At 32.0% G+C, this 115,343-nt stretch carries 108 protein-coding genes, 1 tRNA gene, 1 other RNA gene and 4 pseudogenes (1 of these 114 running past the window's edge); 71 read left to right on the top strand and 43 right to left on the bottom strand.

What is annotated here, in order from left to right:
* The 16 genes from AC0L5U_RS00005 to AC0L5U_RS00080 all read left to right on the top strand — a co-directional run.
* On the top strand, positions 1 to 1,757 hold a 1,757-nt coding region (locus AC0L5U_RS00005; RefSeq protein ID WP_473413919.1), incomplete at its 5' end, for a SusC/RagA family TonB-linked outer membrane protein.
* A gap of 12 nt (positions 1,758 to 1,769) precedes the next feature.
* Positions 1,770 to 3,500, top strand: a complete 1,731-nt coding sequence (locus tag AC0L5U_RS00010; RefSeq protein ID WP_473413921.1) for a RagB/SusD family nutrient uptake outer membrane protein — start codon at positions 1,770 to 1,772, stop codon at positions 3,498 to 3,500.
* Between the two features lie 11 nt (positions 3,501 to 3,511).
* A complete protein-coding gene (locus tag AC0L5U_RS00015; RefSeq protein WP_473413922.1) occupies positions 3,512 to 3,976 on the top strand; it encodes a hypothetical protein in 465 nt (154 codons plus the stop codon).
* A gap of 531 nt (positions 3,977 to 4,507) precedes the next feature.
* A complete protein-coding gene (locus AC0L5U_RS00020) occupies positions 4,508 to 7,663 on the top strand; it encodes a glycoside hydrolase family 2 TIM barrel-domain containing protein (RefSeq protein WP_473413923.1) in 3,156 nt (1,051 codons plus the stop codon).
* 85 nt (positions 7,664 to 7,748) lie between these two features.
* Positions 7,749 to 9,776 (top strand): glycoside hydrolase family 127 protein, encoded by a 2,028-nt coding sequence (locus AC0L5U_RS00025; RefSeq protein ID WP_473413926.1) that lies wholly within the window; start codon positions 7,749 to 7,751, stop codon positions 9,774 to 9,776.
* Positions 9,777 to 9,822: 46 nt separating this feature from the next.
* On the top strand, positions 9,823 to 10,128 hold the full coding sequence (locus AC0L5U_RS00030; RefSeq protein ID WP_473413928.1) for a hypothetical protein: 306 nt from the start codon (positions 9,823 to 9,825) through the stop codon (positions 10,126 to 10,128).
* A 146-nt stretch (positions 10,129 to 10,274) separates the two neighbouring features.
* Positions 10,275 to 12,212, top strand: a complete 1,938-nt coding sequence (locus AC0L5U_RS00035) for a beta-galactosidase (RefSeq protein WP_473413930.1) — start codon at positions 10,275 to 10,277, stop codon at positions 12,210 to 12,212.
* A 2-nt stretch (positions 12,213 to 12,214) separates the two neighbouring features.
* Positions 12,215 to 13,861 (top strand): sulfatase, encoded by a 1,647-nt coding sequence (locus AC0L5U_RS00040; RefSeq protein ID WP_473413931.1) that lies wholly within the window; start codon positions 12,215 to 12,217, stop codon positions 13,859 to 13,861.
* A gap of 14 nt (positions 13,862 to 13,875) precedes the next feature.
* On the top strand, positions 13,876 to 14,010 hold the full coding sequence (locus AC0L5U_RS00045; protein ID WP_473413932.1) for a hypothetical protein: 135 nt from the start codon (positions 13,876 to 13,878) through the stop codon (positions 14,008 to 14,010).
* Between the two features lie 80 nt (positions 14,011 to 14,090).
* Positions 14,091 to 15,797, top strand: a complete 1,707-nt coding sequence (locus AC0L5U_RS00050; protein WP_473416117.1) for an FAD-dependent oxidoreductase — start codon at positions 14,091 to 14,093, stop codon at positions 15,795 to 15,797.
* 623 nt (positions 15,798 to 16,420) lie between these two features.
* Complete coding sequence (locus AC0L5U_RS00055; RefSeq protein ID WP_473413933.1) at positions 16,421 to 16,942, top strand: Arm DNA-binding domain-containing protein; 522 nt, start codon at positions 16,421 to 16,423, stop codon at positions 16,940 to 16,942.
* Positions 16,834 to 17,625: a tyrosine-type recombinase/integrase gene (locus tag AC0L5U_RS00060; protein WP_473413934.1), complete on the top strand. Its 792-nt coding sequence runs from the start codon at positions 16,834 to 16,836 to the stop codon at positions 17,623 to 17,625. Before AC0L5U_RS00055 ends, AC0L5U_RS00060 begins: the two co-directional genes overlap by 109 nt.
* 10 nt (positions 17,626 to 17,635) lie before the next feature.
* Complete coding sequence (locus AC0L5U_RS00065) at positions 17,636 to 17,905, top strand: hypothetical protein (protein WP_473413936.1); 270 nt, start codon at positions 17,636 to 17,638, stop codon at positions 17,903 to 17,905.
* A gap of 37 nt (positions 17,906 to 17,942) precedes the next feature.
* Positions 17,943 to 18,215: a helix-turn-helix domain-containing protein gene (locus AC0L5U_RS00070; RefSeq protein WP_473413937.1), complete on the top strand. Its 273-nt coding sequence runs from the start codon at positions 17,943 to 17,945 to the stop codon at positions 18,213 to 18,215.
* Between the two features lie 3 nt (positions 18,216 to 18,218).
* On the top strand, positions 18,219 to 18,506 hold the full coding sequence (locus AC0L5U_RS00075) for a hypothetical protein (RefSeq protein ID WP_473413939.1): 288 nt from the start codon (positions 18,219 to 18,221) through the stop codon (positions 18,504 to 18,506).
* A 53-nt stretch (positions 18,507 to 18,559) separates the two neighbouring features.
* Positions 18,560 to 19,021 carry a JAB domain-containing protein gene (locus AC0L5U_RS00080; RefSeq protein WP_473413940.1) on the top strand — a complete coding sequence of 154 codons (462 nt, stop codon included), beginning with the start codon at positions 18,560 to 18,562 and terminating at the stop codon, positions 19,019 to 19,021.
* A gap of 9 nt (positions 19,022 to 19,030) precedes the next feature.
* Here AC0L5U_RS00080 and AC0L5U_RS00085 read toward each other — a convergent pair whose 3' ends face one another.
* The 3 genes from AC0L5U_RS00085 to AC0L5U_RS00095 form a co-directional block, all read right to left on the bottom strand.
* Entirely contained in the window at positions 19,031 to 19,681 is a 651-nt protein-coding gene (locus AC0L5U_RS00085; RefSeq protein ID WP_473413941.1) for a LytR/AlgR family response regulator transcription factor, read from the bottom strand.
* Between the two features lie 91 nt (positions 19,682 to 19,772).
* Positions 19,773 to 20,837: a sensor histidine kinase gene (locus AC0L5U_RS00090; RefSeq protein WP_473413942.1), complete on the bottom strand. Its 1,065-nt coding sequence runs from the start codon at positions 20,835 to 20,837 to the stop codon at positions 19,773 to 19,775.
* 154 nt (positions 20,838 to 20,991) lie between these two features.
* The gene (locus tag AC0L5U_RS00095) at positions 20,992 to 21,813 is read right to left on the bottom strand and encodes a tetratricopeptide repeat protein (protein ID WP_473413943.1); all 822 of its coding nucleotides are present in this window, start codon (positions 21,811 to 21,813) and stop codon (positions 20,992 to 20,994) included.
* A gap of 741 nt (positions 21,814 to 22,554) precedes the next feature.
* On the opposite strand from AC0L5U_RS00095, the gene AC0L5U_RS00100 reads away from it, so the two are divergent.
* From AC0L5U_RS00100 to AC0L5U_RS00115, 4 genes are read left to right on the top strand one after another with little or no spacing between them, the layout of a single operon-like run.
* On the top strand, positions 22,555 to 23,367 hold the full coding sequence (locus AC0L5U_RS00100) for a hypothetical protein (RefSeq protein ID WP_473413945.1): 813 nt from the start codon (positions 22,555 to 22,557) through the stop codon (positions 23,365 to 23,367).
* A 24-nt stretch (positions 23,368 to 23,391) separates the two neighbouring features.
* Complete coding sequence (locus AC0L5U_RS00105) at positions 23,392 to 23,634, top strand: hypothetical protein (RefSeq protein ID WP_473413948.1); 243 nt, start codon at positions 23,392 to 23,394, stop codon at positions 23,632 to 23,634.
* 19 nt (positions 23,635 to 23,653) lie between these two features.
* On the top strand, positions 23,654 to 24,031 hold the full coding sequence (locus AC0L5U_RS00110) for a hypothetical protein (protein ID WP_473413949.1): 378 nt from the start codon (positions 23,654 to 23,656) through the stop codon (positions 24,029 to 24,031).
* A gap of 8 nt (positions 24,032 to 24,039) precedes the next feature.
* Positions 24,040 to 24,588: a hypothetical protein gene (locus AC0L5U_RS00115; RefSeq protein ID WP_473413950.1), complete on the top strand. Its 549-nt coding sequence runs from the start codon at positions 24,040 to 24,042 to the stop codon at positions 24,586 to 24,588.
* A gap of 41 nt (positions 24,589 to 24,629) precedes the next feature.
* On the opposite strand, the gene AC0L5U_RS00120 is transcribed toward AC0L5U_RS00115, so the two are convergent.
* Both AC0L5U_RS00120 and AC0L5U_RS00125 read right to left on the bottom strand, forming a co-directional pair.
* On the bottom strand, positions 24,630 to 24,788 hold the full coding sequence (locus tag AC0L5U_RS00120) for a hypothetical protein (protein ID WP_473413952.1): 159 nt from the start codon (positions 24,786 to 24,788) through the stop codon (positions 24,630 to 24,632).
* Positions 24,789 to 24,964: 176 nt separating this feature from the next.
* Positions 24,965 to 25,162, bottom strand: coding sequence for a hypothetical protein (locus AC0L5U_RS00125; RefSeq protein ID WP_473413953.1), 198 nt, complete (start codon positions 25,160 to 25,162; stop codon positions 24,965 to 24,967).
* A 46-nt stretch (positions 25,163 to 25,208) separates the two neighbouring features.
* Between AC0L5U_RS00125 and AC0L5U_RS00130 the strand changes: the two genes are divergently transcribed.
* Complete coding sequence (locus AC0L5U_RS00130) at positions 25,209 to 25,490, top strand: hypothetical protein (RefSeq protein ID WP_473413955.1); 282 nt, start codon at positions 25,209 to 25,211, stop codon at positions 25,488 to 25,490.
* Between the two features lie 13 nt (positions 25,491 to 25,503).
* Here the strand turns inward: AC0L5U_RS00130 and AC0L5U_RS00135 are convergent, their stop codons facing one another.
* From AC0L5U_RS00135 to AC0L5U_RS00165, 7 genes are all read right to left on the bottom strand, one after another.
* Positions 25,504 to 26,874 carry a hypothetical protein gene (locus AC0L5U_RS00135; RefSeq protein ID WP_473413956.1) on the bottom strand — a complete coding sequence of 457 codons (1,371 nt, stop codon included), beginning with the start codon at positions 26,872 to 26,874 and terminating at the stop codon, positions 25,504 to 25,506.
* Between the two features lie 7 nt (positions 26,875 to 26,881).
* A complete protein-coding gene (locus AC0L5U_RS00140; RefSeq protein WP_473413959.1) occupies positions 26,882 to 27,628 on the bottom strand; it encodes a TraM recognition domain-containing protein in 747 nt (248 codons plus the stop codon).
* Positions 27,612 to 28,304 (bottom strand): hypothetical protein, encoded by a 693-nt coding sequence (locus tag AC0L5U_RS00145; protein ID WP_473413961.1) that lies wholly within the window; start codon positions 28,302 to 28,304, stop codon positions 27,612 to 27,614. Before AC0L5U_RS00145 ends, AC0L5U_RS00140 begins: the two co-directional genes overlap by 17 nt.
* Before the next feature lie 61 nt (positions 28,305 to 28,365).
* The gene (locus tag AC0L5U_RS00150) at positions 28,366 to 28,857 is read right to left on the bottom strand and encodes a hypothetical protein (RefSeq protein ID WP_473413964.1); all 492 of its coding nucleotides are present in this window, start codon (positions 28,855 to 28,857) and stop codon (positions 28,366 to 28,368) included.
* On the bottom strand, positions 28,833 to 29,072 hold the full coding sequence (locus AC0L5U_RS00155; protein WP_473413967.1) for a hypothetical protein: 240 nt from the start codon (positions 29,070 to 29,072) through the stop codon (positions 28,833 to 28,835). Before AC0L5U_RS00155 ends, AC0L5U_RS00150 begins: the two co-directional genes overlap by 25 nt.
* A gap of 551 nt (positions 29,073 to 29,623) precedes the next feature.
* Positions 29,624 to 29,983, bottom strand: coding sequence for a DUF3768 domain-containing protein (locus AC0L5U_RS00160; RefSeq protein WP_473413968.1), 360 nt, complete (start codon positions 29,981 to 29,983; stop codon positions 29,624 to 29,626).
* 48 nt (positions 29,984 to 30,031) lie between these two features.
* Positions 30,032 to 30,418 (bottom strand): hypothetical protein, encoded by a 387-nt coding sequence (locus AC0L5U_RS00165; RefSeq protein WP_473413971.1) that lies wholly within the window; start codon positions 30,416 to 30,418, stop codon positions 30,032 to 30,034.
* 322 nt (positions 30,419 to 30,740) lie between these two features.
* On the opposite strand from AC0L5U_RS00165, the gene mobF reads away from it, so the two are divergent.
* From mobF to AC0L5U_RS00190, 5 genes are all read left to right on the top strand, one after another.
* On the top strand, positions 30,741 to 31,892 hold the full coding sequence (mobF, locus tag AC0L5U_RS00170) for a MobF family relaxase (protein ID WP_473413972.1): 1,152 nt from the start codon (positions 30,741 to 30,743) through the stop codon (positions 31,890 to 31,892).
* The gene (locus tag AC0L5U_RS00175) at positions 31,889 to 32,608 is read left to right on the top strand and encodes an AAA family ATPase (protein ID WP_473413973.1); all 720 of its coding nucleotides are present in this window, start codon (positions 31,889 to 31,891) and stop codon (positions 32,606 to 32,608) included. Before mobF ends, AC0L5U_RS00175 begins: the two co-directional genes overlap by 4 nt.
* Positions 32,605 to 32,958 (top strand): hypothetical protein, encoded by a 354-nt coding sequence (locus AC0L5U_RS00180; RefSeq protein ID WP_473413974.1) that lies wholly within the window; start codon positions 32,605 to 32,607, stop codon positions 32,956 to 32,958. The genes AC0L5U_RS00175 and AC0L5U_RS00180 overlap by 4 nt, the downstream gene beginning before the upstream one ends.
* Positions 32,959 to 33,168: 210 nt before the next feature.
* Positions 33,169 to 33,444: a hypothetical protein gene (locus AC0L5U_RS00185; RefSeq protein WP_473413975.1), complete on the top strand. Its 276-nt coding sequence runs from the start codon at positions 33,169 to 33,171 to the stop codon at positions 33,442 to 33,444.
* Entirely contained in the window at positions 33,428 to 33,844 is a 417-nt protein-coding gene (locus AC0L5U_RS00190; protein ID WP_473413976.1) for a hypothetical protein, read from the top strand. The genes AC0L5U_RS00185 and AC0L5U_RS00190 overlap by 17 nt, the downstream gene beginning before the upstream one ends.
* A 110-nt stretch (positions 33,845 to 33,954) precedes the next feature.
* Here AC0L5U_RS00190 and AC0L5U_RS00195 read toward each other — a convergent pair whose 3' ends face one another.
* From AC0L5U_RS00195 to AC0L5U_RS00205, 3 genes are all read right to left on the bottom strand, one after another.
* The gene (locus tag AC0L5U_RS00195) at positions 33,955 to 35,604 is read right to left on the bottom strand and encodes a recombinase family protein (protein ID WP_473413977.1); all 1,650 of its coding nucleotides are present in this window, start codon (positions 35,602 to 35,604) and stop codon (positions 33,955 to 33,957) included.
* A 10-nt stretch (positions 35,605 to 35,614) separates the two neighbouring features.
* Positions 35,615 to 35,815 (bottom strand): hypothetical protein, encoded by a 201-nt coding sequence (locus AC0L5U_RS00200; protein ID WP_473413978.1) that lies wholly within the window; start codon positions 35,813 to 35,815, stop codon positions 35,615 to 35,617.
* A 97-nt stretch (positions 35,816 to 35,912) separates the two neighbouring features.
* Positions 35,913 to 36,185 (bottom strand): helix-turn-helix transcriptional regulator, encoded by a 273-nt coding sequence (locus AC0L5U_RS00205; protein ID WP_473413979.1) that lies wholly within the window; start codon positions 36,183 to 36,185, stop codon positions 35,913 to 35,915.
* Positions 36,186 to 36,396: 211 nt separating this feature from the next.
* Between AC0L5U_RS00205 and AC0L5U_RS00210 the strand changes: the two genes are divergently transcribed.
* From AC0L5U_RS00210 to AC0L5U_RS00250, 9 genes are all read left to right on the top strand, one after another.
* Positions 36,397 to 36,753 (top strand): helix-turn-helix domain-containing protein, encoded by a 357-nt coding sequence (locus tag AC0L5U_RS00210; protein ID WP_473413980.1) that lies wholly within the window; start codon positions 36,397 to 36,399, stop codon positions 36,751 to 36,753.
* A 254-nt stretch (positions 36,754 to 37,007) separates the two neighbouring features.
* Positions 37,008 to 37,250, top strand: coding sequence for a helix-turn-helix domain-containing protein (locus tag AC0L5U_RS00215; RefSeq protein ID WP_473413982.1), 243 nt, complete (start codon positions 37,008 to 37,010; stop codon positions 37,248 to 37,250).
* Between the two features lie 38 nt (positions 37,251 to 37,288).
* Positions 37,289 to 38,791 (top strand): restriction endonuclease subunit S, encoded by a 1,503-nt coding sequence (locus AC0L5U_RS00220; protein ID WP_473416119.1) that lies wholly within the window; start codon positions 37,289 to 37,291, stop codon positions 38,789 to 38,791.
* Positions 38,781 to 39,050, top strand: a complete 270-nt coding sequence (locus AC0L5U_RS00225; protein ID WP_473413983.1) for a hypothetical protein — start codon at positions 38,781 to 38,783, stop codon at positions 39,048 to 39,050. The genes AC0L5U_RS00220 and AC0L5U_RS00225 overlap by 11 nt, the downstream gene beginning before the upstream one ends.
* Positions 39,047 to 40,351, top strand: coding sequence for a restriction system-associated AAA family ATPase (locus AC0L5U_RS00230; protein ID WP_473413986.1), 1,305 nt, complete (start codon positions 39,047 to 39,049; stop codon positions 40,349 to 40,351). Before AC0L5U_RS00225 ends, AC0L5U_RS00230 begins: the two co-directional genes overlap by 4 nt.
* Before the next feature lie 91 nt (positions 40,352 to 40,442).
* Positions 40,443 to 41,444, top strand: coding sequence for a hypothetical protein (locus AC0L5U_RS00235; RefSeq protein ID WP_473413987.1), 1,002 nt, complete (start codon positions 40,443 to 40,445; stop codon positions 41,442 to 41,444).
* 2 nt (positions 41,445 to 41,446) lie between these two features.
* The gene (locus AC0L5U_RS00240) at positions 41,447 to 42,004 is read left to right on the top strand and encodes a type I restriction-modification system subunit M (protein WP_473413988.1); all 558 of its coding nucleotides are present in this window, start codon (positions 41,447 to 41,449) and stop codon (positions 42,002 to 42,004) included.
* Complete coding sequence (locus AC0L5U_RS00245) at positions 41,997 to 42,731, top strand: HsdM family class I SAM-dependent methyltransferase (RefSeq protein WP_473413990.1); 735 nt, start codon at positions 41,997 to 41,999, stop codon at positions 42,729 to 42,731. The genes AC0L5U_RS00240 and AC0L5U_RS00245 overlap by 8 nt, the downstream gene beginning before the upstream one ends.
* A 38-nt stretch (positions 42,732 to 42,769) precedes the next feature.
* The gene (locus AC0L5U_RS00250; protein ID WP_473413991.1) at positions 42,770 to 42,904 is read left to right on the top strand and encodes a hypothetical protein; all 135 of its coding nucleotides are present in this window, start codon (positions 42,770 to 42,772) and stop codon (positions 42,902 to 42,904) included.
* 130 nt (positions 42,905 to 43,034) lie between these two features.
* Here the strand turns inward: AC0L5U_RS00250 and AC0L5U_RS00255 are convergent, their stop codons facing one another.
* Positions 43,035 to 43,253, bottom strand: coding sequence for a hypothetical protein (locus AC0L5U_RS00255; RefSeq protein ID WP_473413993.1), 219 nt, complete (start codon positions 43,251 to 43,253; stop codon positions 43,035 to 43,037).
* A gap of 199 nt (positions 43,254 to 43,452) precedes the next feature.
* Positions 43,453 to 43,525 (bottom strand) — tRNA-Met (locus AC0L5U_RS00260).
* A 130-nt stretch (positions 43,526 to 43,655) separates the two neighbouring features.
* Here AC0L5U_RS00260 and AC0L5U_RS00265 point away from each other — a divergent pair.
* Positions 43,656 to 44,048 carry an START-like domain-containing protein gene (locus tag AC0L5U_RS00265; RefSeq protein ID WP_473413995.1) on the top strand — a complete coding sequence of 131 codons (393 nt, stop codon included), beginning with the start codon at positions 43,656 to 43,658 and terminating at the stop codon, positions 44,046 to 44,048.
* Between the two features lie 53 nt (positions 44,049 to 44,101).
* Entirely contained in the window at positions 44,102 to 44,944 is an 843-nt protein-coding gene (locus AC0L5U_RS00270) for an aminotransferase class IV (protein WP_473413996.1), read from the top strand.
* Here the strand turns inward: AC0L5U_RS00270 and AC0L5U_RS00275 are convergent.
* The 5 genes and pseudogenes from AC0L5U_RS00275 to AC0L5U_RS00295 form a co-directional block, all read right to left on the bottom strand.
* Positions 44,941 to 45,500, bottom strand: a pseudogene (locus AC0L5U_RS00275) (YqgE/AlgH family protein). The gene AC0L5U_RS00270 and the pseudogene AC0L5U_RS00275 sit on opposite strands and share 4 nt — an antisense overlap.
* 124 nt (positions 45,501 to 45,624) lie before the next feature.
* Positions 45,625 to 45,897, bottom strand: a complete 273-nt coding sequence (locus AC0L5U_RS00280; RefSeq protein WP_473413998.1) for an HU family DNA-binding protein — start codon at positions 45,895 to 45,897, stop codon at positions 45,625 to 45,627.
* A gap of 187 nt (positions 45,898 to 46,084) precedes the next feature.
* On the bottom strand, positions 46,085 to 47,032 hold the full coding sequence (gene fmt / locus AC0L5U_RS00285) for a methionyl-tRNA formyltransferase (RefSeq protein WP_473413999.1): 948 nt from the start codon (positions 47,030 to 47,032) through the stop codon (positions 46,085 to 46,087).
* Positions 47,029 to 48,936 carry a RecQ family ATP-dependent DNA helicase gene (locus tag AC0L5U_RS00290; protein WP_473414000.1) on the bottom strand — a complete coding sequence of 636 codons (1,908 nt, stop codon included), beginning with the start codon at positions 48,934 to 48,936 and terminating at the stop codon, positions 47,029 to 47,031. The genes fmt and AC0L5U_RS00290 overlap by 4 nt, the downstream gene beginning before the upstream one ends.
* Positions 48,933 to 49,487: an AAA family ATPase gene (locus AC0L5U_RS00295; protein ID WP_473416120.1), complete on the bottom strand. Its 555-nt coding sequence runs from the start codon at positions 49,485 to 49,487 to the stop codon at positions 48,933 to 48,935. The genes AC0L5U_RS00290 and AC0L5U_RS00295 overlap by 4 nt, the downstream gene beginning before the upstream one ends.
* A gap of 78 nt (positions 49,488 to 49,565) precedes the next feature.
* On the opposite strand from AC0L5U_RS00295, the gene AC0L5U_RS00300 reads away from it, so the two are divergent.
* From AC0L5U_RS00300 to AC0L5U_RS00315, 4 genes are read left to right on the top strand one after another with little or no spacing between them, the layout of a single operon-like run.
* Positions 49,566 to 49,859 carry a DUF493 family protein gene (locus AC0L5U_RS00300; RefSeq protein WP_473414001.1) on the top strand — a complete coding sequence of 98 codons (294 nt, stop codon included), beginning with the start codon at positions 49,566 to 49,568 and terminating at the stop codon, positions 49,857 to 49,859.
* 59 nt (positions 49,860 to 49,918) lie between these two features.
* Complete coding sequence (locus AC0L5U_RS00305) at positions 49,919 to 50,560, top strand: DUF4290 domain-containing protein (protein ID WP_473414003.1); 642 nt, start codon at positions 49,919 to 49,921, stop codon at positions 50,558 to 50,560.
* An 8-nt stretch (positions 50,561 to 50,568) separates the two neighbouring features.
* Positions 50,569 to 51,876, top strand: a complete 1,308-nt coding sequence (murA, locus tag AC0L5U_RS00310) for a UDP-N-acetylglucosamine 1-carboxyvinyltransferase (protein ID WP_473414004.1) — start codon at positions 50,569 to 50,571, stop codon at positions 51,874 to 51,876.
* Positions 51,877 to 51,896: 20 nt separating this feature from the next.
* Positions 51,897 to 53,045: a DUF418 domain-containing protein gene (locus AC0L5U_RS00315; RefSeq protein WP_473414005.1), complete on the top strand. Its 1,149-nt coding sequence runs from the start codon at positions 51,897 to 51,899 to the stop codon at positions 53,043 to 53,045.
* Positions 53,046 to 53,054: 9 nt separating this feature from the next.
* On the opposite strand, the gene AC0L5U_RS00320 is transcribed toward AC0L5U_RS00315, so the two are convergent.
* Positions 53,055 to 53,921: an AraC family transcriptional regulator gene (locus AC0L5U_RS00320; RefSeq protein ID WP_473414007.1), complete on the bottom strand. Its 867-nt coding sequence runs from the start codon at positions 53,919 to 53,921 to the stop codon at positions 53,055 to 53,057.
* A gap of 143 nt (positions 53,922 to 54,064) precedes the next feature.
* Between AC0L5U_RS00320 and AC0L5U_RS00325 the strand changes: the two genes are divergently transcribed.
* Positions 54,065 to 55,828: a serine hydrolase gene (locus AC0L5U_RS00325; RefSeq protein WP_473414009.1), complete on the top strand. Its 1,764-nt coding sequence runs from the start codon at positions 54,065 to 54,067 to the stop codon at positions 55,826 to 55,828.
* An 11-nt stretch (positions 55,829 to 55,839) separates the two neighbouring features.
* Here AC0L5U_RS00325 and AC0L5U_RS00330 read toward each other — a convergent pair whose 3' ends face one another.
* Complete coding sequence (locus tag AC0L5U_RS00330) at positions 55,840 to 56,505, bottom strand: GNAT family N-acetyltransferase (protein WP_473414010.1); 666 nt, start codon at positions 56,503 to 56,505, stop codon at positions 55,840 to 55,842.
* A gap of 98 nt (positions 56,506 to 56,603) precedes the next feature.
* Between AC0L5U_RS00330 and AC0L5U_RS00335 the strand changes: the two genes are divergently transcribed.
* The 5 genes and pseudogenes from AC0L5U_RS00335 (at position 56,604) to AC0L5U_RS00355 (ending at position 61,342) form a co-directional block, all read left to right on the top strand.
* The gene (locus tag AC0L5U_RS00335; RefSeq protein WP_473414011.1) at positions 56,604 to 57,029 is read left to right on the top strand and encodes a PaaI family thioesterase; all 426 of its coding nucleotides are present in this window, start codon (positions 56,604 to 56,606) and stop codon (positions 57,027 to 57,029) included.
* A 54-nt stretch (positions 57,030 to 57,083) separates the two neighbouring features.
* On the top strand, positions 57,084 to 58,166 hold the full coding sequence (locus AC0L5U_RS00340) for a chorismate-binding protein (protein WP_473414012.1): 1,083 nt from the start codon (positions 57,084 to 57,086) through the stop codon (positions 58,164 to 58,166).
* A 53-nt stretch (positions 58,167 to 58,219) separates the two neighbouring features.
* Positions 58,220 to 59,978: pseudogene (gene menD / locus AC0L5U_RS00345) on the top strand (2-succinyl-5-enolpyruvyl-6-hydroxy-3-cyclohexene-1-carboxylic-acid synthase).
* Positions 59,979 to 60,066: 88 nt separating this feature from the next.
* The gene (locus tag AC0L5U_RS00350; protein WP_473414013.1) at positions 60,067 to 60,405 is read left to right on the top strand and encodes a DUF2853 family protein; all 339 of its coding nucleotides are present in this window, start codon (positions 60,067 to 60,069) and stop codon (positions 60,403 to 60,405) included.
* Between the two features lie 100 nt (positions 60,406 to 60,505).
* Complete coding sequence (locus tag AC0L5U_RS00355) at positions 60,506 to 61,342, top strand: CvfB family protein (protein WP_473414015.1); 837 nt, start codon at positions 60,506 to 60,508, stop codon at positions 61,340 to 61,342.
* Between the two features lie 85 nt (positions 61,343 to 61,427).
* Here the strand turns inward: AC0L5U_RS00355 and AC0L5U_RS00360 are convergent, their stop codons facing one another.
* From AC0L5U_RS00360 to AC0L5U_RS00370, 3 genes and pseudogenes are all read right to left on the bottom strand, one after another.
* Positions 61,428 to 62,285 carry a LamG domain-containing protein gene (locus AC0L5U_RS00360; RefSeq protein WP_473414017.1) on the bottom strand — a complete coding sequence of 286 codons (858 nt, stop codon included), beginning with the start codon at positions 62,283 to 62,285 and terminating at the stop codon, positions 61,428 to 61,430.
* 51 nt (positions 62,286 to 62,336) lie between these two features.
* A pseudogene (locus AC0L5U_RS00365) lies at positions 62,337 to 62,552 on the bottom strand (HYR domain-containing protein); the annotation flags it as partial.
* Positions 62,553 to 62,810: 258 nt separating this feature from the next.
* Entirely contained in the window at positions 62,811 to 63,239 is a 429-nt protein-coding gene (locus AC0L5U_RS00370) for a hypothetical protein (protein ID WP_473414018.1), read from the bottom strand.
* A 295-nt stretch (positions 63,240 to 63,534) separates the two neighbouring features.
* Here AC0L5U_RS00370 and AC0L5U_RS00375 point away from each other — a divergent pair, with 295 nt between their 5' ends.
* The 6 genes and pseudogenes from AC0L5U_RS00375 to AC0L5U_RS00400 all read left to right on the top strand — a co-directional run bounded on the left by AC0L5U_RS00375 (position 63,535) and on the right by AC0L5U_RS00400 (position 70,491).
* Positions 63,535 to 64,017 carry a hypothetical protein gene (locus AC0L5U_RS00375; protein ID WP_473414019.1) on the top strand — a complete coding sequence of 161 codons (483 nt, stop codon included), beginning with the start codon at positions 63,535 to 63,537 and terminating at the stop codon, positions 64,015 to 64,017.
* 5 nt (positions 64,018 to 64,022) lie between these two features.
* On the top strand, positions 64,023 to 64,547 hold the full coding sequence (locus AC0L5U_RS00380) for a GTPase (protein WP_473414020.1): 525 nt from the start codon (positions 64,023 to 64,025) through the stop codon (positions 64,545 to 64,547).
* Positions 64,445 to 64,936 (top strand): hypothetical protein, encoded by a 492-nt coding sequence (locus tag AC0L5U_RS00385; RefSeq protein WP_473416121.1) that lies wholly within the window; start codon positions 64,445 to 64,447, stop codon positions 64,934 to 64,936. The genes AC0L5U_RS00380 and AC0L5U_RS00385 overlap by 103 nt, the downstream gene beginning before the upstream one ends.
* 229 nt (positions 64,937 to 65,165) lie before the next feature.
* The gene (gene nrfH, locus AC0L5U_RS00390) at positions 65,166 to 65,762 is read left to right on the top strand and encodes a cytochrome c nitrite reductase small subunit (RefSeq protein ID WP_473414021.1); all 597 of its coding nucleotides are present in this window, start codon (positions 65,166 to 65,168) and stop codon (positions 65,760 to 65,762) included.
* A gap of 11 nt (positions 65,763 to 65,773) precedes the next feature.
* Positions 65,774 to 67,272 (top strand): annotated as a pseudogene (nrfA, locus tag AC0L5U_RS00395) (ammonia-forming cytochrome c nitrite reductase).
* Between the two features lie 84 nt (positions 67,273 to 67,356).
* On the top strand, positions 67,357 to 70,491 hold the full coding sequence (locus AC0L5U_RS00400; RefSeq protein WP_473414023.1) for a cytochrome c biogenesis protein: 3,135 nt from the start codon (positions 67,357 to 67,359) through the stop codon (positions 70,489 to 70,491).
* Between the two features lie 16 nt (positions 70,492 to 70,507).
* Here the strand turns inward: AC0L5U_RS00400 and AC0L5U_RS00405 are convergent, their stop codons facing one another.
* Genes AC0L5U_RS00405 through AC0L5U_RS00425 form a run of 5 tightly spaced genes read right to left on the bottom strand, consistent with a single transcriptional unit; the run spans position 70,508 to position 80,875 of the window.
* Positions 70,508 to 71,242, bottom strand: coding sequence for a 4'-phosphopantetheinyl transferase family protein (locus AC0L5U_RS00405; protein ID WP_473414024.1), 735 nt, complete (start codon positions 71,240 to 71,242; stop codon positions 70,508 to 70,510).
* A 21-nt stretch (positions 71,243 to 71,263) separates the two neighbouring features.
* Positions 71,264 to 71,662 carry a glycosyltransferase gene (locus tag AC0L5U_RS00410; RefSeq protein WP_473414025.1) on the bottom strand — a complete coding sequence of 133 codons (399 nt, stop codon included), beginning with the start codon at positions 71,660 to 71,662 and terminating at the stop codon, positions 71,264 to 71,266.
* A 2-nt stretch (positions 71,663 to 71,664) separates the two neighbouring features.
* Positions 71,665 to 72,600 (bottom strand): glycosyltransferase family protein, encoded by a 936-nt coding sequence (locus AC0L5U_RS00415; RefSeq protein ID WP_473414026.1) that lies wholly within the window; start codon positions 72,598 to 72,600, stop codon positions 71,665 to 71,667.
* Between the two features lie 6 nt (positions 72,601 to 72,606).
* Positions 72,607 to 79,608: a non-ribosomal peptide synthetase gene (locus tag AC0L5U_RS00420; RefSeq protein WP_473414027.1), complete on the bottom strand. Its 7,002-nt coding sequence runs from the start codon at positions 79,606 to 79,608 to the stop codon at positions 72,607 to 72,609.
* Positions 79,609 to 79,648: 40 nt separating this feature from the next.
* The gene (locus AC0L5U_RS00425) at positions 79,649 to 80,875 is read right to left on the bottom strand and encodes a HupE/UreJ family protein (RefSeq protein WP_473414029.1); all 1,227 of its coding nucleotides are present in this window, start codon (positions 80,873 to 80,875) and stop codon (positions 79,649 to 79,651) included.
* A 244-nt stretch (positions 80,876 to 81,119) separates the two neighbouring features.
* Between AC0L5U_RS00425 and AC0L5U_RS00430 the strand changes: the two genes are divergently transcribed.
* The 11 genes from AC0L5U_RS00430 to AC0L5U_RS00480 all read left to right on the top strand — a co-directional run bounded on the left by AC0L5U_RS00430 (position 81,120) and on the right by AC0L5U_RS00480 (position 92,992).
* Positions 81,120 to 82,187, top strand: a complete 1,068-nt coding sequence (locus AC0L5U_RS00430; protein ID WP_473414030.1) for an ornithine cyclodeaminase family protein — start codon at positions 81,120 to 81,122, stop codon at positions 82,185 to 82,187.
* A 62-nt stretch (positions 82,188 to 82,249) separates the two neighbouring features.
* The gene (locus AC0L5U_RS00435) at positions 82,250 to 83,401 is read left to right on the top strand and encodes an acyl-CoA dehydrogenase family protein (RefSeq protein WP_473414031.1); all 1,152 of its coding nucleotides are present in this window, start codon (positions 82,250 to 82,252) and stop codon (positions 83,399 to 83,401) included.
* Between the two features lie 7 nt (positions 83,402 to 83,408).
* On the top strand, positions 83,409 to 84,962 hold the full coding sequence (locus AC0L5U_RS00440; RefSeq protein WP_473414034.1) for an amino acid adenylation domain-containing protein: 1,554 nt from the start codon (positions 83,409 to 83,411) through the stop codon (positions 84,960 to 84,962).
* Positions 84,963 to 84,974: 12 nt separating this feature from the next.
* A complete protein-coding gene (locus tag AC0L5U_RS00445; protein ID WP_473414036.1) occupies positions 84,975 to 85,211 on the top strand; it encodes an acyl carrier protein in 237 nt (78 codons plus the stop codon).
* Positions 85,212 to 85,232: 21 nt separating this feature from the next.
* The gene (locus AC0L5U_RS00450; RefSeq protein ID WP_473414038.1) at positions 85,233 to 86,666 is read left to right on the top strand and encodes a condensation domain-containing protein; all 1,434 of its coding nucleotides are present in this window, start codon (positions 85,233 to 85,235) and stop codon (positions 86,664 to 86,666) included.
* On the top strand, positions 86,617 to 88,359 hold the full coding sequence (locus tag AC0L5U_RS00455; protein ID WP_473414039.1) for a non-ribosomal peptide synthetase: 1,743 nt from the start codon (positions 86,617 to 86,619) through the stop codon (positions 88,357 to 88,359). Before AC0L5U_RS00450 ends, AC0L5U_RS00455 begins: the two co-directional genes overlap by 50 nt.
* Entirely contained in the window at positions 88,352 to 88,819 is a 468-nt protein-coding gene (locus AC0L5U_RS00460) for a hypothetical protein (RefSeq protein ID WP_473414041.1), read from the top strand. Before AC0L5U_RS00455 ends, AC0L5U_RS00460 begins: the two co-directional genes overlap by 8 nt.
* A 115-nt stretch (positions 88,820 to 88,934) precedes the next feature.
* A complete protein-coding gene (locus AC0L5U_RS00465) occupies positions 88,935 to 91,172 on the top strand; it encodes a TonB-dependent receptor (RefSeq protein WP_473414043.1) in 2,238 nt (745 codons plus the stop codon).
* Positions 91,173 to 91,372: 200 nt separating this feature from the next.
* Positions 91,373 to 91,888 (top strand): ATP-grasp domain-containing protein, encoded by a 516-nt coding sequence (locus AC0L5U_RS00470; RefSeq protein ID WP_473414045.1) that lies wholly within the window; start codon positions 91,373 to 91,375, stop codon positions 91,886 to 91,888.
* 26 nt (positions 91,889 to 91,914) lie between these two features.
* Positions 91,915 to 92,340 (top strand): ATP-grasp domain-containing protein, encoded by a 426-nt coding sequence (locus AC0L5U_RS00475; RefSeq protein ID WP_473416122.1) that lies wholly within the window; start codon positions 91,915 to 91,917, stop codon positions 92,338 to 92,340.
* Positions 92,324 to 92,992 carry an HAD family hydrolase gene (locus AC0L5U_RS00480; protein WP_473414046.1) on the top strand — a complete coding sequence of 223 codons (669 nt, stop codon included), beginning with the start codon at positions 92,324 to 92,326 and terminating at the stop codon, positions 92,990 to 92,992. The genes AC0L5U_RS00475 and AC0L5U_RS00480 overlap by 17 nt, the downstream gene beginning before the upstream one ends.
* A gap of 10 nt (positions 92,993 to 93,002) precedes the next feature.
* Here AC0L5U_RS00480 and AC0L5U_RS00485 read toward each other — a convergent pair whose 3' ends face one another.
* The 3 genes from AC0L5U_RS00485 to AC0L5U_RS00495 all read right to left on the bottom strand — a co-directional run bounded on the left by AC0L5U_RS00485 (position 93,003) and on the right by AC0L5U_RS00495 (position 96,940).
* The gene (locus AC0L5U_RS00485) at positions 93,003 to 93,875 is read right to left on the bottom strand and encodes a cytochrome d ubiquinol oxidase subunit II (RefSeq protein WP_473414047.1); all 873 of its coding nucleotides are present in this window, start codon (positions 93,873 to 93,875) and stop codon (positions 93,003 to 93,005) included.
* A gap of 144 nt (positions 93,876 to 94,019) precedes the next feature.
* Complete coding sequence (locus tag AC0L5U_RS00490; protein WP_473414049.1) at positions 94,020 to 95,324, bottom strand: cytochrome ubiquinol oxidase subunit I; 1,305 nt, start codon at positions 95,322 to 95,324, stop codon at positions 94,020 to 94,022.
* A gap of 98 nt (positions 95,325 to 95,422) precedes the next feature.
* Complete coding sequence (locus AC0L5U_RS00495) at positions 95,423 to 96,940, bottom strand: sulfatase-like hydrolase/transferase (protein WP_473414050.1); 1,518 nt, start codon at positions 96,938 to 96,940, stop codon at positions 95,423 to 95,425.
* Positions 96,941 to 97,401: 461 nt separating this feature from the next.
* On the opposite strand from AC0L5U_RS00495, the gene AC0L5U_RS00500 reads away from it, so the two are divergent.
* Together AC0L5U_RS00500 and AC0L5U_RS00505 are read left to right on the top strand one after the other, a co-directional pair.
* On the top strand, positions 97,402 to 100,500 hold the full coding sequence (locus AC0L5U_RS00500) for a SusC/RagA family TonB-linked outer membrane protein (protein ID WP_473414051.1): 3,099 nt from the start codon (positions 97,402 to 97,404) through the stop codon (positions 100,498 to 100,500).
* 10 nt (positions 100,501 to 100,510) lie between these two features.
* A complete protein-coding gene (locus tag AC0L5U_RS00505) occupies positions 100,511 to 102,028 on the top strand; it encodes a RagB/SusD family nutrient uptake outer membrane protein (RefSeq protein WP_473414053.1) in 1,518 nt (505 codons plus the stop codon).
* A 64-nt stretch (positions 102,029 to 102,092) separates the two neighbouring features.
* Here AC0L5U_RS00505 and AC0L5U_RS00510 read toward each other — a convergent pair whose 3' ends face one another.
* From AC0L5U_RS00510 to AC0L5U_RS00520, 3 genes are read right to left on the bottom strand one after another with little or no spacing between them, the layout of a single operon-like run.
* The gene (locus AC0L5U_RS00510; RefSeq protein WP_473414054.1) at positions 102,093 to 104,657 is read right to left on the bottom strand and encodes a hybrid sensor histidine kinase/response regulator transcription factor; all 2,565 of its coding nucleotides are present in this window, start codon (positions 104,655 to 104,657) and stop codon (positions 102,093 to 102,095) included.
* Positions 104,614 to 106,395 (bottom strand): ligand-binding sensor domain-containing protein, encoded by a 1,782-nt coding sequence (locus AC0L5U_RS00515; protein WP_473414055.1) that lies wholly within the window; start codon positions 106,393 to 106,395, stop codon positions 104,614 to 104,616. Before AC0L5U_RS00515 ends, AC0L5U_RS00510 begins: the two co-directional genes overlap by 44 nt.
* A 23-nt stretch (positions 106,396 to 106,418) precedes the next feature.
* The gene (locus AC0L5U_RS00520; protein WP_473414057.1) at positions 106,419 to 107,456 is read right to left on the bottom strand and encodes a glutaminyl-peptide cyclotransferase; all 1,038 of its coding nucleotides are present in this window, start codon (positions 107,454 to 107,456) and stop codon (positions 106,419 to 106,421) included.
* A gap of 87 nt (positions 107,457 to 107,543) precedes the next feature.
* Between AC0L5U_RS00520 and ffs the strand changes: the two genes are divergently transcribed.
* The 4 genes from ffs to fsa all read left to right on the top strand — a co-directional run bounded on the left by ffs (position 107,544) and on the right by fsa (position 109,868).
* Positions 107,544 to 107,642: signal recognition particle sRNA small type (gene ffs / locus AC0L5U_RS00525), an RNA gene on the top strand.
* A gap of 75 nt (positions 107,643 to 107,717) precedes the next feature.
* Positions 107,718 to 108,521, top strand: a complete 804-nt coding sequence (locus tag AC0L5U_RS00530) for an SDR family oxidoreductase (RefSeq protein WP_473414059.1) — start codon at positions 107,718 to 107,720, stop codon at positions 108,519 to 108,521.
* Between the two features lie 44 nt (positions 108,522 to 108,565).
* A complete protein-coding gene (locus AC0L5U_RS00535) occupies positions 108,566 to 108,994 on the top strand; it encodes a hypothetical protein (RefSeq protein ID WP_473414060.1) in 429 nt (142 codons plus the stop codon).
* 220 nt (positions 108,995 to 109,214) lie between these two features.
* Positions 109,215 to 109,868, top strand: coding sequence for a fructose-6-phosphate aldolase (gene fsa, locus AC0L5U_RS00540; RefSeq protein WP_473414061.1), 654 nt, complete (start codon positions 109,215 to 109,217; stop codon positions 109,866 to 109,868).
* A gap of 74 nt (positions 109,869 to 109,942) precedes the next feature.
* Here the strand turns inward: fsa and AC0L5U_RS00545 are convergent, their stop codons facing one another.
* The 5 genes from AC0L5U_RS00545 to AC0L5U_RS00565 all read right to left on the bottom strand — a co-directional run bounded on the left by AC0L5U_RS00545 (position 109,943) and on the right by AC0L5U_RS00565 (position 114,952).
* Positions 109,943 to 110,563 carry a tRNA (guanine-N1)-methyltransferase gene (locus AC0L5U_RS00545; RefSeq protein WP_473414063.1) on the bottom strand — a complete coding sequence of 207 codons (621 nt, stop codon included), beginning with the start codon at positions 110,561 to 110,563 and terminating at the stop codon, positions 109,943 to 109,945.
* A gap of 140 nt (positions 110,564 to 110,703) precedes the next feature.
* Positions 110,704 to 112,152, bottom strand: coding sequence for a glyceraldehyde-3-phosphate dehydrogenase (locus tag AC0L5U_RS00550; RefSeq protein ID WP_473414067.1), 1,449 nt, complete (start codon positions 112,150 to 112,152; stop codon positions 110,704 to 110,706).
* A gap of 133 nt (positions 112,153 to 112,285) precedes the next feature.
* Positions 112,286 to 113,017, bottom strand: a complete 732-nt coding sequence (locus tag AC0L5U_RS00555; protein ID WP_473414068.1) for an LVIVD repeat-containing protein — start codon at positions 113,015 to 113,017, stop codon at positions 112,286 to 112,288.
* 7 nt (positions 113,018 to 113,024) lie between these two features.
* Complete coding sequence (locus AC0L5U_RS00560) at positions 113,025 to 113,351, bottom strand: hypothetical protein (RefSeq protein ID WP_473414069.1); 327 nt, start codon at positions 113,349 to 113,351, stop codon at positions 113,025 to 113,027.
* Positions 113,352 to 113,641: 290 nt separating this feature from the next.
* Positions 113,642 to 114,952 carry a trypsin-like peptidase domain-containing protein gene (locus AC0L5U_RS00565; protein ID WP_473414070.1) on the bottom strand — a complete coding sequence of 437 codons (1,311 nt, stop codon included), beginning with the start codon at positions 114,950 to 114,952 and terminating at the stop codon, positions 113,642 to 113,644.
* A gap of 216 nt (positions 114,953 to 115,168) precedes the next feature.
* On the opposite strand from AC0L5U_RS00565, the gene dapF reads away from it, so the two are divergent.
* Positions 115,169 to 115,343 carry the beginning of a diaminopimelate epimerase gene (gene dapF, locus AC0L5U_RS00570; protein ID WP_473414071.1) on the top strand. 599 nt of this gene lie beyond the right edge of the window, so 175 of the gene's 774 nt are visible here — the first part of the coding sequence; its start codon is at positions 115,169 to 115,171; its stop codon lies off the right edge, out of view.

Below are 115,343 nucleotides of genomic sequence, written 5' to 3' on the forward strand. Positions count from 1 at the left end.
TAATAAGAAATATTTTTAGACCGCGATTTGAGTTACTAGATATAGAAACCGGAGCGATAGATGTGAACCCTGTATTTAGTGGTGCTTCTACTTTTGCCTCAAGATTGAATGTTTTTAGTTGGGATGGATTCTTTACATATAAAAAGAAAATTGGTGATCATAGTATTAATGCTGTAGCTAGTGCGTCTTTTGATGAACGTACATTTCAATCTGTCAGAGCTTCTCGTAACGGTATTACTAATAATGAAATATCTGTTATTGATGGTGCAACCCAAGATCCTTTCGCATCTTCTAACTTAAACGCAACTGGCAATGGTTTTAGCCCTAATTATGTGAGGAAGAATGTAGGTTTTCTGGGTAGATTACAATATAATTATAAAGGGAAGTATTTAATTTCTGGATTTGTAAGAAGGGATGGGTCAAGTAAATTTGGTCAAGATTTTCGTTGGGGTACTTTTCCATCAATTTCTGCTGCATGGAATGTGTCATCTGAGAAGTTTTGGAGACCATTAAAGAAAACTGTAAACAATTTCAAAATAAGAGGAAGTAGAGGTACGGCAGGTAATGATAGTTTTGACGACTATGTTTTCGCATCAAACATTGCTCAGGAACTTGATTACATTTTCGACCCAAATGATGGAATTCTTTCTTTGGGTTCTGGGATCATTCAATATGCTAATCCAAATGTGAAATGGGAAACTTCTGTGTCTAGTAATATTGGTGTAGATATAGGATTCTTTAAGAACAAGTTCACGCTATCTTTAGACTATTATCAAACAGATAAAGAGGATATGCTATTTCCTGTAAGATTACCTGGGTCATCTGGAGTTGTTAGGGGAGGGCCACAAAATGTTACTTTAAATGTTGGTGATATGACCAACAAAGGTCTAGAAATTGCAGCCAGATATCGTGCTAGAATTGGTGCAAGTAAGCTAAGATTAGGGTTAACATATACTCAAAATGAAAACGAAATAACCAGAATGGCTGACGGAAATGAGTTAATATTCAATCCTAATTCTCAAATTTTAGGAACTCCTGTTACCGTTTTTACAGTTGGAAGGGAGGCTGCGTCTTATTGGTTAAAGCAAACAGATGGTGTCATTCAAACCCAAGAGGAACTTGATGAGTATCTATTAATTGATAGTAATGCACAATTAGGAGATTTAAAATACATAGATCAGCTTACTGAGGATACGGATGGAGATGGTATTCCAGATGCTGGGGATAATATAATCAATGATGATGATCGCGTATATTCGGGTAGCGGATTACCAGAATTTGAAGTAGGTTTTAATATGAATTGGTCATATAAAAACTTTGATTTAACAATGAACTGGTACGCATCAGTAGGTGCAGAAATTATTAATGGAACTAAGGCTGACGCCATGGCCAGGGGTAGACATTTAGATTTATACAATATGTGGACTCCTAATAACCCAACTTCCAATATCCCCTTCTATGTAGATAGAGATAGAAGACATCCTAATTATAATGGCGATTCAGATTTGTGGGTTGAAAATGGCGATTATTTAAGATTAAAACTAATAAGTTTAGGATACACCTTACCAAAAGACATTTCAACTAAGGTAGGTTTATCTAAAGCACGTTTATTCCTGTCGGCACAAAACCCGATAACCATTACTGGATATGATGGCTATGATCCTGAAGTTGGTGGAAATGTAACCAGAAGAGGTTTAGATACAGCTAGATTTCCATTATCTTCTTTATACTCAGTAGGTGTTAATATTGAATTTTAAAAAAATAGAATTATGAAAAAATATATATGTAGTTTAATTGTTTTGTTCCTACTTGGAATAACACAATCTTGTAACGAATATTTAGAGGAAACGAATCCTAATTTTTTATCCTCAGACACATTTTGGAAAGATTTAAACGAATCTGAAGCCAATTTAACCTCGGTATATTCAGCTATGCTTCATCAATATGTACTTGGTATTGAGGAAGAGTTCTTAAGAACAGATATAGCATTCCCTGGGCAAAGAACAAGACCAACAGGATTATTATTGGCGTGGCATCAACAGCGTATCACTTCTGACCTAAGAGCATTAAGTGATCGTTGGGATTCTAAATATCAAGTAATATTTAGAGCAAATCAAGTTATAGAAGGATTAAATGGAATGGACGACTCTTTTAAGAATGAAGATGCATGGGCACGTCAAATGGCTGAAGCACGATTTTTTAGAGGGTTAATGCATTTTTATTTACACTCAACATTTAATAATGGTAGTATTATACTAAGGGATGCTGTTCCACAAACGGTACAAGATTTTTCTAAACCGCTGTCAACCTCGCAAGAAGTTTTAGACTTTTTTAGAGATGATTTAAAATATGCATATGATAATTTACCTGCTCAAGGACAGTCTGTTACACGTGCGGATAAAGCATTTGCAGCTACTATTCTTGGTACTAGTCATTTATATGAAGGTGAATATGATATGGCCTTACCATATTTTGAAGATCTAATAAACAATGGAGAATATGGGTTGGCTTTAGAGCAAGATGTATCAAAGATGTTTACAAATGCTGGTGAGTTTAGTCAAGAAAATATATTTGAAATAAATTATGCGGACGACATTCAACCTGAAGATGGATTTTTCGATGAAGATTCTTTTCAAAATAGATTAGCAAGAAGAACAGCACCTAATGGTAGAAATTTAGAAGCTAGAGCTACTTTTGGAGGTCAAGGGTGGATAACGCCATCTGCATGGTTAACCTATGCTTATTCTACTGAACCTATAGATACCCAAGACCCTAGAAATACAGTTGATGGAGAGTTGAGACCTATTTCTATGAGAGCGGCACAGAGTATCGCTGTAGTAAATGACGAGATTTCTCCTTATTATGGTTATAAAGCTCCACAGGTTTATGCTTTTGGCGGAACTCGTTTTTCATTATTTAAGAAATATACTAATCATACCGTTGTCGAAAGAGAGTTTGATACAAATACAACACCTTGGGAATCTGGAAGAAATGTAATTGTAAATAGGCTTGGAGGCGTATATTTAATGTATGCTGAATGTTTAACTCAAACGGGAGATATAGATGGAGCTATTGATGCTATTAATGAACTAAGAAAGCGATGGGGACTACAATTAATTGGACCTTCCGATGGTTCTTCTCATGATTTCGATGATGTAGCATACAATCAAACAACTCTAATGGATCATTTGATGTACAAAGAATATCCATTAGAATTATCTATGGAAGGGTTTTCTACAAGATTTATAAATTTAAGAAGATGGGGTGTTACACAACAAAGATTTCAAGATTTAAGTACGCAAGTTTGGAGTCTTGGTAATTATACTTATACAAGAACTAATGGGAGTACAGCAAGGCGAAATAGGAGTTTGCTCCAAGAGGGATCAGGGCCTAGTGAGTTTACAGAGTACTCTGAAGCAGCTAATGCATGGGCAGCAAATAATCTTGGGTATTTTCCATTACCACAAAGTGAAGTATTAAACAATCAAAGTATAGACTAAAAATTATCAAAATGAAATATATAAATAAAATATTTATAGTACTTCTTGCTATTGGAATGATGGCAAGCTGTGAAAGTGAAGATGACTATGTTCCTCCTTACAACGACTTTTCTAGTTTAACGTTTTGGTCTTCACCAGGAATAGAAGCTCTTGAAACTGAGAAAGAAGTTAATGTTAATGAATATATAGCTTTTAAGGATATATCAAGAGGAGTATTGTCTCATCAATGGAAAATTCAGAGCAACGCTAAATTTTTGCAAAAAAATATACCTGAAACGGATACAATTTATGCCAATTATGTGCTGCCCAATGCAGGTCTAACAACATCAGACGACTTAATTAACGTATTTTTTCCTGAAGTAGGAACTTCTGAGATAAGATTAATTAATACTTTCAAAGATTCAGTTACTGATGCTGTTTTTGAAGATGGTGTTTGGAAAGTTGATAAGGTATTTACTATTACGATAAGTGAATAGTTAAAGAAATAGTTTTATTTAGTTAATATGTTTCCATTCCGTGATTTCATGTAATGGGAACATTTTTTTTGGAGTCTAAAATTGGGATGTCTCTAAATTATTATATAGTCATAAATAGTATTACAAAGCATTTTTTATCGAGGCAATGCTATTTGCTGTCAATAAATCAATATGCAATTACTAATAATTCTTCCTTAAAAAATAGAGAAGAAGTAGATATTTAATTTTGAGGCTTTCTGGAAATTCAAAGGTATAATTGGATAAAGTTTATGTAAGCTAAAAGATAAAGTAACACCTAACCATGATGAACTAGTTAATGTTTTCGAATCGTTAAGAGTCAAAGATTATAAAAAAGGAATCAATGAAGTTATTTTTAGGTAATATTTGACAATTGCATGTTATAAATATTGCGTTAATTAGAGTATTAATTTTTTTCATGCAAACCATCAAAATAAGTAATTTCTTTTTTTAATTACGGTACTTACTGCTAATTTATTAGTTGCGCAAGAAAACGATTGGGAAAATGAACTCATGTTTGAACAAAACAAGTTGCGTTCTCGTGTACCAACTTATTCATATACAAATCATCAAGATGCTTTAATAGGAAATAGAGAAACTTCCAGAATGCAATCTTTAAACGGTATTTGGCAGTTTAATTTTGTAGAGAAATCATCTGAAAGACCACAAGATTTTATAGCTAAAGGTTTTAAAGGAAGCTCAAAAGACTGGAAAGATATTCCTGTGCCTTCAAACTGGGAATTACAAGGTTATGGAACGCCAATTTATAGTAACATCATTTACCCTTTTACTCCGGATATCAAAACGGGTGGAAAAAGAAACTTTAGTTATTTAGGACCACATCCACCTCAGTTCCCTCATATAGAAAAATATAGAGATAATCCTGTTGGAAGTTATTATAGAGATTTCTCAATTCCTGAAGATTGGAAAAATCAATCAGTAGTTTTGCATTTTGGAGGTGTGTCTTCAGCTTTTTATGTTTGGGTAAATGGCCATAAAGTTGGCTACAGTCAAGGTAGCAGGTTAGCTGCAGAATTTGATATTACAGATTTTTTAACTGAGGGACAAAATAGAGTTGCTATACAAGCATTCCGTTGGAGTGATGGAAGTTATTTTGAAGACCAAGACATGTGGCGATTAAGTGGTATTCATAGAGAAGTGTTACTCTTAGCGCAACCAAAAGTGGCCATTAATGATATGTTTGTGCGTACTAAATTTGATAAAAACTTAGATGATGCCAAACTAGAAATTCGTCCACATATTTGGATGAAAGCTGATGAAGACCAACTAAAAGATTGGACAATCTCAGGAGAACTTTACGATGCTAAAGGAAACAAGGTTACAAAACAACCAATGTCATGCGCTATTGAAGACATCTATTTTGAAAGATGGCAACAACGTGATATTACAAAGTTTGCATTTTTAGAAGCTCAAATAGAACAACCAAATAAATGGTCGGTTGAGAATCCTTATTTATATACGGTAGTACTAGATGTAAAAAACTCGAAAGGTGAAACAGTAGAATCTAGGAGTCAAAAAATTGGATTTAGAACCGTAGCTTTTAGTAAAGACAATGAGCTTCTGATTAATGGTAAGGTTACTAAAATCAAAGGTGTTAATCGTCATGACCACAACCCTATTCGAGGTAAAGCATTAACGCGAGAAGATATGGAAGCTGATGTGAAATTAATAAAACAATTCAATTTCAATGCTGTAAGAACTTCTCACTACCCCAACGATCCATATTTCTACGATTTATGTGATAAATATGGTGTATATGTTATGGATGAAGCCAATATAGAAAACCACCATTTAGGAAGTTATGTACCGCAACAACCTAGTTTAGCAATTCCTATTTTAAGTCGTGTAATGCGTATGGTTGATAGAGATAAAAATCACCCAAGTATCATTTCTTGGTCTTTGGGTAACGAAGCTGGAACTGGACCTGCTTTTGCAGCTGCGGCAGCTTGGGTAAAAGATTATGACCCTTCTCGATTTATGCACTATGAAGGTGCTCAAGGCGATCCAACTCATCCTGAATACAAGGAAGGAGATGAAGGTCAAAAAGTATTCAGAGGAAAAGCTCATGCAAACCCAAATGACCCGAAATATGTAGATGTTTTAAGTAGAATGTATCCAGAAATCTACCAACTTAAAGCCATGTCTGAAAGTGAATATATTGACAGACCGATAATCATGTGTGAATATGCGCATGCTATGGGTAATTCTATTGGAGGTTTAGGTGAATACTGGGATTTGATCAACTCTAAAAAGAATTTAATAGGTGGGTTTATTTGGGATATGATAGACCAAGGTTTGGAAACCACAAACGATAATGGTGAAAAATTCTATGCTTATGGCGGTGATTTTGGCGACTATCCGAACGATAAAAACTTTTGTATTAATGGAGTATTTACACCAGATGGAAAGCCAAATCCGCATGCTTGGGAAGTAAAACACATTCATCAACCTTTTAATTTTGAAGACATAGATATTAAAAATGGAAAACTAAAAGCAATCAACCATTTAAACGAAACCAACCTTAATGCTTATGAAGTACGATGGTTGATTTCAAAGGACGGGAATGAAATACAATCGGGTATTTTAAATGATATTGATATTAAACCTAATGCCTCTTCAGAAATAAATGTTCCTTTCAAAAAGATAAAATTTAAAGACAATTCAGACTATAGAATTAATATTTCAGTTCATGAAAAACAAAACCGATTATGGGCAAACAAAGGGTTCAAAATTGCAGAAAATCAAATACTTTTAAAAGCAAACCAAGTTTCTGAGAATTATAAATCAAAGTCAAAAACTACGGTAACTGCAAAAGATTTAGAAAATTCGATTGAAGTTTCTGGTGAAAATTTTTCAGCAAGTATTTCAAAAGCATCTGGAGAATTGAGCTCATTTATAGTTAACAAAAAAGAACAAATAGCATCACCCCTGAAACCCGATTTTTTCAGACCACCAATTGATAATGATTTACGTGGTGCTAGTAGTAGATCATTCAGAAAATCAAGAGCATATTGGGAGTTTTTAGCAGATAAATTAAAAACTGATGTTGTAGAAATTCAAAATAATCTCAAAAATGAAATCACAGTAAGCGTTTCAAAACACCTAAAAGATGAAGTTGGCCTTGTAATTACGTATCGTTTTTTAAGTGATGGAAAATTGATTGTTAAAATGGATATGAGTGCCAATAAATCGTTACCTAGTTTGGTGAAATTCGGAATGACAATGGGTGTGCCTAAAGATTATTCTAAAACAGCATTTTATGGAAAAGGGCCTTGGGAAAATTACATCGATAGAAAACGAGGTGCTATTGTAGATACATATACTTTTAAAACGGATGATTTATTTACAAATTACATTTTCCCACAAGAAAATGGAAACCGTTCTGATGTAAAATGGTTAGCATTATCAAACAAAAAATCGCAACTAAAAATTGCTGGTTCGCCTGAATTTGGGTTTTCTATCTGGCCATATTCAGCAAAAAATATTCAAGAGGCTAAACATGCTCATGACCTAAAAAAACAAGGATTTTATACTTTAAACTTAAATCTTGTTCAAATGAGTGTTGGCGGTACTTTATCTGAAACTTTACCACAATTTTTAATTCCTTCAGGAAACTATACTTTCAAATTTATAATTGAAGCTAAATAAAACTAAAAAACAACTAAACTAAATCAAAAATGAAACTAATTAAACATGCATTAATTGTCTTTTTAAGTATAACTCTAATTGTTTCATGCAAAAAAATAAAGAGAGTGCAGACAATAAAAGTATTGCAATAAACTCTAGAACAAGTAAAGACCTAAATCTTGATAATAGTAAAGGTGCAATTAACACATCTAAAAGCCCACACGTTAAACTTAAAAGTTTGAATATTGGTGATTGCCAATGGACAGATGGGTTTTGGGCTGATAAATTTAAAGTAGCTGAAGAGGTTATGGTACCCTACATGGGAGAAGTTCTTAAAGGTGATACTGGACACGCTTTAAATAACTTCAAATTCGCGGCTGGTTTAAAAGAAGGCAAGCATAAAGGTATGAATTGGCATGATGGTGATTTTTACAAATGGATGGAAGCCGCTATGTACATATATGCAAATAATAAAGATGAAAAAATCATTGAAGATTTAGATAATCATATTGAAATCATTGGAAAAGCGCAACAAGATAATGGCTACTTACAAACACAAATTCAATTAACAAAGGGAGAGCCTTTTTCTGAAAGAAGATATCATGAAATGTACAATAGTGGCCATTTATATATTGCTGCTTGTATTTATTATCGCGTTACAGGAAAGACTAATTTTCTAGATATTGCTATCAAGCATGCAGATAATTTATATAATACATTTCAACCTCAACCAAAAGAATTAGCACGTTTTGGATTCAATCAAGTACAAATTATGGGCTTAGTTGAATTATACCGAACAACTAAAGACAAACGTTTTTTAGAATTAGCAGAGATTTTCATTAATATGAGAGGGAAATCTAAACCAAAGCCACATCCTACAGTAAGATTTCAACATGTAGGCGATATGACTCAAGAGCGCACACCTTTAAGAGAATCTAATGAAGCCGTAGGTCATGCCGTTTTAGCCTTGTATTATTATGCAGGTGCTGCCGATGTATATGCTGAAACTGGTGAAAAAGCATTAATCGATGCGCTAGATAAAATATGGGGAAATATTGTAGATAAAAAAATGTTTGTTACAGGTGCTTGTGGTCAAAAGCATGATGGAGGGTCTTCAAATCGTGATTTTGTACATGAAGCTTTTACAATAGATTATGAAATGCATAACGCCCATGCTTATAATGAAACGTGTGCTAACTTATGTAACGCTATGTTCAATTATAGGATGTTAGGTGTAAACGGAGAATCTAAATATGCAGATGTTATGGAATTGGTACTATACAATAGTGCATTATCTGGCATCAGTTTAGAAGGGAACACATATTTCTATACAAATCCTTTAAGGAGAACAAAAGGTCATAAAATGGGAATTACAGATTACCCAGATAGAACACCATATATCCCTTGTTTTTGTTGTCCACCAAATCTAGTACGAACTATTGCTAAATCTTCTGTTTGGGCTTATAGTTTAGCTGAAAGTGGTATAGCTGTTAATCTATATGGAGGCAATAAACTAAACACTAAATTAGTAGATGGATCTTCAATTAAACTGAAGCAAGAAACCAATTACCCATGGGATGGCAATATAAAAATAACCATCGAAGAATGTAAAAATGAGGCGTTCGATGTCCTTTTAAGAATTCCTGATTGGGCAGATAGTGCTAAAATTACAGTTAACGGAAAAACTAGTAACACAAAATCTGAACCAGGGAAATTTGCAGTTATTAATCGTACATGGAAAAAAGGTGATGTGATTTCATTAAGTCTTCCAATGAACATTAAATTATTAGAAGGAAATCCTTTAATCGAGGAAGTAAGAAATCAAGCAGCTATCAAGAGAGGTCCAGTAGTATACTGTGTGGAATCTCCAGATTTACCTAAAGATTCAGATATCCTAGACGTATATTTACCTGTAAATTCAAATTTAACTGCTATATACAAACCTAACTTACTAGGTGGGGTTACTACCATTTCAGGTAATCTAAAACTTCGTAAGGACGATAAAAAGGGTATGTATAGAGAACTTTCTGATTTAAAATGGAAAAATCACAAAATTCAGTTTGTACCATATTTTGCTTGGTCAAACCGAGGTGAATCTGAAATGAGCGTGTGGCTACCACTAATTTTCGAATAACAACTAACAAAAATAAACTAAATACTAAAACTAAAAATCAGTTAAAATGATAAAACACAAACATCTCTACTTATATCAAATGTTTTTCAGTCTACTCTTTTTAGCGCTGGTTGCATCTTGTGGCGAAGCAGAAAAGAAAACGCCAAAAGAAGAAGCATTAAGTAAAATTGATAAACTTGAAACGTTAATGAATGAAGCCAAAGAAAAATCATTGGACGTTACAAGAGAAGAAACCACGCTATGGTTCTCAAAAGAATTTATGAAGTTTGCAGATTGGGATGAAACCAATAAAGAGGCTATTGCAAAATTATTTGGCTATGAGCGTTATTATACTGAAAAAAAGATTCATTAGCTGAAGCATTACCTGATTTTGAACGTGAAAAAGTTATTCAAATTCTTGATAAAAGTATAGATGATTTAAACAAAGAACTTGCTGGTGAAATAAAACGTCGTCCGGTACATAAAGTAGATTGGCATGACGCTAAAGCGGAAGACAATATGTTTGTAAGTAATGGAAAGCCAACTTTTCCTTATGATTATTTTTCAAAAACTGTGGGGCAGCCATTAACTAATGAATCTGTTTATAACGACCATTTAGGAGCTATTTTTCATGGTGGAGAAAATTTGTACCCTGTAGATCATGATCGTGCCATCAACTCATTCTTATTAAAAGAAGACGGAACATTTGATGAAGAATTAATGAAAGAACTTACGGGTATTCCAGACACCAATATTGGCTTCTTAATTTATTGGTCAATGGGTATTCCAGAATGGGTAGAAGCAAAAGAACCAGAAATTAGAAAAGGACGTTCTTTATTTACAGGTTTTGATATAGATAATCCACTAGCTAGAGATGTATGGGGAAAAATTATCCGTCGTACAGGAGAATTAACCAAAGGGAAAAAAGTTACTGAGCTAGGTTACATTTTTGCAAATGAGCCACATTGGTACTCTGAAAAAGGACATTGGACGTATAGATATAAAGAGATGAATGGCATTTCTTCATATACATTAAACAAATTCAGGTCTTGGTTAAAAGATAAATATAATGGTAACATTAGAAAACTTAATTCAAACTGGGGGACATCATATAGAAGCTTTAATGCAGTTGAAATAGAAATTCCAATTGATACAAAATTACTAGGAAAGCCAATTTGGTATGATTGGAATCGTTATAACATGCACAGAACTACTGAATGGTTTAAGTTTAATCAAAATGAATTACATGCTGTTAATCCTGAAGCAGATACTCATATAAAATTATTTCCTCGTACATTTTATGAAGATTCGCGTTCTCACGGAATGGATTTCGAAGCACTTACTGAATTAACTACTATGATTGGTCACGATGCAAAAGCTTTAGGTAGCCCAAGTATCAGGTCTCATATCAATTCAGATTGGTATAAACAATACGCTTACAAATGGGATGGTATGGCCATTTTACATGATTTCTTAGAGTCTGTTGGACCAGACAAAATTAATGTAAATTCTGAATCTCATTTTCTATCTTCAGGTATGTGGAGAGATATGGATCCTCGTACTAGCTATATTCGTAACGTGTATTGGCTATCTACCTTAATGGGAATGGACGCCAACATGGGATGGTTTTGGGCTCGTGATCCAGATGGTTCTCCTGAAGATCGTTTAGAAGGCGAATTAAATTTCTTTGATCCTGGTTTAGGTGGTGCTTATGCAGGTTCTAACAATATGCAACCTCATATAGCGAATGAAGTTACTCAGGTTATGTATGATTTAAATACGTTTTCTGAAGAAATTATTGCACTTCGTAAACAACCGCGTCCGTTACGTTTATTTTATTCAGAAACATCTGCAATCAATACGAAAAAGTATATGACTCAAACTGGAAAACTTTACAAATCATTATTTTTTGAAGGTTTACCATTAGGATTTGCTACCAAAAACATCATTGAAAATCAAGATAATAGTTCTTGGAATACTATAGTTGTTTATAATACTAAATATGTAACCGATGCAGAATTTGCTTCATTACAAACATATTTAAATAATGGAGGAACAGTAATTATTGATTCATCTGAAAGTTTGTCAATGAATGAATATGGTAAAAAACGCAACAATAAGCTAACCGCTGGTAAAGGAAAGCTTGTTACTTTAAAAGGTGCTGACAAAGCTGAAATCAAAAAAGTAGCCTTAGCTGAAGTAGCTGACCAAATGCCAGATGTTATTATTAAATCTGATAATGGTAAAGATTTTAAAACAACTATATCACGTGTTGTAAAACAAGCAGATGGTTCTTATTTAGTTAATTTACTTAATGTTGGGCATGATGCTGCAAAGATTAAATTATCATTAAAATCTGGAGCACCAATGACAATCAAAAATTTAATAACATCAAATGCTGTTGATGCTGAATTCGATTTAGCCTCTGAAGAAGTATTATTGTTAGAAATCAAATAAGTATGAGTCAATTTATTTATTTGCTTATAATTCTATCACTTTTCTCTTGTAAAGAAAAACAAGTCGAAGAAAAGAAAAAACCAAACATCCTATTTATTGGTATTGACGATTTACGTCCAGAATTAGGATGTTATGGTTCTGATATTGCAGTTAGTCCTAATTTAGACAAATTAGCAAGTCAAGGCTTGTTATTTGAAAACGCCTATTGTCAACAAGCAATTTGCGGACCATCTAGAGCAAGTTTGCTAACAGGAATTAGACCTGAAACAAGTGGTGTTTTTCATAACTACATAAAATTTAGAGAGGTTAACCCAGATGTGGTAACACTACCTCAACATTTTATGAATAACGGTTATGAAACTGTTTACACAGGCAAAATATTTCACCATGGTGATTTAGATGATGAAAAATCATGGAGTAGATTACCCGCTCTTGATAGCATGACTGCTAAAGGCATTAAAAAACCTGTTGGTTTTGCTTTAAAAGAAAACAATGATGCACGTGCCGCAACTCGAAAAGAAATGGTTGCTAAATATGGTGATGTAGCTCGTTTCGGATTGGCTTCTGGTGTTGCTTATGAATCTGTTGATGTATCTGATAACACCTATAAGGATGGTTATCACACGGAATTAGCAATTGCTACAATGAAGGAAATGCTTGCTAAAAATGACAAACCGTTTTTCTTAGGTTTAGGCTTTAATAAACCACATTTAAATTGGGTAGCTCCGAAAAAATATTGGGATTTATACAAAAGAAAAGATATCAAATTATCTACTCAAACGGAAAGTCCAGAAAATGCAGCAACTATGGGATTACACCCTTCCTTTGAATTAAGAGTTCGAAGTGGGATTCCTAAAAAAGGGCAAATTGATAATGAGTTAGCAGTTACTCTTAAACATGCCTATTTAGCCTGTGTAAGCTATGTAGATGCACAAATAGGAAAAATGATTGAAGCTCTTGAAGAAGCTGGTGTTAGAGATAATACCATTATCATTGTTTGGAGTGATCATGGATGGCATTTAGGCGATATGGGCATTTGGGGAAAAGCCACCAACTATGAAATAGCGACTCGTGTTCCTATGATGATATGGACACCAGATATGCAAAAAGGGAGTCAAGGTAAAACAACGGATGCATTAGTAGAATTAGTCGATATGTACCCAACGCTTGCAGATTTAGCAGGGTTAGAAACACCAACTCATGTTGAAGGCACAAGCTTTAAACCTTTACTAGAAAATCCTCAAACTGAATGGAAAACAGCGGCGTTTAGTCAATTTCCTTCCCCTGCCCTACGCGAATGGGGTGCTTTTCCTATCAGACCTGCAATGCGAGAAACCTATTTTGGACCTCTTCTTAATGAAGTTGAAGAAAAAATCAAACAGCAACAAGGCGATAAATGGGATAGAGATTTATTTGAAAATAACTTAATGGGATATGCTATGAGAACTCAGCAATATCGATTCATAGTATGGAAAGATAGAACTAATCCTGAAAAAGAACCTGTTTTTATTGAATTATATAATCATAAAACAGACCCTCTAGAAACAAAAAATATTGTAGATGAAAACCCTGAATTAGTAGCAGAACTTATGCTACAGTTTGAAAAGGGTTGGAAAGGGAATACACTAAAACTAATTAAAAACAACTAAACGAATTTTGAACCATGAAAAGAAGAGAATTTTTTAAAAAAGGTACAACTGCTGCTATTGCTGCTGGTTCGGTTCCAATGATTTTTACATCTTGCGCAAGTACAAATGATATTGTTTACGATAAACCCAAAGATAATGGTACCATTTAGGAACAGGAAAATCAGGAACTCCAAACAGGAAACCTATAAAAAATTACGATGTTGCTGTTATTGGTGGTGGTGCTGCAGGTATTTGCGCTGCTGTAGCTGCCGCTAGAAATGGATCAAAAACTGTTTTAATTCAAGACCGACCAGTTTTAGGTGGGAATGCTTCCAGCGAAATACGAGTACATTTAAATGGAGTTAATAACATTAAAGGAAAAGCTGAAAGAGAAACTGGTATAATAGAAGAAATTTTATTACACAACCGTTTTGAAAATGAACAAGAAGCATTTCCTGTTTTTGACCATGTGATGTATGATTTTGTAGTACGTGAACCAAATTTAACTTTAATGTTAAATACCCAAGCTGTTGAAGCCGTTATGAATGGCAATAAAATTAAATCAGCTATGTGTTGGCAAGCTACTACTGAAAAAATGTTCACTATAAATGCACCAATTTTTATTGATGCTTCAGGGGACGGATTATTAGCAGCAACAGCTGGTGCAGAATATAGAACTGGTCGTGAAGGTAAAGCAGAATTTAATGAAACTTATGCTCCTGATGAACCAGATGGATGGCAAATGGGAGCAACTCTTTTAATGTCTTCAAAAGACATGGGTAAACCTATGAAATATTCACCTCCTTCTTACGCAATAAAGTATACCCATGAAGGTGGACACAAAAGAAGAAAATTTGCTGGTTTTCAAGACGGAATTTGGTGGATTGAAATTGGTAGTGATGATGATATTATAGCAGATGCAGAAGAAAACAGACATGTATTGATGGCCTATTTACATGGTGTTTGGGACTATATTAAAAACTCTGGCAAATTCCCTGAAGCTGAAAATTTAGCTTTAGATTGGGTAGGATCTTTACCAGGAAGGAGAGAATCTAGACGCTTTATTGGAGATTATATTGTTTCAGAAAGGGATATGACAGAGCATAAACATTTTAATGATGCAGTAGCTTTTGGAGGTTGGTCTTTGGATGAACATAATCCAGGAGGAATTTTAGATATAGCAGAACGTCCAAGTTTTTTTCATTATCACTTTAAGGAAGTTTATCAATTTCCTTTTAGAAGTTTATATTCGAAAAACGTATCAAACTTAATGTTCGCTGGCCGTAATGTTAGTCAAACACATATTGCTTTATCATCTTCAAGAATTATGGCTACCTGTGCTTTACAAGGTCAGGCTGTTGGTACAGCAGCTACTATTTGTAACAAAAGAAATATATTACCTCGAGAAGTTGGTCAAAAACACATCAAAGAATTACAAGAGCAATTATTAAGAGATGATGTTTTTATTCCAAAAAGACCAGCGAATGACCCATTAGATTTAGCAAAAAAATCAAGTTTAATTTTTGGGTCAACAACGACTTCAGGAGATGCTAAAAACCTTTTAAATGGTATGTCTCGTGATATTGATGGCAAAATTAATCATTGGCAATCGGATGGCTTATCTGCTGATCTTCAACTAGAATGGGAGTCTCCAATTTCTTTATCTAAAGTAGAATTAAAATGTGATACGAATGTGAAACGTAACATAATGATGCGTAAAGATAGTAGAAATAATGATTTATACGGTAATCATGTACCAAAAGAAATGTTGAAATCTTTAAGTTTACAAGGACGAATTAATGGAGCATGGGTTGATTTGGGTAAAATAGAACAAAATAGAACACGTTTGATTAAATTTAATTTTAAACCAACCGAAGTTACAGCAGTAAAAATTAAGATGACCGAAACTTATGGCGCAGAAAATGTAAAGTTATTTGAAGTACGTTGTTATGCTTAAACCTACTTGAATTTGGTGATTTGTTTGGCAGGTGTTTTTAAAATTATTCCGGTGAAGCTCAAAATTTTAAAATATAAAAAGAGATATTATTTTTTGAATTGACATTCCGAGAGAACAAACTTTGTGTAAAATTAATTAGACATCAATAACTTGAGTTAATACTTTCCAAATTTAGCCTAAAGTTTAAAACAATTATTAGTTACTTTCTTTTCTATTGAAACGGTACTGTAATGAATAAACTTGTTTTTTAATGACTCTAAGCGGTATATATTAATTGGACAGGAAAAATTCTGTGACTTGACAAATCATAGGTGCTATCGTATCCAAAAGTAAGAAATTTAGTAATTGTAGGCATAAAAAAAACGGTTTAGTGAAAACCAAACCGCTTGTTTATTGACTTTATACTTTGTAGCGAGAGGGGGGCACGATCCCCCGACCTCCGGGTTATGAATTCTGAACCTTTTGCACCCATCTGGTTCTAAATGGTTTTAAAATCAGTTGATTACGAGTGTTTTGTGATTTTTTTGAGATTTAAAAAATCAATAAAATTGAACTAAAAACATTAAATGTTGTACCTATGTTGTACCTAAATTTTGTATCTTTATATCAACAAAATAAGGGGCATGGCAACAATACAAGCAGTTCTAAGAAGAAAACCAAATAGCGCAGGGTTATTTCCACTGGCAATTCGATTAACCAAAGATAGGAAATCTTCTTATCTCTACACAGGGCAGTACTTAGAAGAAAAATATTGGGATGTCAAATATAGTAAGGTTAAGAAGTCACACCCTAACTCAAAACGCCTGAACAACCTTATTCTTAAAAAATTATCAGAAGCAAACGATACATTATTGGATAGCGATAGTAATGGTGTTGACCAATCTGTAAACAAAATAAAAAAGAAGATTATTGGCGAGGATAAAAAAGAGTTTTTTGAAGTAAGTAAAATCTTTTTGGGCAACCTTCTAAAGCGTAAAAAATTCACTCAGCATTACAACCAAGAGAAACGTTTAGAAATATTTCAAGCTTTTTTGAGGTGTCAAGAGCTAAGCTTTACGGATTTGGATGTTGCCCTTCTCAAAGATTTGAAGCTCACCTTTTATATGAAAGAAAAGTTGCGCCACGTACAGCCGTTAACTACTTGATGCTTATTCGCACGATTTACAATTTTGGTCGTAAAGAATTTGATGTGGATAATAAAAACTATCCGTTTGGTAAGGGTAAAATTCAAATTAAATTCCCTGAAACTGAAAAAATTGGATTGAATAAAGAAGAAATTCAACTCCTAGAAATGGCAACAGGAGTAACAAAAGCACAACAACATGCTGTTAATGTTTGGTTGACCAGTTTTTATTTTGCAGGAGTTAGAGTAGGGGATGTTCTGAAATTAAAATGGTCTGATTTTAAAGATGGTCGCCTTTACTATCGTATGGGAAAAAATCAAAAACTTGTTTCTTTGGCTGTTCCTGAGAAAGCGAAAGTTATATTAGACTCTTATGCAGAGAGAAAGAAAAAAGAAGAATTGGTTTTTCCTTTTCTGAAAGACACAGATTTAAAAAATGAAAAACAACTCTCTACGAGGATTAAAACGGTTACGAGAAATCTTAATCGCCGATTAGAAATCGTGGCGGAAAAGTTGGGTATTGAAAAGAAATTAAGCACCCATATTGCTCGTCATAGTTTTGGCAATATCTCAGGCGATAAAATCCCCATCCAGATGCTGCAAAAACTTTATCGCCATTCTTCCATCACAACAACGGTCAACTATCAGCAAAACTTCATGCACAAGGAAACGGATGATGCTTTGGATTCAGCGATTAATTTTTAAAACAAAAAGGATGAGAAAATTTTCTAAAGAGGAAATAATAAAAATATTTAATGATGCTCCTAATATAGCGCCTGAATTAATTGATGAGATTTATGAGGTTTTAGAAAAAGACGGTGTTAAAGCCGTTAATATTTTATTTGATACAAAAGGCACTTTTAATCCAAACTTTGAGAATAAACAAGCCGTTATAGACTTTATTTCTATAATGAAGAAGTTTTCACAAATTAAACTGACTGCAAAAGAGGAAGCTGTCTTAAATATGAAAGGAAGTAAGAATTAAAAGAAGTCAGTTTCTAAAATTTTCCGATATTAGCTACATGCAAGTTGTTTGTTTACAGGAAGAAGCGTTTTATAAACTTTTTGACAAGGTGGTTGAACACCTGAAACAAAATCAAAAAGAAGAAACACCGTTTAAATGGATTGATGGTGAAGAAGTCATGCGATTGCTCAATATTTCATCAAAGACAACTTTGCAAAAATTACGGGACGAGGGGAAAATTCGTTTTTCACAACCACAAAAACGTATAATCCTATATGACCGTAATTCGATTGATGAGTATTTAGAATTATATGCCCGTGAAACCTTTTAAACTATGGAAGAAGAAACAAGCGTTGATAAAGATTATTTAGAAGACTTTAACCAAGCTTATAGAGTGGCTAAGGAATTAGGATTAACCCAAGAATCTCTTAGCGGTATAGATATTAGCAATAATCGTATGCAAGCTATAAAGGATGGAATAGAGCAATATCATAAGGATGCTAAGATGGAGAAAAACAAAACTACCGTTAAGCCTTTCAATATGGACAGTATAGATAATGGCTATATAGATTTATCCCTAGATAGTAAGGAAAAAGATAAAGGCAAAGATATAGATATATAGTCCTGCAATATCTGCCAGTACTTCATTTTCATCATCTCTGTCATGTTCACCGCATGACAAAGAAAAACATCCTAAATCAAATTAGTGAAATCAAATTAACCTATACAAGAAAGGTTAAGGCTTGTGAGCGTCCAAAAATAACCTGTTCTCAAGATGCGTATAAGCTCTTCCGTGAAAATTGGGATGATTTAACGATTAACTTACAAGAAGAATTTAAAATTCTTCTTCTTGATAGAAATAATCGTTGCATGGGGATTGTGCCGATTTCTAAAGGCGGCGTATCGGGAACACTAGTTGACTCTAAACTTGTGTTTTCTTCCTCCTTAAAGGCACGTGCCTGTTCGATTATTTTGGGTCATAATCATCCGTCAGGAAATACAAAACCAAGTGAAGCTGATAAAAGCATCACCAAAAAATTAATTGAAGGTGGTAGATATTTAGATTTACCTGTTTTAGACCATCTAATAGTTACAGATGACACATATTCGTCTTTTGCAGATATGAGTTTAATATAATTATGGGGCTTAAAAATAAGTTTTAACAAAATCTTTTCGTTTTCTCACAGCAACAGGAATATTAGTACCATCATTCATAGTTAATAAACCGGTTCTTCTATTATAAAATTTCATTTGTTTAGTATTAACCAAATAAGATTTATGAGCTTTATAAAAATGAGTGCCCTTTAATATTTCTGTATAGTGTTTTAATGTTTTTGAAATAATGATTTTCTTGTTACCAACTAGAAAGAAATGGGAATAATTACTATCCGATTTAATAAATAAAATATGTATTGATTCAATCTTATAATACCCTTCTGATGTAGATAGGTGGATAAGCTTATAGCCATTAGGGTTTTTAAAATTATGCTCAAGGCTTTTTAACCGTTCCAAATTTTCCTGCATGTTAGCTTTTTTATTCATTCTTAAAAGAGCATCTTGAAACTTTTCTGATGTTATCGGTTTTAAAAGGTAATGAAGCGCACAATAATCAAATGCTTTAACAGCATAATCATTATATGCAGTAGTGAAAATGATATCAAAGTTTATGTTTGGGTAAAATACATTTAAATAATCAAAACCTGTTTTAGAGCCTAAAACAATATCCAAAAAAACAAGACTGGGTTGTGTTTTTTTAGTTAAATCAATAGCTTCTTCAATTGTTTTAGCGAGTGCCACAAATGATATAATTATTACAAGGTTTTAAATGATTTGATATGGTATTAATAGCATGTTGCTCATCATCAATTATCAGGATTTTTATCATGGGTTAAAATTCTAAAGATAATGGTATTTGTATTATAACTCGAACACCTTCGTCTTTTTCAAAAATCTCAACTTGTGCTTCTGACTGTTTTATTTCTCTTAATAATTCTATTCTGTTTTTGGCACTACTTATTCCGAATGATTTTTTATTAACATTTTCTTCTTTCTTCATGCCCAAACCATTATCATCAATAGTACATACAAGTGAATTTTCCTCTTTACTAAATATAACTGTTAGTTGTCCGTTCTCCTTTTTATCCGATAACCCATGCCAAATACTATTTTCTATAAATGGTTGATATAGGACAGGAGGAACTAAAGTATTTTCTTCATCGATATCACTGTCAACTTCAATTTTATAATCAAATCTATTTTCTAGTCTTTCTTGTTCTAGTTTTATGTACCCCTTCAGGAATTCTATTTCATTTTCTAAATACACTTCATCTACACTCGAATTATCTAAAATTCCGCGCATCATTGAAGAAAATCTTGTAATATAATTACTTGATACATTTTTTTCATTTTTGAGCACAAAATCACTCATGGAATTAAGGCTGTTATGTATAAAGTGCGGGTTTAACTGCGCTCGTATTTTTCTGAGTTCAGATTTTGCCAACTTTTCATTTAAACTAGCTTCTTTTTTACGCCTATAAAGCGTTAGTATTATGGACAAAATAGAAATACCAATAACACCAGCTCCAATACTGATATTTTTTATTAGAGCTTGTTGTTTGATTTTAGCTTGACCTAATACTCTATCTTTTTCAAAATTCGCTTGTAAAATAGCCTTCTCTTTTTCGTACTCATAATTGGCTTTAAGTTGAGCTAGTTCATCTCGTTTTTCTTCAGATAGCATAGTGTTTTTTAGTTCTTCTGCTTCTTTATTTAGAGAATACGCCTTTTGATATTTACGATTCTTAAAGGCAACTTCTCCTAAGGCATCTTTCGCAAGATAAAGAGCTCTTTTATCTTTTGCATTCACAGCAAACACAACTGCGGAATCAAAGTGTTTTTCGGCAATTTTTAGTTTATTAATTTCAAGATAAACTTCACCGATAGCTTTATGCACAGACGAAAGATTAGTTTCATGGTTTAATTCATCATAAATTTTCTTGGATTGGTTCAATGTTTTTAGCGCATTTTCTGATTTGTTGAGCGAGGCATAGGAAAGGCCTATATTGGTAAGTACGTTAGCTATTCTATATTGATTACCTATCTTTTTTTCAATTCATATGATTTTTTAAAATAACTGAGAGCATTTTTTTATCGCCTACAATGCTTAATAGTTTTCCTATATTATTCTGAATAATTGAAATACCAGAAATATTTTCATTTTCTTCATGAATGATCAATGCTTTTTTCTGGAGTTCCAAAGCTGTTTGATAGTGAGACAGTTTTTCCTGTAATAGACCTTCATTACTTAATATTTCTGCATAAAACACAGTTTCACCTTTGTCAATGTGTTCCAAAAGGTGCAACCCTTCGTGAAACTTATTTTGTGCTAAAGTGTAATTTCCAAGATAAAGTTGACTTACTCCAATTTGGTTCAACGTTCTCGCAATTTTAAGCGTATCTTTATTGCTTGTGAATACTTCTAAAGCAATCATACTTTTTTCAATGGATTTATCATAATTAGCTCTTTTCATGTGAAAAAAACCAATATTGTAATTCAAAGAGGCTAACCTTTTGAGATGCTTTATTTTAGTATAGATATTACTTGCAAAATCATACAACCCCAATGCAATAGAATCTTTCCCTTTTTTCTGAAAGTTCAATCCTTTACGTTCATACCCCAAACCCAATTGCAGGGAATCATTGTTTTTCTCCGCTTCTGAAATAGCCATATTCGCTTTTTGAATACCAATTTCAGTATCAGATTGCGCATAGTAATACCAACTCAATTCGTTTAATATTTCGATTTTACTAAGTCCGTTGGTAGGGTTTTGATATTGTTGTTCTAAAGAGTCTATAATTTTTTGTTGCGCCTTGCTATTACATACTGCAATTAGAAATAGACTTAGAGCAAAAATGCTTTTTCTTTTCATTAAGAGGGAGATGATTAATTAATTTAATGCCCTAATGTATATGTTTTTTTATAACAATTATTAAAGTTGATGATAAAAAAGTGTATAGCAGATACGAAAACTAAATAAATGCTGACGTAAACTAATTTGAGTTAAATACAAACAGGAAAAACAAATATATTTATATAAACAAACGTCAATAATCAAAATACTGATAAACTTTCGCTTTCTGTAGAAAACTGGTTTTATTACAATCCAAGCGAAAGAAAAGGCACTAAGCTCATGGTTTCCATGGGCTTATTTGCTGTTATAAGATATGAGTTATTAATATATATAATGGTTAATCTGATTTTTTGACCGTTTGTATAAAAATTCAGAAAAATATTTGGCAAGGTTATCGTAATCTCTATCTTAGATTCTTTAAATGAAAATTTTATAAAACATAGACGTATAGAATAATAACAAATTAATTATAACATAAGCATTAGCTAACGAATTTCGCTCACCGTAGAAAACTGGTAATTTTAGACCCGAGCGAAAGGCAAATAAGCTATTGCCCGCGGTAAGGCGTGGGCTTAGTTTCTGTCTTTGGGTCAAGGTATACCAGTACCTCTACGGATAAGATGGACTAAGTCTCACGCTATTTTTTTGCCGTATGAATGCCTATTCTCTCCATATTCGCGACCCTTAACGGTCATTCTTCTCGTTTCAAATCCCCCATTTGTCAAACCTGCAATTATCTAACATTTTAAAAATTTAAGCATGAAAAAATCATTTTTCACCCCACTTATTCTTACCCTCTTATTCGTTGTATCCTGTAAAGATGCTCAACCACAAACAAGAGAAGAAATTAAAAAATTTAAACTCGACCTTCAGAAAGAAAACCTGAGAACAATGTTCTTGGGGGCAATGAATTTTTGTTCAGAAACAGATTATAGCTCATACTTTGATAACCCTAGAAGACAAACGGTTGGTTCTAGAGAGGGAGGAAATTGCTGTACCAGTTTAGTAGGTTTTCCCTATATAAACTTGGCTGAATATTATATCTATTCAATGGAAGGAGATAGAAGTATTTTTGACAATCAAAAAAACCCATTTAAATTAAAAGAGGTTAGAGAAGAATGGGAGAGTAAAGTAAAAAAGGTTAGGAAAGAAGCTAATAAAATCGACCCTGAAAATTTAGTCTTTAAAGGGTTTAGAAATACATCTGTTAATACCTATGACATAAATACTGAAAAGTTAAAACTTAGTTTTGGTAGCACTTTAGTAAATTTTTCTGGTACTCAAGGTGATTGGCATGGAAGCATAGATTTTCGATTTAAAGATGGTAAAGCCCCCGCAGTTTCAGAATTGAGTTTATCCTCAAAAGAAGCTAAAGAGTTATTTGAATATTATGAAGAAAATAATAAACGTCCCAATCTTCCTTCAAGCAAATACTTAAATACCAAAATCACCTATGCTTTAGAGAATCCTAAAAGAAATGACTATTTAAGTCAAATATTAGTAAGGGTAAAAAAAGTAGAATATTACTATCCTGACAATTGGGACAAAAAAATTGGCGAAATCACTTTTTAATTTATAAATCTAGAAACAATTAAAATGGGAACAGCATTATTAACAACTATCATCGGAGCCGTTATTCTCTATGTTGGATATAAAATTTTCGATAATAGAAGAAAATATGAATTTGAGAACCGAACAAATGGCGGTGTCGTCAAATTCAAAGACTGGAAAACAACAAAGAAGCACGGGCTTACTAAAGGGGTTGGTAACCTCTTTATTACAATAGGCTTGATTTTAGTAATAGTAGGCGGACTTATGCTAATGGTATTATTTATTTAACATTTAAAAATCACAAACAATGAAAACACTTTTATTTAGTTACAAATTTCTATTTGCAACCCTTATGTCTTTGCCTTTGGCTTTATGTTCAAGCGACGATGATAGCGATATTGAAAATAATGAAACATCGGAAAAACTCATTGAATTGACTACAATTCGACAAACACCAATTTATAATACCTCTAAAGGGTATCAATGGAATGATGTAGGCTACCCTAATGCAAATCTATCAATAATGTCATATGGCACATCAAATTTAATTGGAGAGTTCGGAGCAGTTGATGCTAATGAAGAATTAGAGATTATAATGGAGATTGCTCGTAGAAAAACAATTGATGAAAACAAAAAAAGGGGGCTTCAGTTTCTTATAAAAGGGCATGGCAATATGACCTTTTAGATGCCGTAATGAATAAGTCTGATTACTACATCACAAAAAAAGGCGGGGGTACATTATTTGTTACAAAAGACAAGAGGTTTAGAATAGAAAAATATTTGTTAGGGAGTAGGTATGTTGAGGGTTTTTCTTTATCGTCGGCTGGTTTATTTAAGACAGGAGATAATGGGCTTGATATATTTTCAACTCTAAATGGTAATATTTACTATACTGAAGATGATGTTTTTTCTTTTGACGAATCTACGAGCATACCTATGTATCAGTATGTTGATTATAGAATGCTTCTTCATTTGCGTTTTTTGGTTAGGAATGGAGCAAAAGAGACAAGTTTAAAAGGGGTTAAAGAGGATGGAACAGAAGTGTTCTTTACATTAAATGAAAATACAGATTTGATTGCGCTTTCTGATGAGTTCGAAACTAATGAGATTGAAACAGTTTGGTTTCTTTCAAAAGGCGATTATCGCATTGACTATTTTAACGGAATAATTTTTTCTAATGAATCTGATAGTAATGCTAATCACAAGATAGAATATAAATTTGGACAGCCTATTTTTGATTAAAACAATATAAATAAAAAAAGCCCATCATTTGATGGGCTTTGTTATTCAAAATCATCTGCAACGTCTGGGGATTTGTCTTTACCTTTATCCTTTTCATCCAAATCTAAATAAGAAGAATTTAAATAGTCGTTAAAATTAAACTTTGACTCTCTTTTTACTTCTGGTTGTTTTTCATCTTCTTTTACCCTATATGCGTTCATTCCAGTTTCTACCAAAGCTAAAAAGCTTAAATCATTTATTTGGGAAATAACTTCAATTAAATGTTCTTGCTCCGTTTCCTTAGTCTTTTCTTTTAAAGAGGCCTTGATTTGCGCTGGTATAGAATATTTCAGCTTTCCTTATTTCCTCTTTGGTCTGTTCTGGAGTACACATTGTTTTAGTGTGTTGTCTTGTTATACGTACATCTCCACTTGGTTTTAGGCGCAGGGTCAAGTTTTTTAAATTTTATTTTTTCTGTTCGTTGAAGCTCAATAACTCTTTTGTTTTTCTCGGTTATTAAATCCTGTGTTTTTTTACAGATTTTAGATAATTCTCTAATTTCCTTGAGATCTAATTCATCAAATTTTCTTGACATAAAATAGAGTTTTATGATACAGTTATATAAATTTTAGAGGTTAAACATGCCCTTTTTTCATGGTGTTGAAGTCAATTTAGATAAGCTCGATGCATATGCAACTGAGGACTTGGAATATAAAACCCAAGCTCGTGAAATCATTTGCGAACAATTGGGGTATGAACCTCTTTTTCCATTATCGGTGTTAGCCGAGTTACGCATCAGAAATGCTCTAAAGCGTTTTAAACTTGGTGAAATTTCAAAATCATCTTTGGATTTTCAAATTCAATTCCAAAGCAATGTCGTCAACTCAATCATGATAGAGGCAGCGCAACTGGGTTCTGCCTAATCACTTTTTATTCTCATAGAGATTCATAGTTATTTTTATTGGACAACGCGCCTTTTTTCTTCTCAATGCTTAAAATAGTTCTGTGCATTTTTTCATATGCCTTAATGTCCGTCTCAGCTTGTCTAATCCATAAAATATACGTCTGCTTAATATGATTTACATCTTGTCTATTATATTCTGTTAGTCTGTCCCCTTTTTTGTTACCACGCCTATAATATTCTTCATTGCTTAACGGTTCAAAGTTCCTCCATAAATCAAGGAAATGCTGATAGTGCTTTTTTTCTTCATGAAGCCATTCTATTATTTCAACAGACAATACCTTTGCTCTATCCAGATTATTTTCTAGGTCTTCGCCTTCCATCAAGTTCAATTCAGTAAAGGCATCTGGTCTGTCAAGGAGTGCATTTTTAGGTAACCAGGGATCTTTTGGGTTTAGATAACCACCTTTATATCTTTTTCCACGGAAACCGATATACATCAAGTAAATCATGAAAGAATAGAATAGTACTGTTGGAAATAGGTTGAACGGCTTCATGTTTGAATCCTGTAACTCATAGATTCTTTTTGCATGCTCAATGTTTTTCTCAACGAATGAGCTTGGAGCACCATATTTCCACAAGAAATTAAAATGTAAAAAGGCAATATAAATTAAGCTTATAATTATTCCTCCCTTGATAATTCGTTGGATGAGATAAAAAACCTCTGTAACAGATCTTTCCCAAAGGCGTTTCTTTTTTAATTTTCGATAAATCAAAAAAGCAATTCCAAGAACAGCAAGGATAGTGATGATGTTTCTTATCACATAAAAGTTGAACTCAAAACCATTATCATCATTTGCATTTATGATGATTTTATACACGTAATAAAGTGTCCAAGAGGCTAAAATCGCTTTTACCTGTAGTTTGTATTTTGAAAGAAGTTCAAATACTCTGTAACCAACTGAATTGAACCTGCCAGAAGCTATGAATACAATGCCTAGAATAATAACGAGAATGGGCATGGCGATATATTGGATTTTGGACATCATTGGCCACATTTTCCTCGTGTACATTACTTTGTAGGCATCGATAAAATCACCAAGGGTAGTAATCTCCTGTTTGCTGTAATAAGCGGCTAGAACAACGCCAACAACAATCCCAATACCAATTCCCCAGTATATTACTTTGAGTATTGTTTTAAATCTTAGAGTAAAAATTAGAGCAATAAGAAACAGATTAAAAATAAACAGACCATTTAATGCCAATATTGAGGGGTAGAGTTCAGTATATTTAGGATGCTCGTTTAATTGAAAAAACCAATCATATATTTTGATGGTCAATATATAGAAAATAGCAAGGTGTAATAAAATCGATAAGGGATGTGTAAGTGCCTTTGGTGTTTTCAATTGTTGATTAAGTTTTTAGCTGGTTAATGGTCAATAGTGCGTGATTTCGTTGAGTCTGTTTAAAAGGGATTCCTTGCCGGTGGACAATGACATTGATTTCAAAATCATTGATTGGGCCTCCCGTTTTTTGTTTGGCTAAGTCTGATGGCTCAATGATATTTTGTAAACTTTGTGTGCTTCCTTCACTTGTCCCCATATTCTGCCCCATGGATGTTCCTGTATTATGTAGCCATGTTAATTTTTTGCCGATTAAACTAGAGGCATATTGATTAGTTTCGACATCCGAATTAGCATGAAAAAATTTTGTTCCCAAGTTTCCTGCTAAAGCTTTGAAACGATACATGCCTTTTTCTCCACCGCCAGCGTGAAGGGTGTAATTGGGTAAGTTTTGTGTTAAGTAAACCGTACATGCTCTATAACTTCGCGCGGTTGATTGGTGGTCAATATCATGGTCGTGCAAGAAGTAATGAGCTTCATCAACCCATAAAAAAGTAGGTTTGCTATCGTCATTTATTTGCCTTCTTTGCATGGCACGTTGCCAGACATACTTAAATAATATTTGCCCGTCTTTACCTGTTTTTTCAAAGATGAGATAAGGAAGATTAACAACAATAATTTTCCCATTAATTGTATCTTCAGGTGTTATATTGGTCTTAGTATTAAAGAGTGTATAAAGAGGGTCGCGCATAAACCTATCGCCAAAACCAAAAAACATTTGCTCTACAATACTTCTGGTTTTATCTGAAAGATTCAACCAGTTGCCCAAAAAAATCTTCAATGATGTGAAGTCGTCTAGCCAGTTTGTCCGTTTCTTCATTTTTTTCCATTGAATTAATCTCCTTGGCTATATGCATCATCAAAGAGAGGCAAGGGGATTTTTTACACCATTCTTGGTTTTTTAGTTGGTTAGTATTTCTAGGTGCAGATTGTACAATCTTATAGATATGTTCAAAACGAATAGTATCATCATTGAGCAAGCATAAGTCCACCGCATTAACAAGTAATTGCTGTAAAGTTGAATCCCAAAAAGCCTCATTCTGTTCATTACCTTCCGTTGCTCCTGCTTTAATAACTATTTTTAATGTATCTGCGATATTGTGGGTGATACCCGTACCGCTGTCAGGGCGACTACATTCGTAATCAAGAAAATTAAAATATCTGTTAGAGCCATGACCAAAAACGATTAGGTCATTTTCCCTACCACATTCTTTACAATATTTTTTCCAAAGGTTGAGTTCTTCTTCTTTAGCTGTTAAGACGAGTCCGCCAAAGCCTTGCTTTAAATATTTTTTAGCTAATAGAGCGCCAGAGCCAGACGTTTTTCCACTTCCAAGTCCACCCATGATAAGAACACCCTCACAGGCATCACGCACCGTAAAAGGGTGACCCAATTTCCAATTAATAAGAGGGAAGTCTAAAATGGCAGACATTTAAGAGGTTAGTTTATTGATTACCAATATATAAAAAATTATTGAGGGTTCAAACTGTCCATTAGCAGTAGAATTTAGGGTTAGGGTTATTGAGTAATTTCTTTCTTTCGTTTTCCCAGAATTTTGTACTGGCTTTCATTTCATTACGTAATTCTTCGATTTCCTTTAGGAGTTCTTCTTCTGTTTTCGGTTCAACTTCGAAAAATTCGAAATCCTGTCCAAACTTCATTTTTGCATCGGTTAAATCATTTGGGTTGTTGTCCATTGTCTCAGCAAATTCAAGCCTCTCTATGATGTCTTCATATTTCATAAGCTTAAACTTGTCCATATCATGCTCAACAAGACCTCTATAACTTAGTTCAGAAAAAGCTTCCAACCGAAATAAAATTTTAGCGGTTGATTCTGTCTCTTCATTCTGTAGATTTACTTTCCCATCCTTATCCTTCTTAAATGGGAAATCGAAGATTTTTTGCTCAGCAAATAGAGCCAGTATTTTCTTTTCGGCTTCATGCTCTTGCGACCTTTTCTTTAGCCATTCTTCATGCTCGCGCATCCGCTTTTTTCGCGTCGTCTATGCTCTTCCCAAGTTGTGCCATCATCTAGTTTTTCTTCATCAAATGGAAGGTCAAAAAGAATCTGGGAGAAACGTGTATTATACACGTCAAAATAATCTTTTCGGTATTTTACTTCCTCTTTAAGGATTTTATCCCACATATTTGGGTTGGGATTATAACCGACTGATTTTAATATATAGTCTAATACTTTCATGGGTAATATTATTCCATAATACTACCTTAAAGTCAAGCATTCAAAATAGTAACGAAATGGAAGTGAAACCGCTTAGGTTCTTTTTGTGAAAAAGCCTAAAGCACTGCTTAGGGGAGATGTCTGATATAAATTAGCATTGTTGGATTAGATATAAAAGCAATGCAGGGGTGCAGAATTTTTCCTTAATCTAGGGTATCATTGGGAGACATGAGATGTAAAATTAAGGTTTAGAATTGTGTTGAGTGTTTAATAAATTGAAATATTAAAAGCTGTGTTCAATTAAGATACAAAGCATTGATTAATTAAATTAAAAGGGCGAGGTTTAGCCCATTAAGCTTTATAGGTAATTTTCTTAGGGGTGAATTGTATTTTGCTTAGGATTGGATTTCTTTTTATTTTCCTTATGGGCTAAAAAATACCATCGGGTAAAAGCACACAGACCAAAGCACAAAACACGAACCAAAAAGCCCCTAATATCTACCGAACAAATCTATGCAATGTCTATTGGTCAAAGAATGGGGTCATCCAATATTGAATGACCCCCGAAAGATTTAATATTCACAGGGTAACATAATCGTCATGACTCGCCTTGTTTTATCAAGGTCGCTCGGGTCTTCGCTTCCATATTCAAAATTGGTATCGTAGTAATCAATCTTCCATATAACATCTTGTTTGTTACTCTCTAATTGAAAACGTCCATAGTCATGCTCTCCATGTGGGTCATTATCTTCATTGAAATTGTTAAACCCTTTGATTTTCAAAACAGTTTCTAACCTTTCAGTATTAGATAAAGATAAAACCCCTTGAGTCATGGAGTATTTACCTTGAACTTTTGAAGTATTATATACATTTCCAATATTTCTGCGAAATTCATCATTTTGTTGAGCTATGATTTTTGATTTATCAGTCATTATTATTCTCCTTTAATAGAATAAGGGGGCGTTAGCCCCCTTATTAGGTTATGGTCGAGGTTGTCCGTTGGTTGCAACTTTCTTGGGCTGTTCCACTTGACGGGGTTTGTTCTCGAAAATGACCAAATCGCCAAGATTGACCTCGAAGCAATTCTTGTCTTCCTCTTGGGTAATTTCACCAAATGGGATTGTGGCATCTTTACCGTAGATTTTTGTTTTCAAGAGAAGCGTTGCTGGTGGTTCGCCGTCTTTGGCATTTGGGTTCATACGAATTTGAAGCTTTTCTGGGCTTAAGCTCATATGTCCCGTTTTAGGATGATTCCATATTCCAGATAATCGGAAAGGGATTTCGCTGCCAAATTGGTCACTCTTGACGAAAAGCCCATGTGTTGGACGGTCGCCTTTTTTCTGAGTTGGTTTTTTGTTATCAGTCATCTTTAAGTCTCCTTTGTTTGTTAATCAGATGATGAGGCGTATTAACAACAAGGCAGAGGATATTTGCCCAGAACCACACGATTATGCGGGCCGAGTGGCGGGCAAATATCCACGTTAGTGTTATCGCTTTTAGTCATCTGATGTATCAATACGGCAAAGGGGATTTGAGGTGTACTGGCAGATATAAAATCTCGAAATCGGAGAAAACCTATCAGTATATTTTCGTATTTTGAAAACCAATAAAGGCAATCAAAATCCGTCAGTAGAATGAATTTGGAAAAACATATATGGACATATGCTTACCGCTTAAAAGGGAAAGCCTATGATACGTATGTTTCAAAGTTCGACATCGGCGCAAGCAAAGGATTATTTTAAAGACGCGCTGGCTAAAGCCGATTATTATTTGGAAGACCAAGAGGTCAACGGACAATTCAATGGCAAGATTGCAAAGCGGTTGGGATTGGAAGGGCAAACCGTTGACAGGGCTACATTTGAAAAACTCTGCGATAATATCAACCCAAAAGATGGTGGGTCACTAACCCCTAGAACAGTTGAAAACCGTCGTGTGGGTTATGATATTAGTTTTCATTGTCCTAAATCTGTGTCCATTCTTCATGCGCTTGGGGATGATAAACGTGTATTGCCAGCCTTTGAGCAAAGTGTCCATGAAACGATGCTCGAAATACAAGAGGATATGCAAGTTAGGGTACGAGCACAGGGACAAAACGATGACCGTTCTGCTCCAGAGTTAATTTGGACAAATTTTGTCCATCAGACAGCACGACCCGTTGGCAGTCATCCGCCAGACCCGCATCTTCATTGCCATGCGTTTACATTTAATACGGTTTTTGAAAAAGAAACTGGACAGTTTAAAGCAGGGCAATTTCACAATATCAAACGGGATATGCCCTATTACCAAGCTCGGTTTCATAAACGATTGGCAGATAAGTTTTCCGATATGGGATATGGCATTCGTAAAACCAAGAACGGATTTGAATTGTCTGTTATCCCACAAAAAGCAATTGACCACTTTTCCAAACGAACAAATTTGATTGGACAGGTCGCCAAGGAAAAAGGTATCACCAATCTCAAAGAACTTGACCAATTGGGGGCAAAGACACGGGCAAAAAAGCAGAAGAATTTGACTATGTCCGAATTACAAAACAAATGGCGTGACCAATTGCATGAAGCTGGTATTAATGAAAAAACGCCAGAAGAAACTAAGACTACGGATAAAAGCCATTCTGCAACACAATCAATCGACCATGCTATTGAGCATGTATTTACACGAAATTCGGTCAAACGGGACAGGCAGATTCTAGCTGAAGGTTATAGACATGCCATCGATAACAAGGAGATTAGCCTTGATGAGATTGATGGGTCTTTAGAAAACAACGATACGGTTTTAAAATCCAAGTGGGAAGTCAACGGCTTTGCACAACGAAATTGGTTCATGCAGAAGAAAGGCGGATGATAGAGCTTGCTCGTGATGGAATTGGTAAACGCCGTCCGTTAAAGACGGGGTTTGATGTTTGCCAATTTGAGTATTTGAATGACGAACAACGCCTTGTTATGAACCATGTGATGACCTCGCAAGATATGATGGTGATGATACGCGGTGCGGCAGGTACTGGCAAAACAACTCTACTAAAAGAGGTTGTGCCACAAATAGAAAAAACAGGCAAAAAAGTGTTCCTGTTTGCACCAACGGCCGAAGCCTCCCGTGATGTTCTTAAGAAGGAAGGATTTGATAAAGCTGATACAGTTGCCCGTCTTTTAATGGATAAGGAATTACAAAAACAAACCAGAGGACAGGTTATTTGGATTGATGAAGCTGGTATGTTGGGGTCACAAGATATGGCAAGCATTCTCTCACTTGTCAAACAGTCCCAAACTCGGGTTATCCTTTCAGGAGACCCGAGACAGCATACCGCTGTTATGCGCGGTGATGCTATGCGGTTATTGCAAGAAGTGGGCAAAATTTCACGGGTTTCAATGGAGACTATCTACCGACAAAAAGAAGCAACTTATAAAGCGGCGGTAAAAGAAATCAGTAATGGTAATATCAAAACCGGATTTACCATACTCAAAGAGCGCGGTTCAATTCAAACATGTGAACCAACGCGGCTCAAAGAGCAATTGGTAAGTGATTATTTGACCTCTCGAAAATCAAGAAATCCGCACTTGTGATTACACCAACGAATGAACAAGCCAAAGAAATCAATAAAAACGTGCGAGAGGGATTAAGGGAAGCGAAACGACTTGGTAAACGCGAAAAGCAGTTTACAGTTTTTGACAATCACTATTTTAGTGTGGCGCAAAAACAAGATATTCGCTCCTATCGTAAAGGTCAAATTATTCAAACCCATCAAAACCTACCAAGCATCAAAAAAGGTTCGATTTTGACCATTGAGAATGTTGAAAAGAGCATGGTTAAAATTAAGGATAGTCAAGGCAAACATCATATCCTGCCTATCCATAGGGCAAAGGATTATGATGTTTTTCAGTTCAAGAGAACTTGCTTTAAGCAAAGGCGATGAAATCCGCATCAACAAAAATGGGTATGATACTCAAGGTAAACGATTAAACAATAGCTCGATTTTGACAGTCAAGGGATTCACTAAGAATGGTGATATTAGAACCGTCAAGAAATCAACAACACGCAATACCGAATTTATTTTGGGAAAAGACCATAGTAATTTTGATTATGCTTATGCGATTACCTCATACAGTTCACAGGGAAAGAGCGAGTGGATAAGGTTATTATCTCACAACCCGCATCAACTTTTTTAGCCTCCAATCAAAAACAGTTTTATGTTTCGACCTCCCGAGGTCGTGAAGATGTAACGATTTATACCGATGATGCAGATGAACTTTTAGAGCATATAAATAAAAGCGGTGACAGACAAGGAGCAACGGAGTTAAAGAAAGTCAATTTTAACAAGGCGATTGAAATTGAAAAAACAGCAAATAAGGAAATCCAACCACCAAAAACCATTGATATAGATTATGAGCCAGAATTATAAATTTAAGAGTTTAGAAATTGCCAAAAACGGACAGAATAAAGAAGAGGCAACAGAAAAAGCCCCAAATGGGATAATAGCTTTTGAAACGGGAGACACCAGAACTATTGATTTTATCCTTAAAGACGGTACACGGCAAAACTTTACCTATGCTCATTATTTAACGTCTTGGCTTGGTAAAGACGGCAATGATAGGGTAATTAAAATATTCTTTGCTACCCATCTTGTTACTGTTAAAGGGTATTGTCTTGATGAGTTATATGCTGGGTTAACAACCTTTTCCGTTAAATCCGTCAAAGCCCATGACGAGCGTTACGTCGATATGGTCAAAGAAGATAAAACCTATGTCACAGATATTAAAATTGCTTGGAAAAAGGAAGAAGATAACTCTATTGAGAATTAGCAACGCGTGTTTCAACTTTTTGCCTAATAGCAATAATGGCCGTTACCAGTTTTATCTTAAACTGGGATATTCTATTACCAAAGAACATAACCTTGATATACGAGGTGTTCTTATACCTGTGAAACTAGTGGAAAAGATATTTTTTCAGAACACTTAATAATTGCTAATCTTAACTCAGGGTTGGTTCGAAAACTATCTACTAAGTCCGACCATTTTCCATCTTTTGAGTGTTCTAGTACTCTTTCGAAAGGAAAATTCAAGGAATAACAAAGAGTTGGCCCTTTTAACTCTAGGTTCGAAAACAGAGAATTAAGTAATTTTCGTTTGTCGTCAATATTTCCTTTTTTAAATGTATCTAAGACATTAGATGTGTAATCAACAATATATAACAGTGCTTTATTAAAGCTATCGTCAGATTTTGATAAGTTTTTCATTTGAGCGTGCACATCATCTCGCTTAGCACATAAACTTATTCGTTTTGCTTGGTATTCTTCTCTTGAGATTACATTGTCTAAAACTAAATCTGTAAGTTTGCTTAGTCTTGCTTTGTAAAGGTTGTATTCATTAAATAGTTCTTTTTCTCTTCTTTTATGAAACTCCCGTTCAACATTCGCATTATCTCTAAGGCATTGTTTAATGCTTTCCATTCCATCCAAAGGTATTTTTAATTTGCTTAAAATTTCTTCTAATTGTGCAAGTACCTTTTCTTCTCTTACCCATATTTTTTTATCTATATTTTTAGGGTCTCTAGCAATCAGGTAAGTCCATTTTTGAGTTTTTCCGTTTTTATATGCTCTCTTTTTGGTATCAATGGAAACAATACGCCCTGAACTTGCACATTTTAATAACCCACGAAATGTAAAAGGTTTTGTTCTATAAGTATTGGAAGAAACATTCTTACTGCCTCTTTGCCTCATAACTTCTTGGCAAGTATCATATAATTCCTTGCTTATGATGGGGGCGTAAATATGGGTGTAAAGGTGTTCTTTAATTCTCATTTCCCCATAATAGAAAGGTTGATTTATCAATTGATAGATTTGTTGAGGAATTAAATATGATTTTAAGCCACGAGCATTTTTTAACCCTAATTCCTTTGAATACTCACATAAGGCATTGAATGAGTATATCCGAGTGGCATAAGCCTCAAATATTTTTTTGACTAATGGTGCACGTTCAACGTCAATAATTACTGTACTTTTACCTTGGTCATCTCTGGTGTTTTTATATCCTATTGGTGCGGCAGTAATACATTCCCCTTTACGTAGCTTATGTTCAATACTACGGCGAACATTATCTTTCATACTGTCAACATAGGATTGTGCCATGATTACACTGAAATTCCACAGCATCCGTTCTTGCGATACAGAATTTTTATGAATGATAGTATTTTCAGTATTAAAATGAAGTTCAATAACACCATTTTGCACGAGTGAATCTAGTAAAGGAGTTTCTTTAAAAGAGCGTTGTAGTCGGTCTACTTTATCAACAACTAGTGCTATTGTTCCTTCTTGGCGTTTAATGAATTTAATCATTTCGTTGAATTTTTTACGGTCGCCAGTTGTTGAGCTTTCTGTTAATTCGAAACATTTTATAATTTCTAATTTTTTGTTTTGGCAATACTTTTCAAGCCGAAAACGCTGAGCATCTAACGAGTATCCTTCTTCTTGGTCTTTGCTTGAAACTCGAACAAGAATAACGGCTTTTGTAGCCATTCCCTCTTTGCCGTCCAGATGGTCAGGTAGGATATTAATATCGTTCATAGTATTGATTCTACATGTTTTTTTGATGTATTTCAATACAAGTTTTTATTGCTCCAATCAAATTTATAGCACCTTGTAAAGCCTGTGCGTCTGATATTAAAGTATCAGTAGAATACTTGGCTTTGATAATTTTGGCCAATTCTTTTAAGTGCTTATTGTCTTCAGGTATTTGATTATCATTAGCGGCAATTTTATTCTTAGATTTTTTCAAAATATGCTTCCTTTTAGCTTGTGCTGAGGAACACCCCTTAATCTTTAAAAGGGGTGCTCCATTTTTGAAGAATTGTAGTTCCTTAGAAATACTATGACTATGAGCGGTTATACGCCATAGGGTCTTCAAGCCAGTTTTTCAAGTCCTGCACTCTATAAGCTTTCCTTCTTCCATGATGGGTCAAAGAATGGAGCTTAGGAAAATGCCCTTCTTTACGTTCCCGATATTGGGTTGTTTTATCCAGCGTTGTTAGAATTTCGGCTGTCTTAATGGAAACAAAGGCATTTGTTTCTAACAACAACCCGATAACAACTTCTTTTTCTTGATCTGGGTCAACAAGGATGACACCATTATTTTTAATAGTTTTCATTGTCGATTTTTCCTTTTCTGGTTGGCTATGAAAAGGGTTATAGTTGGACTTTTATGAAATCTGTACTGACGTATTTTTTTATGCTTTGAGTACATAAGTGTTTATTAATACACGAAAATCACTTTAATATGGAAATATTGTATATGTCAGTATAGGTTCAGCGTCTTACGACTTATGGATATATGCCAACAAAAACAGAAAGGACTAAAAAATGCATATTAAATTCAACTACCCCCATAAAGTAAGGCGCGATTTTCTTCATGATGTGGTTAAAGAACTGGTTAAACAACGTCATAAGCTTGGTATTACACAAGATGACCTAAACCATACATTAGGTGTTGCAGATCGATTGGTAAGTCATTGGGAGTGTGGGGTCAGAAGCCCGACGGCATTTCATCTTTATTGTTGGGCGGATGCTTTAAAAGGACAGATTTTATTTTCATCCAACGAAGATTTGAATACTCCAATACTTAAAAAACCATCAAACGATAATTCTTTGCAATGTAAAACGGTTGCTAATGATAATATCCTGATTGTACCAAATAAGAATATTAAATCTAAATTATAAGAGCATTCCCTTCATCATTAGTTTGGTGAAGGGAATATTCCAACAAGAATTAAATCACAAATAGTGTATAAAAATAATAACCCAAAGTCATAAGTATCCGATTAATGAAACGGTATTTATAAATACCTTTATTAGTTACATTTTTTTATCCATTAAATTATCTTTTTATATTTTAGCAAATACATATAAAAGGTTGTAAATAACCTATTGCTTACAATTGGTTATGTGAAACTGATTGTTTGCACCTTTGAAATATGTCAAAACGTAAACGAAAAAAGGAAATACCTGTCTTTTGTATTGAGTTTGGTAAGCACATTAGAGCTTTAAGAATAAAGAAAAAATTAAGTATTGAAGAGATTGCTTTTAAAGCTAGCATTGATGCGCAAAACCTAAGGAAATATGAACTTGGAAAGCAAGAAATGAAAATTTCTATGATGAAAAGAATTGCAGATGCATTTGAGATAAGTACTTCCGAGTTATTATCATTCGATGAATAATCGAACTTAATAAAATTAGAATTGAATACAAAAAGAACATACCAGCCCATTGGAAATGGGTAACATTGAATGACATTGGGGTAGTTGTTAGTGGGGGAACTCCATCAACGAAGGACCCTGAATTCTGGGGTAATGAAATACCATGGATTACTCCTTCAGATTTATCAAATCATAAAGAAGTTTTTGTATCAAAAGGTAGAAGAAATATTAGTGAGATTGGGCTTCATTATTCTTCCGCAAAATTATTACCTAAAAACTCAGTTCTTTTTTCTTCAAGAGCACCAATTGGTTATGTTGCTATTGCTAAAAATGAGTTAGCGACTAATCAAGGTTTTAAAAATCTGATTATAAATGATTCTATAAATGCTAAATATGTTTACTATTATTTAACTACTGTTAAAGAACTCGCGGAAAAAATGGCGAGTGGAACTACTTTTCTTGAACTTTCTGCAACTAAATTTAAGCAAATACCTTTTCCTCTAGCTCCAATCGAAGAACAGGGTAGAATTGTTGAAATGATTGAAGTTGCTTTTCAAGAAATAAAATTGTTAGAGAATACAGTAAAAAAATCTTTGACCGATTTAAATATATATTTAGACAAAGTCATTTTAAACGCTTTTAGTAAAGAAAATAATCCATCCCAAACAACTACTACATTAAATGAAATTGGAAAAATAGTTAGTGGAGGAACACCAAAAACTAAAGTAAAAGAATTTTGGGGAGGGAACATTAAGTGGATTACTCCTTCAGATTTATCCAGACATAAAGGAAAACTTATTTCAGAAGGGAAAAGGTTTTTATCTAAAAAAGGTTTGGAAAAATCATCAGCTAAACTTTTACCTAAAAATACTGTTCTTTTTTCATCAAGAGCTCCAATAGGATATGTAGCTATTGCTAATAACAGTCTGGCAACAAACCAAGGTTTCAAAAGTATTGTTCCTAAGGAAAATATTAACAGTAGTTATTTATATTATTATCTTAAATCAATCAATGAGTATGCTAATAAAATTGCAAGTGGGACAACATTTTTAGAGTTGTCCTTATCAAAGTTTAAAGAGATTCCATTCCCATTGGTTTCTTTAGAAAGGCAAGCAGTAATAGTAGAAGAAATTGAATATGCGGAATCTCATAAAAACACATTGAAGAAAACGCTTAATGATTGTTTACTTAAGTGTAATTTCATAAGAAGTAAGGTTTTGAATAATGCTTTCCAGGGTAAGATTTCCAATAAAATGGAAGCAGACACTTCTTTGGGAGAGTTGATTAAATTAATTAAAATTGAAAAAGAGAATTACGAATTAGAGCAAAAAAATCTAAAAGCAAATACACCAAAAATTAAAAAAGCAGAAGTTGATTTGGTTAAATTAATCAAGACCAATTTTTTACACAATACGTTTTCCTATCTTGAATTATTTGAAACAATAAATATCTCAAAAAGTAGGTTTTCTAATGAATTCAAAAAACTAGAAAGAGGTAATAAAATAATAAGCATATTTGACGATGATTCAGGGAAATTAAATATTCATTATCATGAGAATTAGAAGATTAACAGTTCAAGACATCGATTATAAGCCATTAATGAGAGGACTAGATATGTTTTTTCCAAGCTCGGAGGAGGATTATATTCATGCTAATTGTCTGGTTGGTATTAATGGCTCTGGAAAGTCGCAAGTACTTGAAATAATTGCAGAGATTTTTTTGTTCTTAGATAGAATCTATAGAACCCAAAATTCAAAGGAAAGTGAAGGAGCTTTATTTGGTTTTAAAATAGAATATGAACTTTTACTAGGAGGGAGTTGAATTTAGTTGTTATAGATTGTCCAAAAATTAATTCAAAAAAGAGTGATATTATTATTGATGTGTTTACAAAAAGTAAGGGGGCTTTAGATTTTGAGCTTGAAGATTTTCATTCATTTTTGCCTAATAAAGTAGTTGGATATACTTCAGGAGATAATGAAACTTTAAGCTTACCTTTTGATTTGTACTATGATGAATACGCAAAATATACAGGGTTAAGAGCATTAAAATCAGAAGAGAATTTTGAAGACTACTCTCCAATGCTATATTTTATGAATTACAATACTAATTTAGGTATTGCAATAAGTAGCCTAATTTTTGAAGAAGAGAATTCGACAATTACAGTATTAAAGAATGAATTAAACATTAAAAGACTAGTTAGTTTTGTTATCACTATACAAACAAATCAAATGAATGCTCCTTTTTATAAGTCAAATGGAGAAGGAGGTATTTTATTGACAGATGAGCTTGAAGAGTGGAAAGAAAAATTAATTAAATGTTGCCCTAAAGCATTGCAAGAAGCTAATGATAAAAAGCATAAAAGATGGGTATTAGAATATGATTTAGATGACCCAAACACAATTAAATTATTTAATCACCATTTTGATAATTCATTAGAGCTATATACTGCCTTATATAAATTGGAGCTGTTAAACAATTTAATTATTAAGGACGACATTGTAAAAAAGATTAAAAAGAATAGGAAAGACAGAAAGCTAGTTACAAAAATGCCAATGGTTCCTGAAGAGGACAAAGTATTAGCCTATTCAGAATTAAAACTTGAATTAAACAATGGTGACATTGTAGACTATCTTAGTCTTAGTGATGGTGAGCATCAGTTTTTGAATATTTTCGGAACAGTATTTATGTTTCAAGAAGATAATTGCTTATTTCTTTTGGACGAACCTGAAACCCATTTTAATCCAAAATGGAGAAGGACTTTTATTCAAATATTAAAGAAATTAACGATAGAAAGGAATCAAAACCTTTTTATTACTTCTCACTCTCCTTTTGTTGTTTCAGATACAAAAAGTGAAAACGTTTTTATTTTTAGGAGAGAACAAGACAAGATAAATATCTCTGAACCAACTCAAGAAACTTACGGAGCTTCTTTTGATGAAGTTTTAAGAATGGCATTTGATATTAAAATTCCAATTTCTGAAGAATCATTATCCTTAATTAAAGAATTGGAAGAATCAGAAGATGTTGAGTATATCCAAAAAAGAATTAAAGAACTAGGGGAATCATATGAATTAACTTCTTTACATAGAAAAATAGAATTTTTAAAATCTAGTAAGAAGTAATATTATGTTGTATAAATACCATTTTATTAAAAAACATAGAATGCACAAATTGAATCAGCATTTTTTAGTTTTTATTAGGAAAATTAGATTTGTGCCTGCTAATAGGGGGTTTAAACCTTCAGCATTTTTTGCAGATAGTTTTTTAAATGACCAAGGAGCTATTGCCCCAAATAGACGAGAGAATAAAAATTTAACTACTAAATTCAAATCATTTTTTGATACTTATAAAAAACTTGACCAACCATTAAAAGATGAATTTTATAAACTGATTTTATTTTCTAAAGATTTACATTTATATTTTGAAGATGAAAATGTTGATGTTAAAATTTTACATAAATCAAATATTTCTAGAATAATAGGGAATGACTCATTTAAGGAATTAATGATTGCTCTGTGGGATAGTCTTAAAACAAATGCTTGGGAAATTGATGAACATTATAAAGAGTTTTTTGAAAATCAATTAATTAAAACCTGTGCTTTTTGTGGAGTAAACCAATTGCCAAACCCATTGTCATATAGAAGTGATTATGACCATATTGCGTTTAAAGGAGACTACCCTATTTCTTCAATAAATTTAAAAAACATAGCCCCATCTTGTTCAGAATGTAATCAAAAATTTAAGCATAGTAAAGATGTTTTCTACACAGATGAAACACTAAATGTAAGAAGAGTATTTATCTACCCTTTTTCAAATTTTATAGATATCCAAATAGATTTTAATCATTCTATTCTTCCAAATACCGATACGAATAATTTAAAAGGTGAATGGATGATTAAGTTTATACCAGATAATGACATGACTAAGACTTGGGATAAAGTCTATGAAATAAAATCAAGATATATTAATGAAGTTTTAAATGTTGATTATAAAACTTGGTTAGGAGAATTTGAAGATGAATTAAGAGATTACGGAATAAAAATTAATAATAGTTTAGAATTAAAAGGGCATTTTAAAAAGCATTTTGATAGATATAATAAAAATAGATTACAAAAAAGATATATTGTAAAATCTTCATTATTTAGATATTTTTATGAATGTGACAATCATGTTTTTTATTCCCTATTAATGAAATCAATAAACAAACCAGCTTAACAATGAGTAGTAATAGTTTAGTTCAAAAAATATGGTCTTTTTGTGATACGCTTAGAGATGATGGGATAGAATATGGTGACTATCTAGAGCAAATCACATATTTACTGTTTTTAAAAATAGCAGATGAATTTTCTAGTCCGCCTTACAATAGGAATTTTAATATCCCTGAAGATTGCAATTGGAATTTTTTTAAATCACCCAATAGAAGGGCTAGAAAAAATTATATAGACGCATTAAAAAAATTAGCCAAATCTGGAGGGATGTTAACTAACATATTTAATGGTGCTCAAAATAAAATTCACGACCCTTATAAACTTGAAAAGCTTATACATTTAATAAATGAAGAAAAATGGGCTTCAGATTCATCAGACATTAAAGGAGATATTTATGAGTCTTTGTTACAAAAGAGTGCCGAAAGTAGCGGTGCTGGACAGTATTTTACGCCTCGCCCAATTATAAAAACAATGGCAGAATGTATTCAGCCAAAACCAGGGGAGACTATTTCTGATCCTACGTGTGGGACTGGAGGTTTTTTTAGGAGCATTAGAGTATTTGAATGAAAATTATTCAAATGAAATAAAAAAAGACCCTATAAAGCAAGAGTTTTTAAAATCAAAAACTTTCGATGGTAATGAAATAGTTCCATCGACAGTACGACTGTGTTTGATGAATATGTTTCTACATGGCATAGGAGACTTACAAGAGACACCAGAGATAAAACTTGAAGATAGTTTAATAGAATCCAAAAATAAAAAAGTTAATATTGTATTAGCTAACCCTCCTTTTGGAAAGAGCAGTAGTTATTCAATTACCAATGATAAAAAATTAGCAGAACAGGATGGGTATAAATTTCGTGAGGATTTTTGGACAACAACAAGCAATAAGCAGCTGTGTTTTGTTCAACACATTATCACCATGCTTGAAGAAAGAGGAAGAGCTGCAATAGTACTACCTGACAATGTTTTATTTGAAGGAGGCGCAGGTGAAATAATTAGAAAAGAACTACTAGAAAAGACAAACCTTCATACTATATTAAGGTTACCAACAGGTATATTTTATGCAAATGGAGTTAAAGTGAATGTTCTTTTTTTAGAGAATGGAAAAAAGACTAAAGATATATGGTTTTATGATTACAGGACAAATGTGCATCATACTTTAAAAAAGTATCCTTTACTGTTTGAGCACCTAAAAGATTTTGTTGATTGTTATCATTCTAAAGATAGAAAAAAACAAAAGAATCATGGAGTTCTGTTAATCAAAAAGGCAGATTTAGAAAGTACTCTTTAAAGGAAATCAAATCCAGAGATAAAACAAATTTTGATATTTTGTGGCTTAGGGATGATAGTTATATTGATTTAGATAGTTTGCCTGAACCTGAAATTTTAGCTCAAGAAATAATTGATAGCCTAGAGAGTGCTTTAGTTAGTTTTAAAGAAGTTGTTAAGAGTCTTGAAAAGTAAAATTATAATAATACATAAATATTAAAATTAAAAAACATGTAATCATTTTAAAATTAATGAATTACGTGTTTTGCATGTGCGAGAACTGGACTCGAACTGGTTCAGGGTATGGAATCGCAATATTTAGTCTTTATTGTTGTAAGTCTAGTGTATAGACAATAGAACATTCACACATAAAAACTTTGTTCAATAAAACATCACGGATATTTGTCTTGTCATACAAATTTTTTAAAAGCATATCTGGGAACATGTCAGTCGTTGTATCCAATGATTCAACCATATAGGATACAGCTTCTGCAATAACTCCCTCGGGGTCATTTTCAAAATTAAAATTTATTAGCTCGACCACAGCGATAAAACCGTTTTTGCGACTAAGAAAGTTAATCTTATTAGTTCAATAGATATTTTGAAGATTGACTAGAAAAGAGTTTGATATTTATAATTTGGAATTTTTATTGTAATAAGTTGATCTATTAAGGAATACAAAATGTTGTACCTATGTTGTACCTAATAAAAAACCCAAGATAAAAATCTTGGGTTTTCCTTTGTAGCGAGAGGGGGCACGATCCCCCGACCTCCGGGTTATGAATCCGACGCTCTAACCAACTGAGCTACCTCGCCATTTTGAGGTTGCAAATATAATAACAAAATTAACGCCTGCAAACATAACTTAATTAAAATATTATCATAAATAATTGTAAATCTTATCAATTAATGTATATATTGAGCAACACAAATCTTTTACACATTTATGGACGATAAAGTTAAATTTGAGATAGAGTTTCCTATTCATGCTTCGCCACAATTATTATATCAATATATATCAACACCTTCTGGTTTATCTGAGTGGTTTTCAGATAATGTAAATTCTCGTGGAGAGTTATTTACTTTTATTTGGGATGATAGTGAAGAGCAAGCTAAATTATTGACCAAGAAAAGCGGAGAACGTGTTAAATTCAGATGGTTAGAAGATGAGGAAGATGGAGCAACTTGTTATTTCGAAATCAGAATCCAAGTAGATGAAATTACAAAAGATGTCTCGTTAATGGTAACAGATTTTGCTGAAGATGATGAAATTGATGAAGCTAAAATGCTTTGGACAAATCAAATTTCAGATTTAAAACAAGTATTAGGTTCTGTTTAGGAAAAGGTATATTAACATTATATTTGTCTCGAATTTACTTCGGGACTCTTTTTATGACAAATTTTAATGGAACTATTTTAGAAGATACTACTCAAATTTCGATTAATAATCGTGGTTATGCTTATGGAGATGCGCTTTTTGAAACGATAAAAGTAGCTATCGGAAAACTATTATTTTGGGAAGATCACTATTTTAGACTAATGGCTTCAATGCGAATAATGCGTATGGAAATTCCAATGAATTTTACAATGGAATATCTTGAAGCACATATCAAAAGTACTTTAGATGCGAACAATCTTCTAAACGATAATGCTAGAGTAAAGTTAATAGTGCATAGAAATGAGGGCGGTTTGTATTTGCCGCAACAAAATACTATAGGTTTTAATATTAGTGTAAAACCTTTAAGTAATGCTATTTTCGAATTGAATGAACGAAAATACGAAGTCGATTTATTTAAAGATTATTACGTTGCTCCAACATTATTATCTACTTTAAAAACGAACAATAAAGCGATAAATGTTATTGGAAGTATTTTTGCCAAGGAAAATGAACTTGATAATTGTCTCTTATTAAATACGAATAAGAATATAGTTGAAGCACTAAATGGTAATTTGTTTTTAGTAAAAGGTAATACTATAAAAACACCGCCATTACTTGATGGGTGTTTAAAAGGTGTAATGAGAACTCAATTAATTAACATAATTGATAAAAAGACGAGTTATACTTTAGAAGAAACTTCTATATCTCCATTTGAATTACAAAAAGCAGATGAATTATTTATTACCAATGTAATTGCTGGTATACAATCAATTTCAAAATATAGGAAAAAGAAATTTGAAACTAAAGTAGCTACAGAACTTGTGCAACAGCTTAATATTTCAGTAAGAATAGGTTAATTATAATTTGGATTTTCTGGAGCATTAGACCAAATACTATACTCACCACCTAATTCTAGCATTTTTTCTTTCCAAAAAGATTGGTAATCTTTCTCGATGATATTTTTTTATAAATATTTTCTGAAACCAACCAAGAATTAGCTTTAAGCTCATTATTTAACTGGTCTGAGTCCCAACCAGAATAACCTAAAAAGAACCGAATATCGTTTTCGTTAATAGTATTTGCAATAATGAGTTCAGCTACTTTGTTAAAATCTCCTCCCCAATAAATACCAAGTGATATTTCAATACTATCAGGAATAAGCTGTGGCACTTTATGAATAAAATACAAGTTATCCTGTTCTACAGGACCGCCATTATATACTTTAAAAGAGGCTTCAACTTCGGGAATTAAATCGCTAATAGTATATTCTAAGGGTTTGTTTAAAATAAAACCAATAGAGCCTTCATCTGAATGGTCTGCTAGTAAGACAATAGAACGGTTAAAAGAAACATCTCCAATTATGGCAGGTTCTGCTATTAACAAATCACCTTTCTTTGGTTCTATACTTGTCATGCGTTTAATTGAATTAGTAACTAAATCTAAGATTATTTTATTAAAAATCCAACTTTTTATAAGCCCATAAAAAAATGCCTCCCAAATATGGGAGGCATTTTCTATTTTTTTCTGTAACTAAAACTTAGTTTACAGCACTTGATAAATCAGATCCAGCTTTAAACTTAACTACGTTTTTAGCTTTGATTTTGATTGTTGCACCAGTTTGTGGGTTTCTTCCGTCTCTTGCAGATCTTCTAGAAACTGACCAAGAACCAAAACCAACTAAAGAAACTCTGTTTCCTTTTTGTAAAGCACCTTCTATTTCAATAAGTGCACATTCTAAAGCCTTTTTAGCAGCTGCTTTAGTGATTCCTGCGTGTTCTGCCATTGCATCAATTAAATCTGTTTTGTTCATAATGTAAATTTTAATTATTAATAAATTGGTTAAACTTTTTTGTTAAATCCTTTACAAATTTATACGGATTATGCTTTCATGCAAGTAATAGCAAGGGAAAAACAAGGTTTTGTTGATAACTTATATCATTTGTTAATAAAGGATGTGCATTTTAACGATATTTTATGATATCAACATTGATAGGGGTTCAGAGCATTTTTGCATCAACTTCAAATTGATACCCATTTAAAAGTGATTTTGCATCCATCAATTTCTTTCCAGGGAGCTTTATTTTTAAGATATTTATGTACCCTTCTGCAACTGAAACTTTTAAGGTTTTCTTTGTTGAAATAATTGTACCAGTATTGTGATTGTGAGATTCAATTTCTTTTTCTGCACCATATATCTTTATATCTAAAGTTTCTTGGCCATTAATTAATTTGCACCAAGCGGCAGGGTAAGGAGACAATCCACGAATGTGATTGTAAATTTCATCTATAGAAGCTTGCCAATCAATTTTACAATTATTCTTATTTAGTTTATAAGCTGTCTTAATATCTTCAGTTTCTATTTGGGGTGTTGTAGTTAGATGTCCGCTTTTAATAGATTTTACAGTTTTAATAACCAAATCACTTCCTAGAGCCATTAATTTATCATGAAGACTTCCTGCGTTTTCTTTTGGACCTATTTCTATTTCCTTTTGAAGAATCATTTCACCTGTATCAATTTTTTCGTCTATAAAGAAAGTAGATACTCCAGTTTTAGTTTCTCCATTTATAACAGCCCAATTTATAGGTGCAGCACCACGGTAATTTGGTAGGAGTGAAGCGTGTAAATTAAATGTACCATATTCTGGCATTTGCCAAACAACTTTTGGTAACATTCTAAAAGCAACCACTATTTGTAGGTTTGCATTTAAATCTTTTAATTCCTTAATAAAATCATCATTTTTTAAGTTTGTAGGCTGTAAAATAGTAAGCCCTTTATCTTTTGCGTATTGCTTTACGGCACTTTCGTTAAGTTTTCTACCTCTGCCTGCAGGTCTATCAGGAGCGGTAATAACGCCTACTATATTATAATGGTGTTCTACCAATGCTTTTAATGTAGCAACGGCAAAATCGGGCGTACCCATAAATACAATTCTTAAATCCCTCATAAATGGCTTAATTTATATGTGTTTGTTTTTGTAATCGTTATAATGTTGTGTTCTAGAAGCTTCCTTAAAACTTGTTTTGTTTGTGCATCATTACAACCTATAGTTTGAGTTATAACTCTCGATGATACATCGCCTGACTCTAAAAGTTGAATAATTTGTTTTTTGATATCCTCTAAACTTAATTCAGTATTTTTTGATTTTTTATTAGAACACACCGAACAAATTCCACAAGGGTTCAAATCTTTTTCTCCAAAATAACTCAAAAGCTGCATGCTTTTGCAAACATCATCGTTTTTAATATAATTAATTACTGCACTTACCTGTTCTTCTTTAAGTTTATTTTGTTGTTTTATAATTGAAGCAATTCGGTTGATGGTTTTGTCATCCTCTCGTGGTTCAATAAAAGTGATTTGCGCATCAGTTTTTGTATGATTTAGAGTAATAATTTCATCTTTATCTAATTGCTGTAATGTTTGGATGATAATATGTTCTGATACAGAAGCTTTATCAGCCATTTTTAAAGTGTTAATATCAGTTTGATGATCAAAAATACCGCCATAACTTCTTAATATCGATTTTACGATAGTTTCAAAACCTGTATGCTTTTCTAAGTATTTGAAAATTATGTTATTTGGAGCTAAGAATTGAACTAAGACTTTGTTTTTAAATTGATTTGATAAATTGATAATGCTATTTCTGTCTAAAACCAACAATGCATTGTAACATAAAATGCCATTAAAATCGTAAGTTTTACAGAACATGTTAAAATCAAAATCATGCGAAGTATATTGACCTTCGCCATATGAAATTTGAAAATAATTACATAATTTCCGATACACCAGTTTTACACTTTCAACTGTTGCCAAAACTTTTAAAAACTGATTTTTTACTAAGGCTTCATCACTATTGTTTTTCAAAATGATAGCGAATGCTTTTTCTCCGTTTCTGCCAACACGACCTGCTTCTTGAAAGTAACTTTCAATACTTTCGGGCAAATTTAAATGAATTACCGTCTTTACATCAGGTTTATCAATACCCATACCAAAAGCGTTTGTAGCAACCATAACCTGTTTTTGGTTGTTTACCCAAGCGTTCATGTTTTTATCTTTTTCTGTGGCATTTAATCCGCCATGATAAAAAGTAGATGTAATACCTCTAGATTCCAGATGCGAACTAATTTCTAAAGTTGCTTTTCGGTTTCTAACATATATAATTGAAGATGCTGTATATTTTTTTAGAATAGTTTCTAATCGATAATATTTATCCTCTTCATATAAAACCATATACCCAAGATTGGGTCTGAAAAACGATTGTCTGAAAATTTTAGGATTGATAAAATCAAGTTGTTTGGTAATATCGTCAACAATTTTAGGCTTAGCAGTTGCAGTTAGCGCAATCACATTTGCAGTTGGTTGTAACTGTCGTAGTTTTACAATGTTTTTGTAGGCTGGTCTAAAATCATTTCCCCATTGTGAGATACAATGTGCTTCGTCAACAGCAATTATGTTTACATTCATTTGGCGAATGCGTTCTTGTACTAATTCTTGTTCTAAGCGTTCTGGTGAGAGGTATAAAAACTTGTAATTTCCGTAAATACAATTATCTAAAAGTGTGTCTATCTCAGTTTTACGAATACCACTTGTAAGCGCAATTGCCTTGATACCTTTGTGATTTAAGTTTTTTACTTGATCTTTCATTAAAGCAATAAGCGGAGAAATTACAATACAAATACCATCTTTCGCCAAAGCAGGAATTTGAAAGCATAATGATTTTCCACCACCAGTTGGTAAAAGGGCAAACGTATCTTCGCCTTTAATTACAGCATTAATAATATCTTCTTGTAAAGGCCGAAAAGATGTAAATTTCCAATAGCGCTCTAGTATGTTTATGGGATGCTGGCTCATTCTATATTTAAGTAATTTAAAATGAAATCGGTACGTTCTACAACAGTTCCAAAAGGTACATCAATTGGCGTGTAATTGTAATTTGTATAGGTGTTTAACAAATGCTCATGGATTTCTTTAGCTTGAGAAAAATTTTCATAGCGTTCGTTATCACTTGTGTAAATTGCTTTCCAAGGTTTTAAAATGAAAACGGTATTGTAAACAGATTGTTTTGTAGTTTCAATAAAAAGATTAGGATAATTATCTCCAACGTAGTTCATGTATGCTAAAACATCTGGAATGCCTCTGTCAAAAAAAACGATGTCACTATTTAAGGTTTCTGAAGTTTGAAATTGCTCTAAACGTCCTTTTAAAAGTAACTCACTAAATAATAGCGGATTGGTTAAAAACAATTGGTCAATCCCTTCTTTTTGAGCATCTAAAATCAATTGCCTGGATATTTCTTCAAGACAGGTATAATTTCTTCTAATTAATTCGTTAATAATAGTAGACTTTCCAGTTCCTGGTCCGCCAGTAATTACAATTTTTTCGATGCTTAAAATAATTTGAATTTGATTGTAAAATTCGGAATTTAATTGCTTTAAAAAAAATGAAAACTAAGTAGTATATTTGCATCTTAAAAATTGGCAATGAGCATACCTCCAAATTCAGACGAATTTTACAAAAAATTAAAAGATCAGCTATACGATACTGCGTTATGGCCAAGTGAGTATTTATACAAGTTTATTGTTAAAACTGATACAGCTAAAATTGCTAAAGTAGAGTCTCTTTTTAATAATATGGGAGCTGTAATTAACAAAGTTGAATCTAAAAATGGTAAATACACTAGCGTTTCAATTAACGTAAGAATGGAAAATCCCGATGCTGTAATCGCTAAATATAAAGAGGTTGCAGAAAAGGTAGAAGGAGTTATTAGCCTTTAGTTTTTTTTCGTATTTTGCAGCATTACAACTTCATAGAATTTTAATACCACACTTATATTTTGATTGATAATTTAGAATACAATACAGAGCGAGAGCATTTAATAATTCCAGAGTATGGACGTCATCTTCAGAAAATGATAAACCATGCAAAAACAAGAGAAACTAAAGAAGAGCGCGAGAAATTGGCAAAAGCCATCATATCTGTAATGGGTAATTTACAACCTCATTTTCGTGATGTTCCAGATTTTCAGCATAAATTATGGGATCAATTGTTTATCATGTCTAATTTCGAATTAGATGTTGATTCCCCGTATCCAAAGCCATCAAAAGAGTTGTTGGCAGAACGTCCAGCTCCTCTAGAATATCCTCAAAATTTCCCAAAGTATCGTTTTTACGGAAACAATATTAAAACGATGATTGATGTAGCTAACACGTGGGAAGATGGAGAATTAAAAGAAGCTCTGCTTTACACCATTGCAAACCACATGAAAAAGTGTTTCTTAAACTGGAATAAAGATACTGTAGAGGATGCAGTAATTTTTAGTCATTTGTTTGAATTATCTAACGGGAAAATAGATTTGAGAAATTCTAAGGAAGATTTATCAGATTCTAGTAACTTATTACGTTCTAAAGGTAAATACAGTAATAATAACAACAAAAAGAAGAAGAATTCTAACAATCGTCAGAGAAAACGCTACTAAATTTACCTATGGGAACATTCAAAATTGAAGGAGGTCATCAGCTAAAAGGCAGCATTCAACCTCAAGGTGCAAAAAATGAAGCATTACAAATTCTTTGTGCAGTTTTATTGACTCCAGAGAAAGTTACCATCAACAACATTCCAGATATTATAGATGTCAATAAACTTATTTCATTGTTGAAGAAGTTAGGTGTTAAAGTTGAAAATCTTTCTAAAGGCGCATATTCTTTTCAAGCAGATACAGTTGATTTAAAATATTTAGAATCAGATCAATTCAAAATTGATGGTCGCGGATTACGTGGTTCTATTATGATAGTTGGTCCGTTGTTGGCCCGTTTTGGTAAAGGTTATATTCCTAAACCGGGAGGCGATAAAATTGGGCGTCGTCGTTTAGATACTCATTTTGAAGGACTTATTAAATTAGGCGCAAAATTTGGTTATAGTAGAGAAGAACAGTTTTACGGTGTTGAAGCTAAAAAACTAAAAGGTACTTATATGTTGCTTGAGGAAGCTTCGGTAACTGGTACTGCTAATATTGTGATGGCTGCGGTTTTAGCCGAAGGACAAACTACAATTTACAACGCTGCATGCGAACCATATTTACAGCAATTGTGTAAAATGCTGAACAGAATGGGAGCTAAAATTAGCGGTGTTGGTTCTAATATGTTAATTATTGATGGTGTTGAAAGTCTAGGTGGTACAGACCACACAATGCTTCCAGATATGATTGAAATTGGAAGTTGGATTGGACTTGCTGCAATGACAAAAAGTGAGTTAACCATTAAAAATGTAAGCTGGAACGATTTAGGTGTCATTCCGAATGTGTTCAGAAAATTAGGAATTACTGTTGAAAAGCAAGGAGATGATATTCATATCCCTGCGCATAGCGATGGTTATGAAATCCAAAGTTTTATTGATGGTTCTATCTTAACAATTTCTGATGCACCATGGCCAGGGTTTACGCCAGATTTATTGAGTATTATTTTGGTTGTGGCTACGCAAGCAAGAGGAAGTGTGTTAATACACCAAAAAATGTTTGAAAGTCGTTTGTTCTTCGTGGACAAACTGATTGATATGGGAGCGAAAATTATACTTTGCGACCCGCACAGAGCTACGGTTATTGGGCACGATTTTAAATCTACATTAAAGGCAACAACCATGACGTCTCCTGATATTAGAGCAGGAGTTTCGTTATTAATTGCTGCCCTTTCTGCAAAAGGAACATCTACCATTCAAAATATAGAACAGATAGATCGTGGTTATGAAAATATCGATGATCGTTTACGTGTTATTGGGGCTAAGATTGAACGGGTTTAGTAGTATGTGATAATTAATTTATGGCAGCAAAAAGTAGAATAGTTATTATTGATGTTTTACGAGGTCTGGCCATTTCTGGAATATTACTAATACACCATATAGAGCATTTTGATTTTTACAAAAAACCAGGCTATACCACTAGTTGGCTAATCAATATTGATACTTGGGTTTGGGATAAAATTTTTATGTTAATAGCTGGAAAGGCATTTGCGCTCTTTTCATTACTTTTTGGAGTTAGTTTTTGGATTATTCATGAGAATAGAAAAAACAGAGGAGAATCGTATTTTTTGAGACACTTCTGGCGCATGTTTTTGTTATTTCTTTTTGGAATTTTTCATGTAGTTTTTTTTAGAGGCGATATTTTGGCGATGTATGCTGTAATAGGCTTGCCATTAATTATTTCTCCTTACTTAAATAAAAAATTACTTTTATTACTTTCAGTTGTATTACTTCTTAATCCTTTGAATATTTACGCTTTAAGCACCTATTTTATAGATTCAGGTTTATATAATTTTAGAATGCCTTATCCTAAAGTTAATGCTAATGCAATATTAGCAGAAGGTTCATTTATTGATGTTTTAAAAATGAATTTTACTACTGGTTATCAAGGCACTTTGGTATGGTCTTGGAATGTTGGACGCTTTTTTACGATCCCAGGATTATTTTTTCTAGGGGTTTATTTTAGTAAAATTAAAGCCATTACTGAAAAGCCCATAAAATATTGGTACACTATTTTATCGATAAGTTTAGTGGTTTGGTTGGTGTTCAATTTAATTGAGTTTTCTTGGATAAATCAAATTGAAGATAAAACGGCTAAAAGTCTCTTGGGATCAATTATTACTGTTTACTCAAAACTGTCTATAATGTTTGCAATGCTAGCATTTATAATTGTTATATGGAGACACAATGAAGGTAGGGTTTGGATTGCTAGATTTTCAGATTTTGGACGATTAGGCTTAACAAACTATATTCTCATGTCTATTATAGGATCTATATTATATTATGGTTGGGGATTTGGTTTGCATAAATATTGCGGTTCGTTAATTACTTTGTGCATTGGTATCGTTGTTCTAATATTTCAAATGAAATTATCATCATGGTGGTTAAAAAAATATGGACAGGGGCCATTAGAAATGCTGTGGCGTAAATTAACTTGGATGAAGTTTTAGCATACTAATTTATTTAATAGGAATATAAAATTCAGTTTTTAATTTTTCTTCGGAAACACGTTCTGGATTGCTAATGTAGCGTTCCCTTACAGGTTCATCACGTAACTCATAATCCGTAGAGAGTAACCAATCGTTGAACATATAGTTATACACCTGCTCAAAGTTTTTATAAGAACCTTGATATAAAAACATCGCGAATTTACCGCCTTTTAAAGTTTTTACGCCAATATCTCTTCTAGGTTTTGCGTCTTTATGAATTATTAAACAAGCATCATATCTTATATTTTTTTCGTCGGTAATTTTTGGATCATCGTGCGGCAATCCTATGTGTTGAATCCCCTTAGTAAATAGCTTTTGTACTTTTACTTGTCCCCATAATTTTGTCCAAGCAGATGTATAATCTAAAGTTTGATACGCACCTTGCAGTCGCAGATACAGACATTTTTTGTCTTCAATTTCTAAAATTTTTGGTTTTTTAATATTTAGTGTAGTTTTCATAGTGTTCGTTTTTTTGAAAGTGAATGATTTGTTTTTTCTATATTCTGAAGGCGATACTCCAAAATGATTTTTAAATGCTTTTGATAAAGATGAAGGTGTTTCAAAGCCTACTTGATAAGCAATGGTTTCAATATCCTCAGAAGCATATCTAATCATTTTTGCAGCAGTTTTAAGTCGTGTTCTAGAAATATATGCGCCAATGGGTTCTCCTAAAAGTGCTCTTGTTATTCTATGAAAATGAAACGGTGAAAAATGTGAAATCTCAGCAAGTGTTTTAAGGTCTATTTTACTATCTAAATTTGTATTGATAAACTCAATAATTACATTTAGTTTTTGCTCGTAAAAATCCTTATTAGTTTGTTTCTGTGTTTTTTCCATGCAACAAATGTATTCAGAAAGTAAGATAACTACTTTTCCAATCTTGCTAAATTCTCCATATATAAAATAATCAATTTTTATGTAACTTAAGGGAGTAATTTACCGTCTCATATTTGAAATCTAAAATCAATCAAAAATATATCATGAAATCAATTTCTAAATTTTTAGTATCAAAAAAGAGTGTTTTAATAATAACACTAATGGTTATCTGTAATCTTGCTTTCTCACAAACCAAAGTGGAGCAAATAGACCAGCTTGTAAACAAATATGTCGAGTATGGTAAGTTTAATGGTTCCGTGCTTGTTGCTGACCAAGGTAAAGTTATCTATAAAAAAGGTTTTGGGATGGCAAATATGGAATGGGATATACCTAATGCGCCAAATACAAAACATCGTTTAGGTTCTATTACCAAACAGTTTACGGCAATGTTGATATTACAATTGGCTACTGATAGCAAATTAGATTTACAAGCACCAATTACCAAGTATCTTCCTGATTATCCTGAATCTAAAGGGGATAAAATAACAACGCATCATTTATTAACGCATACCTCAGGAATACCAAATTACACATCTTTTCCTAAGTTCTTTAAAGAGGAAAGTCGAAATGCATACAAACCCAATGAATTTGTAGAAAAGTTTGCATACAAAACTCTAGATTTTCAGCCAGGAGAAAAGTTTAGTTACAGTAATTCAGGGTATTTTTTATTAGGCGTTATTATTGAAAAATTATCTGGAAAAACCTATGAAGAACTCCTTCATGAGAAGATTTTTAAACCATTAAATATGAATGACTCTGGGTATGATAATCATAAAGATATTTTAAAAAATAGAGCGACAGGTTATGAGAAAAGAGGAAAAGCGTTTATCAATTCTAATTACTTAGATATGTCTATTCCTTATGCAGCGGGTTCTTTGTATTCAACTGTTGAAGATTTATACCTGTGGGATCAAGCATTATATACCAACAAATTATTGCCTAAAAAGTACATGGATTTATATTTTAAGCCTCAAATTTCTGCTTGGAGAAATAGCCATTATGCTTATGGATGGGGTGTTGGATATAGTAAAATTGGAAAATCAAAAGATAGTATCTATACCATAGGACATGGTGGTGGTATTAATGGTTTTAATACAAATATATCAAGAACACCCTCAGATAAATCTTTGGTGGTACTTTTAAATAATACTGGTGGTGCACCTCTTAATCAAATGACTAGGGCTATTAGAGGAATTCTTAATGGAAAACCATATAATATGCCAAAAAAGTCGATTGCAGATGAATTATTAAGTATTATAAATGAAAAGGGAATTGATGCAGGAATAGCACGCTATAATACCATCAAAGATTCTGATTTATATAATTTAAATGAAGGGGAAATGAATAGTATGGGATATGAATTAATGAAGGCTGAAAAAATAACTGAAGCTGCCGAAATTTTTAAGTTGAATATTGAATCCTTTCCTAAATCCTCAAATGTATATGATAGTTATGCTGAGGCGTTGATGAATTTAGATAAGAAAGATTTAGCTATTAAGAATTATAGAAAATCAGTAGAATTGAATCCCAATAATCAAGGTGCAATTAAAAATTTAAAAGAGTTGGGTGATGATGTGAGTGATTTGGAAAAGGAAGTTGTTGTGGCAGATGAAATTTTAGAATCCTACACCGGTTCATATCAATTAATGCCTAGTTTTATCATAACTGTTACTAAAGAGAGGGGGCAATTAAAAGCTCAAGCTACAGGACAACCTATGTTTGATATTTTTCCTAAATCTCAAACAGTATTTTATTTAAAAGTTGTTGATGCACAGTTAACATTTAATAAAAATGATGCTGGTGATATTGATAGTGTAACACTTTTACAAGGAGGACGAGAAATTACTGGTAAACGTGTTGAGGAATAGTTTACTAAAATTTATCTAACAATATAAACACTTTCCTTTTTGGAAGGTGTTTTTTTATGTTGTAATGGATACTTTTTTAACAAGATAATTAGCGCGCAAACCTTCCTAAGACTAAAGAAAAAAATATTCTTAATTACATCCCATTCTTCTCGCAAAATTCCATAACAGCAAGTGCTACGTTTAAAACCATCCAACATGAGCGTATTTTTACGTAATAATCCTTCAAAAGTTCCTCCAATTTTCTCAACAGCTTTTCTAGAAACAATGTTACGCTCATCAACTCTAAACTCAACTTTATCAAACTCTAAAACTTCAAATGCATATTGTAGCATTAAAAACTTCGTATTCATATTTAATCCTGTACCTTGAAATTCACGCCCAATCCAAGTTGCACCAATTTCGAGAACCTTATGATGCCAACTTATATTCATATACCTAGAAGTTCCAGCATAGGTATTTGTTTTTTTGTCAAAAATGATAAAAGGAATAGCTGTTTTATTGTGATACCAATCTATAGCTGTTTTTACATAATTTTTTAAATCTTCGGGCGTATCAATCTTACTTGGAGAATATTGTACCAAATTTTCTTGTTGCGAAATTTTTGTTAACTGCTTATAGTTTTCTAAATCTAAAAGCGTGAGTTTTACACGTTTATTTTCTAAAGTTGGTATTTTCATTTGTAATTACTGAGCTGGTAGTAATCTCTTTAATTATTCATTCTAATTATCTGAGCATTTTGTATTTTTACATCTGCCAATAAAAATACAGTATTTCAATGCAATTATCAAAAGAGGACGTTATAGCACAAGCAAATAAAGCTTGTAAAAATACCTTAATGGAAACGCTACATATCGAGATTATCGATTTTGGGGATGATTTTTTAGTTGCTAAAATGCCAGTAAATTTTAGAGTTCACCAACCCGATGGTGTATTACATGGTGGTGCTACCGCTGCTTTAGCCGAAAGTGTTGGAAGTTTTGCATCACATATTTTTACAGATTTGGAAACCTATTTTGTAAGAGGTATAGAAATTACTGCTAACCATTTAAAAAGTGTTACTGAAGGTTTTATTTATGCAAAAGCAACGTTTATTCATAAAGGTAGAACCACTCAATTATTGGATATTAAAGTGACTGATGATGATGACAATTTAATTTCTATATGTAGATTGTCAACCATTACATTACCTAAGAAAAAATAGGTAGATGACATCAAATTCTTTTTTGAACGTATTACAGAACAGTATCAAAATCAATTGCCTTTTGTAGTCTACAGAAAACCAAATAAAGTTGCTATAAAAGCGATATTTCAAAATGATGATACATTACACATAACAAACCATTTTGAAGAAACTGGATTTGTGTTTTCTCCATTTGATGATAGTGAGGATAGTGTTTTATTGCCTTTAGAAAGTTCTGAAGTTTTATATCTGAATGACGTCAATTCTAAAGTATTAAAGACGCTTCAGGAACCTGTTATTCCTGCAAAGCCAGAAATCCACAAAGAGTCTAAAGAACAACACGTCAACCTCGTAAAAAAAGGTGTTGAAGCCATTAAAAGTAATGAGTTTCAAAAAGTAGTACTATCTCGTCAAGAAACTGTAGCACTTGAAAACAACAATCTAATTTCAATTTTTAAAAACCTTTTATCGCATTATGTTTCTGCATTTGTGTATTGTTGGTACCATCCAAAAGTTGGATTATGGTTAGGTGCAACGCCAGAAACATTGTTAAAAATTGAAGGGCGCCTATTTTCAATTATGGCATTGGCAGGCACACAAAACTATAATGGTACACAAAATGTTACTTGGGAAAACAAAGAATTACAAGAACAAAAATTTGTAACTGATTTTATTTTGGATAATATAAAATCAACAGTCGATAATATTAAAGTTTCAGAATTAGAAACTGTTAAAGCTGGTAATTTATTACATCTGCGTACTCAAATAAAAGGAACACTTAATCCGCAAACTTTAAAGTTTGAAGAGCTATTAAGAAGTATACATCCAACGCCTGCCGTTTGTGGTTTGCCTAAAGTTGCAGCAAAACAATTCATATTAAAAAATGAAAATTATAATCGTGAATTCTACACAGGTTTTTTAGGCGAATTGAATTTTGAAACTAATGTAAAACCCAGAACAGGAAAACGTAATATTGAAAATAGAGCATACACATTAAAACAAAAATCTACGCAGCTTTACGTGAATTTACGTTGTGTACAACTTAAAGCTAACAATGCTCAAATTTATGTAGGTGGTGGAATCACAGAAACATCAAATCCTGAAAGCGAATGGGAGGAAACGGTTTCAAAATCTATGGTGGTTAAAAAGGTGTTATAATTTAACTTTTTTGATTGTGATTTCTTAATTTCGCTCTAAGATTTAGAAGTTAAATGACCTATCCTAAAATTCCGCTAGCACAAACCGTTATTCAGTTGTGCAAAGCGAAACATATTAAACATATAATAATCTCGCCTGGTAGCCGAAATGCACCATTAACTATTGGTTTTACCAACGACCCTTTTTTAAATGTTATAGTATTGTAGATGAGCGTTGCGCTGCTTTTTTTGCAATGGGAATTGCCCAACAATTAAAAGTACCAACTGCAGTAGTTTGTACTTCAGGAAGTGCATTGTTGAATTATTATCCAGCAATTGCAGAAGCATTTTACAGCGATATCCCGTTAGTAGTATTATCAGCTGATAGACCAAAACATTTGATTGGAATTGGAGACGGACAAACCATCAATCAGAAAGATGTTTTTAAGAATCATATTTTATATTCAGCAAATTTGAAGTTGGATTTAAAAGACGAAAAAAACGTGCCACTCCATGAAGATTTGCCTATCATGAAAAATTTGGAGAATAAGTTAGAACGTTTTCTAGGATTGCAAAAAGGTATTCAAGATTACAATGAACATGAAATAAATACAGCCATTAATTTAGCGAAATTTAAAAATGGCCCAGTACATATCAATATACCCTTCGATGAACCTTTATACGAAACTGTTGATGAGCTTTCTGTAACTCCAAAGGTGTTAGAATTTAACATTAAAGATAATGGCATTGATGGTACTATTTTGAAGGAATGTTATGAAGATTGGACTGCAGCTTCAAAAAAATGATTTTAGTTGGTGTGAATCATCCCAATGAAATTGATAAAAAATTATTAGATGAATTCTCTAATGATGATAGTGTTATTGTATTTACCGAAACAACATCCAACCTACAGAAAAAAAGTTTTTTTCCCAGTATTGATCAAATTATTGCTCCGTTAACAGAAGAAGAACAAAAACAATTGCAACCAGATATTTTAATGACTTTTGGTGGTTTAATTGTATCAAAAAAGATAAAAGCACTTTTACGAAAATTCAAACCAAAACAACATTGGCATGTAGACGAAAAGAAAGCAAATGATACGTTTTTCAGTCTAACAAAACATATTGAAACTTCTCCTCAGCAATTTTTTGAGCTCTTTTTGCCAATGATTTCACATTATAAAAAAAGTGATTACAAAAACTTTTGGACAAAGATTAAAGCGCACAGGTTAAAAAGACATGAACAGTATTTAAGGGAAATTCCGTTTAGTGATTTTTTGGTTTTTGATGCAATTTTAAAAACTATTCCGAGTAATACTATTTTGCAATTAGGAAACAGCTCTACAATTCGCTATGCACAATTGTTTAGTATTGATAAAACAATTGAAGTATATTGTAACCGTGGCACTAGCGGTATTGATGGTAGTACATCTACAGCTATTGGATGTGCTGTTACTCATGAAAAACAAACTACGTTTATTACAGGAGATTTAAGCTTTTTATACGATAGCAATGCACTTTGGAACAATTATATCCCGAACAACTTTAGAATAATAGTGGTAAATAACCAAGGTGGTGGCATTTTTAGAATTCTTCCAGGACATAAAAACACCGAGAATTTTGATAGGTATTTTGAAACGAATCACCAATTAACTGCCGAGCATTTGTGTAAGATGTTCAATTTTGAATATGTTGCTGTTTACGAAGAAAACCAATTAAAGGAAAACTTAAATTCATTTTTTGATGTTTCCAATAAACCTAAATTATTAGAGGTACTTACACCTAAAAATAGTAATGATGAAGTATTGTTAGACTATTTTAAATATATAAAATAGCGTTAATGTGACTTTACATATGTTAACGTGTCTAAAAAATAGTTATCTTTAGAGATAGTAATTATTAACCTTAAAAAACATTTTTATCATGAGTAAACGTGACGATCTTATTGCTAAATATGCTGCAGATTTAAAAGACAAATGTGGTGTTAACGCTGACATGGATTTATTAACTAAAGTTACAATTGGTTGTGGACCATCAATTTATAATGCTGATGCTTCAACTGTTTCAGGATCTGATGATTCTGAATTAGCAACTGTAAAAAACAATTTCTTAATTAAAAAATTAGGATTAAGCGATAGTGCAAAATTGGATGAAGGTATTGCTTCTGTTATGGAAACATACGGAAAATCTAACCGTAATAAATATAGAGCTGTTGTATATTATTTATTGACTAAGCATTTTGGTAAAGAGTCTGTTTACTAGTAGAACGACATATAACATTTTAAAGCGTTGCAATTTAGTAACGCTTTTTTTATGCGTATTAATTTAGTAGTCATTACCTAATGTTATAACTTTGCATCCTATGGAATTAGGACAAATTAATACCCTTGAAATACTTCGTGAAACTGATCACGGTATCTATTTAATTGATGGAGATGATAATGAAGTATTACTTCCCAATAGATATGTGCCCGAGGCATTTAAGATTTGGGACAAAATAGATGTTTTTGTTTATTTAGATAATGAAGAACGTTTGGTGGCATCTACCGATATGCCTTATATCAAAAAAGATGAATTTGCATTGTTAAGGTGTAATCAAGTTACCGATTTTGGTGCTTTTTTAGATTGGGGTTTAGTTAAGGAATTATTTTGCCCATTTAGTGAGCAAGCATTTAACATGAAATCTGGTGGTTGGTATTTGGTATATTGTTATTTAGATGAAAAAACTGAGAGGTTAGTTGCTTCAAGTAAAACCAATCGTTTTTTGGATAACAAGGAATTAACTGTTACTGAATTTGAAGAAGTAGATTTAATTGTATCACATCCTTCCGATTTAGGTTGGAACGTTATTGTAAATAGAAAACATTCAGGACTTATCTTTAAAAATAATATTTTTAAAGATATTAGTGTAGGGGATAAGTTAAAAGGCATCGTAAAAAAAATTAGGCCAGGTAATAAACTAGATATTGTTTTAGAAAAAATTGGTTATAGAAATATTGAGCCAAATTCTGAACGTATTTTACAAGAATTAGAAGATAATAGTGGTTTTCTTAATTTAACAGATAAATCCAGCCCTGAAGCTATAAAAAACACACTTCAAATGAGTAAAAAGAGCTTTAAAAAAGCTGTTGGAAGTTTGTATAAAGAACGCCAAATAGACATTAAACAAGATGGTATTTATTTAGTTGAAAATTTATAGAATGTTTACCATTTTATAAAAAAACAAAAAAAGCTCAACCAATTTAGTTGAGCTTTTTTTGTGTAAAATTTATTATTAAGAGTTTTTATTCATCTTCTAATTTCCAAGTTCTAACCCAGTCATATTTGGTAGTTCTATCATCCACAGATCCAGTTTCAAAAATATTATTTGCATCTATTGGGTTCCAATCATAAGTCTCAATAGCCATAGTAATATGACCTTCCAAATCAAAATCAGTAGGAGGCGTAATACTATAAACGTATTCACCATCTAAGTAAAACAAAATTTCAGTTGGTGATTTCCACCAACACCCATAAACAAAAAATCTAGAGTGGTTTTTCTCATCAAGATTTCTTTTCCCAGGTGATTGTTTAGATTCATTAACCTCTGTGTCGCATGTTCTATTATGTCTCCAAGTGTTTGAGTGGTATACAGCGTCCCAACCATTTGCCCAAGCTTGTGTTCCGCTATGAGTTCTCCCCACACACTCTTGTATATCTAGCTCAAGTTTCCTAATTGGTCCTGTACTGCAATTTTGTGGAAATGCTATCCAAAACGTGGAGGACATAACCGTTTTATTTGCTTTCATTCTACATTCATAATATTGCCCATGTTTTGCCTTAATTTTAGAGCGAAGAATAGCTCCTCCATGGGTCCATGATGTGTTGTTTACAGTCTTTGGAGAAGCAAACTTTTCAACAGTAATATTTAAATTACCATCACTAACTGATACATTATCTGATTCAAATAATGCTGGAGGTCTACCATACCATCCAAATGGATCGTTTGCAGGATCTCTGTGCCATTTCGTGTCATCAAATGTGGCTCCATCAAATTCATCCGAAAGATTATCAAGTTTAGTCCATTTTTTTCCAGCAGGAGTAGGGTTAAGGTTCATAAAATAAGGTAAACTTGCTGAAGGTGCATTTTTTGTTATAACCACATCAAAACTACATGTAGCAGTATTTCCAGCAGCATCTTTAACCTCAAATGTATTTGTTGTAGTACCCTCTGGAAAAAATCTACCAGACTTTATTCCAGCAATTTGAGTAGTAACTGCTCCATCTTTATTATCACTACCAATAGGTTCAGTATATGTGATTTCTTTACCGCTCGAAAAAACATCAATAGTTTCATTAATGTTAGATGGACAGCTAATTGTTGGGTTTACAGTATCTTTTATTTCTTTTTTCGTTGTCGTCGCTTGGATTGCTACTGCTACAAGCTGTTGCTAAGAGAGTAAGTGATAAAAATAACAATTGCACAACTTTCTTTTTTAATATCATAACATTTTATTTTTTTTGAAAAAACTAAGTTATGAGTTAATAAAGACTTTAAGCTTATCAAATGTTTTATTGTTTATAACATATGTGCTATTATTATAGTTGAGTGGAATAGTGTTTTTAAAAATATTTTAATATTAAGAATCTTGTAATCAGACGATTAAAATCATATGTTTAGTTGTTGTCTAGTTAAAAGAGAACAAACTACTATTCTTCAACTTATTATAAACATTGTTTATTGCATCTATAATATTATCATAATTTACATTTTCAGAAATACAAAAATCATTTTCTAACTCAGCATTCATTTTTGCGGCAAGATCATGACCTACTACACCATATGCTCCTAAATTCGTAGCCTTTTCTCTAAATTTTGGAGCATCTAATAAATTAACGGAATAGGAATTAATTCTATTCGCTATTACGCCATAGGGTTTAGATTCACCAAAGTATGATTTAATCTCATCGATGATAAAAGAAACATTGCTATTATCAATATGAATACCTTCATTAATTTCTACAACCGCTAAGTGATTGAAAAAAAATATGTTTCCTATTTTGTTTTGAACAAATGCCAAAATTTGATTTGAAAAATCAGATTCTATAATTTTCATTTTGATGCAAATCTATACCTCGTTGCGCTAGGGGGTTAAAATTGTTTTTTAAGTCTTAAATGGTTGTTTTTTAGACACATAAATAATGATTTAGTCACAATGTTTTAACTAATCAATAAAAAAGTAGCGCTAATATATCCTATAAGTGCATAGTGTTTTTAGTGTAATAATTTGATTTTAAGTATGTTAAGTATAAGTGAGTAAAGTCTAAAACTTACAGGCTTACAGTATAATCAAGATATATTTCTGTTATTTGTTTGGAAGGTTAACATATCAAATTCATTATTTTTGTTGCATGATATATCAAGACACTATAGTTGCATTAGCGACACCTTCAGGAGCAGGAGCGATTGCAATTATTCGTTTATCTGGTAAAGATGCTATTTCTATTGCTTCAAAACAGTTTAAATCTGTTTCTGGAAAGCTATTGGGGCAACAGAAAACCCACACCATTCATTTAGGTCATATAGTTGATAGCGCTATTACCATTGATGAGGTATTGGTTTCAGTATTTAAAAACCCAAATTCTTATACAGGTGAGGATGTTATAGAAATATCTTGCCATGGTTCAAATTATATACAACAGGAAATTATCCAACTATTTTTGCGGCAAGGTTGTAGAATGGCAGATGCTGGGGAATTTACTTTAAGGGCTTTTTTAAATGGAAAACTAGATTTAAGTCAAGCTGAAGCGGTTGCTGATTTAATATCGAGTGATAATGCAGCATCGCATCAAATTGCAATGCAACAAATGCGAGGGGGTTTTCTTCTGAAATAGCAAAATTGCGTGAAGAATTACTGAATTTTGCGTCATTAATTGAATTGGAACTTGATTTTGCTGAAGAAGATGTTGAGTTTGCAGATAGAACTCAATTTAAAAATTTAATAGAACATATTAATTTTGTTTTAAAACGTTTGATAGATTCTTTTGCTGTTGGAAATGTAATTAAAAATGGAATACCTGTCGCTATTGTAGGAGAGCCCAATGTTGGTAAATCTACACTTTTAAATGCTTTATTGAATGAAGAACGCGCTATAGTTTCTGATATTGCAGGAACCACCAGAGATACTATTGAAGATGAAATTTCAATAGGAGGTATAGGTTTTAGGTTTATTGATACGGCTGGAATTCGAGATACTAAAGATGTTGTTGAAAGTATAGGAATAAAAAAACGTTTGAAAAAATTGAACAAGCTCAAGTTGTTATTTACTTATTTGATGCTTCCGATTTTGAATCATCAAGTTCGACTTTTAAGGTTGAAATTGAAAAAATCAAAAATAAATATCCTCAGAAGCCATTGGTTATAATAGCTAATAAGATAGATAAACTATCTGAAGATGATAAATCAAAATTAGATTTAGCCTTGAGTGCAGTCGAAAGGTCTCATTTTATATCATTATCTGCAAAACATAAAATTGGAGTAGATGAACTAAAGGATAAATTACTCAGTTTTTTAAATACAGGTGCTTTAAGAAACAATGATACTATTGTTACTAATTCTCGTCATTACGATGCATTATTAAAAGCTTTTGAAGAGATAGATAAAGTAAAACATGGGCTAGAATCTGGATTATCCGGAGATTTATTGGCGATTGATATTCGGCAGGCTTTATATCACTTTGGAGAAATTACAGGAGAGATTACTAATGATGATTTATTAGGGAATATATTTGCTAATTTCTGTATTGGTAAATAATTTTTTTAAATAATTACGCTTTATTTTGATTTTAAGCGAGTTAGTTTAATTGTTCTAAGTAAATATTGATAAACAAAAAGGATATATGACAATTGTCATATTCTTTAGATTAGACAAGCTTTAAATTCGCACGTATAATTTGAAAAGTTAATTAAGAACAGTAGATTTAGTTAAAATTCAGATTAGAATTTAAATAGAACTATTTCTTTAAAACTAATCAACTATCGCATTGAAATCCAAAAGAGAAATTTTACCACCGAAAACATCCAGATGGCGAACAACTGCGGTTATTTTTATAGGTGCAATTATTGGTTTGGGTTTATTTATGGCGAAGGAGTCTAAGATTACATCTTATATGTCTGATGATCCGCAAGCTTGTGTAAATTGCCATGTTATGACACCAGTTTACAATAGTTGGATGCACAGTTCTCACAGAGAGTGGGCAAATTGTAACGATTGCCATGTACCCCATGATAATGTTTTTAATAAATACTATTTCAAAGCAAAAGATGGCTTATATCATGCCTCAGTTTTTACAGCTCGGGCAGAACCAGATGTTATTGAAATGAAAGAAGCCTCACAAGAAGTTGTTCAGAGTAACTGTATTCGTTGCCATGTGCAACAAGTAACTCAAGCTAAATACGATGGTTGGATTGATGGCCATCGAGAAAATAGAACAGGACGCCAATGTTGGAGTTGCCATAAACAAGTACCACATGGTAAAGTTCATGGTTTAAATACCATAAAATTTAATGTAGCACCTTTACCAACTGACCAAGAAGAACTTGTTATTCCTACTTGGATGGAAAATGAAATTAAAGATTAATACCCATAGAAATGAAAAACAAAGTATTATTTATTGTAACCATTATTGTAGTTTTCCTATTAGGACTTTTAGCATCTAGTATTGTCAATAGAAAATCTGAGGCAAAATACAAATATGTACCTAGTGTGGATATTGCAGAGAACGAACCTAGAAATGCTATTTGGGGAGAAAATTTTCCTTTAGAGTATCAATCTTGGTTACAAACGGCAGATACAACGTTTGCATCTATGCAAGGCGGTTCTGCAATGCGAGATGTTTTAGAAGAAGATCCTAATTTAGTTATTTTGTTTGCTGGTTATGGTTTTTCAAAAGATTATAATCAAGGCAGAGGACACTCTTATGCTATTGAAGATATTCATAATACTTTAAGAACAGGAGGACCAAAAGGAAAAGGAGATGGGCCAATGCCAGCAACTTGTTGGACCTGTAAAAGTCCAGATGTACCACGTTTAATGAATGAAATTGGTATAGCTGAGTTTTATAGCGGTAAATGGGCAGATAAAGGTGAAGAAGTAGTAAATCCAATTGGTTGTGCAGATTGTCATGACCCTAATTCTATGAAGCTCCGTATTTCACGACCAGCACTTGTGGAAGCTTTCGATGCTATGGGGAAAGATATTAATCAAGCTACACATAATGAAATGCGTTCTTTGGTTTGTGCTCAATGTCACGTAGAATATTATTTCAATAAGAATTTACCAGGAAAAGAGGGTACACCGTATTTGGTATTTCCTTGGAAGAAGGAATGACTGTTGAAGATATGGAAAACTACTATGATAATCTTGAGTTTAAAGATTGGACTCACAAAGTTAGTAAAGCACCAATGCTTAAAGCGCAACATCCAGGATATGAAACTTTTGTAACCGGAGTGCATGCTGATAGAGGTGTATCTTGTTCAGATTGCCACATGCCATATAAAAGTGAAGGTGGACAAAAATTTACCGATCACCATATTCAATCACCTTTAAATAACACATCAAATGCTTGTCAAGTATGTCATAGGGAAGATTCAAATAAATTGATAGCTAATGTTTATGAAAGACAACGTAAAGCATCAGAGACAAGATTGAAGTTAGAAGGACTTTTAGTGAAAGCCCATTTAGAAGCCAAAAAATGTTGGGATTTAGGAGCTACTGAAGCGCAAATGAAACCAATATTAACAGATATTCGTCACGGACAATGGCGTTGGGATTATGGAGCAGCGTCACATGGAGCTTCTTTTCATTCACCTGTAGAAACCGCAAGAGTTTTAAGTAGTGGTCTTGTTATTGCGCAAGAAGCTAGAGTGAAATTAGCAAGATTATTGGCAGATTTAGGACACAACAAACCTATTGATATGCCAGATATTTCTACTAAAGAAAAGGCTCAAAAATACATTGGTTTAGATATGGAAAAATTGAATGCTGATAAAGAAGCGTTCAAAAAGAATTTATTACCAAAGTGGTTAGAAGAAGCTAAGGCCAGAGAAGATAAGATGCCAGTTAATTCAGTATCTTCTGCTGCTAAATAATTGATATAACTTTTTTTATAATAAAGGACACCTTATTTATGCATTGTTAAGGTGTCTTTTAATTTAATAATATTTCTATTTCAAATGAATAAAATTGCACGTTTTTTTGCTTCACCTAAACTAGCGGTAGTATGCTTATTTACTTTCGCTATTTCAATGGCTATTGCAACCTTTGTAGAAAACGATTATGGAACTGCTACAGCTTGGAAAATGATTTACGATGCTTGGTGGTTTGAGTTGGTAATGTTTGGGTTGGGTATCTGTTTTGTCATGAGTATTTTTAAGTACAAACTTTGGCGCATAGAAAAATGGGCATTACTTACGTTTCATTTGGCATTCTTCATTATTTTGTTGGGAGCAGGTATAACACGTTATGTATCTTATGGGGGCATTATGCGTGTTCGTGAGGGTGCATCTTCAAATGTAATTATATCAGATACTAATTATTTACATGTGCATATAACAGATGGTTCAACTACTAAAACCATTAAAAAGCGACTCAGTTTTTCGCCCATAAGCAATAACGATTTTAGAATTGATACGGACTTTAAAGACACACCAATTTCAATTTCTTATAATGAATTTATAGCTGATGCTATACCAGAAATAATTGATGATGCTGAAAATGGTAAGCCCATGATTCAAATGGTGGTTTCCGCAGGAAATGGAAGAGAAACCGTTTTTCTTGAAAAGGGAGAAGTTGAGGCAATAGGAGCTCATAAACATAAAGTAGGTTTTGATGTTGAAGGCAAAGGTGTTATTAATATTACTGAAAAAGATGGTGTTTTTAGTATTCTATCTCCAAGAGATTTAAGCACATTTGTTATGGCTACTGAAACTGCAAGCACTATAAAAAAAGACAGTACACACACCATACAATTACGAACGTTGTATCGAGATGGAGATGCTTCTTTTGTGCCATTATCTTATCATCCAAAGGGTGAAATTGGGTTGGTTAGTGCTTCTGAAAAACCTAAGGATAACGACGAACAAAAAGATGATGCTTTGGTTGTTAATTTAAAAGTTGGAGAACAAACTAAAGAAACTACATTGTTATATAGAGATGGTTTCTTACCAACACAACATGAGGTAGAATTTGAGCAAATAAAAATGAGTCTGTCTTATGGAGCAGAGCTAATTACAACACCATTTTCAATTCATTTAGATGATTTTCAATTGGAGCGTTACCCCGGTTCTACAAGCCCTTCAGCTTATGCTAGTGAAGTAAAAGTAATAGATAATGATGTAGAAACACAACATCGTATTTTTATGAATAATGTATTGGATTATAAGGGATATCGTTTTTTTCAGGCTAGTTATGATACAGATGAATTAGGAACTGTTCTTGCTGTAAACCATGATGCAATAGGAACTAACGTTACTTATATAGGTTATTTTTTAATGATGATAGGGATGTTTTTTACACTCTTCGGAAAATCTTCTCGTTTCACATTAATTAATAAAAAGCTAAAGAAATTAAAGGTAAAGAGTGCTGGTTTGCTGGTCCTTCTATTAGCTTTTTCTAATCTAGGGTATTCTCAGGTTGAGAAACCAATTATTAATTTAGAAATGGTAAAACAACTTGAAGTTGATAATCAGCATGCTGAATTATTTGGACGTTTAATGGTTCAAGATTTAGACGGGCGTATTAAACCTATGAATACTTTGGCTTCAGAGTTTTTAAGAAAGCTTTCAAGAAAACCTTATTTCAAGTTTACTAAAAATGGGGAGACTATTCAGTTTAATGCTAATCAGACGTTTTTAGGAATGCAATCAGCTTCAAATATTTGGCAATACATTCCACTTATTAAAGTAGATAAAAAGAAAGGTGGCGAGCTATTAAGTAGTTTAAACATTAGTAAAGATGGATTAGTCTCTTTTACAGAACTTCTCGGAGATAAAGGCAAGTATATCCTTGGAGATGTAGTAGAAGAAGCAAATAAAAAGAAACCTGCAGAACGCAACGAGTTTGATAAGGAAGTTTTAAAAGTTGATGAGCGTTTTAATATTTTATACAATGTGTTCTCAGGAAATTATTTAAAAGTGTTTCCTAATAGTAATGACGAGAATAATAAATGGCACAGTCAAACACATCATTTTGAAGATTTCCCTGTTGAAGATGGGCAATTTGCAAAACAGATTATCCCAACTTATTTTAAAAATGTAAACGAAAAAGACTGGATTATTGCTAGTGAAAATTTAGAATACATTAAAAAGTTTCAAGATGTTTTAGGAAAAGAAATTATTCCTAGTCGTAAACGCGTTGAAGCAGAATTGTGGTACAATCAACTTAACTTGAATTTTTGGTTGTTTCAAGTATTCTTTACTTTGGGAGCTATTCTTTTAGTATTAGCGATTGTTAAAATTTTTACCAAGAAAAAAGGTATTGAACTTTTGTGGAATACTTTAGTTATTATCACTTTAGTAAGTTTTCTTTTGTTTACGGGAAATATCATTTTACGTTGGTATGTTGCACAACATGCACCTTGGAGTAATGGTTACGAAATGCTGGTATTTGTATCTTGGGTTTTACTGCTCTGCGGATTGTTAACTTTCAGAAAGTCTGATTTTAGTTTACCTCTAGCTACCCTTTTTTCTGGAGCTTTGCTTTTTGTGAGCTATTTAGATTGGTTAAGTCCTGAAATTACTAACCTAATGCCAGTTTTAAAATCATTTTGGTTAAAAATACATGTAGCAACAATTGTTAGTAGTTATGCACCATTAGCATTATCAGCTGTTTTAGGGTTTATGGCATTATTACTAATGATTTTTAAAACAAAAAAGTCTCAGAAAGAAATAGACATTAGAATAAAAGAATTGACTTATATAAATGAAATATCAATGACTATTGGTTTATTTGTTTTAGCAGTAGGTACTTTTTTAGGAGGCATTTGGGCCAACGAATCTTGGGGGCGTTATTGGGCATGGGATCCAAAAGAAACTTGGGCGTTAATTAGTGTTATAGTCTATGTAATTGTCCTTCATCTTAGATTAATTCCAAATTTAAAAAGCAATTATATTTTAAACACAGCTAGTGTTTTTGCTTTCGGTTCTATCATTATGACGTCTTTTGGGGTTAATTATTACCTATCAGGACTTCACAGTTATGCAGCAGGAGATCCGTTACCAATTCCAACGTTTATTTATGTTTTGGTGGTTTTAGTAATTGTGGTTTCTATTTTAGCTTATTATAGAAAACGAGCGTTTAAAAAGAGTTAACAGACTTAAAAAGATGTTAGTAAATAATTTCACTATTAAATTGAAAATATTTTACGGAATTAGTATTTCCTTTGATAGCTACTGCAGCCTTATAAGCAGTTACTGTTTCAAACGGAATGATTTGCCATAATTTTTTTTCATTTTTATCCCATTGTGTTTCTGTTACTTCAGCTTTATCATCAGAATCTATTGAAATTGAAAACGAATCTAATGGGAAAGATAAGCCCTTAGCTTTTGCTTTGATGAATGCTTCTTTACGTGTCCAACCTCTATAAAATGCCTCGGTTTGTGATGTTTTAGGTATCGAATGAAGTGCTTTAATTTCTTTTTTTGAAAAGTAATTATCTACAATATCTAGGACGTTAAAATCTCTTTTGGTGTATTCTATATCTATTCCAAGATTATAATTATTGACAAAGCCTATAATGGCTAAATCTCCTGCATGTGATACATTAAATTTCAATACAGTATCAAAATTAAAAATTGGTTTCCCGAATTCACCATATCTAAAACTGATATCTTTTGGGTTAAGTTTTAAATAATTGCCAGATAAGTATCTTAGAATGCCCCTAGTAATAATAAATTGATTTTTATCCTTATTAAAACGAAATTTAGAAACTCTTGTAAGTTCATCTTCAGATAATGTTTTAATTAAATAAGGTAGTTTCTCTCTCAATTCTTTGAAGTTTATCAACCAAATATGAAGTGAGCTCTCAGAGATTTTATAAGATATGTTGTCAGAATATTTCATTTTAATTAATAAAAAATTCTATTAATTTATTTCTAGAATTTTTGACAGATTTTTTTTTAGGTACTCTTGATGAACTTTTTTAAATTTATTTAATTTTAGTGAATAGCTACTTCTCTCTAAAAGCAAATTAATAATAGTTGTTTTTATATCCTCAGGTTTGTCTTGTTCCATATTTCGAGAAACGGCAATGCCAAAATGTTTCATTCTTGCAGCATTACCATCTTGATCAGCCATATGCCATGAATAAATTAGCATAGGCACTTCATTAATAATACACTCATTAATGGTATTTATACCACCATGATTTATACAGCAGTCCATCTGTTTTAATAAAGTAGGTTGAGAAACCCAATTAAATAGATGTACATTACTAGGGATATTAGGGAAATCATTTTCAGACAGAAGCGTACCAAGTGACACTATTAAAATCCATTCTGATTGGTCATATACAGCCTCAAAGAGTTTTTTAAAAATGGAACATTTCCTTTTTCCATTGATCCCATTCCGCAATAGATAAGTTTTTTACCATCTTTAGTTTTTGCTTCTAATATTTTAGATAAACGTGTTTTATCAACTTCAGGATAACCTTTGTCAATTCTATTTTCATAAACCATTAATCCTAAATAATTAATGTTATTTGGAGATTTATGAGGGAACTCCATTTCTCTCATAGTTAGAGAAAGAAGTGGAAGTGAATTATAAATAAAATACGAAGGGAAATTTCTTAGAATTAATGTTTTTTTTGGGAAACCTACTTCCTTAGCATATCTTTTTAAAACATACCTTCTGTAGTTTCTAAAAGTTAATATATCTGATATATATCTAGCATAAATTTTAACCTTTTGTTGAAACCAAAATTTTTGAACTTCAAATTTATTTTTAATACTATTTTGCTCTGGAATAATAGTAGATCTGAGAGAAGGTAACCCAGAAACTCTTCGCATACAAAACCATGGGCTTAATAATTTTATCGGTATTTTTAAACCAAAAGTTGAAAAAACTATTTCATGAAGCTGCATATCACATATAACTAAATCTGGCTTTAATCTTTTAAGTATATCTACATATATAGGTATCTGTAACTCATTTTTTAAGGTTTCATAATCAAGTTCTTTACTCGAAAAATGAGTTTTAAATCGTTCTTTCCAAGAATTACTTTTAATAGCGTTAGGCTTATACCAAAATTTAATAGCTGGCACTTCAGTAAACTTAAAACCTTCTTCTTCTATTAAATTTTTCACATCAATTGGGCATAAGAAAGTTACAGAATGCCCTTCTGATTCTAATCTAGAAGCCAGTTCGAAAGTAGCATATAAAAGCCCCTTTAATTTTGAAGTACATATTGCAATATGAGCCATTTGATATTAGTGATTTTCTTTTATAGCTTTTTCAATTTGTTTTGCAAGTTTACCAGCATAAGGTACATCAAAAAGTTGGTGGTGTTGTCCATCTGTGTAGAGTAAATCAATATCTTTGGTGGTAATACTTTTCCAAGCCTTTATATAAGTTGGATTTAAATTCTTATCTGGTTTTTCTGTGAGAATAAGTGTTGTGTCTCCAGTATGTTTTTTGTGCCACCCGTATTGTTTGTATATGTGTATTAAGTTTCGTTTTATTTTATCTAAATTCTTTTTGTGAGATGTAGCAAACAATTTTATCATAGTTCGTTCTAAAAATCGCTCATAATTATTGTATGCCATTAATCTTATGGCGTTTAATGGATTGTTTTTTAAGCGACTTAAAAAACCAGATATGCGCATTTTTATACGCGTTGGATCAGTAAAATCTTCTTGTTTTATAATACTATCAATAACAATTAAGTTTGTTGTATCTCCATAATCCTTAAAAATTTCTGATATTTCTATGCCAACAGCAGGGCTGAAACAATATACTAGTAAATTATAGGGGCCATTGGGTTGTATATCTTTAATTTCTTTGGCATAATCTCTTGCCATTTCTTCAATACTATCGTGAGTTTTTTCATTGCTGCTTATTCCTGATGGTTGAATAGCATAAACAGGCCTATCTTTGTCTAAACCGTTAGCAATAGGGTTAAAGAAAAACACAAAACCACCACCACCATGAATACAAAACAGTGGGGTTTTGTTGCCAGACGACTTTATTGGAACTACATATTTCCAGACTTGACTATTATTCTTTTCTAATATATACTCACTCAATAACCCTATTGTTGGGTGTTCCAAAAGAATAATAGGTGGTATTTTTAGCTTTAGTTTTTTTTCAATTAGCGAGAACATTTTTATTGCCAATAATGATTTTCCTCCCATTTCGAAAAAATCATCTTCTGTACTAATGTTTTTTTTATCCAAAAGTATTTCCCAAATCTTTAAGAGTTCTAATTCTGTTTTATTTTTAGGAGGAACAATCTTGACTCTCTCAACTTTTTCTTGAACTATTGATGAGTTGTCATTAGTATTAATTGGCTCTGGAGGTGAACTAGTATTTGCCAAGACTGAATTTAAGTCAGTATCAAGGTTAGCTTTTAGAAATACTATAATTTCTTCAAATCGTTTTAATATCCAATTGTTTGTTTCTAATGAAAAAAGTTTTGCATCACTCTTTAAATAAATTTCAATTTCTTCACCTGTTTTTATTATAATGGTTAAAGGATATGTAGTAGTAATACCTCCTTGAGAACTATGAATTTTAATATCTCCAATTTGAATATCATCCCATGGGAAATTTTCAAAAATAAACAGGTTGTCTAATAAATTTGTGTTTTTAAGATCTAGCCATTCAGTAATTTCACCGATTGAAAAATGCTCATATTTTCTTGACTCTATTTGATTTTTTTGTAATGATAATAACCAATCTTTTAGTTTTAAATTCTTATTTGTTAATGTTCTAACTGGTAAAACATTGGCAAACATTCCTGCTATTAAATTAATGTTAGGAAAATTTCCAGAACGTCCAGAAACAGTATTACCAAATGTAATATCATTCTTTCCAGAATACTTTGAAATTATCATTATCCATATACCTTGAAATAGAGTATTAGGAGTAATATGATAGGTTTTCGCTAAACTATTTGCTATTGAAGATGTTTCTTTTGAGAGTTTTACAACAAATGTTTTCAAAGTTTCTATCCTAAGTTGTTTTTGATTGAATAAAAACGGAGTTTCAAAATTTTTGAACGTGGCTTTCCAAAAAGACTTAGCCGCATCCATATCTGTGTTTTTTATAAAGTTTAAATAAGATTTGTGGTTTGGTATAGCAGGAAGTTCTGGAACAGAATTGTTTAATATTGTTTCATAAATAGAGAATAGGTCTTTTAAAATTATGCTTGATGACCAGCCATCTAATAGCAAATGATGACAACTCCAGATAAAATAATATCTATTGTTTTTTATTTTTATTAAATGAACATTGGATAGAGGACTCATTTGAAAATTCACTCCTTTTTTCCTGTTAGATGCTTTAAAGTTATTTAGTTCAGTTTTTTGCTCAGATGTAGATAAACTTGTCCAATCTAGAAGCGTTAATTCTAATTCTATGTTTGGTTGTACTAATAGAATTGGTGTTTGAAGTTTCTTCCAATGAACTGTAGTTCTTAAAACAGAATGTCGTTGAGCAACTATGTCCCAAGCTCTTTTTAAAAATTCGATATCTAAATCTCCATCAATAGTACTTTGAATATTTATAAATCCATGATCGTGTTTTGATGTAAGATTATGCAAAAGGATGCCTTGTTGGGTAATATTCAAAGGGTAAATGCCTTCTACACCTTTTATGGTTTTTTTATTATTAATTAAATCATCAAGTTCTTTCTGTTTAATATCTACTTCGGTAAAATCAGAAGGTGTGTACGTGGTTTTAGCTTCTAAACAATGATTGACAATGCTTTTTAAAATGGTATCGAAATTATTTATTAAAGATAAAATGATATCCTCACTAAAAAAACCTTTTCCGTAATTCCAAGTAATTTCTAAAACATTATTTTTTACTAATGCATTAATTTCCAGAGCATAATTTCTTTCGCTTAGAGGATGTCTTGTCTTACTTGAAATAAACTCAATAGAATGACTCCCCGTATTTTGTTTTCCTAAAAAATTAAAAACAACTTCTGGAAATTTTTTATTGTCTAAATGAGGCGTTAAATAACGTAAAATACCATAACCGATACCTCCATTTGGTATGCTTCGCATTTCTTCTTTAATAGCAATTATTTTAGATGAAATGCTTGAGTTGATATTGATATTAAATCTTTTTGGAAAAAAGGACGTAAACCAACCTACAGTATTGGACAAATTAAGTGCAGTATTGTTTACTTCTCGGCCATGTTTTTCTAATGCAAATGCAATATTTGTTTTTTTTGTAAAATTTCCTAAGGTATCAACTAAAGCAGTTATTAATATTTCATCAGTTTTTGTACTGTAAGCGTTATTGGCTTTTTCAATAAGGTTTTGCGTAACTTCTTCATCAACAACATGATTAATCGTTTTAACATCTTTCCAATGAATTGGATATTTGTTTTTATGTTCTTTTGATAAAAAAGTATGATCTGAAACTTGAGCTTCCCAAAAATTTAACTCAACTAAAACTTTCTGGGATTTAGTTAGTTCTGTTATATGATTTGCCCAAGTATGGATAGAAGTTGTTTTTGAATTTAGTTTTAATACTTCAGATTTAAATATGGCATTGGTGTAACCCTCTATAATTATTTGCCATGATACAAAGTCTACTACTAAATGATGAGCAAGAAGCACAATAGTATTTTCCGAAAGATCACCAGTATCAAAATAGATACATTTAAAGAGAGAGCCTTCTTCAAGCTTGGTTTTTTCTTGAATAAGCTTTAAGCTTTCTTGAATTTTTGCCTCATAATCTGGAATTAATTCTTCCGAAACATTAACCACCTCGAATGCATTAATAAGTTCTGGGCTCAATATTTTACCTTTCCAGTTATCATTTTCCATGTGAAAGCTTGAACGCAAAGCATCATGGAGTTCAATTAAGGTTTTAGTGACCTCTTCTAGTGTTTTTTTATTGAATGTACTCGGTAAATCGCTGATTCTAAAGCCTTGATTCCAATATTCTGGAGCTAATTTATGTGTGTTGAAAAACCAATTTTGAATAGCAGTTAAGGGAATCTCTCCAATTACCATAGTGGAATTGTTACTATTTTCATCTTTTACAGAAACAAACATTGCCAATTCAGAAATAGTTTGATGTTCAAATAACTGATTGGGTGAAATAATAATACCCTCTTTTCTAGCCTTGGCAATAATTTGAATGCTTAAAATAGAATCTCCTCCAATTTCAAAAAAGTTATCTAAAACACTTATCGATTCTATTTTTAAAATATTCTGCCAAATAATTAGTAGTCTGTTTTCAATTTCGTTTTTCGGTCGTTCTATTGTTTGAATACTCTTAGGTGCAGATATATCTTTAAGTTTGGAAAGAGATACCTTATCAATTTTACCATTAGGTAACATAGGTACATTATCAATTACAATAAAATTACTTGGAATCATGTAATTGGGTAGTTCATTTTTAAGATAGAGTTTTAGTTGTTCCTCATTAAATGAATTATCAACTTTGATATAAGCTGTTAATTGTTTTGGTTTTCCTATATCCTCTTTTACTAAAACGATTGCCTGTTTTATTGAGCGAGCCTTATAAATAACATTTTCAATTTCACTTAATTCTACTCTATAACCTCTTATCTTAATTTGCTCATCTGCTCTTCCTAAAAAAATAATATCACCAATACTATTGAATTTCCCTAGATCTCCAGTTTTATATAGTTTTTCAGAGGAGTTAAAAGGGTTTTTTATAAATGCTTTAGTATTTAAATCTGTTCTATTTATATAGCCATTAGTAAGCCCAGAACCACCAATAAAAATTTCTCCAACAGCACCGATGGGAACTAAGTTTAGCTTAGTATCTAATAAATAAATCTTTGCATTGGCTACGGCTTTTCCTATTGGGATTGATGAAAGATTTTTATCTTTATTTTCAATTTTATGGGCAATACACCATACGCTAGCCTCGGTAGGTCCATATTCATTGTATAGATTAACCTTACTTAATGTTTTAAAATGAACTGCGCAAAGCGAAGGAGGGCAGGATTCTCCAGCAACTATAACAGTATTAAGACTTTGGAGTTTTTTTGTATCTATATATTCTAATATCAATTTGTATAGAGACGGTAACATTAAGGTGTGACTTATAGCTTTTTCATCAATGATTTTAGCTATTTTTTCAATGTCTTGTTCCATGCGTTTCTCGGCAATTACTAAATTACCTCCTGTACAGAGAGTCCAAAAAATACCAGCTTTTGAACTGTCAAAAGACATGGACGACATGAGTAAAAATACAGACGGATTACTATCGTAAAAATCTAATCTACCACTTGTGGATTGTAAAATGTTTTTATGCGTAATTGGCACCCCTTTAGGTTTTCCTGTACTTCCTGATGTATAAATTACATATGCTATATTTGATATCTTACACGAGGGTAATTCTATATTTAAAGAAGTGTTTGACAACTGTAATACTTCAATAAATAAACTATTTGTAGTTGTTTTATCAAATAAATGTGATGCGTTTTGGTGCGTAATTATATTTGATACCTTGGAGTCTTTAAGCATAAAAGCTATTCTGTCCTTTGGATATTCCAAATCTATGGGTAAGTATGCACAACCAGCTTTTAAAATGGCAAGCATGCCAACTACCATATCAACAGACCTGTCTAAACACAAGCCAACTATTTCATTTGGTGTTTTAATTTTGGTTAATAAATGAGAGGCAACTATGTTGGCTTTTTCATTTAATTGTTTATAAGTAAGTGTTACATCTCTAAATGAGACAGCATTTGTATTGGGGTTTAGTTTACTTCTATTTTCAATAACTTCATGAATACCCTTGTAGTTTGAAAAATTACTAGGCTTTTCTGGTGTCTGATTTAGTAATAATTGCTTTTCACCAGTAGTAAGCATTTGTACTTCATGAATATTCACGTCTGGGTTTGTGGTAATACCCTCTAAAATTAATCTAAAATTATCTTGAAACCTTTGTATTGTTGCAGCGTTAAATAGCTCAGTTGAATATTCAAAAGTGGTACTTAGTTTTTCATTGTTTTCAGATATAAATATAGTAAGATCAAACTTTGAAATTTTAGGATCTAGCAGTTTATGACTTAAATGTAAATCTTTAGAAAGTGCAGGGATTTTTAATTTTTCATTGTATACAAACATTACTCGAAAAAATGGGTTTCCAGCCATAGTTCTCTCTACCTGTAACTCTTTAGTTAAAGCTGCAAAAGGGACATTTTTGTTGGTGAAAGCATCTAATGTGTTTTTTCGAACTTTTGAAACTAAATCTTTGAATGGTATATTTTGATCTATTTGTGTTCTTAAAACGATTGTATTTAAGAAAAACCCCATTAAGTTCTCTAAAGACTTATGGTCTCTACTTGTTATTGGTGAACCAACTGAGATATCTTCCTGTCCACTACATTTATGTAAAAAAACATAGTATGCTGAAAGCATTAACACATAAGGTGTTGTGTTTAAAGTATGAGCAAGTTTTAATAGTTTTTGTGAGAGTTCTTTACTGTATTCATCACTAAGAGAAATAGCTCCTTTAAATTGAGTTTTATTGGGTCTTGAGAAATCCGTTGGTAAATTTAGTGGCTGTAGATCTCCGGATAGCTTTTCTTTCCAGTATTTTAAATGGTCCTTATTAAAGCCTTTATTTTGTTGCCAATAGGCATAATCCGCATATTGAATTGAAGTAGTTTTTTTTGGTAAATCATTATTTAAAATAAGCGTTTGGTAATGCTTTGATAATTGTTCTCTAAAAATTTTCAATGACCATTCATCAGTAATAATATGATGCATGGTAATTTGAAGAATATGCTTAGTTTGATTTGTTTTAATTAGAGCAATGCTTATTAGAGGGCCTTTAGTCAAATCGAAAGTTTGTTTTGTATTGCTTTCAATTATCTTTTCTGATTTAGATTTAGAAATATCATCAGATAGGTTTGAAAAATCATGATAAGAAACTTCAAGTTTTAAATCATGATTTAAAACTTGAAATATTTTATCATTTTCAATTTGATATGTAGTTCTTAAAATATCATGATCTTGATATATTTTTTGTAAACATTTAATTAAGATTTTGTTATCTAAATCACCCTCAATCACATAAGCTTCTGAGTAATTATAGAATGCATTTTCGGGATGCATTTGTTGCAAAAACAATAACCTTTGTTGCCCAAATGATAATGGAATTTCAACGCCAGATGGAGCTTTATTTATTTCGGATTGGACAAGAGAGGGTTTTTCCTTGTTTTTCCATCTTGCAAGTAGCGAGTTATTGTTTTTGTCTTTTTCTGCCATAATTTTTCAGAAAGCAATTAATGCATTTTGAGTTAGGAAATTATTTTAAGCCTAAAGACTTAGCGAGTTCATAAGCAAATTGAACTAAATAATCGTCTAAAACTAAATTTATATCAAATACTCTTTCAATAAACCAATACATTGATATTATAATTAGTATCACAGACATGTAAACTAAAAACTTTGGATAGAAATTATACTTCCTAATTAAGTATAACAATGGAAATATAGCTGCAATAATGGCCAATTGACCAATTTCAACGCCAACATTAAATCCTAAAAGGGATAACGTTAAAAACTCTCCAGTTAAACCTAAATCGCTTAGTACACTTGCAAAACCAAACCCATGAAACAAGCCAAAAATAAAAGCTATAATCCAATCCTTCATTTTAAATATAGGTCTAATATTATGGTAGGCCGCTAGACCAATGGAAAAAGCAATAATAGATTCTACAAATTGAGATGGTAGCATTACTATTTCTAAAGATGCGAGAGTTAATGTAATGGTATGTGCAATTGTAAAAAACGTAATTACTTTGATAATGTAAAGAAATGCAACTTTAAAAGTCATAACAGGTTCCCATCCAAAAATGCTATTATTTTTTCGTCTTACAACAGCAGGTAGGATAAGTGCCAATAGAAAAAGTATATGGTCTAATCCAATCCAAATATGCCATACGCCTTGTTTTACCATAGCAAAAAAACCATTCCAAATAGAATATTTAGTCAAATCCATGGTATCAATAGTCTTATTGGGAGAAAAATCCAAAGTAATATTTCGTTCTTCATTAATTACACCAGCCCTCCAGTTATACTCTGTAATTAAATACCCTCTGTGAGTTTCATCTTTTTCGAAAACAGCACTATATTTAACTTTGAGGTTTTTTGGTAAGTTTATTGTGTTTTCTAACCTGAAGTGCAATTGAACAAAATCTCCCAAACTAAAAGCAAATATACTGGCATCCTCAAAAACAATTTTATGCTCACCCAGGTTTGAACTAAAAGCACTATTTTTAAGAATATAAGCTTCTATATCTTCAATGTAGGGTTGAACTTCATCAAAAGTTGCTCCATTTTTAAAATCGGTACCAAATATCTTATTGATTTCTCTTGTGTTTATCTCAAACCTTCCTTGGATACCTTCGGTTTCGTAGATTCTCAGAAAAACATAACTTTGGTTAGGAATGTGACTTAATACAATTAGTGGAAGGAAAAGAAAAAGTACAATTAGACATTGAAGTTTCCTTCTAAACATAAATTTAGACATGTTGATTGATTTTAGTGAACAACTTTTTTATACAAGAAAGGAAAAAAATAAACATAAAATTAAAAAACACATATAATCGATTAACTGCTCTTATTCATTTGAGCCAATGTTTAATATCTTGAAAAACAATCCACTTATCGAAACTTAGTGCTATACATCCAATTAATTAATATAAAATCTATAATTTCAACAAAAAAACATTTAAACTAATATTTTCAGATTAGGTGTTTAAATTGTAAAAGTTATGAATAAGATTACTACCCTATTGCTATCTGCTAGTGATGTTAATTCTATTATGAATAAATATGGGTTGAATCGTCTAATGGATGATTTGACATTTAGAATTATAAAAGAATTTGAAAATTTTAATGAAGAAGAGACTATTATCCCCATTCGTTCGGGATTTAATTATACATCTGAAACTCCAGGATTAGTAGAATGGATGCCTGTTTACAAAACTGATGATGAAGTTGTTATAAAGGTAGTTGGATATCATCCAAAAAATCCAGATAAGTTTAATTTACCTACTATTCTATCAACTATTTCATCTTATGATACAAAAACAGGACATTTAAAAGGATTAGTAGATGGGGTATTATTAACAGCCTTAAGAACAGGAGCAGCATCAGCTGTAGCCTCAAAATATTTGGCTCATCCAGAGAGCTCGGTTCTTGGTTTGATTGGTTGTGGAGCTCAATCTATTACTCAGTTACATGCTCTTTCGAGACTATTTACGATAAAAAAAGTTTTAATATACGATACCGATTCAGAGTCAGTAGCTTCTTTTAAAACTCGGAGTGATATATTAGATTTAGAAATTCAAATTAGTCATTCAAATATTGCTGATATTCTAAAGGAAAGTGATATTGTTTGTACAGCAACATCTATAGATGTTGGAGAAGGTCCCCTTTTTGAAGACTACGAAACTAAATCATATTTACATATCAATGCTATAGGATCAGATTTTCCTGGTAAAATAGAATTACCAATAAAGCTTTTAAGAGAAAGTTTTGTTTGCCCAGATTTTACTAAACAGGCTAAAATAGAGGGTGAGTGCCAGCAACTTAACAATGATGAAATAGGATCAGATTTAGTAGAAGTAATTCAAAATTACGATAAGTTCAAGTACTTGAGAGATAAACTATCTGTTTTTGATTCTACTGGCTTAGCTTTAGAGGATCAAGTAGTAATGGACTTATTTCTTGATTTGGCAAAAGAATTTAAAATAGGTACAGATGTATGTCTTGAAAATATAAGTACAGATGTAAAAAACCCTTACCATTTTGTAAATGCAAAAGTCTTTACAGAATAGCATTTTTGATTTTTTGGTTTTAGAACTTCTTCATAATTACTAATTTAATAACACGTTATATTTTGGATTTATCTTGGACAAAAGAGCAGATTAACTATAAGGAAAAAGTAATAGACTTTGCTGAAAAGAATTTAAATAATTCTATAAGTGAACGGGACAAAGATTTAGTTTTTTCTCGTGAGGATTGGCAAAAATGTGCTGATTTTGGTATTCAAGGACTTGCTAGTCCACTTAAATACGGAGGAAGAGATAAAGAAGTAGATATATTATCTGCGACTTTGGCAATGGAAGGTTTGGGATATGGCTGTAGAGATAATGGTTTGCCGTTTAGCTTAAATGCGCAAATGTGGACTGTACAATTACCAATTGCACAATTTGGATCAGAATTTCAAAAAGAAAAATATTTAAAGCCTTTATCTTCAGGCGAATGGATTGGTAGTCATGCTTTAACCGAAGCTAACGCTGGGTCAGATGTTTTTAATATGGAAACTACTGCTGAGAAAGTAGATGGCGGCTATATTTTAAATGGTAGTAAACGGTTAATTACTCTCGCACCAATATCAGATATTGCATTAGTTTTTGCAAAAACAAATCCTAAATTAGGTAAATGGGGAGTTAGTGGTTTTATTGTAGAAACAAAATCTAAAGGTTTAACGTTAAGTGTGAATAAAGCTAAAATGGGTTTACGAACTGTACCCATTGGAGATATAGAGTTTAAAGATTGTTTTGTGCCAGAAGAAAATAGGTTAGGAAAAGAGGGAGCTGGATGGAGTATAACTATAAGTTCTCTTGAGTACGATAGATGCAATATTTTGGCAAGTCAGTTAGGTGCTATGGAATACCAATTAGAATCTACAATAAAGTTTGTTAAAAACAGAAAGCAATTTGGAAAGTCTATAGGCGGATTTCAGTCGGTTTCTAATCGTATTGCAAATATGAAATTACGTATTGAAACCTCAAGGTTATTATTGTATAAAGTAGCATGGTTAAAAAGTCAAGGAAAATCAGCTATGATGGAAGCTGCACTTTTAAAATTGCATTTAAGCGAAAGTTTTATAGAATCTAGTTTAGATGCTATTAGGTGCCATGGTGGGTCAGGGTATCTTACAGAATTTGAAGTAGAACGTAATTTAAGAGATTCGGTTGGCGGTGTTATATACGCTGGTACTTCTGATATACAGCGAAATATTATTTCTCAAATTTTAGGTCTTTAGAAAACTAATGGAATTATTCACGCTAACAGATATCATAGAAAATTCTGCGAAAAAGCATCCAGATAGGGAAGCTTTTAAGTGTGGTGATGTTTCTATTAAGTATTCAGAATTGGATGTGAAAACCAATCAACTTGCAAAGCATTTGTCAGATTCTGGAGTTAAGAAAGGAGATAAAGTAGGTATTTATTTAAATAGATGTTTAGAAACAGTAATTGCTATTTATGGCATTTTAAAATCGGGAGCTGCTTATGTACCACTTGATTTTACAGCACCCCATTCAAGAACTCAATCTCTAATTAATAATTGTGATATTGAGTTTTTAGTGTCGTCATCTAAGTTAAAAAGTAAACTGAAATCATTAATAGATTTTAGTTCTTCATTAAAAGGTGTTATTGGTTTATCACAAGATATTTCATTGAAAACTACATCATGGGAGGATATATATAGTATTGATTTAAGTACTTATAACCCTGTGAAAATTATAGAACATGATTTAGCGTATATAATGTTTACATCAGGTTCAACCGGAACTCCAAAAGGAATTATGCATACCCATAATAGTGGGTTAAATTATGCTAAACTATCTTCAGAATTATATAAGGTTACTGTCAATGATAGAGTAGGTAATCATGCGCCAATTCATTTTGATATATCAACTTTTGGATATTTTAGTGCACCTTTAGCTGGAGCATCAACGGTAATTATTACAGATGCGCATACCAAATTACCAATTAGTTTATCTCAATTAGTAGCTAAGGAAAAATTAACCATTTGGTACTCTGTACCTTTAGCATTAACACAAATGTTACAAACAGGAATTTTAGATGATTTGGATATGACATCTCTACGGTGGATTTTATTTGGCGGTGAGATTTTCGGTTTAAAATATTTAAGGGAGTTAATTAATAAATGGCCAAATGCTAACTTCTCAAATGTATATGGGCCAGCTGAAGTAAACCAATGTACATATTATAATTTTGATAATTTATCTGAAGAAACTCAGCAATTACCAATAGGACAAGTATGGAGAAATACGGATTTTAAGATTTTAAGCAATAATGATACCCCTGTTAAAAATGGAGAAAAAGGAAAATTGGTAATTAGGTCTGGAACTATGATGAAAGGGTATTGGAATAATCCAGAATTAACCAGAAATTCATTTTATAAAGAACGTTTAGATTCTGGTGAAGTACTAATTTACTATAGAACAGGAGATGTTGTTTTTAAAAATGAAAATGGTGTGTTGTTTTTCTCCGGAAGGGATGACAGACAAGTAAAATTAAGAGGATATAGAATTGAACTTGATGAAATTGAATCTGTTTTTATTAACCATTCGAATGTAAATGAAGCAGCAGTAATAATTAATAATGTTGATGGTGATCGCGAAATTTATGCAGCAATATTGTTATTATCAAATACAGATACGTCTATTAAAGAATTAAAACTGCATTGTAAAACATATTTGCCAGCATATGCTATTCCCGATAAAATTGAAATTTTTGATAACCTACCCAAAACAAGTTCGGGAAAAATAGATAGAAAAATGATTGCTAAAAAATAAAGAAAATTTAATATGGAAAAAATATTATTAGAATACCTCAACAATCAATTTTTAGATGATGAAATTGACGAAGATCTAGATGCTGATACCGATTTATTAGGTAGTGGAATATTAGATTCGTTGGGTATGGTACAGCTTATAGCTTTTGTTGAGAAAGAGTTTAAGGTTAAAGTAGAACCCGAAGATATGGTAATAGAAAACTTCATGGACATAAATTCCGTATGTGCTTATATTTCAGGTAAATTATAATTATACAAAGGATATATTAATATGGAAAATAAGCAAACATCATTAACTCAAAACCAGAAATTATTATGGATTGGTCAGGAATTAAATCCTGAATCACCTATGTATAATATGGTGATGACGTATAAGATTGAAGATGCAATTTCCATACCGCATTTCAGGTTAGCATTTAAAAAATTAGTTGAAAAAAGCGATGTATTTAGATCTGTTTTTAAAGTAAAAAATGGAGAACCAGTACAAGTTTATTTAACAAGTATTGATTTTGAGTTAGAGTTTTTAGATTTTTCAGATAAAGAAGACTCGGAAGGATTTTATCAAACTTGGAAAAGAGAAAGAGTTCGTCGTCATTTTGATTTAGAAAAATGTCTGTTTGATTGCGTTCTTATAAAATTATCAGAGCAGAGTTTTATTTGGTACATTAATCAACATCACTTTATAACTGATGGTTGGAGTACTACTGTTGTTTTCTCAAAAATGTCCCAATTATATACAAAGGCATTATTAGATCAATTGGGTGAAGTTGAATCATTTCATTCGTATAAAGAGTTTTTAGTTCATGGAGAAGCTATTAATGAAAGTGGAAAAAGCAAAGAAGCTTTAAAATTCTGGAATGAAAAACAAAAATCATTTCCGTCTGTACCTTCACTATATAATAAAAAGGGCGCACTACTGGATACCGAGTCAAAAAGATTACATATAAAGCTTGGTGAAATCCGTTCTAAAAATATACGAGATTTAGCAAATGTTAAAGGTGTAAGAGGGTGGAGCCTAGATTTAACATTGTATAACATATTTCTAACAACATTGTTTGCTTATTTATATAGGATTTCTGGTCAAGAACAATTAGTTATTGGCTCTCCAACCCACAATAGATTAACAAAAAAATTTAGAGAAACAATTGGTTTTTTTGTTGAAACCTTTCCTTTATTTATTGAAATAAGTGAGGGGGAAACCTTTATGTCTTTATTAAAAAAGGTTCAAATTGAGAGTAACAGCTTTTTGAAAAATGCACAAATAGGTGCATCAACTCCCGAGTTAAGCAGGACTTTTAATGTGTTTTTTAATTATATAAATACTGTGAATTCAGATTTTAATGGAGCTAAAGTAATCACAAGTTGGGAACATCCTGGGCATATGGATCCCAGACATCACATTCGTTTTCATGTTCATGATTTTGATAATTCAGGAGAAATTCAGCTGTATTTTGATTTAAACACCAAAGTATTTAATGAAGAAAAACAGCAAGAAATACCTCAACACTTTTTAAAATTATTAGATGCTTTTATTGAAAATCAAGCTCAAGAAATTGATATAATAAACCTAATTACAGAAGCTGAAGTTTCAAAAATAAAAACATGGAATAATACTTCAGTAAATTACTCAAATGAAGAAACATTGCTTTCTAAATTTGAAAAAGCAAGTACAAAAAACACCAAATCAAGTAGCCCTCTTATTTAAGGAAACTTCATTAACTTATAAAGAGTTAGATGAAAAATCAAATCAAGTAGCTCGTTTTCTAATTCAAAAAGGAATTAAAAAAAATGATATTATAACTGTAAGTCTGGATAGATCATTAGACATGATGGTTTATATATATGGTATTATAAAAGCAGGCGGAGCATATTTGCCGGTAGCTACAGATATACCTACAGAACGCTTAAAGTTTATTTTAAAAGATGCTAATAGTAAAATTCTATTTTATAATCATAATAACCTCGAAGGTAGTTTTTTAGATACTATTGATTGTTTCAACGTTGAAACTATTGAACAACAAGTTTTATCGTTAAATATTACATTAAATTCAATAGAAATTCAACCTGATGATTTAGCATATGTCATATATACATCAGGTAGTACTGGAGATCCAAAAGGCGTAAAATGTCATCATGAAGGAATTTGTAATCGTCTTAATTGGATGAATAATGATTATTTAATTTCAACTTTTGACACTTTCATTCAAAAAACACCAATTACTTTTGATGTTTCAGTTTGGGAATTATTTTGGCCACTTCAAGAAGGTGCAAAACTTGTTGTTGAAGTACCAAATGGGCATATGAATCCAGATGGACTTATTGATACAATAAAAAATCACAATGTTACTAATATTCATTTTGTGCCATCTATGTTGAATGTTTTTATTGAAACAGAAGGTGTTGAAAATTGCCATAGTCTTAATAGAATATTTTGTAGTGGAGAAGCATTATCAGTCCCAATAGTTGAGAAAGTTTATGAAAAATTAAAAGTAGAAGTTCATAATTTATATGGGCCCACAGAAGCTTCTGTAGATGTGACAAGTTGGTATTGCAAAAAAGAAGATTTATCTAATGGAATTCCTATTGGCAAACCTGTAGCAAATACGCAACTTTATATTTTGGATAAAAAATTAAACCAATTACCCATTGGCCTTACAGGTGAGCTTTATATTGCTGGCGCGCAAGTTTCAAAAGGCTATTTAAATAGAGAAACCCTTACCAACGAACGATTTGTAAAAGACATATTCTCCAATACTCCTAATGCAAAAATGTACAAAACTGGAGACCTCGCCAGATATAGAAATGATGGTGTTATTGAATATCATGGAAGAATAGACAATCAAATAAAATTAAGAGGATTAAGAATTGAACTTGGTGAAATTGAAAAAAATATAGAGAAATTAGCACCTATATCACAAGCAATTGTAAAAGTTGATGAAAACGATAGTTTGGTGGCTTATTATACTGGTGAGATAGTAAATGAATTAGAGATTGTTAAAACCTTAGAGATGCTACTACCACTATACATGGTACCTCAGTTTTATGTGCACATAGATTGTTTTGAATTGATGTCTAGTGGAAAAGTAAATAGAAAAAAATTACCAGAGCACAACATAAAAGTGAAAACTCCCGATACTGAAATTAAAATTGAGCCAAGAAATGAAATAGAGGAAATTGTACATAACGCGTGGAAAGAAGTTTTAGGAATAGAACAAATAGGGGTGCATGAGAATTTTATACGAATAGGAGGTAATTCATTAAATGCCATTTCAATTACGTCCAGATTAAAAGGAGAGTTAGAATTGGATGTCTCAATTACCGATGTGTTTAATTATCCTAATATTTCGTCATATTCTAATAATATTGAAAAGGTTATAACCGAATTATTAAATGAATAAAAATGCTCAAAAAGGCTGGAAGCCAGTTGTTTTTAAAATAGCTATAATGGCTATGAGCATATGCTATGTCTTTGGTCCATCGCATAATGAAATAAATAAATTGTTACATGTATTAACGCATCAATTAGAAATGCCGGATAATGTGATGGCACATTCTTCAACAACACATTTAAATCATAAGGTACATGAATCTCATATATTGACCACATCAGAAGAAGTTCATAATCATAAGCTTTTAAATTTTTTAAATAGTGTTTTAAAAGTTTTAGATAATGAAACGGATTCTGAGAATTCTAACTTAATAAGCTCAAAAATAGATAAACATATAACTAGAAAAGAGATTTATAAAAATGAGAAATCTTTTCCATCAGAAACAATTCAGAATCAGTTTTTTTTCAAAAGGAAAAAAGTGCTATCTGGTTATAGTAATGGTGTTCTTCAGCCTCCTCAACTAAGTTAACTATTGTTTGTTACTTAATTAAGTAACAAATTCTTATTAATCAATTCATAAATTTTATTTATCAACACTAATGGAGCTATATAGTTATATTTTCCATTGGTTTAATACAATTGTTATGTTAAAAAAAATAATAATAGTACTCATGTTTGTATGTGGTTTTGGTATTGCCAATGCTCACGAACTAAGCGGTACAGTAATTTCAGAAGAAAATGAAAAACCTTTGCAAGGTGTAGGGGTTTATAATAAAACAACTGGTGCTTATACCTATACCAATGTATCTGGTTATTTTGAACTTGATGATATCTCAGTAAATGATGTTATCTATTTTTATCAATTAGGGTTTAAAAATTATGAACTTACCATCAATGAATCTCATTTAGACAGTACGGTAAACATCATAATGGATATATCTTCTGCATCTTTAGATCAAGTATTAATTGTCTCAAAAGTAAATGTTTTAAGTACATTTTTAAATGTTGATTTAAAGACAAGTCCTGTAAAAACTTCACAAGAAATTTTAAGAAAAATACCAGGATTAATCATCGGTCAGCACGCTGGAGGTGGTAAAGCTGAACAAATATTTTTAAGAGGTTTTGATATTGATCATGGAACGGATATTGCCATAGATGTTGATGGTATGCCCGTAAATATGGTATCTCATGCCCACGGGCAAGGTTATGCTGATATGCACTTTATTATTCCAGAAACCATTGAAAATCTTGATTTTGGTAAAGGTTCCTATTACGCAGATAAGGGTAACTTTAATACTGCAGGTTATGTGGATATTCAAACAAAAAAAACTATTGATAAAAATTTAATCTCTGTTGAAGCTGGACAATTTAATACTGTTCGTGCTATGAGTATGCTTAAAATTTGGGATGGGGAAAATAGTAATGCCTACGTGGCTAGTGAAATGAACCTTACAGATGGTGTGTTTAATTCGCCTCAAAATTTTAATCGTTTAAATATTATGGGACGTTACAACTATAATAATTTTAAAGATCAAGAATTTAATTTATCACTTTCTCACTTTCAAAGTAAATGGGATGCTTCAGGCCAAATTCCTGTTAGAGCTGTTGAAAGTGGACAAATTGGTCGATTTGGAGCAATAGATGATACTGAAGGTGGTAATACAAGTAGAACAAATATTTGGATGAACCATGTTAAGCATATGGACGAACATTCAAGTTTAAAATCATCAGCATATATTACAAATTATGATTTTGAATTGTTTTCAAACTTTACTTTCTTTTTGGAAGATCCTGTAAATGCAGATCAAATTCGTCAATATGAAGACAGAACTATCATTGGAGCTAAAAGTGTCTATGAAGAATCTTTTCATTTAGATAATCACGATGAACAATTAAAATATCGAGTAGGTATAGGTTTTCGTTATGATGATGTAAATGATGTACAATTGTCTAGAACTAAAAACAGAAAAGAGTTGTTAGAGCGTTTGGCTTTTGGAAACGTAGATGAACTCAACGCATTCTCATTTGCCGATTTAACTTATAAATCGAATAATTGGACATTAAATCCAGGTTTAAGATTAGATTATTTTTCGTTTGATTATGAAGATTTATTATCAACAACATATGATAGTAAGAGTGAAAATAAAACATTGTTAAGTCCAAAACTAAATGTTATTTATGCGGCGTCTCCAAAAACACAGTTGTTTTTAAAAACAGGGTTAGGATATCATTCAAACGATAGTAGGGTTGTGACTGCTAATAATGGTAAAGAAATATTGCCTACGGCATTTGGAACAGATATCGGTACGGTAATGAAGCCAACCGATAGATTAGTAATTAATGCTGCTTTATGGAGTTTGTTTTTACAACAAGAGTTTGTATATGTTGGAGATGCAGGCATTGTAGAGCCTAGCGGAAAAACAGCACGTTATGGTATAGACTTTGGTTTAAGATATCAAATAGCAGATTGGTTATTTTTTAATACTGATGTAAACTATGCACACGCCAGAAGCACAGAAGATCCTGATGGAGAAAACTATATTCCATTAGCTCCAGATTTTACATCAGCAGGTGGATTAAATTTTAGAGATTTATCTGGATTTTCTGGAGGTTTAAGTTATCGTTTTGTAAATGATAGACCTGCAAATGAAGATAATTCTATAGTTGCTGAAGGTTATTTTATTACTGATTTCAACGTAAACTACACCCACAACAACTGGACATTTGGTTTAATTGTTGAAAATTTATTTGATAGTGAATGGAACGAAACTCAATTTGCAACAGAAAGTAGATTGTTTAATGAGCCAGCCTCTGTAGAAGAAATTCATTTTACGCCTGGTGCACCGTTTTTCTTGAGAGGTAAAGTGTCAGTAAGGTTTTAACAAACCTCAAGTTTAACGTAAAAACTTTAATTTGAATATCCTTAATTGTATTCAAATTAAAGTTTTTACGTTTTAACAGAAATATCAATGATAATAACGTGATATAAATTTTTATATTTTCTAAATGTTTATATTTAACCCCGACCAAGTTACTAGCTAGTGAAAATTAATTTTAATATTTGGATCAAAAACCAAATCGAATGCATAACGTTTTAATTACTTCTGGAGGGAGACGAGTTTCATTAGTTAAAGCCTTTCAAACTGAATTGTCCAAAATTTTTCCAGAATCGAAAGTTTTTGTTGCAGATCATAGTACTAATTTATCTGCTGCAGCACAAATTGCAGACAAATCTTTTGATATTGGAAAAATAAATGATGATAATTATGTAGAAATGTTGCTGGACATCTGCATTCAAAACAATGTGAAATTAGTTGTTCCAACTTTAGATACAGAATTATTTGTTTTATCAAAAAGCAAAAAGCTATTTGAAGATAGAGGTATTGTAGTCGTTGTTTCTGATTTAAGTTTTGTTGAAGTTTCTGAAAATAAAGTAAATACTCAAGATTTTTTTGATGAAATTGGTGTTAAAGTTGGACGAATTTACCCAAAGGATAATTACAAATTACCAGTATATATTAAGCCTATAAAGGGAAGTAGCAGTATTGATAATTTTATCATTAAAACTGAAGATGATTTTTCAAAGAAGCATTTTTAGATGATAATTTTCTGTTTTTTGAATATCTGGATCATGATCTTTATGAGGAGTATACCTGTGATTTATATTATGATAAAAATGGCGCATTAAAAACTGCGGTACCAAGGAAAAGAATTGAAGTTAGAGGAGGAGAGGTAAGTAAAGGGGTTACTAAAAAAGATGCCGTTTTAGATTATATAAATGAAAACCTATCAAATTTAAAAGGAGCACGTGGTTGTATTACTTTTCAATTTTTTAAGCATAAAGAAAATAATGATATTATAGGCATAGAGATTAATGCTCGTTTTGGCGGAGGTTACCCTTTAACATATCTGGCTGGTGGAAATTTCCCTAAATGGATGATTGAGGAATATTTGCTAAATAAAGAGGTAGAGGTTTTTAACGACTGGGAAGAAGATCTGTTAATGTTAAGATATGATGCTGAAGTTTTAGTTCATGGATGCAACAAATAGCCCAATAGTAATTTTTGATTTAGATGATACGTTGTACAATGAAATAGAGTATCTAAAATCTGCTTTTTTAGAAATTTCTGAACTCATTTCTCAAGTTTCAAAAGCAAATCAAACAGAGATTTTTGATGATATGATGTATTTGTATCAAGACAAGTCTAATGTTTTTGAAGGTATTCTTCAGAAATATCAATCGAATAATACTATTCTTAATTTATTGAGTTTATACAGAAATCATCAACCAAAAATCACACTATTAGAAAAGAGAAAATCAGTTTTAGAACATTTCAAATCTTCTGGAATTAAAATGGGATTGCTTACCGATGGGCGCTCTAAACAACAACGCAGTAAAATTATAGCTTTAGAAATAGCACAATATTTTAAGGAAATTATAATTTCTGAAGAATTTGGAACTGAAAAACCAAATGAAAACAACTATTTATATTTTGAAAAGCAATTCGGAAACGGAAATTACTATTACATAGGTGATAACACTTCAAAAGATTTTTTGTCGCCTAACAAATTGGGATGGACATCAATTTGTGTTTTAGATAACGGAAATAGTATTCACAAACAAGATTTTAGCTTGGATAAAAGTTATTTACCATCAATTACTATTTCTGATTTTAGTGATTTAAGAAAACTAATAAGTTAATCTCGCATAATTATTCCAAAACCTTAATCATCTTAAACGATTTAAAAAGATGAAATAACCCAGGTAAAATAACCAATCCACCAACAATTAGAGATATTCCTAATACATTAATTGTAGTATCAGGAGCAACAGTTTCCAGAATATTTATTTCAGATGAAGATGTAATAATAAGTTTTGGAAAATGAGTGATTATGGCTGCCATTAAAATTAGAATTACTTGTATGCCCGCTAAAGCTCTGGTAGTAATTCTTTTAGCTTGTTTAATACTTTTTAATAACGGAAAAATTAGAAAGGCAGATAAAACTATTAAAGCAATGGTGTAATGACTCTTAATAAAATCAGTTACAAAAATAACGTCATACGCAAAGCCATAAACCAATACTATAAAGCCTATGGATATTACAGTTATGGTAGCATATTTTGATTTTCTCACATAGATAGGTCTTTGCTTTTTTTCAACTTCCCCAATTAATAAAATTGAGGTTAAAAATGCACATAAGGCTGCAAAAAAACATCCAACTAAAATTGAAAACCCATTAAACCAAGGGTTTATAAATAGGTTATAAAAATTTAATTTTTCAAAATCATCAGTAATAATTAATTCGCCTGATAACATGGAACCTGCTGTCATTCCTAAAAAAACGGGAGTTACTAGACTAGAGATTCTAAACATCCAATCATATAGAACTTGAGATTTATCCTTGTAAGCATCATAATGCCGAAATACAAAAGCAACACCTCTTAAAGTTATCCCTAATAAAATTAATGTAAGCGGAATGTGTAAATAAACAACTAATACATTGTAGAAATCTGGAAAGCCAACCCATAAGATTACAACCATAATAATGATCCAAATATGATTTGCTTCCCAAACAGGTCCCATAACACGGTAGACTGTTTTTTTTGTGGTTATTTGGTTTTTTTGGTAGAAAATAATTCGATAATACCTGCACCAAAATCTGCTCCTGCTAGAATAACATAAAGCACTAACGATACAAGTAAAAAAGATAACACAACGTATAACATATTAAGCTAATTCAGAGTTGTTTAATGATTTTATCTGTCGTGCCATGAGCCATGTTACAGCAATTGCCAAAATTGAATATAAAATTACATACATGTAAAAACTAAATACCATTCCGGGCATAGGGGTAACGGCATCTTTGGTTCTCATAATGTTATGAATAATCCATGGTTGCCTGCCAACTTCGGTAACCACCCAACCTGCTTCTAGGGCGATAAAACCCATTGGCGCTAACGCAATGAAAAGTAACCAAAATTTTGAGCTATTCCACCATTGTTTTCGTTTTAAACTTATAAAAAATAAAAGTCCAACTAACATTAATAAAGTTCCGATACCTACCATAATTTGAAATGCATAATGTACAATAGCTACATTAGGGCGAACATCTTCAGGGAAATCATTGAGACCTTTTACTTCGGCATCAAAATCTCCAAAAGCTAAGAATGATAGTGCTTTTGGGATTTCAATTTTATAATTCACTTCTTGTTTTTCATGGTCTACAATACCACCAATATATAACGGAACGCCTTTAGAGGTTTCATAATGTGCTTCCATTGCTGCTAATTTTACAGGTTGGCGTTCTGCTATATCCTTTGCAGAAAGGTCGCCACTTAGAGGTTGTAAAATGGCTGCAACTGCAGCAAAAGTAATCGCAATTTTAAAAGCTTTTTTATGAAGTTCTACTTGACGTTTTTTATAAACTTGATATGCGTGAACCCCTGCAACTGCAAAACCTGTTGCAGTAAAAGCAGCTAAAGTCATATGTAGTGCTTGTGTAAACCAAGCTGGGTTTAACAATGCTTTTATAGGGTCAATATTTGAAAACTCTCCATTTATATAATCAAAACCAGAAGGAGCATTCATCCAACTATTTGCCGAAACCACCAAGATACCAGAAGCAACACCAGCTATCCCAACAATAATACCTGTAAACCAATGGAATTTTTCAGGAATTTTATCCCACCCATAGAGGTAAAAGCCTAAAGCAATGGCTTCAACAAAAAAGGCAGCACCTTCAAGAGAAAAGGGCATACCAATTATTGGTCCAGCATGTTTCATGAATTCTGGCCATAATAAACCTAACTCAAAAGATAAAGCGGTACCGGAAACAGCGCCAACTACAAAAAAAATCGCTACACCTTTTTGCCACGATTTAGTTAATTTTAAATACACAGGATTTTTTGTGTTCAACCATTTTTTATGGGCAACAATCATAAAAAAAGGCATAACCATACCAATACATGCAAATACAATGTGAAACATTAAGGTAAATGCCATTTGAAGTCTTGCGGCATCAAGATTGTCCATAAAAAACAAGCTTTAAAAAGTGTTTTACAAAGATACTTTTTAAAGCTGAATTTTAGGGTTGTATTAACGTTAAAAAAATGAAGATTTTTAATATAATCTTAAAGTTTTTTTGAACCTTTTTTTGGATTTCCAGATGTGTCCGAGTTATCAAATTTTGGTATATCATAACCAGAGTCTTTAAAAACATCAATAGCCCAAGTATCATGTAATTTTTTCAACTCATTTAAAATTTCTGGATGCTGTTTAGCGTGGTTTATTTCTTCAGGATTTTCATCGTTTAAATTTGCCAAGTAATATTCAGGCATTTCAAATTGATTTTCGGGATGGTTAGAAAACTTCCCTGTAGTATCATAACCTCTATATATCAACTTCCAGTTTCCTTTTTTAACAGCCCACATATGTTGCCACATCCAATGCATGACGTCGCGTTTTGCTTTTGCTGTATTAGATTGAATAATAGGTAAAATGCTTTTTCCATCTAATTTATTTTCGGGTAGTGGTAAGTTTAAGACATCACATAAAGTTGGTAAAATATCTAAATTCATAATTGGTTGACCTCTTACTTCTCCTTTAGGAAATATTTCAGGATAACTAATTATTGCAGGTACTCTTAAACCGCCCTCAAAAAAACTACCTTTAGCACCTCGCCATTGTCCCGTATAGCCACCGCCACCATTACCACCGTAGCTTTCGTTCCAATTATAATAATCTTCAGTAGAATGTCCGTTATCACTCATATAAATTATAATTGTATTTTTTCTAAGACCTAATTTATCTATTTCATCTAAAATAATTCCAACCTTATCATCCATTGTAGAAATCATTGGTGCATACGAACGTCTTGGCCATTTCAAATCTCTATAATGTTCTATATGAGTTGAGTCTGCTTGTTCTGGATAATGTGGTAAATTAAGTGGGAGGTAAAGAAAGAAAGGATTATTCTTATTTTTATTTAAGAATTCTTTTGTTTTAAAAATCTGCACATCAGGAAAATATTGTCCATCATAAAAAACCTCTTCTTTGTTTTCATATAAATCATGAAACTGAGGACGCTGCCATTTGGCGTGTAAAAAATTATGTGTGTAATAATCAATGAAGCCACCCCTAAATCCGAAGAAATAATCAAAACCTTGATCCAAAGGCCCATGATCCATTGTAGCTCCTAAATGCCATTTCCCAATTAGTCCAGTACTATAACCGAATTTTTTTAAATGCTCAGCAATGGTTATTTCTTTTAAATCCATGACTCTACCATCTTGGTCTTTTGGGTTGCAAGAAGTCCAAGTATTCACACCACTTCTTTGAGGAACTCTACCTGTTAATAGAGATGCTCTAGAAGGGCAGCATACAGTATGTGCATAAGCTTGTGTAAACCGCACACCTTCTTTTGCAAGATTATCTAATACAGGGGTTTTTAAATCTTTTGTGCCATAACATCCCAAATCTAAAGTGCCTTGGTCATCTGCATAGATTATAACAATATTAGGTAAGCTGTCCCGAATGGCTTTTGATTTTTCAATAGAATGTGAAGGATTGCTGTATACAGCTAATTTATTTTTTGATTCACATGAAATGAGTGTAATGATTGTTGTGAATAATAGTATCAATTGTTTCATTTAGAAAATTGTATTTCAAAAGTCTTTTATTGCTTTTATTTGACAGTTGTAAAATTCTTGATTTTGGTATAAACTTCTTGTTACTGTTATTGCAAATAATGACAGTTATCTTGCTTCTAATTGTTTCAACGCTTTAATCATTCTTTAAGCGCCACTCAATTTTACATAACACCTTTCACATGCTACTTTGTTTTATCAAATGCAATTAGCACAAATATTACATGTGATCTAACTATAGGGAAACTCTTATTGATGTCTGATTTTTAGTCTTTTATGTGTTAAATCGGTATTTAAATTGACATAAATATTACAAATCTCTTTTGTCTATTAAGTATTTAAAAAGGCCAAAAGCACTTAAAACATGTTCTAAAAATTGAAGTATTTGAAAAATATATGCTAATAAATTGAAGAATATGCAAATACATTTGTGTCACAATTAAACTAAATTAATTATATATAATATGAAAAAAACAAAACGCAAATCAAATGTTATGCGATTTCGATTTTTGATGCTCCTAGCGGGATTTTTCGCTATATCAGCTAATCTGAATGCGCAGACTATCAATTTAACCGGTACAGTTTTAGATGAAACTGGAATGCCACTAACCGGAGCATCGGTGATAGTAAAAGGAACTTCAAAAGGAGCGACAGCAGATTTTGATGGGAAATTCTCAATAAATGATGTGGCGTCAAATGCCACCTTAGTAGTTTCTTATGTTGGATACAAAACCCAAGAGGTGCAAGTTAACGGTAAAATTTCTGTTCAAATTACAATGCTGGAAGACTTAGCAGCTCTAGATGAAGTTGTAATTGTGGGATATGGTGGAGAAAAGCGCTCTCAAATCACAGGTGCTGTATCAAACATTGACACAGAGTCTTTAACCAAGGTAAACACGGCTTCAGTAGATAATGCATTACAAGGTCTTACCGCCGGTGTTGCCGTAACGAGTAATAATGCGACTCCTGGAGGTGGAGTTTCCGTTAGAATTAGAGGTGCTGGAGGTATTAATGGAAGTGAGCCTCTATATGTTGTAGATGGTTTTCCTATTTCTGTAGGAGGTAACGAAAATAGTAGTCCGTTATCAAATATTAGTCCTCAGGATATAAAGTCTGTTACCATTCTTAAAGATGCTGCATCTGCTGCTATTTATGGGACAAGAGCAGCAAATGGAGTTGTTTTAATTACTACAAAACGAGGTAAAGCAGCTAGAAAGGGTGTTGTTAGTATTAGTGCGAGAGCTGGATATCAAAGAATGGCTAATAGCCTAGATTTAATGGGCGGAGAAACGTATGTACGTAATACAAATCTGGCATATGCTAATGCAGGTAGAGAAAATCAGCTTCCTGCAGAATTTAGTAATCCTGATTCTTTCGGTGCTGGTACAGATTGGATTGATACAATTACACAATCAGCAGCTACTTCAGATATTCAAGCTTCATTTACTGGAGGATCAGAAACTAGTAACTTTTTCATGTCTTTAGGACGTTTTGAACAAGAAGGTATTGTAAAGGGCTCTAATTTTGAAAGAGTAACAATGCGTTTAAATGCCGATAGAAAAATATCTGAAAGATTAAAAGTTGGTGCTAGCATTGCTTACACAAGATCTAGGCAACAAGGTTTGGGAGCTTCTAGAGGAACAAATACAACATTATCTTTTGCTACGTTGTTTTACCCAACAATTCCTGCTTTGGATGGAAATGGGAATTATTCGCCAACGCCTCCTAACGGATTTTACAAGCCACAAACTAACCCACTATTTACCGCTGAACAATTACAAGGAAATGCGCCAATAAGCAATAGGATTTTAGGTAATATTTACGGACAGTTTAAAATACTTCCTAACTTAGAATTTAAGACTACCGGGTATTATACTATTAATAATACTACTACAGAAAATTATGGAAGAATATTCGATTTAGGTGCAGCGGCATCTACTGAGGAAACATTGTTTAAATCTCAAATTTCCGCAACGAGTTACATCATTGAAAACATATTAAATTATAATTTCAAAGTAGAAAATCATTCGGTTGGATTATTACTAGGACATAGTTTTCAACAAGATGATAGAAGAGAAATTCGTTTAACTGGAGAAAATCCAGAAGAAGGTCAACTTCGAGTAATAAATCAGGATACTCAAAATTTAGGTATTTTTGATAGTTTTATAGATTCTAATTTATTGTCTTACTTCGGAAAGGTAAACTACAGTTTCAAAAACAAATATTTGTTAACCGCAATTTTAAGACGTGATGGTTCTTCAAGATTTGGTAACAATAAAAAATGGGGAACATTTCCATCATTGTCTGTAGGTTGGAGAATATCTGATGAAAATTTTATTCCTGAGGATTGTGCTTTGTCATCACTTAAATTAAGAGCAGGTTGGGGGCAAGTTGGTTTTGATGGTATTGGCCCATACGAGTTTTCTGCACCAGTTGTTGCAGGATTTAACTACCCTTTTGGTAATATTAATGGAACAGTACTTTCTGGTTTAGCAACTAACGGTATTGCAAATGAAGATTTACAATGGGAAACCGTAACACAATACAGTATAGGTGTAGATGCAGACTTTTTTGATAACAGATTGAATATTATTGCTGAGTATTATGATAAAACACAGGAAGATGTTTTGGTTCCTGTATCACAATCGGCAGTAACGGGTCAGTCTAATGGTAGAAATCAAGCAAGTCAAAGACAAAATATAGGATCGCTTACTAATAAGGGGTTTGAGTTTACTGCAAATTATTCAGGTGATATTGGTGAATTGAAATATAATGTAGGTGCAAATATTACTACTATTAAAAATGAAATATTAGATATACCAGCACCTATAAGTAACTATAATTTTAGAGGTGCAAATGTTACAAGAACAGAAAATGGAAGAAGTGTAGGAGAGTTTTATGGATTTGTGGCCGATGGGATTTTTCAGAATGATGCAGAAGTTTCAGCAGGAGCTACTCAAGATGCAAATACAGCACCAGGAGATATACGTTATGTCGATATATCAGGGCCAGATGGCACTCCTGATGGCGTTATTGATGATAATGATAAAACCTTTATTGGGAATCCAATTCCTGATTTTATTTATGGTTTTAATTTAAACCTACAGTACAAAAATTTTGATTTTGCGTTACAAGGTAATGGTGTTTCGGGTAATGATATTTTTAATATATCTAAATCTATGTTAACAGATTGGACTAGAAGTGAAAACAAATTAAATATCACACCATGGTCTACCAGTAATCTAAATGCGTCTTATCCACGAGCAATAGCTCAAGATGTAGGAAATAATGAGATATCAAGTTTTTACGTAGAAGATGGTTCTTTTGCAAGAATTAGAATTATTGAATTAGGCTATTCTTTGCCTTCTAAGATAATAGAAAAACTAAAGATTTCTCAAGTGAGAATTTATACTAACGTACAGAACCCATTTACATTTACCAAGTATTCAGGAACAGACCCAGAAGTTGGAAGTGCTAATGGTAGCAATTTAGCTGCAGGAATAGATAATTTCATCTATCCAGTAGCGAGAACATTCTCAATTGGTTTAAATGCTAAATTTTAAAAAAATGATTATGAAAAAAATTAAATTTTATTTAGTTGCAATAGCTACTGTAGCAGCGTTTTCTTGCGACTCTGATGAATTAAATCTCGTTAATCAGAATGGACTAAATTCTGATACTTTTATGCAAAGTGAAGGTCAAGCAATAGAAGCTGTTACAGCTGCTTATGATCCACTTAACCATTTAGGAATGTATAAGTTAACATTTCTAACATTGGGAGAGATTCCAACAGATAATATTATTAATGAAAATGGAGATGGTAATTTTGGTCCAGATATGATTAAGCTAAATGCATATGATTGGGATGCCAACAACCTGTACTTTAGGTTAAGATGGAATGCTGCTTACAAAGGCATTGGTAGAGCAAATTTTGTATTAGATAATCTAGATAAAGTTACGAATTTTTCCGCAGAAAAGCGAGATGAAGTGGAAGGACAAGCTTTATTTTTACGTGCATTATATTATTATAACCTTACAGGTTTTGGAGATATACCATTAGTAACTAGTGTTTTGACTCCTGCAGAAGCCAATACTATAGAGAAGTCAGCAGAATCCAAAATTTGGGAACAGATGGACACAGATCTTACCAGAGCTGCTCAATTATTACCTGCTACCTATCCTGCAGAGGATTTAGGTAGAGCCACAAAAGGAGCTGCATATGGATTGCTATCTCGTGTAAAATTATCAACTGCTGATTATATAGGAGCTGAAAGTGCTGCAAATCAAGTAGATGATTTAAACTATGAGTTGTTAGCTGCTGAGGACTATGTGAAAATGTTTGATGGAAGAATGGAAAATAGTCAAGAATCTGTATTTGAAGTACAATTGATTTCTGATAGAGGAAACTTCTGGAATGATGAAAAAGCAGAAACATCATTAATAATGCACATTTTCCCAAGAATATCTTGGGCGGTATACATGATTCCAAGGCAAACGGATAGTTATGATATTGTTAACGATGCTTTTGAAGATGATGATATTAGAAGAGAAGCTTCTATGCTAATTTCTGGTCAAGATGAAATTTTTTATGCTGAAGCAAATACTACAAGTGTATTTCCTGATTTGAATATTCATAGTGACTTCAGGTTAGATTTACAGACGCCAGGTGCTTATCAAATGCGTAAATTTTTACCGTATGATACTGTAAATTGGCAAAGAGGTGGCGCATTTTTTAATGTAGGTACAGCCATTAACATTCCAGTAGTTCGTTATTCTGAGGTAATTTTGAATAAAGCCGAAGCTTTAGTGATGCAAGGAAAAACAGGAGAAGCTTGGAATGAGCTGCAGAAAATTAGAGGTAGAGCAGGTTTAGATATGACTGGAATAAGCAATAGCGATCAAACTGCCTTATTTGAGCAAATTAAAAAAGACAGACGTGTAGAATTAATGTTTGAAGGACATAGATGGTATGATTTAAAACGCTGGGGAGATTTGAGTAGTGCTTTAAACGCTGCAGGACTAAATTATGGAGGACAAACTGCTTGGAATATACCAAGTCAAGAAATAGATGTAAACCCAAACCTTAAATAAAGATATTGAGTTAGTTGTTTTTTTAAAATTAGTTTAAGTTTGATAGAGCAGGTTGGTTCCTGCTCTATTTTTTTATGCCCTTAAGATATTTACTTGGGGAAGTGTTATATACTTTTTTAAAGCATTTAGTGAAGTACGATAGATTATTAAAACCTACTTCATAGGCGATTTCAGATACATTCATATCGGTTTTTACCATTAACTTTGCAGCTTGCTTTATACGATAATTTCGTATAAACTCGTTTGCAGACATATCGCTTATAGATTTCAATTTTCTGTAAAGTTGCATTTTGCTAAAGTTTAAAGCCTCTCCCAGTTCTGTTACTCCAAATTGAGAGTTGTGGATATTATCCGATATGATGGTTTCAATACGTTCTAAAAACAATACCTCAAACTTCGTAACTCCATCTGTTTTGCTATTATTTTCCGTAAAACCTTTAGAAAATTTATCTTTTAAAAGTTGACGTTGTTTTAAGAGTTTTTCCAAAGTAACTAGTAAGTGCTTCACATGAAAAGGTTTGGCAATATAAGAATCTGCTCCTACTTCAAGACCTTCAATTCTGTGTTCAATAGACCCGCGAGCACTAAGTAATACAATAGGAATATGATTTGTTATGGGGTTCTGTTTAAGTGCATCACACAATTCTATCCCATCTTTTTTAGGCATCATAATATCACTAATGATGATATCTGGCACTTCTTCTAAGGCAATTTCAATTCCACTTTCCCCGTCAAAAGCTTGAATAATATTATAGTATTCGTTTAATGAGCTTTTCACAAAAGCTTGAAGTTCTAAATTATCTTCTACAGCTAGCAGAAGCGGTAATTCTGTATTCTGAGAGTTAATATCATTAATATCAAAAAGCGCTTTATTTGTAGTTTCAGGAAGCTTATTTGAAACATCAAAATCCTGTTCAATTAAATCATTTTTAATAACAGAATTATCTATTGGTCTGCTTTCAATTAAAGGGAGTTCAATTTTAAATGTTGTGCCTTTCTGTTCTTTACTTCGAACCTCTATTGTACCATTATGAAGTTCAATCAACGCTTTAGTAAGCGCTAAACCAATACCAGAACCCATTGAGCTAGACCTGTTTGAATTATTTATTTGATAAAATCGGTTAAAAATAAAGGCCAACTGATTTTTAGGAATACCAATTCCTGTATCTTCTACTATGAGTTTTACAGTCTTGTTTAAACTACTTTTCGTTTCATTTGGAAAAAATAAAGACACACTAACAGAACCGTTTTCCGGTGTATATTTTATACAGTTAGAAATTAAGTTGTTCATCACTTTTTCAATCTTATCCCAATCAAAGAAGGCTGTAATGTTAGATTCATTTGTAGTAAATTTTAAATTGATTTTACCACTTTCAGCTAAAAAATAGAAAGAATCTACTATTTCTTTTATAAAAGCTACTAAATCTCTTTTTGTTGCATTTATTGATGTTTCTTTGGCTTCTATTTTTCTAAATTCTAATACTTGATTGATAAGTTTATAAAGATTTTTTGCGTTCTTTTCTACAGATAATAACGTGTTTTTAATTTTTGAATCTATGGTGTTAGAGTTAATAAGATGTTGCAACGGCCCTAAAACTAGGGTAAGTGGTGTTTTGAATTCGTGAGAGATATTTGTAAAAAATTCTAACTTTACTGCATTGATATTTTTGATGTTTTCTTGCTCTATTTTTTCAATTTTAAGCCTATTCTGGTATTCGTTATTTTTAACTATGAAATATCTAAAAAGAAACATTAAACCAATAACTAAACTAAAATATAACATGTAAGCCCACCATGTTTTCCACCAAGGCGGAAGCACATTAATTAGTATAGATTTTTGATTTTCACTCCAAACAGAATCATTGTTTGCTGCTTTTACTTTAAAAACATAGGAGCCAGCATTTAAATTTGAATATGTGGCATAACGTCTATCTGCATCAGTAGTAGTCCATGTTTTATCAAATCCTTCTAAAAAATATTTATATTGGTTTTGTGAAGGAGAAGTATAGTGTAATGCAGAAAATTCAAAGGTAAATGCATTATCTATATGTCTTAATGTTATTTCCTTAGTTTCGGAAATAGATTTAGTAAGTATGGTTTTGCCATCAATTTCAATATTAGGGTATACTGATGAGTTGAAAATTTTAAAATCAACAATTTCTACATCGGGTAAGAATTGATTTTTTTTAAACGCTTCAGGACTAAATGCATTAAACCCATTGATACCTCCAAAATACATGATACCGTTTGAACCTTTGTGAAAAGAGAACTTCCTGAAGTTTAATGCTTGAAACCCATCACTAGTTTGAAAATTAGTAAAGGTTTCTTGTTGAGTATCAAATTTATAAACGCCTCTATTAGAACTTATCCATAAATTTTTATTTGAATCTTCTAAAATGCCATATAATTCCTCATTAGTTAAGCCTTGTGCTTCTCTATATCTAACAATTTTAGGGCTTACTTTTTCAATATCTTCTTTTTGTATCTTGTTAAGTCCTCCGCCAAAAGTAGCAATCCAAAGTGTACCATCTTCACTTTCTAAAACCGAAAATACGTTATCATTACTTAGCGTATTAGGGTTTTCTTCATTTTTTAAGCTGAATAAATTCTTTGGGATTGTTATATTCATCTCTTAAAATTTGGATTAAACCAGAACCATAAGTCCCAACCCATAGTCTGTTTTTAGAATCCTCATAAATAAACGAAATATAATTTGAAGGAATACTGTTTTTGTTTTCGGGATTATTTTTAAAATGCTGAACATTTAACTCTTTTAAATTGGAACCATTTGGAGAAAATTTCATCAAACCATCTCCATCAAATGAGCCCATCCATATATCGCCAAGATGGTCTTTGTAGAGTATAGATATATTATTGCTCGGAAGATTGTTTAATTCTTTAGAAAAATTATTAACATTCAATTTATCAGATTGTTCAAAGATATTTCCATTTACGAAATTTAACCCTTTATCTTCTGTACCAATCCAATAATTTCCATAATTGTCTTCACAAATTGAAAATATATTATTACTACTTAATACATCGTTTTTATAAGATTGAAAATAAGCTTTTCCATCTTCTATTTTTAATCTATTGAGTCCACCATTATGTGTTCCTATCCATAAATTTTTTCTTGAATCTTCGTAAATAACGTTTATAATGTTATCACTCAAACTTGTTTTGTCAATTGCATTAAATTTAAAATGCGCAATTTTATTTTTGTTGAGGTCTAATCTATTGACTCTTCCTGCAATAACGCCAAACCAAAGGATACCATTTTTACCGCTGTGTATAGAAGAAATTTCGTTGCTACTTATACTATTATCATCACTCAAACTATTTTTATAGCTTAAAAATTTTCCATCTAAAAACTTATTGGCTCCACCATATCTTGTACCTATCCAAATATCATTATTGTAGTCTTGCGTAATTGCTGTAATGTGGTTGTTAGATAAACTGTTTTTGTTACTTTTATTATGTTGATATCTAGTAAACTCAAAGTTCTCAGAGTTGTTTGATAGTGATAATTTATTCAATCCACTTCGTGTGCCTATCCATAAATTATGCTTTATATCAATACATAGTTTTGTTACATCGTTGTCAGTTAGAGATACATTATTTTTCATGTCATGAAAAAAATGATTAAAAACTAAGTCGCCTTGTCTATTGATTATTATTTTATTTAAACCATGTTCTGTACCAACCCATAAGTTATTATCTTTATCTTCAACAATAGCTTTTATGATGTTGCTTGATATACTTGTTTTTGAATTACTAGATTGATGAAGAGAAACGTCATATTTATTATCGTTATTTCTAAGCTGAAATAATCCATTATCTGTACCAACCCATAGAGTTTTAAAAGTATCCGAGTAAATTGTATTTACACGATTTTTTATAATTAATGGTTCGCCCTCACTTACAGTAGTAAGAGATCTTGTAAAATTATCTAAATACCTATTATAATAACATAAGCCTTGACTGGTACCAATCCATAGCTTTCCAGAAGCATCTTCATGTATAAAAATGATATCGTTCCCTATTAAAGAATTCTCATCATCTGGATTTGTTTTATAAATTTTGAAGTTATACCCATCGTATTTATAGAGCGCATTAAATGAGCCAAACCACATATATCCTTTAGAATCCTGGTAAATAGTGGTTACGGAATTGTGAATTAGCCCTTCTTCAGGATTTATCTTTTCAAATTTTAAAGGACTACTTTCAAGAATATCAAACTTAGTTTGAGAATTTAAATTAAGAGAATGTATAAATAGTAGGCAAAAAAATAGAGCCTTAGATTTATGGTTTTTATAGTGTTTAAAAAAGCACTTCAATATTTTATTTAAGTTGAAATTGTTTAGCATAATCGATTATACTAATATAGTTTCTATTTTTCAATAATCTCCACCTCAAACATTTTATCCCAGTATTTTCCAGTCACAAAAATTGTTTTAGTTTCTGGATTATAAGCAATGCCATTTAGTACATTTAATTTATCGTGCTGAGTTACTTTATCCTTTAGTGGTGTAAAATCTATAACTCCTTCAACAGCACCGTTTTTAGGATTGATAATAGCAACGCCATTTTTTTGATAGCGGTTGGCGTAAATTTTATTATCTATCCATTCCATTTCATTTATTTCAGTAATTTTTCCTTTGTTGGTAAACACTTGAATTTTATCTTCTTCAACCAAAGTCTCAGGATTTAATAACCAGATGTTTTCGGTGCCGTCACTTTTATAAATGTGTGTGTTGTTATGTGTTAATCCCCAGCCTTCCTTACTTTTTCCGTATTTAAAACTACTTATTTTTTCAAAAGAATTTATATCATAAACAAATCCAGTACCTGCTCTCCAGGTTAATTGATAGATTTTGTCATTTAAAACAGTTAAGCCTTCTCCAAAATAAGCATCTTCTAAACTTATATTTTTAATTACTTTTCCTGTTTTGTAATCAACTTGTCTTAGTTTAGATTCTTTATACTGCCCGGTACTTTCGTATAAATTGCCATTGTAAAATTCTAACCCTTGAGTGTAAGATGTTATATCGTGTGGATATTCATTGATGATTTTATAGTTAAATATTTTAGGAGATATATTGCTTAAAATAGTTATTGATGAGGATACTGTTTGTATTTCATCTTCATTAAAATAAATAACGGCTTCAATTGGATACTTGCCTAATTTATGTTCGTTTAAATTCAAGTTGTCAGAAACACGTTTACCATTTATTTTATAAACCACAGAATCTATTTTATAATTCTTTCTGTTTTCTAAAGATAATTTTAAATTTTCACTTGCAGATATATTTCCTTTTTCAGCATTGGTTTTGATGTTAAAGTAGCTTTTTTGATTCCCAGAATTAGAGCCACAAGACACAATAACTAATAATAAAATGATGAAAGTGAGATATTTATATGTTTTCATTTTTAGACTTAATTTTTCTCGAATATATTTATTTAAAATCGCTTAAAAAAATCATTGTGAAAATTTTAAAAGATTGTATCTTTGCCACGGCAAGTCCTACACAACCAGCTCCTGTTGAATCCTCCAGGGCGGGAACGCAGCAAAGGTAAATGGTCGTAGCGGTGTGATGTAGGTAGCTTGCCTTTTTTTGTGCCATAAATTTAAATTTTCTTATCGTAATACTATATTGTAATTTGGCACTCACATTATAACTTCAAAAACATGTCTAAAGTTGTTTTAATTACAGGAGGATCTTCGGGAATAGGAAAATCTATTGGAGAATTTCTACACCAAAAAGGTTATTCAGTTTATGGTACTAGTAGAAATCCTGAGAATTATAAAAACAGTAGTTTTTCACTATTAGAATTGGATGTTAAAAATACCACGACCATTCACAAAGCAGTAGCTTCTATTATCCATAATGAAGGACAACTAGATGTGTTAATAAATAATGCTGGTGCTGGTATAACAGGACCAATTGAAGAAATTCCTGAGGAAGAAATAAAAGCAAATTTTGATACTAACTTTTTTGGACCTATAAATGTAATTAAAGCTGTATTGCCTCAAATGCGCCAACAAAAATCGGGTTTAATTATTAATGTAACATCAATTGCAGGTTACATGGGTTTGCCATATCGTGGTATTTATAGTGCGAGCAAAGGTGCCTTAGAGCTTTTAACTGAAGCTTTTAGAATGGAGCTGAAAGCGTTTAATATTGAAATGACTAATGTTGCACCAGGAGATTTTGCAACAAACATTGCTGCTGGAAGGTACCATGCGCCATTAAAAGAAAATTCTCCTTATAAAGCTTCCTATGGAAAAACTTTAGAATTAATGGATGCTCATGTAGATTCTGGAAGCGATCCTGATGTCATGGCGAAAGCGGTTTTTAAAGTAATTAATACTTCTAAACCAAAGGGACATTACAAAGTAGGGGAGTTTATGCAGAAATTTTCTATTGTTCTAAAACGTATTTTACCAGATACTATTTATGAAAAACTACTAATGAAACATTATAAATTATAGTTTTTGGTATGCTATTTGTGTCTTATCCAGACAAAAGTAGCCTTATGCATAAAAAAATCCTCTTTCTTTCAGTTTTTTCGTTATTTTTTGTAGTAACGAGTTGTCAAGATATCTTAGAATGCATTATTAATAGGAAACCTGTATTATCTGATAATAGGTTAGTTGAAGGAGATATTCATCAGAATTATTTCGATAAGATAACTTCAGAAATTAAAAATGAACCTCGTGATAATAATTATTATTATGATTTCAATTTTCATGGAGATTTACCCGAAGGTATCGAAGTTATTTTTGATTACAGAGATGTTATTATTCAAGGGAGACCTTTGGAAAGAGGACGCTATAATTTTACCATAAGTCTTTATGTAGAACAGGCTACCGATTATTACGAAACGTGTGAAAACGATTTGAATGATTGCGATGGTTTGTGTGAGGAATCAACATCTCAATCTTATGTTTTAACAATTCGTTAATTAGATTTTCCTTTATAATTTTTACTTCCGAAAACTTTTAGCAACTTGTTAATAGATTTTACCTAAACTTAATTAACTAAAAGCCTTAATGTTGTAAATTCGCTGCGTTAGGGATAGAAGCGGCATCCTTTTTGCTTTTTCGGCAAAAAGATATAGCGGATAGCCCGACCCTTGGGTAACGCCCATAATGATAACGTAAAATCTATATAATTTTTAAATAATGAAATTTTTTATTGACACCGCAAACCTAGACCAAATTAAAGACGCTCAAGATATGGGAGTTTTAGATGGTGTAACTACAAACCCATCATTAATGGCCAAGGAGGGCATTACTGGACATGATAATATTTTGAAACATTATGTTGATATCTGCAATATTGTAGATGGAGATGTAAGTGCTGAGGTTATTTCTACCGATTTTGATGGTATGGTAAGAGAAGGAGAGGCTTTAGCAGAATTACACGACCAAATTGTGGTTAAATTACCAATGATTAAGGATGGTGTTAAAGCGTGTAAATACTTTTCTAGTAAAGGTATTAAAACGAATGTTACTTTAGTGTTTTCTGCTGGACAAGCATTGTTGGCTGCCAAAGCAGGTGCTACTTATGTGTCTCCTTTTATTGGTCGTTTAGATGATATCTCGACTGATGGTTTAAACTTAATTGCAGAAATTAGACATATTTATGATAATTATGCTTTTGAAACAGAAATTCTTGCTGCTTCTGTTAGGCATACAATGCATGTTATTGATTGTGCTAAACTTGGTGCTGATGTAATGACAGGGCCTTTAAGTTCTATTGAAGGATTATTAAAACATCCTTTAACTGATATTGGTTTAGCTAAGTTTTTAGCTGACTATAAGAAAGGAAACTAAAATATATTACAATACTGAAAAAGCGCAGTTATCATTTGATAATTGCGCTTTTTTATTTAATCTATTTTAGGTTTTTATCCTTTTTTCTGCTTGTTTATTTCGTCTTGTAATTGACGACGTACTTTCTGCTCACGCTCTAGAGCAGTTTTTCTGTGTTCTTCAAATTCTTCTTCTATTTCTTCAAGATTGTGTTTTGCTTGTTTTGTTATGGTATTACTATTCTTGAATTTATAAATGAAGAAAATTAAAAATGCTAATAAGCCGCCTATTATACTCCATAGTAAAGTATTATATCCAGATTTACTCATTTGTAAACCAAATAACGACATGCTATCTTTTTCGCTATTTGTTGTATCTAAATCGCCTTGGGTTTTAGATAGGTTGGTTTTTAATTCTGAAATTTCGTTCGCTTGGGTTTTAACAACTGCTTGAGTATCTTTTAAATCTTTACGAATTTTTTTAAGAGAATCATTTACATGAGATCTTAGGGTAGATAACCAAACACGTTTTACTGCTTCGTAAGGTTGTCCATTAGTACCTTTAAAATTGCCTGACTTTTTAAAAATATATTGAAACTGACTGTCTATTGTACCACTATTCAATGATAATGTTTCGGTTTCTGGAGTAGTTTGAGAAAAAGATAAACTACAGGTAGATAATAATACCAAGGCAATTAAGTATTTGAAAGAATTCATTTGGTTGTGTTTAAATAGGTTAACTTGATTTTGCGAAAATAAAAAATAAAGTTTAATTATAGGCTTAATTAATAAATAGCCTCACAAATAAATGCGAAGCTATTTTGGATTATATACGATGATTAAAAAATTTTGGATGTCTAATAGTAGGTATAACGTCTTACTTTTGCTATGTATTTTGCTAATCGAATAACTTGATGGCTATACCCATACTCGTTATCATACCAAACATAAACAATTGCATTTTTTCCATCGGATCTTACAATAGTTGCTTTGCTATCGTAAATTGAAGGGGCGGAACATCCCACAATATCACTTGATACTAGTTCATCACTCAATTCATATTTAATTTGTTCTACTAAGTTTCCTTCTAGAGCATATTTTTTTAGAGTTTCATTTATTTTAGCTACAGAAGTTTTTTTGTTCAACTCTAGATTTAAAATAGCTAAAGACCCATTGGGTACAGGCACCCTAATGGCATTAGAAGTTAATTTACCTTCTAAGCTAGGTAAAGCCTTAGCAACTGCGCTTCCTGCTCCAGTTTCTGTAATTACCATATTTAGTGCAGCTGCACGACCACGACGATATTTTTTGTGGAAATTATCAACCAGGTTTTGATCGTTGGTGTAAGCATGAATAGTTTCTAAATGACCGCTTTTTACACCAAATGCATCTTCAATAACTTTTAAAATAGGTGTAATGGCGTTTGTGGTACATGATGCTGCCGAAAATATATTGGTTTTATCAGGATTATGCTCTAAATGGTTTACACCATGTACAATATTAGGAACACCTTTACCTGGAGCCGTTAACAAAACTTTTTCTACACCTTTGGATTTTAAATGTCTAGATAAAGCATCTTTATCTCTAAAAGCACCAGTATTATCAATTACTAAAGCATCTTTAATGTTGTGTTTTGTGTAATCTATATCTTCAGGATTATTAGCAGAAATTAGTTTTACCGTTGTGCCATTAATTATTAAGCAACTATTAGCAACATCAATATTTACAGTACCAGAGAATTCTCCATGGATAGAATCATTACGCAATAATGAGGCTCTTTTTTCAAGAATTTCTTCGGTAATTTTGCCTCTTGTAACAATGGCGCGTAAACGAAGCTGGCTTCCTTTACCTGTTCTAGTCATAAGTTCTCGGGCTACCAATCGTCCTATTCTCCCAAAACCATAAAGCACAATATCTTTAGGGGCTATACTTTTACTTTTATGTGCATCTTTAACTTTGTTAGCAACAAAGTTTAACGCATTACTATATTTACTTTCGTCCAGACGAAACTCGTAAGCTAATTTACCAATATCTAGTTTTGCAGGAGGAATTTTAAGTTGATTTATGGCTTTGGCGATCTCTACAGAGTCAAATATAGAAATTGGCTTTTCAACAAATTTACCTGCATATTGATGTAAATTTAAAATCTGACTTATGTTTTGGTCAATTAATTGATTTTTAAAAAGTACCAATTCAATAGATTTATCATACCATAAGTCGCTTACAGTTTTGATAAATTCAACCGTTGCTTTTCTGAGATTTGCTTGAAAAGCTAACTCCTTTTCATAAGTTGCGTTTGTAGACATTTTGATAAGTTTAGTTGTTTTTGATTTTGCAAAAGTATCATATTTCAAACGTTTTCGTAAGGTGTTTTAACAAAAAAATAACCCTTTGTAATAGGGTTGTTTTTAGTGGTATTTTGTGTTTTTTATTTCTCTTTTAAACACTAATTTCACTTAAAAGTTTAGTTTCTTTTATATCAGAAGCATTTAATTCATATTGAAACAATTGGCTATTACCTACTACAATAAGATGATTATTTTGAATAATGACATCAAATGAATTTACATTAATGCTATGTACAAGTTTTGAGTTTTCAGGATCAGAAACATCAAATATTTTAACTTCATCATCACAAACAAATAAATAATTTCCATAAAGTCCCATCCCTTTAGGAGCGATAAGATTACGTTGGGAAATTAGAACAGGTGCAGTAATATTCTCAACATCATAAATTTGTAAAGCACTAATGTTGGTACCACAACCTAAGCTCGCATCTAAAGTTACAAAGGCATGTGTATCGTTTGCTATTACTGGGTCGCAGGCTGTGAAATGCTGTACTGCACTTAGTTGTTTTGGGTCTTCCGGGTTTGAGGTTTCATAAATAAACATTCCGTTTCTTGAACCTATGTAAAGATAATCCTTATAGCTCACTAAGGTTTCAATATTAAAACCAATAAAAGGCTTATTTACCAAAACTGGATTTGTTTTTGTGCTAATATTAAAAACATTAAGCGATTGATCGTCAACTGTGTACAAATAATCATTTAGGATTGTAAAACGCGCCAAAGATCCGCCTTGTCCAGTATCAACTGGAGCGTTATTGGTATCGCTATCATTTTCACATGATAAAATAGTAAGTAGTAAAAGTATTAAAGTGAAGTTTTTCATGTTAGCATTATTTTTTTTGAGTCCAATTAACTATTATGTCATCAGATGCTTTATCTGCATAATAACCATCAGGAGATAACATTTCTGGAAAAACATTTTCTATTCTTTTAGTGACAGTTACACCACTAAAATCAGTTTTAAAAGTAATAGCTACTAAATCTACCGCTGTATTTATATACAAAATATCTCCTTTTATAGAAACATCTGATGATCCCGGGACTTTTAAGTATTTGAGTTTTATTGGAGAAGATGGATTTGAATTATTGTAAATATGAAATCCCTTATTAGGTTCATTTATAAATAAAAAATTGTCCTTAATATATATCTTACCCATTATTTCTTGGGTTTGAGGCGGTAATAGTTCAATTGAATTTATGAAACTTTCTCGTTTTACAATTTCAGGTTCGTATTTGCTATTAAATTCAAAACCGTCATCGGGTTCTCTTAGAAAAATACAGGAGGAGAGTAATAAAGCACTCAGAAGAATTAGTGCTTTGTTTTTTTAAGGTTATCATGTTTTAGCTTTTTATTATAAGATGCTAAAACTTAAAAAGGTTGCGTATTTATTTACAAAAAAAGTCCTCATTATGAGGACTTTTATATAAAATATTGATTACTATTTGTTTACCTAAAATTATAGCGTTCTTTTTCGCCATCTTCATTTATAAGTTCAATTCTTAAAGATTCATTTGGAGATTGATTTTTAAGTATGGTTTGAACATCATCTACATTGTTAACTTTCACATCATTAATAGCAGTAATTATAGTACCGTTCTTAATGCCATTTTTTCTCCAGTAATCAGCATATTTACCATTCAAATCAACAATTTTAACACCATTTTCTGTTTTGTACTTTTTCAAATCAGATGGTTTAGCATTTTTTATTTGACCAACCAATGGTAAAATATAAGTTTCGTTTCTAATTAAACGCACAGGAACTGTGTTAATATCTCCATCGCGAAGGTATGTTACGTTAACAATATCGTCAGGTCGTTTTGTATTTAGATGTCCGCTTAAATCTGAGAACTTTGAAATTTTCATGTTATCAATTTCTTTGATAATATCTCCTTTTTGTAACCCGGCTTTTTCAGCACCAGAATCTTCAACAACACTTTCGATATAAAACCCTTGTGTGTCTTCAATTTCAAGATGTTCGGCAGTTTTGCTATTTAGAGAACCACCTGTAATTCCTAAAATACCATTTTGCACATTACCATACTCCATAATATCTTCAACCACTTTTCTAGCAATATTACTAGGTACAGCAAAAGAATAACCTACATAAGAACCAGTTTGAGATGAAATAGCAGTATTGATTCCAACCAATTCTCCATTAGTATTTACTAAGGCACCACCAGAGTTTCCTGGATTTACAGCAGCATCTGTTTGAATAAACGATTGTGAATGAGTTCCAGATAAATCTCTAGATTTTGCACTAATAATTCCCGCAGTAACTGTAGATGTTAGGTTGAAAGGATTTCCAACTGCTAATACCCATTCGCCAATTTTTGCGTCGTCGGAATCTCCAAATGTAACAACGGGTAAATCTTCATCTACTTCAATTTTTAAAAGCGCAATATCCGTTTTTGGGTCTGTGCCTACAATTTCAGCTTTATAAGTTTTGTTATTATTCAGGGTCACAGAAAGTTCTTGAGATTTATCAACCACATGATTATTCGTAATAATGTAGCCGTCAGGAGTTATAATTACTCCAGACCCAGTACCCATTTGAGCACGTTGCGGACGTCTTCCCATAAATAAATCTTGAATAGTCATTTGTCCAGAACTTACGGTAACGTTTTTAACGTGAACAACGGCATTTACTGTGTTTTCCGCAGCTGTTGTAAAGTTTGGTGTTTCATATGCCTTGTAAACACCATTTGTTGAGCTAGTAGGTAAAAATGTAGGTTGTTCCTCAACAGTATTTACTACCATTGTTTTTTCTTCTTCTAAAAAATTTGTAAGCTCCTAGAGTTAATACACCACCAAGTGCTGAAACTAATACTAATGTTAAAATCTTCTTCATAATTTTCAGTTTAAGATATATTATCAACGATTAAAATTAATTATTTATTGAATGTGTAATTCAACTTTAACGACGATTTAACAATCCTTAAAACGGTTTAATATTTATATCTTTGCACAATAATTATGCAACAGAAATTTTATAAATATCAAGGAACAGGAAACGATTTTGTGATGATTGATAATCGTCAGTTAAAATTCGACAAAAATAATACCAAACTAGTAGCATCCCTTTGTGACAGACGTTTTGGCATAGGAGGCGACGGACTTATACTTTTAGAAAATCATGATACATATGATT

The organism is Jejuia sp. G7-7, from assembly GCF_055808955.1.

Coding starts and splice junctions, on each gene's coding strand:
- AC0L5U_RS00505 (WP_473414053.1), top strand. CDS start 100,511: ATGAAAAAAATTAAATTTTATTTAGTTGCAATAGCTACTGTAGCAGCG.
- AC0L5U_RS00105 (WP_473413948.1), top strand. CDS start 23,392: ATGGGAACAGCATTATTAACAACTATCATCGGAGCCGTTATTCTCTAT.
- fsa (WP_473414061.1), top strand. CDS start 109,215: ATGAAATTTTTTATTGACACCGCAAACCTAGACCAAATTAAAGACGCT.
- AC0L5U_RS00055 (WP_473413933.1), top strand. CDS start 16,421: ATGGCAACAATACAAGCAGTTCTAAGAAGAAAACCAAATAGCGCAGGG.
- AC0L5U_RS00470 (WP_473414045.1), top strand. CDS start 91,373: ATGCATAACGTTTTAATTACTTCTGGAGGGAGACGAGTTTCATTAGTT.
- AC0L5U_RS00425 (WP_473414029.1), bottom strand. CDS start 80,875: ATGTCTAAATTTATGTTTAGAAGGAAACTTCAATGTCTAATTGTACTT.
- AC0L5U_RS00290 (WP_473414000.1), bottom strand. CDS start 48,936: ATGAGCCAGCATCCCATAAACATACTAGAGCGCTATTGGAAATTTACA.
- AC0L5U_RS00370 (WP_473414018.1), bottom strand. CDS start 63,239: ATGAAAATTATAGAATCTGATTTTTCAAATCAAATTTTGGCATTTGTT.
- AC0L5U_RS00150 (WP_473413964.1), bottom strand. CDS start 28,857: ATGCGCGAGCATGAAGAATGGCTAAAGAAAAGGTCGCAAGAGCATGAA.
- AC0L5U_RS00020 (WP_473413923.1), top strand. CDS start 4,508: ATGTTTGAACAAAACAAGTTGCGTTCTCGTGTACCAACTTATTCATAT.
- AC0L5U_RS00265 (WP_473413995.1), top strand. CDS start 43,656: ATGGACGATAAAGTTAAATTTGAGATAGAGTTTCCTATTCATGCTTCG.
- AC0L5U_RS00515 (WP_473414055.1), bottom strand. CDS start 106,395: ATGCTAAACAATTTCAACTTAAATAAAATATTGAAGTGCTTTTTTAAA.
- AC0L5U_RS00440 (WP_473414034.1), top strand. CDS start 83,409: ATGGAATTATTCACGCTAACAGATATCATAGAAAATTCTGCGAAAAAG.
- AC0L5U_RS00330 (WP_473414010.1), bottom strand. CDS start 56,505: ATGAAAATACCAACTTTAGAAAATAAACGTGTAAAACTCACGCTTTTA.
- AC0L5U_RS00375 (WP_473414019.1), top strand. CDS start 63,535: ATGATATATCAAGACACTATAGTTGCATTAGCGACACCTTCAGGAGCA.
- AC0L5U_RS00065 (WP_473413936.1), top strand. CDS start 17,636: ATGAGAAAATTTTCTAAAGAGGAAATAATAAAAATATTTAATGATGCT.
- AC0L5U_RS00405 (WP_473414024.1), bottom strand. CDS start 71,242: ATGAAATATTCTGACAACATATCTTATAAAATCTCTGAGAGCTCACTT.
- AC0L5U_RS00315 (WP_473414005.1), top strand. CDS start 51,897: ATGGCAGCAAAAAGTAGAATAGTTATTATTGATGTTTTACGAGGTCTG.
- AC0L5U_RS00160 (WP_473413968.1), bottom strand. CDS start 29,983: ATGACTGATAAATCAAAAATCATAGCTCAACAAAATGATGAATTTCGC.
- AC0L5U_RS00010 (WP_473413921.1), top strand. CDS start 1,770: ATGAAAAAATATATATGTAGTTTAATTGTTTTGTTCCTACTTGGAATA.
- AC0L5U_RS00550 (WP_473414067.1), bottom strand. CDS start 112,152: ATGTCTACAAACGCAACTTATGAAAAGGAGTTAGCTTTTCAAGCAAAT.
- AC0L5U_RS00335 (WP_473414011.1), top strand. CDS start 56,604: ATGCAATTATCAAAAGAGGACGTTATAGCACAAGCAAATAAAGCTTGT.
- AC0L5U_RS00070 (WP_473413937.1), top strand. CDS start 17,943: ATGCAAGTTGTTTGTTTACAGGAAGAAGCGTTTTATAAACTTTTTGAC.
- AC0L5U_RS00100 (WP_473413945.1), top strand. CDS start 22,555: ATGAAAAAATCATTTTTCACCCCACTTATTCTTACCCTCTTATTCGTT.
- AC0L5U_RS00130 (WP_473413955.1), top strand. CDS start 25,209: ATGCCCTTTTTTCATGGTGTTGAAGTCAATTTAGATAAGCTCGATGCA.
- AC0L5U_RS00195 (WP_473413977.1), bottom strand. CDS start 35,604: ATGAACGATATTAATATCCTACCTGACCATCTGGACGGCAAAGAGGGA.
- AC0L5U_RS00420 (WP_473414027.1), bottom strand. CDS start 79,608: ATGGCAGAAAAAGACAAAAACAATAACTCGCTACTTGCAAGATGGAAA.
- AC0L5U_RS00155 (WP_473413967.1), bottom strand. CDS start 29,072: ATGAAAGTATTAGACTATATATTAAAATCAGTCGGTTATAATCCCAAC.
- AC0L5U_RS00040 (WP_473413931.1), top strand. CDS start 12,215: ATGAGTCAATTTATTTATTTGCTTATAATTCTATCACTTTTCTCTTGT.
- AC0L5U_RS00350 (WP_473414013.1), top strand. CDS start 60,067: ATGAGTAAACGTGACGATCTTATTGCTAAATATGCTGCAGATTTAAAA.
- AC0L5U_RS00125 (WP_473413953.1), bottom strand. CDS start 25,162: ATGTCAAGAAAATTTGATGAATTAGATCTCAAGGAAATTAGAGAATTA.
- AC0L5U_RS00355 (WP_473414015.1), top strand. CDS start 60,506: ATGGAATTAGGACAAATTAATACCCTTGAAATACTTCGTGAAACTGAT.
- murA (WP_473414004.1), top strand. CDS start 50,569: ATGGGAACATTCAAAATTGAAGGAGGTCATCAGCTAAAAGGCAGCATT.
- AC0L5U_RS00415 (WP_473414026.1), bottom strand. CDS start 72,600: ATGGCTCATATTGCAATATGTACTTCAAAATTAAAGGGGCTTTTATAT.
- AC0L5U_RS00300 (WP_473414001.1), top strand. CDS start 49,566: ATGAGCATACCTCCAAATTCAGACGAATTTTACAAAAAATTAAAAGAT.
- AC0L5U_RS00030 (WP_473413928.1), top strand. CDS start 9,823: ATGATAAAACACAAACATCTCTACTTATATCAAATGTTTTTCAGTCTA.
- AC0L5U_RS00500 (WP_473414051.1), top strand. CDS start 97,402: ATGAAAAAAACAAAACGCAAATCAAATGTTATGCGATTTCGATTTTTG.
- AC0L5U_RS00545 (WP_473414063.1), bottom strand. CDS start 110,563: ATGAATTCTTTCAAATACTTAATTGCCTTGGTATTATTATCTACCTGT.
- AC0L5U_RS00175 (WP_473413973.1), top strand. CDS start 31,889: ATGATAGAGCTTGCTCGTGATGGAATTGGTAAACGCCGTCCGTTAAAG.
- fmt (WP_473413999.1), bottom strand. CDS start 47,032: ATGAGGGATTTAAGAATTGTATTTATGGGTACGCCCGATTTTGCCGTT.
- AC0L5U_RS00110 (WP_473413949.1), top strand. CDS start 23,654: ATGAAAACACTTTTATTTAGTTACAAATTTCTATTTGCAACCCTTATG.
- AC0L5U_RS00270 (WP_473413996.1), top strand. CDS start 44,102: ATGACAAATTTTAATGGAACTATTTTAGAAGATACTACTCAAATTTCG.
- AC0L5U_RS00535 (WP_473414060.1), top strand. CDS start 108,566: ATGCATAAAAAAATCCTCTTTCTTTCAGTTTTTTCGTTATTTTTTGTA.
- AC0L5U_RS00460 (WP_473414041.1), top strand. CDS start 88,352: ATGAATAAAAATGCTCAAAAAGGCTGGAAGCCAGTTGTTTTTAAAATA.
- AC0L5U_RS00045 (WP_473413932.1), top strand. CDS start 13,876: ATGAAAAGAAGAGAATTTTTTAAAAAAGGTACAACTGCTGCTATTGCT.
- AC0L5U_RS00520 (WP_473414057.1), bottom strand. CDS start 107,456: ATGAAAACATATAAATATCTCACTTTCATCATTTTATTATTAGTTATT.
- AC0L5U_RS00430 (WP_473414030.1), top strand. CDS start 81,120: ATGAATAAGATTACTACCCTATTGCTATCTGCTAGTGATGTTAATTCT.
- AC0L5U_RS00025 (WP_473413926.1), top strand. CDS start 7,749: ATGCAAAAAAATAAAGAGAGTGCAGACAATAAAAGTATTGCAATAAAC.
- AC0L5U_RS00035 (WP_473413930.1), top strand. CDS start 10,275: ATGTTTGTAAGTAATGGAAAGCCAACTTTTCCTTATGATTATTTTTCA.
- AC0L5U_RS00190 (WP_473413976.1), top strand. CDS start 33,428: ATGAGCCAGAATTATAAATTTAAGAGTTTAGAAATTGCCAAAAACGGA.
- AC0L5U_RS00120 (WP_473413952.1), bottom strand. CDS start 24,788: ATGAACGCATATAGGGTAAAAGAAGATGAAAAACAACCAGAAGTAAAA.
- AC0L5U_RS00510 (WP_473414054.1), bottom strand. CDS start 104,657: ATGAATATAACAATCCCAAAGAATTTATTCAGCTTAAAAAATGAAGAA.
- AC0L5U_RS00115 (WP_473413950.1), top strand. CDS start 24,040: ATGAATAAGTCTGATTACTACATCACAAAAAAAGGCGGGGGTACATTA.
- AC0L5U_RS00210 (WP_473413980.1), top strand. CDS start 36,397: ATGCATATTAAATTCAACTACCCCCATAAAGTAAGGCGCGATTTTCTT.
- AC0L5U_RS00560 (WP_473414069.1), bottom strand. CDS start 113,351: ATGGGTAAGATATATATTAAGGACAATTTTTTATTTATAAATGAACCT.
- AC0L5U_RS00075 (WP_473413939.1), top strand. CDS start 18,219: ATGGAAGAAGAAACAAGCGTTGATAAAGATTATTTAGAAGACTTTAAC.
- mobF (WP_473413972.1), top strand. CDS start 30,741: ATGATACGTATGTTTCAAAGTTCGACATCGGCGCAAGCAAAGGATTAT.
- AC0L5U_RS00485 (WP_473414047.1), bottom strand. CDS start 93,875: ATGGGACCTGTTTGGGAAGCAAATCATATTTGGATCATTATTATGGTT.
- AC0L5U_RS00400 (WP_473414023.1), top strand. CDS start 67,357: ATGAATAAAATTGCACGTTTTTTTGCTTCACCTAAACTAGCGGTAGTA.
- AC0L5U_RS00165 (WP_473413971.1), bottom strand. CDS start 30,418: ATGACTGATAACAAAAAACCAACTCAGAAAAAAGGCGACCGTCCAACA.
- AC0L5U_RS00015 (WP_473413922.1), top strand. CDS start 3,512: ATGAAATATATAAATAAAATATTTATAGTACTTCTTGCTATTGGAATG.
- AC0L5U_RS00490 (WP_473414049.1), bottom strand. CDS start 95,324: ATGGACAATCTTGATGCCGCAAGACTTCAAATGGCATTTACCTTAATG.
- AC0L5U_RS00565 (WP_473414070.1), bottom strand. CDS start 114,952: ATGGTAGTAAATACTGTTGAGGAACAACCTACATTTTTACCTACTAGC.
- AC0L5U_RS00095 (WP_473413943.1), bottom strand. CDS start 21,813: ATGAAAAGAAAAAGCATTTTTGCTCTAAGTCTATTTCTAATTGCAGTA.
- AC0L5U_RS00320 (WP_473414007.1), bottom strand. CDS start 53,921: ATGGAAAAAACACAGAAACAAACTAATAAGGATTTTTACGAGCAAAAA.
- AC0L5U_RS00280 (WP_473413998.1), bottom strand. CDS start 45,897: ATGAACAAAACAGATTTAATTGATGCAATGGCAGAACACGCAGGAATC.
- AC0L5U_RS00465 (WP_473414043.1), top strand. CDS start 88,935: ATGTTAAAAAAAATAATAATAGTACTCATGTTTGTATGTGGTTTTGGT.
- AC0L5U_RS00225 (WP_473413983.1), top strand. CDS start 38,781: ATGAGAATTAGAAGATTAACAGTTCAAGACATCGATTATAAGCCATTA.
- AC0L5U_RS00325 (WP_473414009.1), top strand. CDS start 54,065: ATGAAATCAATTTCTAAATTTTTAGTATCAAAAAAGAGTGTTTTAATA.
- AC0L5U_RS00445 (WP_473414036.1), top strand. CDS start 84,975: ATGGAAAAAATATTATTAGAATACCTCAACAATCAATTTTTAGATGAT.
- AC0L5U_RS00555 (WP_473414068.1), bottom strand. CDS start 113,017: ATGAAAAACTTCACTTTAATACTTTTACTACTTACTATTTTATCATGT.
- AC0L5U_RS00450 (WP_473414038.1), top strand. CDS start 85,233: ATGGAAAATAAGCAAACATCATTAACTCAAAACCAGAAATTATTATGG.
- AC0L5U_RS00205 (WP_473413979.1), bottom strand. CDS start 36,185: ATGAAAACTATTAAAAATAATGGTGTCATCCTTGTTGACCCAGATCAA.
- AC0L5U_RS00240 (WP_473413988.1), top strand. CDS start 41,447: ATGAGTAGTAATAGTTTAGTTCAAAAAATATGGTCTTTTTGTGATACG.
- AC0L5U_RS00080 (WP_473413940.1), top strand. CDS start 18,560: ATGACAAAGAAAAACATCCTAAATCAAATTAGTGAAATCAAATTAACC.
- AC0L5U_RS00495 (WP_473414050.1), bottom strand. CDS start 96,940: ATGAAACAATTGATACTATTATTCACAACAATCATTACACTCATTTCA.
- AC0L5U_RS00530 (WP_473414059.1), top strand. CDS start 107,718: ATGTCTAAAGTTGTTTTAATTACAGGAGGATCTTCGGGAATAGGAAAA.
- AC0L5U_RS00215 (WP_473413982.1), top strand. CDS start 37,008: ATGTCAAAACGTAAACGAAAAAAGGAAATACCTGTCTTTTGTATTGAG.
- AC0L5U_RS00480 (WP_473414046.1), top strand. CDS start 92,324: ATGGATGCAACAAATAGCCCAATAGTAATTTTTGATTTAGATGATACG.
- AC0L5U_RS00145 (WP_473413961.1), bottom strand. CDS start 28,304: ATGTCTGCCATTTTAGACTTCCCTCTTATTAATTGGAAATTGGGTCAC.